The sequence below is a fragment of the Romboutsia weinsteinii genome (assembly GCF_002250835.2).
Taxonomy (GTDB): Bacteria; Bacillota; Clostridia; order Peptostreptococcales; family Peptostreptococcaceae; genus Romboutsia_A; species Romboutsia_A weinsteinii.
Window position 1 is genome coordinate 1 of the sequence record NZ_NOJY02000009.1, and the last position, 115343, is coordinate 115343.

Sequence of the window (115343 nt, forward strand, 5' to 3'; positions counted from 1 at the left end):
ATGCAATAGGAGCTATTGGAATTGCAAGAACTTTTGCATATGGAGGATATAAGAATAACCAAATATATGACCCTGATATTAAACCAATGGAGTTTTCTTCTCTAGATGAAGTTAAAAATGCTCCAAATCACACTATTAATCATTTTTATGAGAAGTTATTGAAGTTAAAAGATAATATGAATACAGAATCAGCAAATGAAATAGCTAATAGAAGGCATAAATTTATGGAAACATTTTTAGATGAGTTTTATTATGAGTGGAACTTTAATGAATAATTTTACCACTATGGCAGAGGCCGTTTAGAATAAAAGAAATATATGGTAATAGAACCTTGGGTTTCATATATGTACATATTATATATGAAACCCAAGCTACGATTACCGAGGATTCAATAGCTATAAAGAAGAATACTATTTAGTATTTGCAATGAGTAATTTCCAAGTTAGTTCTATTTAAAAACTCATTTTTAAATTTTGTAAAATCTTTTCTTGAGAGTATTATCTCTTCAGTAATTTTATAATCAGCCATATGAGTAATGAATAAAACTTGCGAATTTGAATAAAATGAATCTCTATACGAACATTCAATAATATCATTCCAGTTTACTAGTATACCATCTCTAAATAAAATACCTTCTTCAAATACTTCTGTTAAATGAATAAAATCGAATATGGTGCATCCAATAAAGATTAAAATTAAAATAAATATTACTAGAAATATTAATTTATTTTCTATAGTTGTAAAACTAATGTAATTATATAGTAAATTCAAATTAGATTTGCCGATAAGTGATAAAAATTCATTTATATAGGTTTTTACAGAGTAAATAAGAAATATAATTTGAAATACTAAAGCTATCTTCCAAAATTCATGAGATTCTTTTAGCTTAAAGTTTAATGACGAAGATACTTTTTTTAGATTTTTAGATCTCAGTACAAGCGAATGAATTACTGATACTATAAAAAGTAGTACAAATATTAAAGCACACACAAATACTAAATAAGCATGTTCGTTAAATAACAAAATTCCCATGCACAGTAGTGCAAGACTAGATAAATAAGTAGGATTTCTAGACATAAGACCTCCTTAAATATTTTTTATATAATTATATAGTACTTAAGTGTGTAATGAGCCTGTCCAATAAATGTTAAATTATTTATTTCTTTATTTTTTTCTAATAAAATAGTAATATAAGAATATCAACTTATAGATATATAAAGGAGAAATACAGTGAAGTATATAAATATTAATAATAAACATGAAATTTTTGTTAAAAACAGGCTTATAAAACATAGGTTTGATAATTTAATTACAAAGAAGGTAAATGTAAGTCAGGACCAATTAGATAGATGTAAGGAGTATGCTCAAGAATATATAAATAAGAATAAAGACTATTCTAAATTAGTTCCTAAGGAGATAAAAAATATAGAGCTTCAAAAAGAAATAGCAATGCAAAGAGTGTTTGCAAATAAAGTAGCTGAATGTGGATTTTTAAATTATTTAGCTAAAGAAAATATAAGTAGCGATGTACTACAAAAAAATAAAATTGATATAAAAGTGGCACTAGATAAGGATATCCATACTAGATTAATAATACCTAAGGAAGAATTTACTTCTAAAAACAAACATAACTATTATGTTGGAGTTCACTTAAACGCTCAAATACTAGATAAAAAAGATAATGTAAAAAGACATTTGATCAAAGATATATATGATATTAAAGAAGTTCAAATTTATGGTTATTTAGACTATAAGTTTACTAATGAATTAAAGTTTGAAACAATTAAAAATAAACTGGGTAAAAAAGAATTTAAGTTCTTTACGAAAAAATCAGATAACTATGATAAGAAAAGTCAATATGCAAATCTTCTAGGAGAAGAATGCAAATGGTACTATTTAGATAGATTAATGCCAATAGAAAATTTAATGAAAAAGTTTAAGTAAGAGAAAAAACTACCTTAATATGCATACTTAAGGTAGTTTTTTTGCGTATTAAAAAAAATACTTATCTAAGTGGGAATATTTAGCATATATATTAAAAAATAGGATCAGATATTTATAAATATCAAGGAGGATGATATATATGTCGGATATAAATGTAAAAAAATCCTATAAAAGTATTTAGAGTTAAAACAGCAGCTGAAATTTGGAGTGTAGGTAATAGCATGTGCTATTGGAGACATAAGATAGAACACATAGGACTAGCTTGTGATGCTCCTATGGATATATGTATGACGTTTAATAACACAGCCAACTCATTAATTAAATATGACTTTGCAAAAAGAATAGATGCATCAGAGTGTAAAGAATTACTTCATCAAGCATATGAAAGTAACTTAGTTCAATGTGGTGAAAATGTTAGAGAGGGAGTGAATTTTATTTGCAATTGTTGTGGATGTTGTTGTGAGGCTATGCTTGCAGCTAAAAAGTTTGGGAATATGCATCCAGTTCAGACAATAAGTTTTATTCCAAATATTGATTCTAACACATGTGTTAAATGTGAACAATGCATTAAAGCTTGTCCGATAGGTGCAATAAATAAAGTATTGAAGGATGATTATGTTGTAATAAAAGTTGATGAGGAAAGATGTTTGGGATGTGGAGTATGTGTAAGAAACTGCCATAAAAATAGTATAATTTTATTGAAAAGAAAAGAAAAAATTATAACACCTTCAAGTTCTGTTTATAGAGCTGTACTTATGGCTATAGAAAAAGGTCAATTACAAAATCTTATATTTGATAATGAAGCTTTAAGTAGTCATAGAGCTATGGCAGCAATTCTTTCATCAATATTAAAATTATCACCAGCAAAAAAGCTAATGACAAGTGATCAACTAAAATCCGTATACTTGGATAAATTACTTAGTGTTAAAAAATAGCATATAATATAAATATTGGGTATGGTAAAATAATATTATAATAATATAGATAATAATAGTAGAGTGAGGAGAGATTATGATGGATACTAATGTAATGTGGGTTAATGAAAAAAAGATAGAGAGAACAATCAAGTCATTAGAAAAAAATAATATGAAGGGCTATCTAGTTAATAATAGTGAAGAACTATTTGAACGAATTGAAAAGGTATTAAAAGATGGAGATACAGTTGCTTGTGGAGGCTCAATGACATTATTTGAAACAAAGGTAATAGATTACTTGAGAAGTGGAAGATTTAAATTCTTAGATAGATATGAGCCTAATTTAACTCCTGAAGAAGTTAAAGATATTTTTAAGAAGTCATTATTATCAGATGTTTACTTTACTAGTAGTAATGCAATTACAGAAAATGGAGAACTTTACAATGTTGATGGTAATGGAAATAGAGTAGCGGCAATGCTTTATGGACCTGAAAAAGTAATTGTTGTTGCAGGGGTTAATAAAATAGTAGCAAATGTTGAAGAAGCTATAGAAAGAAATAAATACTTATGTGCACCAGCTAATGCTAAGAGACTAAGTACAAATACACCATGTGAAGTTACAGGATACTGTATGGATTGTCAAAGTCCTACTAGAATATGTTGTGAGTATACTTTAATAAAAAGACAAAAGACTGCTAATAGAATGCACGTTATATTTTTAAATGAAAACTTCGGATATTAAAATCTACTATCAATGGATTAATAAATAAATAAGATTTTACTATTAGAACATACTATATATAACTTCAAAGGAAGATTAAAGCATAAGGGAGGGAATATGAAAAAAGTAAAACTTATATATAATCCAAATTCAGGGGAAAAGAAAATATCAGGCAAATTAGATAATATAATTCAAATATATCAAAAACATGACTATACATTAATACCTTTTAGAATAAGTAGTGATGAAAGTAGTGACAAGGCTTTTGAGGATATAGATAGTACATATGACCATATAATTATCGCAGGTGGAGATGGGACTATAGACAGGGTCTTAAATAGCATGATACTTGCAGGTATTAATATACCAATTGGAATATTGCCTACAGGTACTGCAAATGATTTTTCTAAAGCATTAAATATGACTTTTGAAATAGAAGAAGGTATAGAAAAAATAATAAATTCTGTTCCTAAGAAAATAGATATAGGAAAAATCAACGATAGATATTTTGTAAATGTGGCAAGTGCGGGCATGTTTACAGATGTATCTCAAAGAATAAATCCAGATTTGAAAAATTCGATTGGAAAAGTATCTTATTATATAAAAGGTATTGAGGAGGCACTTCACCTAAGAGAATTTAAAATTAATGTATCTTCAGAGGAGTGTAATTATAACGGAAATATGTATCTAATGTTAGTTTTCAACGGTAAAACAGCAGGAAATATTAATTTAGCATACAAGGCAGAACTAGATGATGGATACTTAGATGTTATAATATTCAAAGTTATGCCAATACCAAGGTCTATACCACTACTTATAAATCTTTTAAAAGGTGAACATTTAGATAACTCAAATGAAGATGAACTATTGTATTTTAAAACTAAAAAAATAAAAATAGAATGCTGTGATGGATTAGTTACAGATATAGATGGAGAAAAAGGACCTGACTTTCCTCTAGAAATAGAATGTATTAAGGATGGAATAGAAATACTAGGATTTATGGATTAGAAACTAAAGAATGCTTTATCAGCAAGTCAATTAAGATTGTTGATAAAGCATTTTTTATTACTTTGAAGGTTTAAAAGAACTTTTTAGTGGAACTATTCTATTAAACACTAATTTTTCATCTGTAGTGTATTTAGTATCTACACTGAAGAATCCATTTCTTACAAATTGGAATTTATCTAAAGGCTTAGCATCTTTAATTTGAACTGATTCAGCAAAGCCTTGAAGTATCTCAATAGAGCCTGGATTTATTTGTTCTAAGAAGTGCTTTCCTTCGTTTTCAGGAGCATCATCTAAGATTAATGGATCAAACAATCTAAATTCACAAGGGACTGCAGTTTTTGCATCAACCCAGTGTATAGTTGCTTTTACTTTACGTCCAGTAAATCCTGAACCACTCTTAGTTTCTGGATCATAAGTACATTGTACTTCAACTACATTTCCATTTTCATCTTTTATAATATCATTACATTTTACAAAATAAGCACCTTTTAAACGAACCTCATTACCTGGGAATAGTCTAAAGTATTTCTTTATAGGATCTTCCATAAAGTCTTCTTGTTCTATGTATAATTCTCTAGAGAATGGAACTAATCTAGTACCTTTAGTTTCATCTTTAGTATTATTTTCTATTTCTAACATTTCAGATTGATCTTCTGGGTAGTTAGTTATGACTAATTTTAATGGTTTTAAAATACCCATAGCTAATGGAGCTTTTGGCTGCAAATCTTCTCTTAAGAAGTGGTCTAAAAGTTGGCTATCTACTTTAGAATCAGCTTTAGCCACACCTATTTCTTGACAGAAGTTACGTATAGATTCTGAAGTATATCCTCTACGTCTTACACCTGATATAGTAGGCATACGAGGATCATCCCATCCGTCAGTAACCCTTTCATCTACAAGTTGCTTTAATTTTCTTTTACTCATAACAGTATTTGTAAGATTAAGTCTTGCAAACTCTATTTGTCTTGGTACGTTTTCCATTTCACATTCAGCAACGAACCAATCATAAAGTGGTCTTTGATCAGCAAATTCTAGAGTACATATAGAGTGAGTTATTCCTTCTATTGCATCTTCTAGTGGATGAGCAAATGCATACATTGGATATATACACCACTTATCACCAGTATTGTGATGAGTTGCATGAGCTATTCTATATATTATTGGATCTCTAAAGTTTATGTTAGGAGAAGACATGTCTATTTTTGCTCTTAAAACTTTCTCTCCATCTTTAAATTCACCATTTTTCATTTTTTCAAATATCTCTAAGTTTTCTTCTACAGATCTATTTCTGTATGGGCTATCTTTTCCTGGTTCTGTTAATGTACCACGATATTCTCTTATTTCGTCTGGAGTTAAATCACAAACGTAGGCTTTACCTTTTTTAATTAAAAGTACAGCTCTGTTATACATTTCATCAAAGTACTCAGATGCAAAGTATAGGTTGTTCCAATCAAATCCTAACCATTTTACATCTTCTTTTATTGAGTTAACGTACTCTACATCTTCTTTAATGGGGTTAGTGTCATCAAACCTTAAGTTTACTTTCCCATTAAACTCTTTAGCAAGTCCGAAGTTTAGGCATATACTTTTTGCATGACCAATATGTAAGTATCCATTTGGCTCAGGCGGAAAACGAGTTATAATGCCGTTATGTTTTCCAGTCTCTAAATCATTTATAATAATATTTTTTATAAAGTTAGACGAATTATTTTCATTTGACATATCTGATACCTCTCACGTAAATATTTTATATATAGTAAATCATACTATATTACATAATAATAATTTTAATGCAAGATTGAAAAAAAATAAAGATTTAATTATTTATATGTTTAACAGTATTATCCAAAATGTAAGATTTTATGTTGAAAAATCATAAAAATAGATTAATATTTTATTAAATAATATGATGATAATGATAGATACTATTATAAGTATTATTAATGATTAATTATAAAAGATGTAGGAAAGGAGTTCATATGAAAAAGCTATTTAAAATAATTGTTCCTATAATAATAGTTATACTTATACTATTAGGGGCGCTATATTATTTATTGATTCCCACAAATAAAATATATTTAGAAAGAGATAATAAAATTATTACGTATAAAGACTTAATAGAAGGGGATTTTCTTAAGTCATGTGAATTGCTAGAAAATCCACTTGGTCTAAAAGGAAATATAGAAGTGTCAAATAAAGAATTTAGAAATATTATTTATACACTTATGAAAAAATATAATATTAGTGAACTTAAAGATACATACATTGAGATAGAAGATAAAAATATTAAAGTATCATCTCCATATGAGGTTTTAGGATTTATTGAAAGTCAATTTGAACTAACTCTTGTGCCAAAGGTTGTAAATAATAGACTAAATATAAAAGTAACAGATTCTAAATTGGGTAAAATAAACATAAGCAATAATATACTAAAGCGAATAATGAAATCATATGAAAGTAAAATTCCATTTAGTATTGATGGAGATACTATAATAATCGATAAGAGTTATACATATCCATTGGTTATAGATAGATTGAGTGTAGAAAAAGGAAAAATAATTTTGGAGATAGAGGTTAGAATAGATAATCTATTAGATTTTATAAAAGATTATGATATTAACATAAATACTTAACTAGATTAGGATGATTTTTATGGAACAAATTTTATATTCGATATCAGAGTACAAGTTATTGGCAATGGTTGCAGGATTTGTAATAGTTGGTGTAGAAACATTTATACCAATGATTCCACTTTTAGCAATAATTATTGCAAATGCATTTATATTTGGAATGTGGATAGGATTTATTATTTCTTGGACAGGATCATCAGCTGCATCAGTATTTTTGTATTATGTAGCAAATAGATTTTCAAAGGCAAAGATATTTAGAAAATACAAAGATATTACACAAACGGAGAAAATGTCAGAGTTTATAAAAAAACAAGGATTTAATACTATTTTTATTTCATATGCATGTCCATTTATACCCGATTTTTTGGTTACAATAACATCTGGTTTTGTAGGGCTTGATATAAAAAGTTTTATTTCTGGAATGGTTTGTGGAAAATTTGTAATGTTTCTTTTAATAAGCTATATAGGAGAGGATGTAGGGTCATTTTTTTCTAATCCAATTAAAATAATTTTATTTGCTATAGTAATTATGGCATCTTGGATTATAGGCAATCGTGTTAATAATAAGATCCATGAAACAGATATAAAAAATAAGGAATATAAGTAAAAAAACTAATAATATTTGAAAAAGTAAACAACCTGTGTTAAACTAACATAGTTATACTTAAATTTATTAAAATTTTATAGGGGGGATTAAAATGAATAAGATATATATAATAACTACCTACACTGGTACGGCATTATCATATCTAATAAGAAATATAAGTAAAACCCCATACGCACACGTATCAATAGCTTTAAATAGAGAATTAAGACCTATGTATTCTTTTGGAAGATTAAACCCAAAAACTCCAATATTTGCGGGGTTTGTTGAGGAAAATATAAATGAAGGTCTATATGCAATTAGAAAAAATACAATGTGTAGAGTTTATTCATTAGGGGTTACAGACTCGCAATATGATAATTTATATAAAAATATAAAGGTAGTTAGTGATAATAGAACAGAATATGACTATGATGCTATGGCTTTAATTTACTTAACATTAAACAGGCCAAGAGAAGCGGAGTACAAGTATGTATGCTCTCATTTTGTAGCTGATATGTTGCAAAAAAGTAATATAAATATTTTTGATAAAAAATCACATGAAGTAATACCAAATGATTTCTATGATAAAGAAGATTTTGTATTAGAATACGAAGGACTATTATCTAAATATAATTCTCCAGAGCATTCATACATTCCAAGTACTGTAAATGCATAATAATATTATAAATATTTATTAAAATACCCATTATATGTATAATGGGTATTTATTTTTTATGAAAAAGTGGATATAATGGTAATAATAACTAATTATCCATGAAAGGGGTATATAATGAAAAGGTTCATTAAAATTTATGGTCTATCGGCTATAATTGTTGCAATTTACGCATTTGTAAAATTGCCTGTTCTTAGATTTGATTTCTTGTCAAGTTTTTCAACATTAATTATATTCTTTGTACTAGCAGGAATATTTGATATGATGTTAGATAGAAACGACAAGACTTCAAAGCTTGCAAAATATAATTTCTCAATCGCGGTGGTATTAATAATTTACAGTGTAGTAGTTCCATTTATTAGTTCAACACCGATAATACACTCAAAAGCTTATAGAGGTCTAATAGGAGAGGTTAAAGAAAGTAAGTTCTCTGAAGATGTAAGTCCTGTAAGTGTAAATGATATTCGTATAGTAGATGAAGACATGGCAATGAAACTAGGTGATAAAAAATTAGGTGAAATACCAGCATTAGGTAGTGTCTCTAAACTTGGAAAGTTCCATATTCAAAGTGTAAATGGAGAACTATACTGGGTTGCACCACTTGTACATAGAGATATAATAAAATGGGTAACATCACTTGATGGTAGTAGTGGGTATGTAATGGTATCTGCAAGTAACCCACAAGATGTAAGATTAGTTCAAGAAATTGATGGGAAACCTGTTAAAATAGTATATCAACCAGAGGCATATTTACATCAAGATTTACACAGACATATGTACTTAAATGGTATAGTAGACGCAGGTGTAACTGATTTCACATTAGAGATAAATGATGAAGGAAGACCTTTCTGGGTATCTACACTGTATGAACATAAAGTTGGATATGGTGGAGCTAATGCAATTGGAGTTGCAACAGTTGATGCTCAAACAGGTAAAGTTAATAGATATTCAATTAAAGATGCTCCAAATTGGATAGATAGAATACAGCCAGAAAGTTTTGTAATAAATCAAATAAATGACTGGGGATTATATGTTAAAGGATTCTTAAACTCAGTTATTTCAGAAGAAGAAGTGCTAGTAGCAACAGAAGGTACATCATTAGTATATGGTGCTGATAATAAGTCATACTGGTATACAGGAATAACTTCTGCTGGTGGAGATGAATCTACAATAGGGTTTGTTTTAGTAGATACTCGTACTAAAGAAGCTAAATTATATAAACAACCAGGTGCAACAGAAACTGCAGCTATGGGTTCTGCAGAAGGTAAAGTACAAGAGAAAAACTATCAAGCTACATTCCCTGTAATGTACAATATACTTGGAAAACCTACATATGTTTCTGCTCTAAAGGATAAAGCTGGGCTTGTAAAAATGGTTGCATTTGTATCAGTTGAAGATTTCAGTTTAGTGGGTCTTGGAGAAAACAAAGATGAAGCTTTAGCAAACTATAGAGAAGCATTATCTACAAATGGTAATAAAATCTCTATTGAAAATGATACAGAAAAAGAAACAGTAGAAGGAACTATAACTAGAATAAGTCAAGATGTTAAGGGTGGAAATACTAACTACTACATGACAATAGATACCAAAGATGGCGTAATATATACTGCGACTTCAAAAATATCTACAGAAATCCCTTTAACAGCAATAGGAGATAAAGTAAAAGTATCATTCCAAGCTAAGAGTAGTGGCTTAATTGAGCTTATAGAGTTTGATAACTTAAATATAGGAACATCAGAAAATACTTCACAAGAACAAGTTAAAACTCAAGAAGAAGGGTCAGAAGATACTTCAGAGAACACAGAAACTACAAATCAATAAAGTTTAAAAAATCGCATTTTACAAATGCGATTTTTTTTTATAACAAATTATGAATAAACTGTAAATTTTTATATATACAATTAATATAATAATAGTACAACCTGGATAAATAAATAACATCAAGGAGAATAGACATAATGGTAGGGATAGAAAAAGAGATACTGCTTGTGATTAGCAGAATTAGATGTATGACAGAGACTCAAGCGGGAAAAATTTTTAATGCTAAAAAAAGACATGGTAGAAAGCCATTTAAAAAAACCTTGAGAAAAATGTGTAATGAATATACCCTTAGAAAATATCCGTGCAATATAAACTATGGAGGGTATAAAGACAACTCTTATGTTTATTACCTAAATGGAAGCCAAGTTTATAGAGGTAAGGATCTAGCTAAAGTTGTTATTGGATCAGAGTTAGTAATAAAAATTGAAGCTGGGGGATGTGAGATAAGAAGATTTTACAGAAATGCAAAGGTTGATAATGATATCTATGATATATTTATTGAATATATAGATCAGTATGGAGATCTTAAACAATTACTAGTAGACATAGATTTGGATAATAATGTAAAAATATCTAAATACAAATATTTAGATGATAAAATTAATAATTCAACAATACCATTTTTCCAAACACCCAGAGTACTAATAATCACATCTTCTAATATCGAAAATGAATTACGAGAGAGAAGTGATCATAATATAGACTTTATAGATTTAAGTTTAAATAAATTATTTAGACATATATAAAACCTATCATTGAAGATGGGTTTTATTTTTTTGAAATTTGTAAAAGATATATATAGAAATTTAACTAATAACGTAGGAGAAGGTGAATTTATGGGTGAAATGAATACCGCCTCAATAAGTGCAAATGAATTACTTTTAATTATGGCCTCTATTTCTGTGCTGGGAGTAGTTGGAGGATGGATAGGAGAAAAGATAAAAATACCTGATGTAGTAATATACTTACTGTGTGGAGTAGCCTTTGGTCCAGCAATATTAAATGTAGTAAATATAGATGCATTTCCTATTGTAAACGAACTTATACTAACTTTTGGATCTGCTTTTATACTTTATGAAGGAGGTCGAGAAGTAAAGTTAAAAGTCTTAAATGAAGTAAAGGTAAGTGTAGGACTATTAGCATCTTTAGGTGTATTTATTACTGCAGGGATAGTAGGAATAAGTGCATACTTTATATTTTCTCTACCTATAAGTACAAGCATACTGCTTGGTGCAATCGTAGCTTCTACAGATCCTGCAAGCTTAATACCGGTATTTAGAAAAGTTCCTATAAGAAATAAATTAAAACAGACAATTATTAGTGAGTCAGCTTTTAATGATGCTTTTGGAGCTATATTATTTACTTCAGTTCTAGCAGGAATCACATTAACTGAAAAAATTGGACTTGCTCATACTACACTTCAATTAATATTTATGATACTTATTGGTGTTTTAGTTGGTACAGGTATTGCACTTATAGGTATAGCTTTATCATCTGATAAAAAATTTGGAATATTTTATGAGTATGCTCCTATAATATCAGTAATAATAGTTATCTTTGCTTACGAAGTATCAGAAAGATTTGGTGGAAGTGGATATATGTCAGTATTTATAGCTGGACTTGTATATGGAAATAAGAAAAGGTTTGGATTATGGGTACCAGATGAGAGCTATGTATCAGGTATACATTTTAGAGAAAATATTGCGACAATAGCTAGAATGTCAATATTTATTGTATTAGGTAGTCATTTAGATATAAACTCATTATTAAAATATGGAATGAATTCTTTTATAATAGCACTAATATTAATGCTAATAGCAAGACCTATTGTAGTTATAATATGTACTGCATTTGACAAACGAGCAGCATGGACTAAAAATGAAAAATTATTTATGATGTGGGTTAGAGAGACTGGAGTAATACCTGCAGCTCTTTCTGGTATTGTAGTATCAATGGAGGTACCAGGATATGAAATTATCTCAGCAACTGTTTTTATGACTATAGTGGTAACTCTTATAGTACAAGCTAGTACAACAAATATAGTAGCAAAAAAACTGGATGTATTAGAAAAGTAAGATAGAAGTAATATATTAATTAGTAAAAATGATTGCAATATTTAGAAAAGTATGATAAAACTATATTATTAAAATAACGAACCTAGGGTAGAGGTGCAATAATTAAAAGTACTCATTTGAAGCTGGCAAGCTATGATAATTGAGGAAAGGAATTATTGCCGAAGAAGATTTACTGGCAAGTAGTCTTCTGGACTTGTGTAGAATATACACAAGGCTGTCACTTAATATTAAGTGATGAGCTACAAGGTTACTTTGGATAGGCTTTTACGCTCAAAGTATACCTTTGGGCGTTTTTTTATACAAATATGTATGTATTCAAGGGGGATAATATGAACATAGTAGTACAAAAATATGGGGGGAGTTCAGTATCTAGTACTGAAAAGATAAAGTTAATAGCTAAAAATATAATAAAAAGAAAGAATAAAAATTCTAAGATAGTAGTAGTAGTATCAGCTATGGGGGATACAACAGATGATTATATCAAATTAGCTAAAGATATTACTGATACACCTAGTAAGAGGGAATTAGATGTACTAATGTCTACAGGTGAGATGATAAGTGCATCGCTTTTAGCAATGACACTAGATTCTTTAGGGTGCAGCTCAATAAGCTATAGTGCTTACCAATTAGACATACAAACTAGTGGATTACATGGGAAGTCACATATTGATGATATTAATGTAGAAAAAATACAAAGAAGCTTAGAACAAGGCAAAGTAGTTATAGTTACAGGATTTCAGGGAGTTAATGATGATGGAGATATAACAACTTTAGGAAGAGGAGGATCAGATACATCTGCAGTAGCTTTAGCAGTTAAATTAAATGCAAGATGCGAGATATATACTGATGTAGATGGAATCTACTCCACAGACCCTAGAAAATATAAATATGCAAGAAAACTTAATGAAATTGAATATGAAGAAATGCTAGAACTAGCAAGTTTGGGAGCGCAAGTAATGCACTCAAGAAGTATAGAGCTAGCTCAAAAGTATGATGTCGAAGTGTATGTTGGATTGACATGTTCAAATATAGTCGGAACTTATATAAGAGGGGGAAATAATATGAAATTAGAGGATAAGATTATTACAGGTATTGCCACAAGTGATGATGATGTCTCTATTACAATAAAAGAGTTATGTGAGACACAAGTATGTGGTTTATTTGAAGATATAGCAATTAAAGGTATTAGTGTAGATATGATTAGTCAGACTGCACCAATAAATAAAAGAATAAGTGTCTCTTTTACAATTCCTAAAGAAGAGCTAAGTGAATGTAAATCTATAGTAAGTAGGTATTCGAAAGATGAAGATTTAGTTATTGATGATAATATAACGAAATTTTCTTTAGTTGGGTTGGGTATGAAAAACACAGCAGGTGTTGCATCAAAGGTATTTAAAATATTTAAAGAAAATAATATAAAAATTAAGCTGATAACTACTTCAGAAATTCGAATAACTTGTGCTATAAGTTATGATGATAAGCAAGAAGCAATAAATAGAATATGTAAAGAGTTTAATTTATAATATTTAGGAGGGGTAATATGAAACTGCATGGGAGTATGACCATTGAGGATAAAATATTACATATCGGAGGAGTAAATACTTTAGAAATTGCAAATAAGTATTCAACACCTCTATATGTACTTGATGAAGAATTAGTAAGAAAAAATTGTAGAGATTACGTAAAGCACTTTAAAGTTAAAGAAAATAAAAATAAAGTAGCTTATGCTGGCAAAGCTTTCTTACCTATATATATGTGCAAAATAATAAATGAAGAGAATTTATGTTTAGATGTAGTTTCTGGGGGAGAGTTATATACTGCTCATAAGGCAAATTTTCCTATGAAAAATATATTTTTTCATGGGAATAATAAAACAACAGAAGAAATAAAAATGGGAATAGAATTAGGAGTAGGAAAGTTTGTAGTAGATAATTTTTATGAACTTGATTTAATCGAATCAATTTGTAAAGAAAAAAATACTATACAGGAAATTTACTTTAGAATAACACCTGGTATTGAAGCTCATACGCATGATTATATTAAAACAGGTCAAATCGATTCTAAATTTGGATTTACATTAGTAAATGGAGACTTATTCAATGCTATTAAAAAGTTAGATGAATATAATCATATTAAGTTAGTTGGTCTTCATGCGCATATAGGATCTCAAATATTTGAAATTGATCCATATATGGATGAAGTTGATATTATGATGGATTTAGTAAAAGAAATTAAGGAAGAATATAATATTGAAATCAAGGAAATAGATTTAGGTGGTGGAATAGGTGTTTATTATACAAAAGAAGATAAGCCTAAAAGTATCAAGGAGTTTTGTGAATCTATAATAAAAAGAGCAGAGACAAAATGTAACAAGATTGGGATAAATATTCCAACTTTGGTTATAGAACCAGGAAGATCAATTGTCGCAAATGCAGGAAGTACGTTATACACTATAGGATCAATAAAAGATATAAAAGATGTAAGAACTTATGTAAGTGTAGATGGTGGAATGACAGATAATATAAGACCTTCATTATATCAAGCTGGTTATGAATGTAGTATAGTTAACAAAATGGGTCAAAAAAATATAAATCAAGTTACAGTAGCAGGAAAGTGCTGTGAAAGTGGAGATATATTAATAACAGAGACTAATATTATGGATATTAAAACTGGTGACATACTAATAACTACTTCTACTGGAGCATATGGATATTCAATGGCATCAAATTACAACAAAATCCCAAAACCAGCTGTGGTATCTGTTTATAATGGAGAAGAGAAGATAATATGTAAAAAACAAAGTTACGAAAATATGTTAGAATTAGAATTAAATAGTTAATAAACAATCGCACAAAATGTGCGATTTTTTTATGTTTAAGGGAATAATATTACAAAAGTCTCTTTAAAAAGATAAGATTTTGCATATTTCTTACTAAAAAAACAATAATTATGTTAAAATTATTATATGCTAATGAGGAGGGATATAATGAAGCAAAAAATAGTATTAATTATAACATTATTTTCAATACTTCTTACTGGATGTTCTTCTTCTAATAAAGAAGAAAATACATTTGTTGCTGAAGGAAAAGCTGCATTAGAAAAGCATGAATATAAAGAAGCAATGTCTTTACTATCATCAGCGCTAGAGGCTGATACTTCAGATGAAGAGGCTAGGAGTATGTATGTTCAAGCTATGAGAATGATGGATGTGTTAGAATATGAAGATCAAGGGAATTATGATAAGGCAATTAAAGAACTTGAAATAATAGTAGATTTAAAAGGTGGATCTTCGGCCATAAAAAGTGAAGCATCTGCTAAGAAAAAAGAACTTGATAAACTGAATGAAGAACAAAAGAAAGCTGAAAAAGAAAGAAAAGAAAATGCAAAAGTTTCAGCTGCAAATGGGAAATATAAAGCAGAAAAAGAAGCTTATGAAGCTAATCAAAAAATAGAAGCAGAAAAGGCTGAGAAAGAACTGGCTGACAAGGAAAAAGAAGAACAGGAAAAAGCAGAACAAAATGCAAATAATCCAACGAATAACAATCCAGAAAATACAACGCCAAATACACCAGCTACTCCGCCAACTGCAACTATAGTACCAAATGGACAATCAGGAAATATTCAATAATAAAAAGCTGTTCTAAGTATACTTTAGAACAGCTTTTTATTATAAATACTATTTAGAATCTTTAATATAAATCTTTTTCTCAATATATTTATCAAGAGAAATTTTTATAACAGCTGCAATAGGAACTGATAAAAACACTCCGACAACGCTAAATAGTTTTCCTCCTATCAAAACAGCAGAGATTATCCATAGAGGACTGAGTCCTACTTGGTCTCCCATAACCTTAGGTCCAATAAAGTTTCCATCTAACTGTTGTAATATTAAAACAAATACAGCGACCCATAGCGCTTTTATAGGACTTTCCATAAGTGTCATGATTATAGGAGGAACAGCGCCTATAAATGGTCCAAAATAAGGTATTATGTTTGTCAGAAAAACTATAAAAGATAAAAATAAAACATTATCTATCTTTAATATGAATTTAAAACCAATAAAAGCAAGCACACCAATTATTAGCGAGTCTATAACCTTTCCAGTCATATAATTATAAAAGATATCATGAGACATTTTAAAAAACTCAACAGTAGAATCGGCTTTTGACTTTGGTAAGATAGAGTATAATAGTTTTTTACAGCCAAGTGCTATCTTTTCCTTATCAAATAACATATAGATTGAAAGAATTATAGCCATAACTAAATTAAATAATACAGATGTAATTGTAAAGATATAAACTACTAGATTAGTTGAAAATCTTGTAAGAATATCAACTAATTTTTGTAAAATACTGTTTAAGTTGTTTTGTATATTTGGAACTATAGATTCTAGTAATTCTGTCTGAGACATATGTTTACTTAGAAAATCATTCATCATAGTTATATAGTTTGGTACTTCTTGTATCAATCTATTTAAAGTGGTAACTATAGAGGGTATTAGTAATTTTAAGCCTAAAGTCAAAATTAAAAATACTAATATATATGATAGAAGTATGCTCAGTAATCTATGTAATGAAAATTTTTTTTCAAATAACTTAACGAGAGGATTTATTAATAATGAAATCAATATTGCAATTAAAAAAGGACTAAAAAAACTAGTCATACCTCCTATACCAATAATAAACTGACTTGGACTATCTATAAATTTGTAAATCAAAATAGATATTAAAGCGAAAAAGATATAATATTTAATATTTTGTTTTGATATCATGATGCCTCCTAATAATATAAATTTAAATTAAAATACAATAGAAATATTTAAATTTTTCTTTATATGTATTATTATATAATAATGTAATAAAAATAAGTTAAATAATAAAAAATTATGAAATAATAGAGAAGGTGAAGTTATGAGAATTAACAAATATATAGCTTCTTGTGGGATAGCCTCAAGAAGAAAGGCAGAAGAAATAATATTAGATGCAAGAGTAAAAGTCAATGGAAGAATAGTCGAGGAGCTATCTTTTAATATAGATGAAGAAAATGATATAGTTGAAGTTGATGGTAAAGTAGTAAGTTTAAGTGAAAAATATGTTTATATTGTCTTAAATAAACCAGAAGGGTATATCACTACTGTCAAGGATCAATTTGATAGACCAAGTGTATTAGACCTTGTAAGTGATATAAAAGAACGTGTTTATCCGATTGGAAGATTAGATTATGAAACTAGTGGACTTTTAATCCTTACAAATGATGGAGACTTAACATATAAATTAACTCATCCAAAGCATGAAGTTGATAAGACATACTTAGCACTAGTAAAAGGAACTCCATCTGCAGAAGAAGCTAGAAACTTTGAATCAGGTCTTCAGATTGAGGATTATACAACTGCTCCTGCAAAAATAAAAATAGTGGATATTAACAGAGAGAAAAATTACTCTAAATGTGAAATAAAGATACATGAAGGTAGAAATAGACAAGTAAGAAAAATGTGTAGAGCTATAAATCATCCAGTATTAAGACTAAGAAGAGTTGCTATGGGTAATATAGGGCTTAAAGGTGTAGAAGTAGGAAAGTATAGACATCTAACAAAAGAAGAAGTAGAGTACCTAAAAGGAATAAAGTAGGAGTATAAATATGATAAAAGCTAAATATTTAACTAAAATTACAGACATAAATAAACTTTATTTAGAAAATATATTAAATGAAGGAGATATTGTAGTAGATGCTACTATGGGAAATGGATACGATACAAAGTATCTTGCACAAAAAGTTGGAAAAGATGGATTTGTATATAGCTTTGATGTTCAAGAGAGTGCATTGAAATCTACAGAAAAAAAACTAAAAAAAGAAAACTTAGAAGATAGAGTAAAGCTAGTACTTGATGGTCATGAGAATATGGACAAGTATATAGATAAAGAAGTATCTTGTGTACTATTTAATTTAGGATACTTGCCTAGAGCGGATCATATGATTATAACAAAGCCAGAAACAACGATACAAGCAATAAAACATAGCTTAAATCTGTTGAAACCACATGGTATAATTAGTATTTCTATTTATACAGGACACCCTGGAGGTATTGAAGAAAAAAATAGTATATATGATTTTATAAAAGATTTAGACCAAAGTGAATTTAATGTTTTAGAGTCAGGGTTTGTAAATCAAATAAACAATCCTCCACAATTAGTTTTAATAGAGAAAAAGAAAGAATATATATAAATTATGTAAGATAAAGTGTTATAATAGTATTAAGTAGTTGATAGAGTTAAAAGAAAAATTATGTAAATTTATATGATAAATCTCATGGGGAAAAGAGAGAAAATCATAAAAAATAGTATAATATATTTTAAGTAAAAGTTACTAATAGTAGATACCACTAAAAGGAGATAGTTATGGACGGTACAAGAGAAATGAAGGATAGTAAGCAGTTAATATCAAACATACAAGCCCAATACCCGAGATTAAGTAAGGGGCAAAAGCTGATAGCGCAATATATTTTATCAAATTATGATAAAGTTGCATTTATGACTGCCTGTAAATTAGGGGAAACAGTAGGTGTTAGTGAGTCAACGGTAGTAAGATTTGCAAATGCATTAGGTTATTCAGGATATCCAAAATTACAAGATGCTCTGCAAGAACTAATTAAGAATAGACTTACTACTGTACAAAGAGTAGAGATGGCAAATGAGTATTCTGATGATACAACAATACTTAATAAAGTTTTAAAAAGTGACATAGATAATATTAGGGGGACTCTAGAAGAAGTAGATGAAAAAGCTTTTGAGGAAGCTTCAAATAAATTATTAAATGCTAGAAAAATATACATATTAGGTATGAGAAGTTCCTTTACTGTAGCTCAATATTTAGGATTTTATTTAGATATAATACTTGATAGTGTTCATATAATCAGAATGGATATGGGAGATGCATTTGAACAAATAGTTAGAATTAATGAAAATGATGTTGTCGTTGCAATAAGCTTCCCAAGATATTCAAAAAAATCATTTGAAGTAGTAAGCTATGCAAAAGAAAAAGGAGCTCACGTAATATCATTAACTGATAGTATATTTGCACCTGTAGCATCTATTGCGGATAATGTACTTTTAGTTAAAAGTAATATGGCATCTTTTGTTGATTCACTAGTACCAGCTTTAAGTATATCAAATGCACTTATAATCTCTGTGGGTATGAAGGAAAAAGAGGAAATTAAGGAACACTTTGATGATCTAGAAAAGATATGGAAGATGTACTCAGTCTATGAATAACTAGATATAGATACTATTAAAATAAAAACCCTTAGGAATCTGTATTCTTAAGGGTTTATTATATATAGCTACATCTTTTCTGGTTCTTTGTATTCTACCCCTTTAGTATCTACTTTTATAGATTCTATGATAACATCTTTAAATGGCATGTCGCTATTATCAGTTTCAACACTTTCTATAGCATGCATGATATCTAATCCTTTTATTACCTTACCAAACCCAGCATAGTTTTCATCTAAGTGTGGTGATTCTTTAGTTACAACAAAGAATTGACTACCACCACTGTTCTTACTTTGGCTTCTTGCCATAGATAGCACACCCTCAGTATGTTTTAAATCATTTATAAATTTATTTTTTGTAAATTCACCTTTAATAGAATATCCAGGTCCACCCATTCCATTTCCTTCGGGGCATCCACCTTGAAGCACAAAATCTTTTATTACTCTATGAAACTTTAGACCATCATAAAAACCACTGTTAGCTAAATATATAAAATTGTTTACTGTATTTGGAGCTATATGAGGGTACAGTTCAGCTTCAATAGTTCCGTAGTCTTTTACAACGATTGTAGCAATAGGAAGCTCTTTTGGAGGAGTCCTTACCTCATTATCAACTTCGCCTTTAGTACATCCAACTAATGCTAATGCTCCTGCTAATATAGTACCTAAAAATCCTTTTTTTACTTTGTCAGTCATATGTATCACCTTTCTAATATCAATTTATAATATTATACCATAATTTATTAAATTTCTTATATTAGGATAATATCTTTAGTATTTTATAATAAAATACTACGCATAATATAAATATGCATACTGGTAACTGGAGGGATTAACATGAATAAATCAAAGAAAAATAAAATTATTTTTTTACTAATATCAACCATGTTTTTATCTTGCATTAATGGGGGAATTATAAACGCAAAAGAACCTATTATGGAATATAAATATACTGTAGAAGAACAAAAAGTAAAAAGAGCTCAATTTATTTGGACTTCATCTATCGAATCACTGAGAAAAGATAAGATAATAAATGATGAAGAGGCAAAAAATATTAATAAATATTTAAAAGAAGAAATGAAGATTGAATTAAATAAGGGAAAGTTAAATAGATTTGAACACGAAAAAAAAGCACTAAGGGTTTCTACAGTAGATAAAATGGTAAATGATAGTATTATTAGCTCAGAGCAAGGATGCTTGCTTAAAAAGAAACTTAATAAGTATGATATATCAAATTTAGAAAATTAAAGATATAGATAGGCTATATTATAATCAAATATATTATAGCCTATCTTCTTTTTGAATATCTTTTTTTTATTTTTTTTATATATCTTTTTCTAGGAATACTTCTATCAAATACATCTTCTATTTCTTCTGGCTCAGATGTATCCTCCTTAAATTCAGCTTTACATGCGATTCTTATCTCAGATGCTAAAGACAATTCTTCTCCTAAAGCTACTAGAAATGAGCCAAGTATTCCTAAATCTTCATCATTTTCGATTTCTTGTGAAATAATAGCTGCATATATAGATACTAAGAAAATATATTGATTTGCTACATTATTACAATACTGACTTATATCACAGTCCATAATTGACTTTGGATTTTTAGGCATACTTCCTCCTAAAATAATATAGTTATTTAATAATATGAGTTTGGTGCTGTATATATCACTAAAAACTAATTTAGATTACTATCCTGGTAGTTAGATTAATAAAATAGTAATAGGAGTTATATTGAATTTATAGAAGGTATAGTATATACTAGGTTAGTAAACTTAATAAGACAGTTCGTAAACCTCCTGTCTTTAAATAAAACTACGGTGAGAGTTATATAATAATAAATATGATTAATTGTTGTACATAAAACCGTAGATTATCTACGGTTTTTTTATGTTTTTAGTTTATTAATGTATAAATATTTTACAAATGAAAAATTTATTAAAAAGGAGAAATATCATGAGACAAAATACAAAGAAATTGGTAACAACAGCAGTAGTTGCATCAACATATGCAGCTATAACTTTGGCATTATCTTTTATAAGTTATGGTCCAATTCAATTTAGAATAGCAGAGGTTATGGTGTTATTACCATTTATTCGTAAAGAATATATTTTAGGTCTTACATTAGGGTGCTTTTTAGCTAATGTAATAAGTCCTTATGGAGTAGCGGATACTATTTTTGGAACAACAGCTACATTTATAAGTACTTATTTAGTATACTTAACTTCTAAGATTATGAAAGATAAAAAAGGTAGTATATTTATTGCATCATTGTGGCCCACTATTGTAAATGCTATAATAATAGGTGCAGAACTAAATATATTCTTTGGAATGCCATTTTTAATTTCTATGTTAGAGGTAGGTTTTGGACAATTTGTGGTAATAACTATAATAGGAGTACCATTATTTAAGATATTAGAAAATAAGTATTACAAATTAATAAAAAATGCATTTTAAGTAAAATGCATTTATTACATAATAAGTAAGGAGATATTATTAACTATGGAAAGTATTGCTAAAGAAGCGAAGATAATAGGTATAGGAGAAGAAGGTATAAAAGCCTTAGATTCTATGCACGATAAAGTAAAAGAAAATATGGATATTGAAAAAATAACTATAAAGCAAGATGTAGACAAAGAGTATGTTAGACAACTGTTAGATGGAGTAGAGGTTTTATTTTTAACTTATAGCACTGAAGATAATAGAGTTAAAGAAATTGTTAAAGCTATATCTTATATGGCTAGTGAAAGAAGAGTATTATGCATAGGACTTAATACATCAGATAAAGAGAACAAAGATGAATTAGGCGTAAATAGAGAATTTAACTTAGCAAATAATCTACAAAAAATAGTATCTTTAATAAATATAATGATTGAATCAATATCTGACCATTGTATGATAAACATCGATGTTACAGATTTAAAAGAAGTTCTAGCTAGTGATAAAGGTATAAAATACTCTTATGAAGAATTCGATAATATAAAAGATTCAGACAAGATAGCTAATACTATTTTAAATAATATGGAGAGTATAGGTGCTGAGTTTATAGGCAAAAAAGGTATAGTATTTGTTGAGCTAGATAAAAACAACTGTGAAGAAAATAAAATGCTAATTTATCTAAACGAGGTACTAACAAAAATTCAAGAAGATAATGATAATACATACGAGTTAATATTCTCTTTATATGTAAAGGAAGACTTAAATGGATTATCTAGAGTCGCTTTAGCATACAACTAAAAAGATAGTATATAAATTATTAAGGCATGATTAGTAATAATACTAATATGTCTTTAATTATTTCAAAATACAGATATATCAAAGAAATAAGAGTAGGTAAATAAAATACCTACTCTTATTTTTGTAAATTAAATCTTTTTACTATATCATATAAAATGTTATAATAATTATAGCAAAACAGAGGTGAATTAAATGATTTTGGGAGAAATGTTAGATATTAAGGTAAATGATATTATAACTGTTGTAGGAGCAGGAGGAAAGACATCATTTATTAATTATTTTGCAAATTATTATAAAGATAGATTTAAGGTATTGCTTACTACGACTACCAAAGTATATGTACCTGATAAAGTAGATTTTAACCATATGTATATGCTTAATAATTTAGAAAACTTTAATATAGAGGTGCAAGATGGAATAACAGTATGTGGTAAGTTTATTAATAACGAAAATAAAATAATTGGACTTAATTTAGATGACCTAAATACAATTGTAAGTGATTTTGAATTAATACTTATTGAAGGTGATGGATCAAAGAAGAAAAAACTAAAAGGTTGGGATGAGTATGAGCCAGTTGTTTATAGAAAAAGTACTATGACTGTAGGTATTATTGATATATCCTCACATGGCATGGATATCAATCAAGATAATATACATAGATTAAGCAAATTTAAAGAGATAACAAATAATAGATGTGGAAAAGTTGACCTTATTCATTTGAAAAAAATAATATTAAATAAAAAAGGATTGTTTAAAAATGCTAGTGGGAAAAAAATATTATTTATAAATAAGGTAGAAGATGATAACACAGAAAAATTGGCAAAAGAGTTAGTTAAGTTATTAGGCGAAGAAAAACATGATATTACTATATATTTTGGAAGTATACATAAAAACTTTTATAAATATGTATAGAGGGTAATGATATGATAAATGCAATAATAATGGCGTCAGGATATGCTTCAAGAATGGGTGAGAATAAATTATTATTAGATTATAATGGAATACCAATTATAGAACATGTTTTTAAAGAAGTTGAAAAAAGTAATTTTGGTAGTGTTTTAGTTGTTAGTCAATATGAAGAAGTGCTTAAGTTAAGTAAAAAGTATAATTTTATAGCGATATATAACGAAAATGCACATATAGGCCAAAGTGAATCGATAAAACTTGGAATTAAAAATAGTTCAGTATGTGATGGGTTTATGTTTTTTGTGGGAGATCAACCTTTTATTGATAGTAAATATATCAATAAAATAATTGATAAATTTGCTGAAGATAAAGAATATATAGTGATGCCTAAAAATAATTTAAGGAAGGGAAATCCGGTTATTTTTCCATATAGCAAAAAAGATGAATTAATATTATTACAAAAAGATGAGAAGGGTAAAAAGATTATAAGTAAAACATCTAAAGTGAAATATATAAACGTACCTGACAGTATGTTGATTGATATTGATACCAAAGAAGACTATAAAAAATATATAGGAGTATAGCATGAGACAGATAAAAACAGTAGATGCAGAAGGGCATATATTATGCCATGATATAACTAAAATAGTTCCAGGTGAATTTAAAGGTAGAGTTTTTAAGAAAGGGCATGTTGTAAGAGAAGAAGACATACCAGTATTACTATCTATAGGCAAAGATAATTTATATGTATGGGAACAGACAGAGGGAATGGTACATGAAAATGATGCTGCAGTATTTTTGAAAGATATAGCTGCAGGTGAAAATCTAGAATTTAGTGATATAAAAGAGGGGAAAATAGATTTTATCTCAACTGTAGATGGATTATTAAAAATTAATGTAGATAAACTTTTAGAACTTAATTGTATAGATGATATAATGATGGCTACACTACACAATAATTATGAAGTAAAAAATGGACTTAAAGTTGCAGGAACAAGGGTAATACCTCTAGTAATATCGCAAGAAAAGCTTGACGAAGCCAAAGTCGTTTTAGGCGGGGAAAAAATAATTAATGTTATTCCTTATAAGACGAAAAAGGTAGGGATAGTTACTACAGGTAATGAAGTATTCCATAAAAGGATATTAGATAAATTTGGACCTGTTATAGAAAATAAGGTAAGTAAATTTGGATGTGAAGTTATAGGACAAACTATATGTCCTGATGATAAAGAGATAATAAAGAATGCAATAAAGGACTTTATAGATCAAGGCGCAGAATTAATATGCTGTACAGGTGGAATGAGTGTAGATCCAGATGATGTAACGCCAACTGCGATTAAGGAAACTGGAGCAGAATTAGTTACATATGGATCACCAATATTACCAGGAGCAATGTTTTTACTTGCATATCATGGACAAGTACCTATAATGGGAATACCAGGATGTGCAATGTATAATAAAACAACTGTATTTGATGTAATATTACCAAGGATGTTGATAGATGATAGATTAACTAAAAAAGATATTGCTTCTTATGGTCATGGTGGTCTTTGTATGAACTGTGAAATATGTACTTATCCTGCATGTAATTTTGCCAAGATATAATAAAGAAAAATATACTAATTAAAGCCAGTAGTTGGTTGACTAAAATTAATATTTGTTATATGATAGATAATGTTGTATAATAGGAAAAAATTACGGATAAGAAAGGAAATTACGCGAATGTTACAAGTTACTAATGTTGGACTTAGATTTGGTGATAAAGAGTTATTCAAAGATGTTAACTTAAAGTTCACTAAAGGTAATTGCTACGGAATAATAGGTGCTAATGGAGCAGGAAAATCTACTTTCCTTAAAATATTAGCTGGAGATATAGAACCAAATACAGGAAATGTATCTATAACTGAAAAAGAGAGAATGTCAGTTCTTAGACAGGATCACTTTAAATACGAAGAAGATACAGTTCTAAATGTTGTTATAATGGGACATGCAAGACTATATGAAATAATGCAAGAAAAAGATGCATTATATATGAAAGAAGACTTCTCTGAAGAAGATGGTATAAAAGCTGCTGAACTTGAAGGTGAGTTTGCTGAACTTGATGGATGGGATGCAGAAACTAATGCAGAAAGATTATTAATGGGTCTTGGTATAGATAAAGAGATGCATTATAAGCAAATGAAAGAATTAAAAGGTGGAGAAAAGGTTAAAGTATTACTTGCACAAACATTATTTGGTAAACCTGAAATACTAGTAATGGATGAGCCTACTAACCACTTAGACTTCCAATCAATAAACTGGTTAAATAACTTCATAATGGATTTAGAAGATTCTATCGTTATAATAGTATCGCATGATAGACATTTCTTAAACCAAATATGTACAAATATAGTTGACGTTGACTTTGGTAAAATACAAATGTACGTTGGTAACTACGACTTCTGGTATGAGTCAAGCCAATTAGCATTACAATTAGCTAAAGATCAAAATAAAAAAGCTGAAGAAAAGATAGCTCAATTAAAAGACTTCATCGCAAGATTTAGTTCAAATGCTTCTAAAGCAAAACAAGCAACATCTAGAAAGAAACAATTAGATAAAATAGAATTAGAAGATATACAACCATCAAGAAGAAAATACCCATATGTTGGATTTGCTCCTGAAAGAGAAATAGGAAATGAAGTATTAGAAGTTGAAGGATTAACTAAAACTGTTGATGGTGTTAAGGTACTTGATAATGTATCTTTCAGATTAGATAGAGATGATAAAGTAGCATTTATGGGAGATGAAATAGCTATAACTACTTTATTCAATATATTAATGGGAGAAGATACTGCAGATAGCGGTACTTTTAAGTGGGGAGTAACTACTTCTCAAGCTTACCTTCCTAAAAATCATAACCAATATTTTGATGGTATTGAATACTCATTAGTTGATTGGTTAAGACAATACTCAGAAGAAAAGAGTGAAAGTTTTATAAGAGGATTCTTAGGTAGAATGTTATTCTCGGGAGAAGAAGCTTTAAAGCAATCTCAAGTATTATCTGGGGGAGAAAAAGTTAGATGTATGTTATCTAAGCTTATGTTAGCTAACTCAAACGTATTAGTATTAGATGATCCAACTAACCACTTAGACCTAGAATCTATAACTTCTGTAAATAAAGGTTTAGAAAAGTTCTCTGGAGTATTATTATTTAACTCTCATGACCAAGAGATGATACAAACTCTTGCAAATAGAATAATAGAAATAACTCCTGGTGGAATAATGGATAGAAAAACTACTCTTGAAGAGTACTTAGAAAATAAAGATATACAAAAACAATTAAAACTAATGTATGGAAATACAAAGTAATATGATATAAAAATTATTTAAAAGCACTAATCTAAGTTATATAGTATGGAAACTTATATATTAAGTTCGATAGGTACTATATAGCTAAGATAGTGCTTTTTTACATAATACTTTAAAGAAAGAGATGTGAATATATTGGATAAATTATTAATATTAATAGATGCAGATATAAAAAGATGTGAAGATATCTTAAAATCTAGAAACTATTTAGAGATTGTTATTGCAGTTGAAGAAATAGTAGATAAATATAGAGATAAGATTAAAAGTATTGATGAGATAGGTAAAGATAAGGTTTGGAACTATACAAGCAAAGATCTTGAAGTTATAAAAAACAAGCTTGAAGCTTATAGAAATGATATTATAGAAAACTATAATAAAAATATTATTGGCAGTAAGATTAGTATAGATGAATTGATAATAGAACTAAAAGAGAATGCTAAAAATAATACGAAATATTCTCCAGTAAAAATTAATGATATAATGGACAAGATAAATACAATAGAATTAATTAGAAATGAAAATGTAAGTATTGATGTAAAGTGGTTTAAATTGAAAGATACAATGTTATGGATTGCTAATGAAGATGCAGAAACTGCAAGTAAATTCCTAAATATTGTACAAGAAATTCTAAGAAACAAAAATTAAATATTATTTAGTTAACACTTGCAGAATTTATACATAATATGTAAATTATATAAAAATAATCTTGAATATTGTATATAGCTGTAGTATTATATTCTTTACGATATATAAAAGGAGAATAGGATGATGAAAAAAGTAGTTTCAATAAGCAAGTCGATAGTTCTTTTAGTGATATTAAGCGTTGTGTACGCAGCACTAGAGATGAATATAATATTTTTATTACCGATCATAACAATTGCTTTACCTTTTAAATTTATGAGTTACAAAGATGATAATAAAAGTAGAGAAAATAAGAGAATATTAAGTAATTTATATATATTTAATATAATATCATTTGCTGTAGCAATAGTAGCTACTAAGCAGATGAATTCACTTATTTTTGATTTAATATTTAATATTATACTTTGTTTTATTTACTACAAACTTATGACGTTGATAGAAAATAAAAGAGATGCAGTATTTCGTAATCCTCAAGCAGTTTATGATAAAATAAACAAAAAGATTGAGATATTAGAGTCTCTATATGCTCAAACAGAAGAAGGTCTTAATAGTACTTCTGATGAGAAGAGTAAAACTGCTATAGAAGCTAAGTTAACGGCAATAAAAATTAAAATTGATGATTTAAAAAGACAACTAGAAGTTATAAAAACTCAAGTAGAAATAAATAAACAACAAGGTAATTTAAAATAGTAAAAAAGGCTGGCTTATTATATAAGCCAGCCTTTTTTACTATTTTATAATTACATAAGTTATATAAGCTAACTTATGCAATTTATAAAATGAAAAAATCACTATATATGAGTGATAATTATTGCTAAAATAAGGGTATATAGGGGTGAGAATATGAAGAATTATTTACTAGAGAATAAGGTTAATTTATTAATTAAGAATAATGAACAATTAAAAATGACCAAAAAATCTTGGAATATTATTGGCCAAGGATGTGCATTAGCTTTTACTATTGATGATAAAGCTATAAACCATAAGCTCGTAGATGAATGTATAGATATAATAAAAGACAGTACTATTATAATTTCAAAGTTTAGAGGGATTAGTATGATTTATGTAGCTACTTTATTGTCTTTTGAAGATGATAAAGTAGGAGCATTCAAAGTGATTTTAGAGATTTTTAAAACTTTAAAGAGCCAAGGATTTTGGGGAAATGATTATCTTATTATTGCTTCACTAGTAATCTATAAAAATAGAAACAAAATAAATATATACACATCTGTTGAAAATATTAAATATATATATGATTATATGAATCAAAAGCATCCATATTTAACGTCTAGTGATGATTATTGTAATGCAGCAATAATATCTATATACTCTACTGATCTAAAGAGAGATTTAGAATATATGGAAGAATGTTATAAGTTCTTGAATAAAAATGGATTGTATAAAGGGAATTGCCTTCAAGCTATATCACAACTACTTTGCTTATCTAATAATAGAAATATGGCAAGTTGTAAAAATTTAATAAGCTTAATAGAGACACTTAATAAAAAAAGTTGCAAGATATCATATAAAAATTATTCTATCTTTGCATCTATAGCAATGACTGAGTTTGAGGAAGTTAAGATAGTAAATAAAATTGAACACATGTCTAATGAAATAAAAGAATACAGCGATTTAAATATATGGGGAAGAGAAAAAAGAAATAGCATTAGTTCTTATTTAGTTATATCACAACATCTTGATGAAAAAAAAGATGAGTATGAAAAATTAATAAATATATCGCAGTTTCTTTGTATAGCGTCTGGAGTTGAAGAAGCTATTCAAGCTTCAAATACTTGTTAATAGATTGAAGATAAAAGAGGTTGAATAAATTCAACCTCCTTATAGTGGTTACTTTATATTATACCTACTATCCCATGATATTTTATGAACACCTCTTGATTTCTCAATAAAGCTATATAGAAAGATTGCGGATATAGTAGATAATATAGAAATTATTGCTGAAGCGAGTATAGACATTTTTGCAATATCAACTAAAGCAAAGTTATGAATAAATGCAACTTCAGATACAAATATTGACATTGTAAATCCAATACCAGCGATTAAAGATACAAAGAGTACAGATACCCAACTTATATTTCTAGGTTTCTCTGTAATTCCTATCAAACAAGCAATATAGCTAAATAGCATAATCCCAATAGGTTTTCCTAGTGATAATCCTAATACAATTCCAAGAACTAAAGAATATGTATTAGAAATATCTATATTGTAGACAAGAGAAACTCCAGTGTTTGCAAAGGCAAATAGAGGAATTATGAACAAGCTGTTTATTGGAACTAATATGTGTTGAAGCTTCTCTAACGTACTTATCCTTTTTCGTTTATTAGACGGAATTGCAATTGCAAGTAAAATACCGCTAATAGTGGAATGAATACCACTTAGGTGAACAAAATACCATAAGAAAATACCAGAAATTAGATAATATGTAACGCTGTCTATTTTGAAGACTAAATTTGCTACTATCAAAATTATTAATATTAATAAAGCGATCAATAAGTAAGTAAAGTTAACATCAATTGAGTAAATAACACCAATTGAAATAATAGATATTAAATCATCAACTACTGCTAAAGATAATAAAAAGACCTTAAGATTTGAATCTAATTTCTTTTTAAAGATGAAAAATATTCCAACAGCAAAGGCTATATCCGTTGATATGGGAATACATATACCGCTTAAAAATGGAGTATTTACATTAAAGATGAAAAATATTAAAGCTGGTACAAGTACACCACCAAAGGAAGCTATAACAGGGAAAGATGCCTTTTTAAAAGTAGATAAGTTTCCATGAAGTATTTCATACTTGATTTCAAGTCCTGCCACTAAGAAAAATATTGCCATTAAAAAATCATTAACAAACATGTGTAGAGAAAAGCCTTCAACCAAAAATATTCTATTGAATATGTAGTTGTATACACTTTTAAGTGGGCTGTTATAAATAACAAGAGCACTCAATGCAGATATAATTAGAAGTAAACTTGTAAGTACTTCTAACTTAAGGGGTTTCCTATAAGTACGTAAAAGTCTCAATCAATCACCAACCAACTATAAAAAATTCATTTAAAATAAACTTATGTACTAGCATTTATAAATATTCCTTAACTAAATTTATAAAAATCATAAATTTGTATTAAGTCTAATAATTATTATTAAGATAGAATTTAAAAAATAGTTGGGAGGGTAATATGAAAAAAACAGTCTTTACAATTCTGACATTGATAATGTTTATATCATTTTCTATAAACATATTCGCAGATGAAGAAAGTAGTGCGTCTAATCTGTTTTTATTTGAAAATCATATAGATACACAAAAAGATATATCAGGTGATATTTATGCAGCTGGAGAAACTGTTGTAATAAATAGCAAAACTGGTGGAGATGTAATTGCATGTGGATCTGATATTAAAGTATTATCAGAAGAAGTGACCGGTAACACAAGAGCTGCAGGAGAAAGTATAACTATAGATGTGCTAAATACTAAGAACATTACAGTAGCAGGACGCAAAATTAACATAAGTAGTAAGAGCTCATCAAATGCCATTTATGCAGCATGTGAAGACATAGTATTCAAAGGAGAAACAAATGATATTTATATATCAGCAAAGAATATAATTATTGATGGTATAGTAAAAGGCAACGTTAAGGTTAATTGTGAGAATCTTACGATAACAGATAATGCAAAATTATCTGGAAAAATAGAAGTAAAATCGCCAAATGAACCTATAGTAGGAGGAACAATAACACTAAATGATATAGACTATAGTAAAACTAACACGTCTAGTGAATATAATATAAACCATATGTACAATGCTTATAATATAATATCAAGTTTGGTAACTGCAATGATATTTGGTTTAATAATATTTATTATATTTAGAAGCTTTTTCTATGAACGAGAAAAACTACTTCCTAATACTATAGGAAAAAATATATTAATTGGGCTTTGTATGCTAATATTTGTTCCTGCGATATGCATAGTACTTCTTATATCTATAATTGGAATACCTTTTGGGATAATTTTAACTATACTTTACTGTATAATGATTTATTTATGCCCAGTAATATCAGGAATATTTTTAGGAAGATTTGTATTGGGTACGAAAAATGAGTATCTACAAGTATTAATTGGGATAGTAATTATTAAAGTACTTCTATGGATACCTTTTGTAAGTATTATAGTATGGTTTGCTTGTGTGTCAATTACTTTTGGAACAGTTACCTTGAAAGTAGCTTCAAGTATTAGTAGGAAGTTTTAAATTTATAACCAGATGTTTAATATTTTATAGATGTTTTATATAAAAGTTTATAATTGGAGAGGGTGAAATAGTATTGGATATTTCACTCTCTCTTTTATTGTGTTAAAAAAGTAGATCTGTATATATTTTATATATGAAATAATAATAAACAATAGAAAATAATAAAAAACAATAAACAAAATTTGATAATAGTGATATAATAATATTAAATAATAACAATAAATAAAAAACAATAATATACTATATTTAATATGAGGAAGTAATCATGTTTCTAGAGGAAAGATATGAAAAAATAATAGAGTGTGTAGAGTTGAGTGGAAGAGCTACTGTCAAAGAATTAGCAAAGAAATTTGAGGTTACAGAGGATTGTATAAGAAAAGATTTAAGGGTGCTAGAAAATAGAGGTAGCATAAAAAGAGTTCATGGAGGAGCTATATCTCAAAGAGGCCATAATAAAGTTAAGAAAGTAAATGAGAGAATAGAGATTAATTCTGAGCAAAAGAAGAAAATAGCTACGAAAGCATCGGAATTAATTTATGAAGAAGATGTAATATTTTTAGATGTATCAACAATAAACTTAGAAATTGCAAAGATACTTTTAGAGAAAAATATGTATATTACAATAATAACCAATATGATAGAAATTGCTATGGAGTTAAAAAATAGTAGCAATATAAGAATAATAGTAATAGGTGGAGAGTTTAATAAAAAAACTGAAGCGATTATGGGAACAGAAGCAGATCGATATATTAAAAAATTTACTTATGATAAGTCATTCATAGGAGTATGTGGAGTGAATTTAGAAAGTGGATATATAAGCAGTCCAGATTTAGAAGATGGAAATACAAAGAAAACGATAATAGAATGTTCTAATAAAATTTATCTAGTTATGGAAGAAGAAAAATTTAACTATGATGAATTTTATAAGTTTGCAAATGTAAATGAAATTACAAGTATAATAACTGAAAATAATATATTGGAGGGAGATTTATTATGATTAAATTAATTGCTACTGATATGGATGGAACGCTACTAGATGAAAATGGAAAGCTTCCAAAGGATTTTTTACCTATGCTAGATAACCTTATGGAAAATGATATTAAATTTGTAATTGCTAGCGGAAGACCTTACTCTAGTCTTTATAAAATATTTAAGCCTATATCAGATAAATTACAATTTATATGCGATAATGGAGCTTTTGTAGTCGAAAATAAACAAGTGTTGAGTATTGATGTAATAGATAAAGATAAGGTCCATGATATTATAAATACTTGCATGGAAATACCAAACATAGGTATAACATTGGGAGGAACTAAAGGTATTTATCAAAATCCTTGTAGCGAGGAGTTTGAGAGAGAAAGAATAAAATATTACACTAATGCTATAGTAGTAGAAGATCTATGCACAATAGATGATGATATATTTAAAATAGCGATATGTGATTTATCAGGCTCATCTGAAAACTCATATAAGATACTAGAACCTAAGTTCTCAAATGAGCTTAATGTAGTTGTATCAGGAGAAATATGGTTAGATATTATGAATAAGGATGTAAACAAAGGAAATGCTCTTGAAAAAATACAAAAAGACCTTAATATATCTTATGAAGAAACAATGGTATTTGGTGATTTTTACAATGATGTAGAGATGCTTCAAAAAGCCCATTATAGCTTTGTTATGGAAAATGCTAATGAAGATATGAAAAAGCATGGTAACTTTACAGCTAAAAGCAATAGAGAAAATGGTGTAATTAGAGCGATAGAGGACTATGTTATAGAGAAAATATCATAAGGCATGGCATAAAAATATTCTATATTTTATTATAACATCAATAAAATATAGAATATTTTTAATTTATGGTATAATATATAAATATAAAAACACTACATAGTTATTAGGAGAAGAGGATATGGATTATAATAAGTTAAGCTTAGAGATGCATGAAAATAACAAGGGGAAAGTTAGTGTTGTCTCTAAAATAAACGTAAAGACTAGAGATGATTTAAGTACGGCGTATACACCAGGAGTAGCAGAACCTTGCAGAAAGATAGCTCAAAATAGAGCTGATGTTTATAAATACACAGCAAAAGGTAATCTAGTGGCTGTAGTTTCAGATGGTACTGCTGTATTAGGTCTAGGGGATATAGGTCCAGAAGCTGCTATGCCAGTAATGGAAGGAAAGGCTATCTTATTTAAGGAATTTGCAAATGTAGACGCTTTTCCAATTTGTTTAGATACAAAAGATGTAGATGAAATAGTTAAAACTGTAAAGTATTTAGCACCAACTTTTGGAGGCATAAACTTAGAGGATATAAGTGCTCCAAGATGCTTTGAAATAGAGAGAAGACTTAAAGAAGAATTAGATATACCAGTATTCCATGATGATCAACATGGAACGGCAATCGTAGTAGCTGCAGGAATACTAAACTCATTAAGATTAATTAATAAGAAAATAGAAGACGTTAATATTGTAATAAATGGAGCAGGATCTGCTGGAATTTCTATTTGCAAGTTACTTTTACAATTCAATGTAGGTAATGTTGTTCTTGTAGATAGAAATGGAGCAGTAGAAAAATCTCAAGATTGGTTAAATAATGCTCAAAGAGATATGACGAATATAACGAATAAATACAATGAAAAAGGCGATTTAGCAGATATTATAAAAAATAAAGATGTATTTATAGGAGTATCTGGTCCAAACTGCGTAACTAAAGAGATGGTAGCATCTATGAACAATGATGCTATAGTATTTGCAATGGCTAATCCAACACCAGAAATAATGCCTGATGAAGCAAAAGCAGGTGGAGCAAGAATAGTAGCTACAGGAAGATCTGATTTCCCAAATCAAATAAATAATGTATTAGTATTTCCTGGAATATTTAGAGGTGCATTAGATGTTCAAGCTAAAGATATAACTGAAGATATGAAAATAGCAGCAGCAAAATCAATAGCAGGAATAATAAATGATGAAGAATTAAATGAAGATTATATTATACCAGGTGCTTTTGATACTAGAGTAGCAGATGCTGTGGCAAAAGAAGTAGCAGAAGTAGCTGTTAGAACTGGAATATCCAAATTAAGTAAAGAATTATGTATGGAAAATAGATAATTTTAATGGGTGTAAATAAATTTGTATAAAGCAAGTTTATTTATGCTCTTTTTTAATTATAGCAATTAATGAAGATTAAAAAATAAATAAAATTGGTGATTTTAGAAGAATCTTAAGGAGAGAATATATGAGTAATTTGAAAAAGTACAATAAGTTTATAGATGAGACGATAGAAAATAGTCCGGATTTTATGATAATCGAGGAAAACAATGAAAGATTATTACTTTTTGATAGATTTGTGATGGCTATGAGTGATAAAGCTATGCCTTGGTTGTTTAAAGTTTATTTAGATAAAAACTACAATATAATACGAGATGATAATTTTACAGAAGAGATGATTCATAAATATAAGGATATTAGCTTAAAAATTATAGATCTAAATGGAAATATATTTTTAAATAAAAATAGTATGGGAGTAATCTTAAATGAATTAGAAGATTGTGGACAAATAATATATGATTATGAATCTGCGAAGTTAGAATTAAAATAGTAAAATAATAAGAATTGTAGATATGGATTTTAATAAAATACATCTTAAATTTACCATATGAGTTTTAAGTATAAAAATAAAATCTGTGGTTAATATATAATTATAGTTAATTAATATTAACTATTTCTAATACTCACTATACAAAAGCTAGATTAAATTCTAACCTTTTGATAGTAACCTTTGGGAGTTTAGGATGATTAGATATTTTAAATAAAATATCATATTAAATATATAATGTATTAAAAATACCTCATTTTAGTACAATAGATTAGCTTAAACATTCAATTACCAAAGGATGAATTAATCAACTAATCTATAAATTATATTTAATAAAATCAAAAAGAGGGAAAAAGCTTAGGCTATAACCTATGTCTTTTGCATAAGGCGCTAGATTTGATAGTGAAGACTCTCAATCTAGGGCCTTTTGTTTTTAGTCTTAATAAAAGGAGAATCAATATATGGCAGAAAAGAAGGTATTTTTAGATGATTTAAAAGATGGAAATATTAAAATATCTCTTATGATAATGAAAAAATTATATAAGGATGGAAATAAATTTGTATATTCTCTTAGCGATAGAAGTGGATACATAAAAGCTAAAATTGCAGCTAAGCTTAAATTAGAACCTGGTCAAGTAGTAGATATAGAGGGAACTAAAGATTTTGTAATAGATGTTTCAAGTTTAAAAGTGATAAAAAATTATAATATAGAAGATTATCTTCCAAGTGTAAAAAGACCAGTAGAAGAAATAATGAAAGATATAGAAGATATAACAAGAGAATGTATTATCTCTCCTCAAGGTAGAAAACTAAATGATTATTTCTTTAAAGATGAAAATTTCATAGAAAAATTTAAAAAAGGCATTGGTGGAGTTTCCATGCACCACAACTATATTGGTGGACTAGCGGAACATACGCTTAATGTAATGTATTTAACAAAAGTATTTTGTGATAGGTATAATTGTAGACGAAGGGAAATTGCTGTTTTGAGTGCAAAGTTACATGATATTGGTAAAATATATGAATTAGATTACAATGGGCCTTTTAAATATACGTTAGAAGGAGAATTAGAGGGACATATTGTAATCGGAGTTCAGATGATTGATAGAGCATTTATTAATGCAGGGGTTCCTTTTAGTGAAGATTTCAGAAGGAGGATAAAAGGTTGTATTACTCAGCATCACGGAAAAATTGAATATGGATCTCCAAGGGCAGCTAATATGGAAGAGTCATTTATATTAAATTACGCAGATACTATAGATGCTACTATGAATAAAATAGAGCAGATAAAAGAAAATACAAAATTTGATACTTGGTCAGAGTATGATAGAAGGATTGAAACAAAACTTTATTTATAAAAAGACGAAATAAAATAAATTAATAAAAGTGCCATTCTTGTTATTTAAATAATAAGTGTGGCACTTTTTATATCTAAACTAATAAATAATTTTCTTATTTTAATAAATATAGATAACTTTTTGTCGTGAAATATCATATTATATGGTGGAGGTGTATAAAATCATGGATTTAGGTTTTTTACAACAATTTTGTGTTCCAGTTGTAATTGGAATATGTTTATGTGTAGGTTATGTAATTAAGACTAGTTTGGACTTTATCCCGAATAAATATATACCATTAATTATGTTAATTTTAGGATTAGGAGTTAATCTATTAATACACCAATCTATAAATGCAAATATAGTTCTTGCAGGTATGTTTAGTGGTTTAGCTAGTACAGGATTACATCAAATGTTTAAGAATTTAATAGATAAGGGTGGCAAATGATAAAATTATTCACAAATAAAAAATATTAACATAAAAAGGTTAGGTTAGATGATATTCTACCTAACCTTTTGTATTTTAATGATTTACAACTTATAAAGTTTTGCTAGTTTATCAAAAGCTGGTAGAGAATTTTTTATTGTATCGTATGATACGCAATAAGATATTCTAAAATGACCAGGACATCCAAATGAAGATCCAGGAACTAACAATAAATTGAATTTTTTAGCATCCTCACAGAACTTTATATCATCATCAATTGGACTTTTAGGGAATAAGTAAAAAGTACCAGAAGGTTTTATACAAGAAAAACCTAAATTAACTAAATGATTGTATAAGAGATCAAAGTTCTTTTTATAAATACTAATATCAATTTCTATTTCTAGAGATTTTGCAATTACTCTTTGAAAAAGTGATGGTGCATTTACAAATCCAAGAATTCTATTTGCGATGTTTAGACTAGATATAATACTGTTAAAGTCATACATACTACTATTTGTAACAACATACCCTATACGCTCACCTGGAAGTGAAAGTGATTTGCTGTAAGAATATCCTATAAAAGAGTTTTTAAAGTATTTTAATATACATGGTACAGTAGCTGCATCATATACGATCTCTCTATAAGGTTCATCAGATATTAAATATATATTACTTCCAAACTCTTCTTGCTTTTCATCAAGTAATTTACCTAAATTTTCCAATAAGGTTTCTGAGTAAATAACTCCAGTTGGATTATTTGGCGTATTAATAATAATTGCTTTTGTTTTTGGTGTTATTGCTGATTTAAGATATTCTAAGTTTGGTTCAAAGGTACTAGTATCGGTAGGTACTATTATAAGTTTTCCGTCAAAGTTATTTACATAATTTTTATACTCTCCAAAATATGGTGCAAATACAATGACTTCATCATTAGGATTTAAAAGGGTTTTTAGGATAATATTCAATCCACCGGCAGCACCACAGGTCATAGTTATATTTTCAAAAGTAAGATTTAAATCGTATTTTTTATTAAGAAATTTAGATATATCATCTCTAACATCTTCATAACCTGAGTTATTCATATATCCATGTACTAAATTTGGAGACTCAGAATTTAAAATTTCATTTATTATTGATTTTATAGCTTCTGGAGGTTCAACATTTGGATTTCCTATACTAAAATCAAAAACATTTTCACTTCCATAAATTCTAGATAATTTTTTACCCTCTTCAAACATTGCCCTTATAGTAGAATTACTGCTGAGAAGAGAATTCATTTTATTAGATATCATTTTATACCGCTCCCCCTTTTATATTTCTATAACTATATGGTAACACATTTTGTAAAATTAAAAATATTCAGATAAAAATATTTCTAAAATAAATATTTTATTTTAATAAATATATTGTTTCAACTTGTATTGGATGTAGGTATAATTAAATTACTAACCAGTAATGATTATGATGAATAGAACATAGTTTATACATACTTATAAGGATAAATTAATATCTTTATAATCAAGACACTTAATGTAAATGTTTGTACATATATTAGAAATATATATAAATTAGGAGGGTAAGAATGATTTCAAGAGAGATAGCTTCAAAAGTATTGGCAAAATGTCTAGTCACAGGAGGGGATTTTGCTGAGATTTTTGAGGAAGATGTGATAAGTAATTCTATTGGAATATTAGATAGTAAGGTTGATAGTGCTATAGGAGGTAGAAGTTATGGTATTGGCCTAAGGATATTTAAAGGTCTTAAAAGTGTATACGCTTATACTAATGACAATACAGTTTCTGGACTATTAGATACTGCATATAAAGCGGCACTTGCACTTGGAGAACTTAGAGAAGAAAAAAATATAATACTAGATAATACCATTAAGATACCTAATATACATAATATTGAGGTATATCCAAATGTAGTAGATTATCAAAAGAAGATAAAAGTAATAAAGGATGCATATAAAAGTGCTAAAGACTACAGTAATGACATATCACAAGTAAGTGTGACGTATGTAGATAAAGATCAAAAGATATTGGTTGCAAATACAGAGGGGATATATGCAGAAGATAGAAGAATAAGAACTAGACTTGGTATAAGCGTTGTAGCATCAAAAGGTAATGAAAATCAGACAGGGTTTGAAGGTCCAGGAAGATATAAAGGTTTTGAAATTTTTGAAGAAATAGATCCAATATACTATGGAAGAGAAGCTGCAAGGACTGCACATACTATGTTACATGCTAAAAATTGTCCAGCAGGGAATATGATGGTAGCAATTGATAATGGTTTTGGAGGCGTTATATTTCATGAGGCCTGTGGTCATTCATTAGAGGCGACTTCTGTGGCAAAAGGAAACTCAGTGTTTGCTGATAAACTTGGACATCAGATTGCATCTACAAAGGTAACTGCAATAGATGATGGAACGCTTCCTAATGAGTGGGGTTCTATAAATATTGATGATGAAGGTAATTTTTCAAAGCAAAATGTTTTAATAGAAAATGGGATATTAAAATCTTATATGGTAGATAAATTAAATGGTAGAAGAATGGGAATGGAGCCAACTGGTAATTCTCGTAGACAAAGTTATAAATATGCTCCAACTTCAAGAATGACTAATACTTATATAGCGCCAGGAGAAGATAAGCCAGAGGATATCATAAAATCAATAAACGACGGTCTATATGCTAAAAAAATGGGTGGAGGGTCTGTAAACCCAGTGACTGGAGAGTTTAACTTCACAGTTTCAGAAGGATACTTAGTTAAAAATGGAGAGATACAAGAACCTGTAAGAGGAGCTAGCTTAATAGGTAAAGGTAGCGAAGTTCTTATGAATATTGATATGGTAGGAGATAACCTAAAGCAGGCGCAAGGAATGTGCGGATCTTCTTCAGGAAGTATACCAGTAAATGTAGGTCAACCTATGATTAGAGTAAAAGAAATCACAGTTGGTGGAAGAGCGGAGGAATAGTGATGGAATTTAAAGAATTTAAAAACTTATTATTTGCAAAAGCATTAGAAGCTGGCTTTGATGAGTGTGAGATTTACTATAGTAAAGGTGAAAGTATAAGTATAACTGTATACGAAGAGGAAGTTGAAAAATATAATTTAGATAAATCTTTTGGCTTATCATTTAGAGGGAAAATAGATGATAAGATGGGTTACTCATTTACTGAAATATTAGATGAAGAAGCTGTTACTATGCTTGTTAAAAATGCTAAAGATGCTGCTTCAGTTATAGAAAATGATTCAATTGAATTTATTTATGAAGGTGATAAAGTATATAATGAAGTGAATACATATTCTTTGGAACTAGAAAATATAGATGCAGGAAAACTAATAAAATTAGCTATTGATATGGAAAAAGAAGCTAAAAATTATTCAGATAAAGTTGTAAATATAAGCGGATGCAAAATATCTTATTCTAGTTCTGACTATGGTTTGTCAAATACTAAAGGTCTAGAATTAAATAACAAAGATAACCTATTGCTAGCATATGTAGCACCTGTAGTAGAGGGAAATAATGAAAAGTATGATGGTATGGGATATATAACAGCATTATCTTTAGATGAAATTAATCCTAAAGAAATAGCAAAACAAGGTGTTGAAGATGCATTATCTAAGATAGGTGGGCAAAGTATACCTTCAGGAAAATATAAAACCATAATCTATAATGATGCAATGGTATCTCTTATGGATACATTCTCAGAAGTATTTAGTGGTGACACTGCACAAAAGGGCCTATCACTATTAAAAGGAAAAGAGGGAAAAGTTATTGCAGCGCCAATAGTTACAATAGTTGATGACCCTTTACTCGATAATGGATTAGCATCAACTCCGTTTGATGACGAAGGTGTGGCTACTTTTAAAAAGGAAGTTGTATCAAAAGGTGTATTAAATACATTACTTCATAACCTAAAAACTTCACATAAGGCAGGTACAAAAACTACAGGTAATGGATTTAAAGATTCTTATGCATCGACTGTAAAGGTGTCGCCTACAAACTTTTATATAAAAAAAGGAGATAAATCACTGGATGAACTCATTAGTTATATAGGGGAAGGATTAATTGTTACAGATTTTGCAGGACTTCATTCTGGTGCTAGTGCAATAACAGGAGATTTTTCATTAGCAGCTAAAGGTTTTTATGTAAAAGATGGTAAGAGAAGCTATCCTGTTGAACAAATAACAATAGCTGGTAATTTCTTTGAACTTTTAAAAGATATTGAAATTATTGGAGACGATTTAAAGTTTCCTCTAAATAGTGTAGGTTCTCCATCGGTTGTAGTTAAGGGGTTGTCTGTAGCAGGAAAATAGAATATAGATTTATTAATTATATAGAAAAGATATTATTATAAAATTATAATAATATCTTTTTTTATTTTTTGAAATTTATTTATGATAATTATAAAATTTTATTCGAAAATAATAATTTATTGATAAGTAGAAAATAGATTATTATGTATTTTTAAGTAATTTAATGTATTTTTTTATAAAATATTGCAACTATGAATAAAATTATATAGAATAGTATATATAACTTCAGTAAAAAGCTTTTACGACTTGTTTACATTTTTAGGATATTTTATAGAAATAAGGCTTATATACTCGTGTTAATAGGAAAAATTAGGCAGATGAAGGGAAGACAACAATGAGTTATAAAAGAAAAATTAAAAGTAATGTTAAATACTCACTTTTGTTTGTAGTCATAGCAGTTGGTATTTATGTAGGTTTTGGTAAAGTAGTTAAGTCATTTAGTGACTCATCTTCAAATATAGAAAATCAAGAAGCGGTATCGAATAAAGAAAAAGAAGAAATACCAGTAGAAGTACTAAGCTCAACAGACCCGACAATACAAGAACTGCTTGAGATATCTGACAAATATCCAGAGGTAAATAAAATATTAAGTAATTTAAGTTCATATCCTAAGCAGTTATTAGAGTTAGCTGCTAAAAAAGTCGAGACTATAGATTTTGTTGCTGACTATGTTAATCAGGAGCCATCATCTAATGATGAAAAAATATCTATAAAAAATGATTATAAAAAAGGGGAAATACCTCTTTTCATTCAATGGGATGAAAGGTGGGGATATAATAAATATGGACCAGATTTTATAGCAATCAATGGATGTGGCCCTACGTCTTTAGCGATGGTTGCAGTTGGACTTACAGATAATACTGATATAAATCCTAAGGTAGTTGTAGACTTTAGCCTTAAAAATGGATACTTAGTAGATGGGGTAGGTTCTAGTTGGAGTCTTATGACAGAAGGTGCAAAAAGTTTTGGATTAAGAGGTAAAGAGTTGCCACTGAGTGAGCCAGTAATAATATCTACTTTGAAAAAAGGCCAACCTATTATAGCTAGTATGGGTCCTGGAGAATTCACAACACAAGGCCACTATATAGTACTTACAGGTGTAGATAAAGATGGAAAGATAATTGTAAATGATTCAGATAGCAAAGAAAGAAGTAAAATGACTTGGGATATAGATGTATTTATGAAAGAAACTAAAAATCTATGGTCATTTACTACTAGATAAAAAATTTAAAGAGGCAAGAGCTTAATATAAGCTTTATGCCTCTTTTTTATTAATATTTATTTTTCAAACATATTTCCAAATGATCCTAAAATACTTCCTTCACCCCTTTGATCTCCATAATTTTGAGGAGCACTAGCAAATACTTTAGAAGCTAATCTGCTAAATGGTAAGCTCTGTATCCACACATCTCCAGGGCCAGTTAGAGTTGCGAAGAAAATACCTTCGCCACCAAAAAGTGTATTTTTTATTCCACCAACAAACTCTATATCATAATGAATATCTTTAGACATAGCAACTAAACATCCTGTATCAACTTTAAGTTTTTGTCCAGGTATTAATTCTTTCTTTACTATAGTACCACCCGCATGAATAAAACATAATCCATCACCTTCTAGTTTTTGAAGAATAAATCCTTCTCCACCAAAAAAACCAACACTAAGCTTTTTTCTAAAATCTATACCAACACTAACACCTTTAGCAGCGCATAAAAAAGCATCTTTTTGGCATATCAACTTACCTCCGACAAGAGATAAATCAACAGGTATAATTTTACCAGGATAAGGAGATGCAAAAGAAACTCTTTCTTTATTATTTCCAGCATTAGTAAATGCAGTCATGAATAAGCTTTCACCAGTTAGAACTCTTTTTGCTGCTCCACCAAGAGCTCCAAATAAGCCAGAACTACTTTTTTTGCTGCCATCACCAAATATAGTTTCCATTTCAATATTTTGATCCATCATCATCATAGCTCCAGCTTCTGCAATTACAGTTTCCTTTGGATCAAGTTCTATTTCTACAAATTGCATATCATTCCCATATAATTGAAAATCCACATCATGAGATTTCATATAATACACCCTCCTATAAATAAAAGTATTATGATAAATGAACTACATACTTTTAATTATAATCTATATTACTTAACAATTATTACTATAAAAATATATTAGTATTAAATTTAATATTTTTTATTAACCTCTTACTACAAAATATAAAAATATTGAAAATATATAAGATAATAAACTGGAAAAGTTTATGATATAATTTATTAGATTATAGTATTAGGTAAGTAAGAATTATTATACAATAGGGGGGAATTATGAAGTTAAAGCTAGTAAATCTAAATGACGAATTATTAAGCGACTTACGAGAAATAAGTAAAGTAATTAATATTGAATTTTGTAATAGTGGAGAAAAAATATATGTAAGTAAACTTGATGATATAGAGGAAAATGTTTTAGAAATAAGTAATGGTATAGTCAAGTACAAAAATAAGCATCATTTATTTAGAGCCATAGGGTTATATGCCCAGTTAAATAAAGGCGAAGAATTTTATTGGGAGGAAAAATCTTATATTCCAGATATAGGACCTATGATTGATGCATCAAGAAATGCTGTATATAAAGTGGATAAAATAAAAGATATTATGGCTACTATGGCTGTATTAGGACTAAATAGAATTATGTTATATACAGAAGATACATATGAGATTAAAGGATATGAATACTTTGGATATTTAAGGGGCAGGTATTCTAGTGATGAACTGAGAGAGATAGATGAGTATGGTCAGAAGTTGGGAATAGAGGTTATACCATGTATACAAACCCTAGCACATCTTAAGCAAACATTAAAATGGAACTATGGAGAAGATATAAAAGATACTGATGATGTTTTATTGGTAGGAGAAGATAAGACGTATGAATTTATCGATGCTATGATAAAAAATATAAAAAGTTGCTTCAGAAGTAATAAGATACATATTGGAATGGATGAGGCATTTGATTTGGGAAGAGGAGAGTATATTAATAAGAATGGATATACTAATCATTTTGATATAATGATAAATCATTTAAGTAAAGTATACAGTATATGCAAAAGCTATAATCTTGAACCTATGATGTGGGATGATATGTTTTTTAGAGCAGGGGCTCCCAATGGGTTTTATTATAATCAAGATACTTTCATTAGTAAGGAAATAGCAGAGAAGATACCAAAAGATTTATCTTTAGTTTATTGGGATTATTATCATAAAGACAGAGATATATATAGAAAGTTTTTTGATATTAGAAAAGTATTTAATAATAAAGTAATATTTGCAGGTGGTATTTGGAAGTGGACTGGACTTGTACCTAATTATGATCAAACATTTAAATCAAGCAACGAGGCAATGTTTGCTTGTAAAGAAGAAAATATAAAAGAAGTAATAATTACTGCATGGGGAGATGATGGAGATGAGACGACAATAGATACAATTACTCCTGGTTTAATTTTATTTGCAGAACATGCATATTCAAAAAATATTGATATGCAGTGGATAGACAAAAGATGTGAGTTTTTTACAGATCTAAAGCTAAAGGATTTCTTTGAATTGCAAAAACTTGATAAGATAGAATCCGGAGATAGTGAAAATTTGAGAACTGTAAATCCATCTAAGTATTTATTATATCAAGATATATTGTTGGGTGCTTTTGATGCTCATATAGAAAATTTAAGTGATTTAAGAACTTACTACGAAAAAGTTTCAGTTGATTTACTTGAGATTGCAAATAAAAGTAGAAAATATGAGTTACTGTTTAAGTTCTATGCTGAGTTAAGTAAGGTGCTTGCTATAAAATCTGATATAGGTGTAAAAATTAAAACAGCATATGAAGATAATAACTTAATAGAGCTTATAAACATATGTGATAATACGTTAGATGAATTAATAATTAGGCTAGATAATTTCCAAAATACTTATAGACAACAATGGTATAAAGACTGTAAAGGTCATGGTTTTGAGGTTATAGATATAAGACTGGGTGGTGTGAGGTCGAGAATAAATTCTACTAAATTTAGACTGAAAAGTTATTTAAATAATGAGATTGACTGTATTGAAGAGCTAGAAGATCGTAGGCTCTACTATAGTTATGATTTCACTAATGATTCAAAGCAAATAAGTTGTAATAGATATAAAGATATATCTACACAAAATACATTGAGCTGGTAATATAGTTAATAAATATATCAAATATAATATTAAATACGTTTTAGTATTTATATATAAGTTCTTATAGAGTGTAGACTATCATTGTTTACACTCTTTATTTTTTATTTTATTCTTAACTAAATTTTTACTGATATTTAACTGTAATGTAATACTATCTTAATAATTAACTGATATTTAACATGGATTTAATATAAAATCCGATAACTTAACATCACCTTAACAAAAAGTAACAAAATATTTGATAAAATGAAAAAGTAATAATTAATGAATACATAAACAATTTGTATTTTAGGAGGAACTTAAAAGTGGAAATAGCAATAAATTTAATGGGTGGTCTTGGAATGTTCTTATATGGTATGAACATGATGGGAGACGGACTTCAAAAATCAGCAGGAACTAAATTAAAAAGAATAATAGAACTTTTAACAAGTAATGTTTTAATGGGTGTTATAGTAGGAGCTTTAGTTACAGCGATAATACAAAGTTCTAGTGCAACGACTGTTATGGTAGTTGGTTTTGTTAACGCAGGAATAATGACACTTCCTCAAGCAATAGGTGTAATAATGGGGGCAAATATAGGGACAACTATAACTGCTCAATTAGTATCGCTTGACTTAGTTGGCTTAGCACCAGTAGCTTTAGGAATAGGTATAGTAATGTATTTATTCTCATCTAAGCCAAAAGTAAAGACAGCAGCTGAAATATTAATAGGATTTGGTATACTATTTACCGGTATGGACTTTATGAAGGAGGCAGTAAAGCCTCTAGCTGAGTTTTCAGGATTTACAAATGCATTAGTAACATTTGGTAAGCAACCAATACTTGGTGTATTATTAGGATTTGGTATAACTGCAATAGTTCAAAGCTCAAGTGCATCTATGGGGATGTTACTTGCACTATCATCTCAAGGGTTAATACCTCTTTCAGCGGCATTACCAATATTATATGGAGAAAATATAGGTACTTGTGTTACTTCATTAATATCTAGTATAGGAGCTAGTAAGAATGCAAGAAGAGCAGCAACTATGCACTTAGTATTTAATATAATTGGTACCTTAATATTTATGTTAGTACTTTCTAAGCCAATAACAATGATAGTTACTAACTTAGATCCAACAGATGTAAGTAGACAAATTGCAAACTCACATACATTATTTAACATAATAAACGTTATAGTATTACTTCCATTCGCTAAGTTAATAGTTAAACTTACTATGAAGCTTATACCAGAGAGAGAAGATGAAAAAGAAGATGCTAAAACAGTTAAATATATAGATGAAAGAATGATGGAAACACCAGCTATAGCATTATCTAATACTTTTAAAGAAACTTTAAGAATGGGTGATAAAGCTAAGACAGCCTTAAGTAATGCTATGGATGGATTTGTAGGTAAGTCACAAGAGAAAGTAAATAAATCATTAGAAGAAGAAAAAGTAATAAATATATTGCAAAAAACAATATTAAATTATCTATTAAAGCTATCTAAGACTTCATTAAATAATGAGTCAAGAGAGACTGTAGATGAATTATTCAATACAGTAAATGATATAGAAAGAGTTGGAGATCACGCAGAAAATATAGCAGAATTAGCAGCAAGTGCTATTGAAAAAGATTTAAAACTATCTAAAGAAGGTACAGAAGAGTTAATAGAAATGTACAATAAAGTTATGGAAGCTTACTCAAGTGCATTAGAATGTATGAAAAATTCAGATATAGATTTAGCTTGTAGAGTTATAAAGATGGAAGAGCAAGTTGATATAATGGAAAAGAGATGTCGTAAGAACCATATGAACAGATTAAACTCAAGTTCATGTACTATAGATACAGGTGTAATATACTTAGATTTAATAAGCAACTTAGAAAGAATTTCTGACCATGCTGTAAATATAGCAGAGAGAGTAATAAAAGGAAATAATAAACAATTAGCATAGTAAATGTAACGATATAGGTTATCTTAAACAAATTAATTTTGATGGAGGTATTGAAATTCCACAACATTGTTTGATTAAAGATAACCTATATTTTTATGACAAATTGTAACTTTTTTGTAACTTTTTTGCAATCTATTTATCGAAAGATGTTTACAAAGGGGATGACTATAATGTAAAATATAACTAAGACTGTAATTTATTGTTGAAATAGTTACATTCTTACTAAAAAAATTCGGATGCTAAATAAAGTAATTGTAAGTGGAGAGAGTAGCTTAGGTGAATTTTTAAAACGTGCAGGGATTATGAATTATATTATTTTAGTAATTTATGATCCCGATGGCAAGGCTTAATGAATTTACCAACATATTGCCCAGGCAATATACCTATCTTTACAAATACACAATCAATATAGGTAGTTGGAAAATAGGCCTAGCAAATTATAGAATAAAATGGGACTTAGGAGATATTAATATGATAAGAAAAAGTGTAATGATGTCAATTGGAATAGGTGCAGCAGCATTAGCATTTAATACAACGGAAGCAAGTGCTGCTGAAAAAGCAACAGTGACTGCAGATGTATTAAATGTAAGAAGTGGGGCAGGAACTAGTCACTCAGTAATAGGAAAGCTATATAATGGAAATACTGTAGAGATAATAAGTACATCAAATGGATGGCATAATGTAAAACTATCTAATGGAAAAACTGGTTGGGTAAGTGCGGAATACATAAGTGTATCTGGTAGTACAACACCATCTACAGGAGAAAAAGGAACAGTAACTGCAGATGCATTAAACGTAAGAAGTGGAGCAGGAACAGGTTACTCTATAACTGGGAAATTATATAGAGGAAATACTGTAGAAATATTAAGTAGTTCAAATGGATGGTATAATGTAAAACTATCTAATGGAAAGACTGGTTGGGTAAGTGCTCAATATGTAACAGTAGGTGGATCTTCAAATGAAGGAAATAATGGATCAACAACACCATCTACAGGAGAAAAAGGAACAGTAACTGCAGATGCATTAAATGTAAGAAGCGGGGCAAGTACTAGTTATTCTGTAATAGGAAAGCTATATAAAGGAAATACTGTAGAAATATTAAGCTCATCAAACGGATGGCATAATGTAAAATTATCAAATGGAAGTACTGGTTGGGTAAGTGCTCAATATGTAACAATGGGTGGATCTTCAAATGAAGGAAATAATGGATCAACAACACCATCTACAGGAGAAAAAGGAACAGTAAATGCAGATACATTAAATGTAAGAAGTGGAGCAGGAACAAACTACTCTGTAACTGGGAAGTTATACAAAGGAAATACTGTTGAAATATTAAGTAGTTCAAATGGATGGCACAATGTAAAGCTATCTAATGGAAATACAGGATGGGTAAGTGCACAGTATATAACAATAGGTGGATCTTCAAATGAAGGAAACCAAGGTGGTGGAGAAAGTACTGATAAACCATCAACTAATGTTCAAGAAGCTATAGTAAATGAAGCTAAAAAACATTTAGGAAAACCATATGTATGGGGAGCTGAAGGTCCAGGTTCATTTGACTGTTCAGGACTTACATATTATGTATATAAAAATGCTGCAGGTATCACATTACCAAGAGTATCTAGAGATCAATCTAAAGTTGGGACAACTATAGGTAAATCAGATCTTCAACCAGGAGACTTATTATTCTCTAGTACAGATGGAAGTGGAGGAGTTAACCATGTAGGTATCTACATAGGAGGCGGGCAAATGATACATGCTCCACAATCTGGTGATGTTGTTAAAACAACAAATATAAATACTTCTTACTGGAATAATGCATTCCTTTGGGCTAAGAGAGTTATATAATCAAAATAAAGTAGCAAAAGAGATGTTGGTTAATTAATACTAGCATCTCTTTTTATATTTTACATACAATAGAAGCGAAGTTATTTTTAGAAATGGAGTGATAATGTATGCTATCGGGATTTTTAGTAAGAATTTTTATAAAAGATGAGGATAATATTCAAAATGATGAAGTTAGAAATAAGTATGGGTATTTAGCGGGTATTATAGGTATAATAGTAAATTTACTATTATTTGGAGTAAAAGTTTCTGTAGGATTACTTACTTCTAGTATTGCGATAATGGCGGATGCTTTTAATAATTTATCAGACATGGCTTCTTCGGTTATTACTATAGTAGGTTTTAAGCTAGCAAGTATTCCTCCTGACAAAGAGCACCCATTTGGTCATGGTAGATTAGAGTACATATCTGCCTTAGTGGTTGCATTTATGGTAATGGTTGTTGGACTACAATTTATCAAATCATCAATTAGTAGAATACTTAACCCTGTTGATATTAAGTTTGAATTTATACCATTTATTTTATTATTAATATCGATTTTAGTAAAAGTATGGTTGGGGCAATTTAATAAATTTATTGGGAATAAAATAGGTTCACAGGCTCTGAAGGCTGCAGCATTAGATGCTATAGGAGATGTGTTTGCCTCATGTTGTGTGGTTATATCATTTTTAGCAGCGAGGTTTACAGATTTGCCGATAGATGGATATATAGGAGTAGTTGTATCTTTGGCAATACTTTATGCAGGATTTACATTAGTAAAAGACACTGTAAGTCCACTACTTGGAGAAGCGCCAGATGAAGAATTGGTAAATAATATTACAAAAGAAGTACTATCTTATGATAATATAATTGGAGCACATGATTTAATAATTCATAATTATGGCGTGGGCAAAGCAATGGCATCAATTCACGCTGAGATTCCTTCTAACATTGATGTAATGAGGATACATGATATTATAGATAGAGCGGAAAGAGAAATATCCGAAAAATTAAAAATATTACTTGTAATTCACATGGATCCAGTATGTATAGAGTGTAAAGAAATACTTAATACGAGAGAGAATATAGAGAAGATAGTATCTAAAAATCCATTTATTAAATCTATACATGATTTTAGAATAATAGGAGAAAAAAATAACAAGAATATAATTTTTGATGCTGTTATAAATTCTCAAAAGCTTAAAAAACTTAAATCTGAAGAAGATTTAAAAAAAGAGTTAGCAGAAGCTATAAAAGAGGTTTATCCAGCGTATAACTGTATAATTACAATTGATAGAGATTTTACTTAACATGACAAGAATCTATGATATATTAATTAAATTTTCTAAAAATAAAATAAAAACCGTCGAAAAAATGATATACTAGTCTTAAATAAACATCTGGAGGGTTATTATGAGAATATTATTTACTCAGTGGGCGATGAATATAGCTGAAGATACAAAGTTAAGAAGTACATGTGTATCTAGACAAGTAGGGGCGGTTATTTGTAGAGATAAACAAATAATAAGTACTGGATATAATGGAGCTCCATCGGGAGCTATTCATTGTTCTGACATAGGGTACTGTGAAAGAAGAAAAAGAAATTTTGAATCAGGTAAAGGGCTTGAAATATGTAGAGCAGGTCATGCAGAAGCGAACGCAATTACTCAATGTGCAAAAAATGGGACTAGCTGTGATGGAGCAGTATTATATGTAACTACTCAGCCATGTGTATTTTGCTGTATATCATTGATACAAGCAGGAATTAAAAAAGTCATATTTAAAGGTGAATATCCAACTGGGTTAGGACTTCAATTATTAGAAGAATCTGGAGTAGAATATATAAAATTTGAAGATGAGTTAGAAAAGGAAAGGCAAGTTGCTGAAATAAAACATGAGACAGAACTTAAAAGAGTAGAAAAATTTATGGCAACTCCAAAGAAATATTAGAGATTATATTGTATTTAAGCACTAATGTGCGTTGATATAATTAGTATAACTTTTTGCTAAAAGGTAATACTATATTTAGTCAAATATAGGAGGTGTTATAAATGAAAGCTAAAGTAGATAAAGATACATGTATAGGATGTGGCGCATGTCCAGGAATATGTCCAGAAATATTTGAAATGGATGATGATGGATTAGCTGTAGCTAAGGATAGTGTAATCCCAGAAGATCTTGAAGAATCAGCTCAAGAAGCGAGAGATGGCTGCCCAGTTGATGCTATAGACATAGACTAATTACATAATGGTATATTTATTAGGGAAATCTAATAAATATACCATTTTTTATTATAGATAATTAGTAAAGCCCATCTTCTTCAATTTCAATTAAACCTTTAAAATCTAAAAATTCCTCCTCAAAGTCTAAGATTAAAGATATTGTAATGTCTTTCATATTTATATCACTATAAAAATAAAGATAAAGGAAGATACAAAAATCTAATTTTATAAATTGACTATTAATATAAATAACAATACAATTTAAATAGATTATTGAAAAAGAGATGTGAAATAATTAAAAAATATTTGAATTATCTTGTACAGCTATGATTGGTATGATACTACAAAATCCTCTAAGTACTGTAGATATGATATTTGTAGGAAAGCTAGGCACAGTTCGATTATTATATGTTATAGCAAATCTTCTATTTAAGCTTCCAGCTATGTACTTACTTAAATATTGGAATAAATGGAGTATAGATATCGGTAGTATTATCTGTTGCTATATAAGCAATTATTATTGTTTTTTATTACAAAAAAGGAAGTTGGAAGGATAAGGTGATATAATTGTTAGTTAAAACTAAATTAGTTGAAAGTAGTCTAAGTGATAATATAGTAAACTTTTTAAATCAAGATAAAATAGCTAATCTTAATATATTTGAGATACTAGAAAACTCAAGTGCTGCAAAAATATATGTTGATAGTTTAGATAAACCAACAGGAGTATTAGTAAATGATGGGTACTTTAATTATGTATACACAAAAGATGATAAATTTATTGATGTTATGTTAAATCAATTCTTTAGTGAAGTTGGAGAGTATGGATTTAGTGGAGTAGAGAGTAAAATGGCAGATAAAATTATTAGTAAACATAATGTTGAATGGAGAAATAAGTGTGATCTTTACTATTATGATGAAGAAAGTGTAGATACAAGTAAAATATCAAGTAATGTAAAGAGTATTGATATAAGAGATGCAGATATGATTAATGATTTTTATACATACAAAAGTGAAAATAGTATATATAGTATAATAGAGTGTATAAAAAACAGATCAACTTCTGGTGTTTATATTGATGGTGATTTAGTTTCTTGGGTGATGGTTCATGAAGATGGATCTATGGGCATCATGTATACTAAGAAAGAATTTAGAAATAAAGGCTATGCAGTAGATGTTACTATTGATTTACTAGATAAGCTTCTTAAGGAAAATAAAATTCCTTTCTTGCATATTGTTGAAGATAATATGCCATCTCATAAACTAGCAAAAAAATGTGGTCTAAAATTATATGGTAAATGCACTTGGTTTGGTATAATTATACAGTAGCATAAAATTTTATACAAAATAATAGGGGGCAATAATATGTATAGTTTAAAAAATGATTATAGTGAAGGAGCACATCCAAGGATACTTGAAACTTTATTAAAAACTAATTTAGAACAAAGTACAGGATATGGTGAAGATAGTTATAGTAATGAGGCAAAAATATTTATACGAAATAGATTAGGTGATGAAAATGTAGATATTCATTTTATTTCGGGAGGAACTCAAACTAATCTTACTGCAATAGCAGCTTTTTTGAGACCATATGAAGCAGCAATAGCAGCTAATACTGGGCATATTTTAGTTCATGAAACGGGAGCAATAGAAGCAACAGGTCACAAAGTTATTTCAGTACCTTCGATAGATGGGAAATTAAAGAGAGAAGATATATTAAAAGTACTTAATGAGCATACTGATGAACATATGGTAAAGCCAAAGCTTGTATATATTTCTAACTCAACAGAAGTTGGTACAATATATTATAAAAAAGAATTAGAAGATTTAAGTAAGGTATGTAGAGAAAATGACTTACTATTATTTATGGATGGTGCAAGGCTAGGGTCTGCTCTATGTTCTAAAGGAAATGATTTAAAGCTTTCTGATTTTAGCGAATTAACAGATGCTTTTTACATAGGAGGAACTAAAAATGGTGCATTTATGGGAGAGGCTTTGGTAATTTGCAATAATTCTCTTAAGAAAGATTTTAGATTCCATATAAAGCAAAGAGGAGCAATGATTGCAAAGGGAAGATTTTTAGGAATACAGTTTTTAGAATTATTTAGAGATGACTTATTCTTTGAACTTGCAGAAAACGCAAATAAGATGGCTGATATTCTTAGAGAAGGAATAAAAAAATTAGGGTATTCATTCTTAGTGGACTCTCCTTCAAATCAATTGTTCCCGGTATTTCCTAACTCTGTTGTAGAAAGATTACAAGAAAAGTATTCATTTAATATACAAGAAAAAATTGGTGATAATAACACTTCTATAAGACTAGTTACTTCTTGGGCAACTAAAGAAGAAGATGTAGTAAAATTTGTAGAAGACTTAAAAAATATATAAGTTAAACATGCCTGGCTTAAATTTTAAGACCAGGTTTTTTAATTATAAGCAATTTATCAGATTAAGTTTGAGAAAAGATCATATTCTTTGAATCATATGTGGGCTAAATATGATATGACATTGCAAGATTATTTAATCGAATTTTTACATCATTTGTAAAGTGTGCTATAATTTATAAAAATACTAAGGATACTTATCCGAGGAGGTGGGCTATGAAAAAGGTTATTTGTATACTATTACTAGTGTTAAGTATGGGAGCTATGTATTATTTTTCAAGCCAAGATGGAAGAAAGTCTAGTGAACAATCTAATAAAGTTGTCAAAGCAATAGATGAAGTGAGAAATGAGGTTACTTTAAAAGATCCGAAATTAATTAGCATAAAAGATAAAATATTTAACAAGCTAAGAGGATATGGAAAGAGTTTTGTAGTAAGAAAAGCGGCTCATTTTAGCATATATGCATGTATTGGAGTTTCTATTTTGCTTGTCATTTATATATTTTTAAAAAAAGTTACATTATCTGCAATTATTGCTTTTATTCTTGCAGTAATGTATGCAGTATTTGATGAGAGAAGACAACTTGCTATTGATGGGCGTGCAGGAAGTATAAAGGATGTATTTATTGATTCAGCAGGAGCTTTTACAGGTATTTTTATTGTAGCTATAATTTTATTGATGGGAAAAGGAATATGGACAATGTTTTCAAAGAAAAGTGAAGACAGAGCTAGTTAAGGAGGGGTTATGGGGAACATATTTTTATATTATATTCTAGCTATTAATATTTTAGCCTATTTTCTGATGTATATTGATAAAAGAAAAGCCATAGAAAAGAAGTGGAGGATAAAAGAAGTTACACTAATTTCTGTAGCTTTGATTGGTGGAAGTATAGGATCTATTTTGGGTATGTATAATTTTAGACACAAGACTAAGCACAATAAGTTTGTAGTTGGGATACCGATTATAATTATTTCTCAGGTTATATTATTAATTATAGTGAGGTAGTTATTTTTATAAAAATAACTACCTCTTAATAGTGCATATATATAGTAAAATTTATTGAATCATAGTTTATAGATTTTAGAATTAATTATATATATAAATGGCATAGATTAACCCCCGTATAACTAAAAAATGGAATTAGCACTCGATGCTTGACAGTGCTAACAAAAATGCTATAATAGATATATCAAGAAAATAAATAAGAAAATATTAATATATTTATTTGATACAATATGAATTGGAGGGATTTAATATGGATATAGAAAAAATGACTGTAAGGGTTCAAAAGAGTTTAAATGAAGCTTATAATGAAGCTGTTAAACATCATAATCAGCAGCTTGAAGTAATCCATCTTTTCTCTGCATTAATAAATCAAGAAGATGGATTAATTCCTAATATATTTGAAAAAATGAATGTTTCAATTGAAGCATTAAGAAATACTACAAGTATAGAACTTAATAAACTACCTCAAATACAAGGAGAGGGAATAGGTTCTCAAGGGGTAACAGCTACAAGAAGAGTAAATGAGGTTTTGATAAAAGCGGAAGAGATTTCTAAGGAATTTAAAGATTCATATATAAGTGTAGAACATGTTATACTTGCTATGATGGATATAGAATCTAAAAATACTGTAGGTAAAATTCTAAAGCAATATAATATAAATAGACAAGACTTCTTACAAGTGTTATCACAAGTAAGAGGAAGTCAAAGGGTAGAAACACAAGACCCAGAAGGAACTTATGAAGCTTTAGCTAGATATGGTACTAACTTAGTAGAATTAGCTAAAAAGCATAAGCTTGATCCTGTTATAGGTAGGGATGAAGAAATAAGAAGAGTAATAAGGATATTATCAAGAAGAACTAAGAATAACCCTGTATTAATAGGGGAGCCTGGTGTAGGTAAGACCGCAATAGTAGAGGGATTAGCAGAAAGAATAGTAAGAGGAGATGTACCTGAAGGGTTAAAAGATAAAATAGTATATTCTCTAGATATGGGTTCTTTAATTGCTGGTGCTAAATATAGAGGTGAATTTGAAGAAAGATTAAAAGCTGTATTAAAAGAAGTACAAAGTGCAGAAGGTAAGATAATCTTATTTATAGACGAAATACACACTATAGTTGGTGCTGGGAAAACTGATGGAGCGATGGATGCAGGTAACTTAATAAAGCCTATGCTTGCAAGAGGAGAATTAAACTGTATCGGTGCAACTACATTTGATGAATATAGACAATATATAGAAAAAGACAAGGCGCTAGAAAGACGTTTCCAACCTGTAATTGCTGAAGAACCAACTGTAGGTGATACTATATCTATTTTAAGAGGCCTTAAGGAAAGATTTGAAATTCACCATGGTGTAAGAATACATGACTCTGCTATAGTTGCAGCTGCAAAGCTTTCAGATAGATATATTCAAGATAGATTTTTACCAGACAAGGCTATAGATTTAATAGATGAAGCTGGTGCTATGATTCGTAGTGAGATTGATTCTCTTCCTACAGAACTAGATGTAGTAAGAAGAAGACTATTTACACTTGAAACAGAAAGAGAAGCATTATTAAAAGAAAATGATGAAAAGAGTAAGGCTAGACTTGAAAAGACTTTAAAAGAAATCTCAGAACTCAAAGAAAAAAATGATGAGATGACTGCTAAATATGAAAAAGAAAAAGGTCAAATACTTGAAATAAGGGATTTAAAAGGAAAGCTAGATGATGCAAAAGGTGAAGTAGAAAGATACGAAAGAGAATATGATTTTAATAAAGCCGCTGAAGTAAAATACGGTGTAATTCCAAAGCTAGAAGAGCAAATAAAAGTATGTGAAGAAAAAATAAAAGAAAGTTATGAACATGCATTATTAAAAGAAGAAGTAACCGAAAATGAAATATCTCAAATAGTATCAAAATGGACAGGAATACCAGTTACTAAGCTTGTTGAAGGTGAAAGAGAAAAATTACTAAAATTAGAAGAAGAGCTTCAAAAGAGAGTAATTGGTCAAGATGCTGCGGTAACTGCTGTATCTAATGCAGTAATACGTGCTCGTGCAGGACTAAAAGATGAGAAAAAACCTATTGGTTCATTTATATTCCTAGGACCTACTGGAGTAGGTAAAACAGAGCTTGCTAAGACTTTAGCTAACAACTTATTTGATAGTGAGGAAAATATAATAAGAATAGATATGTCTGAATATATGGAAAAGCATGCAGTATCTAGACTTATAGGACCTCCTCCAGGATATGTAGGATACGAAGAAGGTGGGCAACTTACAGAAGCAGTAAGACGTGCTCCATATTCAGTTATACTATTTGATGAGATTGAAAAAGCTCACGAAGACGTATTTAACTTATTCCTTCAAATACTTGATGATGGTAGACTTACTGATAATAAAGGTAAAACTGTAGATTTTAAAAATACACTTATTATCATGACATCAAATATTGGTAGTAGCTATTTATTAGAAGCTGGTGGAAATATAACAGAGCAAACTGAAGATCTTGTAATGAATGAAATGAAGCGTAGATTTAAACCGGAATTCTTAAACAGAGTTGACGATATAATAATGTTTAAGCCTTTAGATGAATCTGGAATTAAAAAGATAATAGACATTTTTATGAAGGATTTAAGAAGAAGGCTTGACGAAAAAAATATGGGAATGGAAGTTACAGATTCAGCAAAAGAGATCATAGTAAGAGAAGGATATGATCCAGTATACGGAGCAAGACCGCTTAAAAGATATATTGGTAATACCTTAGAAACTATTATAGCTAGAAAGATTATATCGGGAGAACTTTACAGCGGATGTACAATAGTTATAGATGGAGAAGAGAATAATATTAATGTAACTGTAAAATAGATAAAAGGTATATATGTAAGCTTTACATATATACCTTTTTGTTATGATGTAAGTGCAGAAGACAAAAAGAAGATTTTATATATAAGTTCTGGAATGCTACATTTGTAGCTATACGCTTTTTTATTTTCTCATAATTACTTATATATACTAAATGGATTATTATACATTTTTATTATATTAATTGAAGTAGAATATGGATATTTAAATAAATTCGACAAAATAAGAGGAAATACTAATCTCTTGTTGAACTGTATATAAAAATTATAAAATTCGTGGGTGGTGTATATACATATGGATATTTTAATAGCTAATATACTTGATGAAAATCAAATAAATGAAGTGAAAAAATTACAAAATAGATGCAATAAAATAGATGGACTTAAAAATGATGCTTTTCTTTCAAATGAATTAAATTTTAGAAAGGATATACCTTGCTTTTACCTGGCGTATGAAGGTAAAAATTTAGTATCATTTCTGACTACATTTATGCCAACGTCTTCAGAGGCTGAGATTATAGCGTTTACTGATACTGAATATAGAAAAAAAGGGTATTTTACATCTTTACTTGAAGAAGCTAGATACATCATAAAAAGTGCATCAGTTACAAAAATCCTATTTGTAGTAGAATCAAATAGTAAATCGGGAGATAAGGTGATAAAAAGATATTCATCTGCAAAATGTAATCATTCAGAATATACACTATCATGTGTAGATAAAATTAATAAATCTATAAATGAAGAACTATGCACAAAGTTAGTGGATGCTAATATTAAAGAGAATTACTTATATTTAGCTAAAGATGTATTTAATTTACCAGCTGGGGAGTATGAAAATTTTGTACAGCATACAATAGATGCCATAGATAGAGATGCATATATTGTTTACTATAATGATTTACCAATAGGTATTTTCAATATTAATTTTAAAGATAATGTATCTTTTATTTATAGCCTAGGGTTAGTGACCTCATATAGAAGAAGGGGATATGGCAAGAAGCTATTAAATATTGCGTTAAATAAGGCATTTGAAGGCAGTGAAAAAGTATTGCTAGATGTAGATTCTAATAACTTGCCAGCGTATAACCTTTATACAAACAATGGATTTAATGTAGAGTATCAAGTTGATTATTATTCTTATAATATATAGATATAGATTAAAGTGTTGTTACTAGTACATATAATAAAATGACTAAAATATATAGGGGGAATCATTCAATGAAATACATAGAAGGATGGTCTAATAGTGATAATGTAAAAATTCATTATATATACAATGAAAAATACGACAAAGCAAAGGTACCACTACTAGTTTGTCCAGGTCTATCAGAGTCAGCAGAGGATTATATAAAGTTAATAAGTGATTTAAATGACAGAAGATGTATTGTTCTTTCTTTTAGAGGCAGAGGAAAAAGTGATGCACCAAAAAATAGATATACACTAGAAAATCATATTAGTGACATAGAATCAGTAGCAAAAAAATTAAATTTAAATGAGTTTTGCATTATGGCACGCTCAAGAGGAGTCTCTTATGCTTTAGGTTACTCAATATTAAACTCTAGCTTATTAAAAGGAATGATAATAGAAGAGTATCCTCCAGTACATAAGAAAATGCCAAAAGGATGGGCTGAAGAATTTATCTCACATATGAAAGATGATAAAAATTACAATATTAAATATGATGTATTAAAAGCTATAGAAAAAGATTCAGTACAGATAAATTTTGAAGGTGATTTAAATAAAATTAATTGTCCTATATTGATAATGAAGGGAGAAAAAGAAGAATCTTTACTATCGAGAAAAGAGATTGGGATTTATGTAAAAGGATTAAAAAGCAAAACTATTAAAGTTAAATGCTTTGAACATGATGGTCATGATGTACCGTCAGATAATTATACTGAGTTTTTAAAGACAATAGAAGAATTTTTATTATATAGAGATAGGATGAAAATAAGTAAGTAGTAAAGTTTTATAGATAATATAACTTTATTATTTAAACTAAAAAGGGCATTATCATTTATTAATGATAGTGTCTTTAATTATTTTAAATTAAAATGAATAAATATATGTTTTCGTATTACAAAATAATACAAAATTTGATATACTTATTTCTTATAGAAGTCATTTAAGATAAGTCTCAGGAGGCGTTATGAGTAAAGTATTGAGAGTTGGAATCGATATTGGTTCTACTACTATAAAAATGGTTATTGTAGATAAAAAAGATAATATTATTTATAAAACATACAGAAGGCATTTAGCAGATATAAGGAATGCTTTTATGAAATGTTTACAAGGTGCAAAAGAACATATTACAGATAGCAAACTAACTTTTTCAATTGCTGGTTCTGGAGGTATGAGCCTAGCTAATGATTTAGATATAGATTTTATCCAAGAAGTAATAGCTAGTACAAAGGCAATTCAAGTTAACAATCCCGATACCGATGTAGTAATAGAACTAGGTGGAGAAGATGCAAAGATAACCTACTTAGAAGGTGGGATAGAACAAAGGATGAATGGTACTTGTGCAGGTGGTACAGGGGCATTTATTGATCAGATGGCAGCACTTTTAAATACTGATGCCAGTGGTTTAAACGAATTGGCAAAAGGATATTCTCATATCTATTCTATAGCAGCAAGATGTGGAGTTTTTGCAAAAACTGATGTGCAACCTTTAATTAATGAAGGTGCTAAAAGAGAAGATATAGCAATTTCAATTTTTCATGCAGTAGTTGTACAAACTATAAGTGTACTAGCATGTGGAAGACCTATAAAAGGTAAAGTTGCTTTTTTAGGAGGTCCTTTGACTTTTTTATCAGAGCTTAGAAATAGATTTACTGATGTATTAGAGCTTGAAAAAGAGAGTGTAATATTTCCAGAGAATTCAGAACTTTATATTGCATGGGGTGCAGCATTATCATGTGAAGGAAATAAAATTATAGATTACAATACAATAATAGAGAGGTTAGAAAATATTGACTCAAATAACTGTGAAAAGACTAATAGCCTTGAGACATTATTTAAAAATGATGAAGAATACAATACTTTTATAGATAGACATAATCAAAATAAAGTAAAACAAATTGATATAAATGAAGCTAAAGGAAACTGTTATCTTGGAATAGATGCAGGATCAACAACTACTAAGGCTACTCTAATAAATGAAGATGGAGAAATATTATATTCTTATTATGAGAGTAATAAAGGAAACCCTGTTACTTCAACTATAGGAATATTAAAAGAAATATATAAGAATCTTCCAAAAGAAGCGAAGATTGTAAATGCAGGTGTAACTGGATATGGAGAGGCTTTATTAAAAGAAGCCTTTGGAATAGATATGGGTGAAATTGAAACCGTTGCTCACTATAAAGCAGCAAAGTTTTTCTGTGAAGATGTAGATTTTATTCTTGATATTGGTGGACAAGATATGAAATGCTTAAGAATTAAAGATGGTATTATTCAAAGCATTACTTTAAATGAAGCATGCTCAGCAGGATGTGGATCATTTTTACAAGCATTTGCAAAGTCTTTAGGACTTGATATAAAAGATTTTGCTAAAAAAGCATTGTTTGCAAAATCACCAGTAGATTTGGGATCAAAGTGTACTGTATTTATGAACTCTAAGGTAAAGCAAGCTCAAAAAGAAGGTTTTACAGTTGATGACATATCAGCAGGACTTGCTTATTCAGTAGTTAAAAATACATTGTATAAAGTTATAAAGTTAAGAAATCCTGAGGAGTTAGGAAAAAATATAGTAGTTCAAGGTGGTACATTCTACAATGAAGCAGTACTAAGAAGTTTTGAAGTATTATCCAAAAGAAATGTTATAAGACCAAATATATCAGGCCTTATGGGTGCATTTGGTGCAGCAATACTAGCTAAAGAAAGATTTATAGAAGGTCATAAAACTACCCTATCAAGCTTAGATGAAATAGATAATATTGAAATAAAAAGTACTATGGTTAGATGTGGTAAATGCTCAAATAACTGTTTATTAACTGTAAATAGATTTGGAAATAATAAGAAATTCTTATCAGGAAATAGATGTGATGAGCCACTAGCAACTGCAAATAAAAATGATAATTTACCTAACTTATATCAATATAAATACGATAAATTATTTTCATACAAGCCACTTGAAGAAAGTAAAGCTAAAAGAGGAATAATTGGTATACCTAGAGTTTTAAATATGTATGAAAATTATCCATTCTGGTTTACTATGTTTACTGAACTTGGATTTAGGGTAGCACTGTCTAGCGAGTCTTCAAAGAAGCTATATGAAAAAGGTGTAGAATCAATAGTATCAGAAACTGCATGTTATCCTGCAAAAATGGTACATGGTCATGTTGAAGATTTAATACAAAGAGGAGTTAAAGATATTTTCTATCCTTGTATAATTCATGAAGTTCAAGAACAAGAAGATGCAGATAACTGCTTTAACTGTCCAGTAGTAACTTCTTATGCAGAAGTTATTAAAAATAACATGGAAACGATAGAGGATAAAAATATTAACTTTATGAGCCCATTCTTACCTTTTAGAGATAAGAAGAAGCTTAAGAAAAGATTAGTAAAAGAGTTAGAAAAGTTTAATATATCAAAATCAGAAATAAGCAAAAGTATAGATAAAGCTTATGAAGAGCAAGAAGCATTTAAGGATGATATAAGAAAAAAAGGTGCAGAGACTCTTAGATATATAAGTGATAATAATATTAAAGGAATCTTATTAGGTGGTAGGCCATACCACATAGATCCAGAAATAAACCATGGTATACCAAAGTTAATAAATAGTTTAGGTATGGCGGTGTTTACAGAAGATTCTCTTTCTTATCTAGGAAGTGTAGTAAGACCACTTAATGTAGTTGACCAGTGGGCTTATCACTCAAGATTATATGCTTCGTCAAGCTATATTGCAAATAGAGATGATATAGAATTAGTACAGCTGACATCCTTTGGATGTGGACTTGATTCAATAACTGTAGACCAGGTACAAGAAATATTAGATAGCCACTCAAAAATATATACTAATATCAAAATAGATGAAGGTAGCAACTTAGGAGCAGCAAGAATAAGACTTAGATCTTTAAAAGCTGCCATAGATGAAAGAGAATTAAATAATGTAGTAAGAGAAAGAAAAGATATAGAATTACCAAAACCGTTTGTTAATCCAGGTAAAAAAGGAACAATAATAGTTCCGGAATTTTCACCTGTTCATTTTGAAGTAATACATGCAATGCTTAGACAAAATGGATACAATGTAGTGCTTTTAAAAAATAGTGAGAATGTAATAGATGAAGGGTTAAAATACTTAAATAATGATATATGCTATCCAGCAGTAGTAGTTATAGGTCAGCTTATAGATGCATTAAAATCTGGAGAGTACGATTTAAGTAATACTTCTATACTACTTGCTCAAACAGAAGGCCAGTGTAGATTTACAAATTATGTAAAGGTGCTTGAAAAAGGTCTTAAAGATGCAGGGCTTGATGAAGTACCGGTATTATCACTAAGTTTAGCAGGTATTAAAAAAGAAAATGCTTTAGAAGGATTAAACTTTGAAATACTAAAAAATGCAGTAATAGGTATGATTTATGGAGACTTATTAACAAAAGTTTTATATAGAGTACGTCCATATGAAAAGGTAAAAGGAAGTGCCAATGAACTTTATGAAAAATGGTTAAAAATCTGCCAAGAATCATTTAAGGGTATGAATACAGATGTTTACAAAAAAGTAATTTATCATATGATTGAGGATTTCGAAAGCTTACCAATAGTTGATATAGAAAAGCCTAAGGTTGGAATAGTTGGAGAGTCTTTAGTTAAGCTTAGCCCAATAGCTAACAATAATATTGTTGGTATGCTTGAAGATGAAGGTGTAGAAGTAGTGTCTAATGACTTATTATCTATGTTTTTAGCTCCTGCATATAATAATATTTACAACTATAAAAATATAGAAGGTACTTTAGCAGGAAGTGTTAAAGGAAAGATAACTATTAAGTTTATTGAAAAGTATCAAAAGATATACATTGATGCATTAAAAAATAGTAAGTTATTCTATACATCTGAAAGAATAGAAGATACGGCAAAAAATGCAAGTAAGGTAGTCTCATTAGGTAACCAATCTGGAGAAGGGTGGAAGTTAGCTGGAGAGATAATGGAACTTGTGCATTGGGATGTTAAAAACATAGTATGTATGCAGCCATTTGGATGTCTACCTGCCCATGCAAACACAAGAGGTGCTATAAAGGTACTTAAAAAACACTGTAATGGGTTAAATATTGTACCAATAGAGTACGACCCAGGATCAAGTGAAGTTAACCAGGTAAATAGAATTAAGCTTATGCTTGCAAGTGCATTTAATAGAATATAATAAAAATTCGCTTCGCTCATGTCGCCAACGACTTTGTCCGTTGCTCAAAATAGGGCAGTTTTGTACTGTCCTGTTTTATATATTAAAGGATTAGATGGAGTCGGGATTTTCGATGCTAAGAAATATTGTTTAAAATTTAAAAATAAGGAAATAATTATAATATCCTTGTTATATTTTATATAGTATGATACTATAATAATATAGCAAGGAAATAATATCGCGGGGTGGAGCAGTTGGCAGCTCGTTGGGCTCATAACCCAAAGGTCGCAGGTTCGAGTCCTGCCTCCGCAACCAATTATAAATATATGGCTCTTATATCTTAAGGTATAAGAGTTTTTTTAATTATGGAGGATAAAATGACAACAAATAAAAAAATAGACACAGCACTAAGATATAATAAGGCACAAAAGCTAAATAAAAACTTTATGTACCAAGATTTAAAAAGAAGTAACTGCTACAACAGTGATTTCTCAAATTCAAACTTTAACTTTACAAGTTTAAGAGGTGCTCAATTTAAGTCTTGTAACTTCTATGGATGTACATTTAAATCTGCAGAGCTTGTAGCTACAAATTTAAAAAAGACTAAGTTTGCAAAAGCTAAATTTGAAAATGCTGTGTTTGAAGCATGTAATCTAGAAGGTGCGGATTTTAGTGGTGCAACTTTTAAAAATACTATATTTTTAAACACAGATATAAGTAAGGCTTTAAACCTTAATATTAAAGAATCAGAAGTAAAGATATTTGATGAAATGCCCACTGTAGAAATGAGTGAAAGACTTGAAAACTCTATAAACTTGGCTATGAAAAATCAGTATGTAAAAAAATCAAGAACACTAGATACCAAAGATGGTGGAATTAATAATATAAGTGTAATTATACTTTTAGAAAATTTCAAAGAAAAGCAATTAATAGAAGGATTTACTCTTCTAAGTGAAAGAATGGATAAAGAGTTTTGTACATTAAGTTATATAATAAAGACTTTACAAGGATATAAAGCTCAAGGACTTTTATAAAAATATGTTATAAGATAAAGAGGAAATAACTATGAACGGAAATAATAGAGATAATATAAAGATAGGAAGTAAAGTATCAGTGGTTCAAAAACAAGACCAAATAAGTGGTAACTTAACAGAGGGAATTGTGACTAGAATACTTACAAACTCTAAAAATCATCCACATGGAATAAAAGTTATGCTAGAAGGTGGTATAGTTGGAAGAGTTAAAGAAATTCTTGTATAATAATAAGCTGTATAAGGAGGTATAAGATGTATACTATAGAGGATATAATATACGATTGTCCAGTTGAGGCGCTTTCAAATATATTAGGAAAAAAATGGGTGGCAGCAATAGTATGGCAGCTACAAGATACTAAAATAAGATTTGGAGAACTTCAAAGAGCTTTAGATGGATGTAGCAAAAAAATGCTTACTCAACAACTTGATATGCTAATAGAAAATGATATTATTATAAATGATAAAAAGAGTATTAATAATACTGTAGAGTCAGTTTATTATCTAAGTGAATCTGGTATTTTACTTCTTCCTATAATGGAAAAGATGATAACTTGGAGTAATAAGAATCTGGTATGTGACAAATAAATATTAAAATATTAGGTGGTTACAAAAAAGTACCTAATTGAGAATAGGGTCCTTCCTTGTTATAGTTTGAATATAAATAAAACAAGGAAGGCTTTATTATTATGAAGAAAAAGTTTAGAAAATTCATCTAGTGAGATAAGAAGTAAAAAATATTTATTAACACAGGCTCTAAGCCATATATACTTAATATAGAAGTGATAGGTAGTACTGCATACAAATGAAACTTTAATGCATATTATGTTTGATAATGATGGGGAGTTTGTGTATCAATACGGTATAGGTGCATTCCCAACTACGTTTATAATTAATAAAGAAGGGTATATAACTAAGTATATACCAGGAGCAATGGATAAGCAGACTATGAAAACGCTTATAGAAAATGAATAAATTAAAATACAGAGGAGAATATATTATGTCAAGAATAATAAGCACAGAAGAATTTGTTAGTGAAGTAGAAAATGGAAAGGGAGCTGTAGTAGTAGATTTCTTTGCTACTTGGTGTGGTCCTTGTAAAATGTTAGCGCCAGTTTATGATGCTTTAGGTGAAAGTATGGAAGGTAAAGCGAAATTCTTAAAGGTTGATATAGATCAAAGTTTAGAGTTGGCACAAAAATTTGAAGTTGCTACAGTGCCTACTGTAATAGTTTTTAAGGATGGAAAAGAGTTAGATAAATTAATTGGATTCTTCCCTAAGCAAAAGTTAGAAGAGATGGTAAATGCTCATATATAATTTATTGATGCAAAGAATAATTTAGCACTTTCAGATTAAGTATTGGTTAAAGCTATAAAGGTTTCTAATGAAAATAGATTCTCTATTCATGTACATTCAGTTATTAGAAAAATAGGATATGGATGAAGAAATATGCCTTTTAAATAAAGATCACTATTTAAAACTCCCCCTTAACTCATAAAATGAGGAAGGGGGAGTTTTTTTATGTACAATTCTCTAAGTGTTAAAAAACTCTCACAATGTTGTCTAAGAAACTTACTTATTAATTGTTTGTTAATATTTCAAAAAATAATAACTTGTGGCTTAAGATAAAAGAATTTATTTATTGAGAAAGAGAGATTAATTGGCTACTATTAAATAAGGGGGAGAGTATAAATTAATACTATTATATTGTTAAGGGGGAGAAGATGAGTTTAAGAAATTTATTAATGCCATATAAGGGTTTACCAAGAGAAATATACATTTTGTTTATAGGAAAAATTGTTAACTGTATCGGGGCATTTGTACATCCATTAATGGCTTTGATTTTAACACAAAGAATAGGTATGTCTGCTAGTGAAGCAGGTCAATATGTTACTATGGTTGCCGTATGTCAGGCACCTTGTATTATGTTTGGGGGTAAGCTTGCTGACACTATCGGTCGTAGAAAGGTTATTATAACGTTTCAAATATTAGGGGCAATAACATTATTTATTTGTGGATTAATAGAGCCATCAATTCTAACAGCTAAGATAATGATTCTATCATCTTGTCTATACTCATTATCAACTCCAGCATATGATGCACTAAATGCTGATCTTACTAATCATAGCAATAGAAAATCATCATATTCCCTTTTATATATGGGAGTAAATATAGGGTTTGCGATAGGTCCGTTATTAGGAGGGTTCTTATTTAAAAATTACTTATCATTAATCTTCATTGGAGATGCTATTACTACCTTAATATCATTAGCTTTATTTATTATTTTTGTAAAAGAGAAGAAAGGGAATATAGAAGAAGAAAATACTATTGAAGAGAAGAACAATTTAGAAGAAAAAATAGAGGGTTCCACATTAAAAGTATTGCTTTCAAGACCTATATTAATACTTTTCCCAATTATTTTGCTATTATATCAATTTTCGTATAGCCAATGGGGATTTGCTGTGCCTATACAATTAGGTGATTTATTTGGACCAGATGGTGCAAAAACTTATGGAATACTGGGAAGTATGAATGGGTTAATAGTAATAATATCTACACCAATACTTACCACACTCACTAAAAAGCATAATATATTAAATGTAATGTCAGTAGGTGGTCTATTATATGGAATTTGCTTCTTCCTGATAGGAGCAAAGAGTATAATACCTATATTTTTTTTGGGTGTATTTTTACTAACTATAGGAGAAGTACTAATTGCAATCAACAGTTCAACATTTATAGCAAATAATACTCCTGCATCTCATAGAGGAAGAATAAGCTCTTTAATACCACTAATATCTGGAACTGGGTATGCTGTAGGTCCTATGATAATGGGAGGGATAATAGATGTACAAGGTATTTTTACTGGATGGATGGTAGTAAGTATGACATCTATTATTGGATCAATATTAATGTACAATTTAAAAAGATTTGATGCATCTAGTAAGTCTGTTGTTTTCAATAGAAATAATAAAAATTAGATAAAAATAGTGAAAAAAACTAAAAATAATGGTAGAATATATAAAAAATGATAAATATTGGAGGACAACATGGCTGGAAATAGAATAATATGTCACTGTAAAAATGTAGATTATATAGCAATAAGAAAGGCAATGATAGCTGGTGCTCGTACTTTAGACGAAGTTAAAGAAATGACAGGTGCAGCGACTGGATGTGGAAGATGTGCTGATGAAATAGAAAAAATATTAGCATCAGTATGTGGATGTTTCAACGTTTCTCTTGAAGATGTTGTAAATGCTGTTAATGATGGCGCAGATACAGTTGAAAAGGTTTCAGAAGTTACTAAAGCTGGAGCAGCTTGCGGAAGATGTAAGGCTCTAGTTCAAAATGTTATAGATATAAAGAGATAATAAAAAACTACTAAGGTACATAGTACTTTAGTAGTTTTTTATTATCTTAGCATAAATAATTATTGAGTAGCTAATTTAAATTATTTATTACTTATATTAATGAATATTGTTTTTTTGATGTTCATCTTGTGCGGATTTTTGTGGATTATGAAGATTATTCTTTTTAACTACACTTTTTGTACTGTATTTTGCCTCATCTTGAGATGCAATTTTTGCATTAACTTCTGTATTATTTGCACCGCTATATCCCATTTCTTGAGCAATTTCCAATTTGTTATTTTTGTAATCTTCCATTTTTCTAGTTGATTGTCTTTTTCTATGAGTCATGTGGCCACATCCTTTTTATTTATTTCTTTAATTTTATTATTTCATATTTTAATTTTAAAATTCTTATAATAAATAAAAGCTATCTAGTTAAAATTTGCCTTTAGAATAGATATAAAATAAATTTCTAGTTTGTTTACGATTCTAGAAAATTTAAAAAGTTTTCTAGAATTTTAGCTGTGATACCCCAAATTATATAATCTTTATAGCTATAGAAAAACACTGGATAATTACCAGAACCAAATTTGTAATTATTTTTATTAGGAATAATGTCATATGGAAAATCATTATTAGGAATAATTTTTATTTGATTATCATAGATTGTAGCTTTATTTTCTAATAAATGCTTTATAGGAACTAAAAAAATATGATCAACTTCATCTTCATTTATAGATAACTGCTTTAAATCATGTATAATTCCAAGATATGGATGAATAATTAAGTCCATTGGAGTAACAAGTAAATCTAGTGGAGATATTATCTCAACATTGCTTTTATCTGTACCAAGTTCCTCACAAGTTTCTCTAATAGCAGCGTTTAAAGGAGTTTCACCAGGATCTATTTTGCCACCTGGAAAAGCAATCTCATTTGGCTGTGTATTTAGATTTTTTGATCTAACTTCAAATAATATATGGTGTACTCCATCTTGTTTTACTATAGGTATTAAAACCGAAGCTTTTTTCATTTTTTGAGCGCCATTTATATAAGGTTTGTAATCTTTAAATTTATTTTTTATATTGTCTACCATATTTCCTCCTATTGTTATTATACTGAAGTATTAGTATTTTATTATTATATACTATAATATAAATTTTAACTAATTCTTGAATTTTGAATAAATAAAATTCAAGAATTATTCTGGAAAAGAAATTTGTATAAATATATAATATACATATAGTAAAAATATGGGAGGAAGTATGAGTATATTAATTTTTATTTTTTTATGTGTTGGAGGATTTATAGCAGCATTTGTTGACTCTATAGCAGGAGGAGGAGGACTTATAAGTATGCCTGTGCTTATGATAGTAGGACTTCCAGCTCATCTTGCTCTTGGGACTAATAAATTTGGTGGGGCATCGGGATGCCTAATGAGTACATATAAGTATGTAAAGTCAGGTAAGACAAATAATGACCTATTAAAAAAGCTTGTTCCATTTAGTTTTTTGGGAAGTGTATTAGGTGTTAAATGTGTTCTTTCAATTAGTGAAAATATACTAAATATATTAGTATTTGTAATGATTTTAGGAGTTGCAATATACACCTTTACATCTAAGGGTCTAGGAGATGAAAATAGATTTGAAGAGCTTAATCAAAAAAATATTAGACTAGGGATGATACTTGCATTTGGATTAGGTTTTTATGATGGATTTTTTGGACCTGGAGCAGGTACTTTTTTAACTTTTGGATTAATAAAGATTTATGGATTTGATTTTTTACATGCATCTGCCAATACTAAGGTTCTTAATCTTACAAGTAACTTAACAGCTCTTGTACTATTTATGATATCAGGTCAAGTGCTTTATCAAGTTGCTATTTTTTATGGTATATCTATGATGATAGGGGGATATATTGGTGCTAAGGTTGCTATTAAGAAGGGTTCTAGTTTAATCAAGCCTATTTTTTTAGTAATGGCAATCGGAGTTGCTGCTAAGTTAGTATATCAAACTATATTATAAGTATATATTTATAGCCTATAAAAAGGGGTGAAAATCAACTGGAAAGAGTTAATATTATATATAATTGGGGTGAACTTTATGAATAAAGGTTGGAATCATGAATTAAAGAGAAATTTATGCTTTGAAGATAGATATGCGAAAAAAGTAAAAATTGCTGTTATTCAGATGAAGGTTGATAGAGATGTAGATAAAAATATTACTGTAGCAGAGGATTTTATAAGAAAATCGGTATATGATGGTGCTGATATGGTTGTACTTCCAGAAATGTTTTGCTGTCCATATGAGACTTCTAATTTTCCTATATATGCAGAGCTAGAGGGAGGAGATATTTATAATAGGCTCTCAAGTATTGCTTCTAGATTTGGTATATACTTAGTAGCTGGTTCTGTTCCAGAAATAGATAAGTTCTGTAGAGTATATAATACCTCATATATATTTGATAGGAGTGGAACAAAGATTGGAAAACATAGAAAGATGCATTTATTTGATATAGATGTAGAGGGAGGGCAATATTTTAAGGAATCTGATACCTTAACACCAGGGGATAGTATATGTGTATTTAATACTGAGTTTGGAAAAATGGGATTATGTATATGCTATGACTTTAGGTTTGTTGAACTTTCCAGAATTATGGTTGATGAAGGTGCTAATATAATTATTGTGCCGGCTGCATTTAATATGACAACAGGTCCTGCTCACTGGGAAAATCTATTTAAGATGAGAGCAGTGGATAATCAAGTTTATACTATAGGTGCAGCACCAGCTAGAGATTATGATTCTTCTTATACTTCTTATGGAAACTCAATTGTAGTATCTCCATGGGGTGAGGTAGTTAATAAGATGAATGAGGAAGAGGGATATTTTATTGTTGATTTGGATTTAAACTATATAGATAAAATAAGAAAAGAGTTGCCACTTTTAAAGCAAAGAAGGCATGATATTTATACAATAAGTAACAAATAAAAAATAAAAATTTATAAACAGGGGGATAACATGAGTAAGATATATTTTGTAAGACATGCAACACCAGATTATTCTGTACATGATGATTCAATTAGACCACTGACTGATAAAGGGGTGGATGATTCTAAAAAAGTCACAGAATTTTTGAGTGACAAAGATATACATAAAATATACTCAAGTCCATATAAGAGGTCTGTAGATACTGTTAGTGATTTTGCTAAAAAGTATAATTTAGATATTGAGTTAATAGACGATTTTAGAGAAAGAAAAATTAGTGATTATTGGATTGATGACTTTAAAAGTTACTCTAAAAATCAGTGGGAAGATTTTGACTATAAATTAGAACATGGAGAATCGTTAAGAGAGGTTCAGGTAAGAAATATTAACGAGCTTAGAAAGATATTAAAAAATCATAGTGGTGAAAATATAGTAATAGGAACTCATGGAACAGCTCTAAGTACTATAATAAACTTTTATAAAAGTGATTTTGAATATAGTGAATTTAAAAGAATAAGTGGAATAATGCCATGGATAGTTTGTATAAATTTTGATAATGATAGAGTAGTAGATATCGAAGAGTTTATTTGCGAAACAATAGAATTTATATAAATAGTGATAATATGAAAGAGTCATAGGTAAAGAAATATAATAAAGATCAAATATGTGCTTTAGTAGAATTTCAAGAGAGATTCTTTGATTATTATATAGTAATGTAAAGATATTTGATTAAACGCAAAGGAGGAACGAATTGTTCCTCCTTTGCATCTTAATAAACTATCAATAAGACGATGAAATATAATATATTAAGTCTTCACTATGTAGTTTTTATTTTAATGCAAAAGTAGAACATTCTGTTTCATTATAGATGTGTACATCGCCTCCATTTACTTGAATAGAGTTTGCAGTACATAGTTTATTGTCGTTATGCTTACAATCTTTTGCATCACATACTAAACAATCACAAGGACCGTCTGTATTGGTATTATTAGTCAAATTTGAATAATGAGCTTTGTCTAAGAAAGATGCACAGCAAGTATCACAAGCAGTCTTTGCCCCATACCCACCAACATTTATACGATTTGCATAACAAACACTTTCTTTGTTATGAGAACATTTAGTAACGCTACAATCTATTTTCATTATTATAAATCCTCCTTATAAATCTTATTTAGAAAAATATCTATCTAGTAAACCTTTAAATGCTTTACCATGTCTAGCTTCATCCTTACACATTTCATGTACTGTGTCGTGTATTGCATCTAAATTTTCTTGTTTTGCTAAAGTTGCAAGCTCTTTTTTACCTGCACAAGCACCGTATTCTGCCTCAACTCTAGCAGATAGATTTGATTTTGTATCAGGCATTACAACTTCACCAAGAAGTTCAGCAAATTTAGCAGCATGATCTGCTTCTTCAAATGCTATTCTCCTATATGCCTCAGCTACTTCTGGATATCCTTCTCTGTCAGCTTGGCGGCTCATTGCTAAGTACATACCAACTTCTGTACATTCACCTGTGAAATTTGCTCTTAACATCTCTATAATTTTGTCATTTACACCTTTTGCTGTACCTATATTGTGCTCGTCAGCCCAGTTAAGCTCATCTGTCATTTCTTTAAACTTGTCAGCTCCAACCTTACATACGGGGCATATTTCTGGTGGTGTATCTCCTTCGTGGATATATCCACATACTGTACAAACATATTTTTTCATTTTTTTAATTCCTTTCTTATTAAAGATAGTACTTTAGTATTATTTGTAAATAAATTTTTATTATACAAGATTATTAAAGTAGGAATTATAAATTTTAATAGAGTAGGGGTCGGGTTTTCCGACTCATAGTTATTTTGTTTATATAAAAATTATATAGTATGTATAGTGTATATATACTGTATCTATAGTGTATGGATAGACTATGGGGAATAAAAAGAAAAAGAATAAGAAAAAGAAAAAGAAAAACAACTAATAATAAAATAGGAACTAATAAAAATTAAATACAGTAGTAGTTTAAAATATTAAACTTACATATATAAAAACTAAGGAGGAACAATTAGATCATCCTAGAAATGAATATCTAAATATATAAAACTTAAATACTACTTACAGCTTGATATACTGCCCAAGTTTGGAGTAGGAATTATATTTTCAAAATACTTTTTCACCTCCTAATTTAATTATAACTTATTCACTAAAAATAAATTGATTATTTTGAAAATTAATACAATAATGCATGGTATGTTAAAAAAATATATAAAAAATGCCACAAGATAATAAAAATCTTGTGACAAATTTTGAATATAAAAATAATAAAGTTTATCTATTTATTTTTAACTCCCAATCAGCCTTAGAGAATAAATCAGATTGACTTAAGTGTTTTCTTATTATGTATGAAGTTCCATCTTTCTTGTACTCAGCCTCATAAGAATAACCATATTTCTCGATTTCATAATAATCTAATATCTTAACTGGTTCACCAGCTCTTAAAGAGATAGTCTTTGTATTAGTATCACTACCATCAATATGAGCCTTAATTCTTCTAGCTTTTGCTATATGAGCTATGTCATTTATATCGAACTCTCTTTTTATCATTTATAATCACCTCAATATATTATGTATCTTCTTATTATATATATAATACTAATAAAATACTATAAAAATAAATTTATATCGATAATATTAATTTATAATCACTGACTAAATTTGGAAAATTATGTTATGATAGAGATAATTAAACATAGATTCAATTAAGAAGTGGGAGACGTTAGGATGTTTGAGAACTTATTAGAATTATTACTTGATACTATGCCTTATTCGGTATGGATTAGAGATATAGATGGGAAATTTATCTTTGCAAATGATTTTTACTGCAAGAATATGAATTTAACAAAAAAAGAAATATTAGGAAAGACTGTATTTGATATATATAAAGAAGAATTGGCTATAGAGTATACAAAAAACTATAAGGATGTTATTGATAATCAAAGGCCAATTGAGTTTTCAGGATATACTAATGAAGATTTTTTAGAATGCTATATTGCTCCAATGAAAAAAAATGGAGAAATAATTGCTTTTTTAGGTATATTACAAAATCAAACTAAGAGAAAAAGATATGAAGAAGAAATTATAATGCAAAAGAATGTACTTAAAACTCTTATAGATACTATACCTGATTCTATTTTTTATAAAGATATAGATGGAACATACTTAGATTGTAATGTAGCTTTTGCTAGGGATTATCTTAATTTAGATAGAGAAGACATAATAGGTAAAAAAGATATTGAAATAATGAAAGATGAGAAAGAGCTAAAAACACTAGTTGAAGTAGATTCGAAAATTATTGAGACTAAAGAGAAGCAGACTATTCGTATAAAAAGAGAACACAAAAATAAAATAAAGTATATGGAAACAATAAAAACACCAATTTTAAATAAAAATGGTGAAGTATGGGGTATTGTGGGTATATCTAGAGATATGACAGTTTCAGTACTTGCTGAAAAAGATTTAAAAAAGTTAACATATAAAGATAAGCTAACAGGAGCTTATAATAGGTCTTATTTTGAGAAGAAGATAGAAAGCCTAAAGAAAGATAAGTATATGCCACTTAGTTTAATTATGGGTGATGTAGATGGACTTAAAATAGTAAATGACACTATCGGTCATTTAGAAGGCGATAAGCTTTTAATGAATATTACAAGAGTAATTAAAAATATTTGCAGAAGAGAAGACCTAGTAATAAGATGGGGAGGAGATGAGATAATTATACTTCTTCCAAATACAGATTATGATAGTGCTAAAAAAGTTTGTGAGAGAATAAGAGAAGCTTGTAAAGAAGAACCATATACATTTTTACCTCTTAGCATATCTTTGGGTTGTGCAACTAAGACTAGTATAGAAGATAATATAGAAGATATAATTAAAGAAGCTGAGGGTAAGGTGTATAAAGAAAAACTCCCACAAAGAAGAACCAAGACTTATATGATAGAATCATTACAGAATACTTTAAAGGAAAGAAGTCCAGAAACTCATGCTCACTCAGAGCGAGTAGTAAAATATTCAAAAAGGCTTGGAGAAGCACTAAATTTAACTAGAGATAAAATGGAAGATTTAATAGTATCAGCCAAATTACATGATATTGGTAAGATAGCAATACCTGATGAAATCTTAAGAAAGCCAAGTAAGTTAGCTGAAGAAGAAATGGAAGTCGTCAAGATGCACACAGAAAAGGGGTATAGAATTGTTAAGATGAACCCAAATATCGGTCACATAGCAAAGACAATTCTTTCTCATCATGAAAGATGGGATGGAAATGGATACCCTTTTGGTCTAAAAAAAGAAGAAATACCTTATTTATCAAGAATAATAGCGGTAGCAGATTCCTATGATGCCATGACAAGTTTACGAAGTTATAGAAAGCCGGTTAGTAATGAAGAAGCACTTAGGGAAATAAAAAGGTGTTCAGGTACTCAATTTGATCCTGAAATAGCTTATGCATTTATTAATTTGTTTACTAATTAAAATTGAATATTTAACCATTATATAAAATATTTGTTAAATATAGTTATATGTAGTATAATTGAGTTGAAAATATATGGCAGGGGAGCAGTATGCTGAGAGGAGATTTAATCTCGACCCTTTAACCTGTTTGGATAATTCCAGCGTAGGGAGACACACAAGTACTTAAAAAGTCTTATCTTCTATGGATAGGACTTTTATTTTTTATAAAAAACTACGCATAAAATTAAATATTAATATAAATGAAAGGTGGATTTAAAAATGGTAATAGCAGACGTAGCAGTAATGCCACTAAGACCTTATGCAGGAGAAGAAGAAATGTACAAGGTAGTAGATGCATGTATTGAAGTAATTGAAAAGAGTGGGTTAAAACACGAAGTAGGAGCAAATAGTACAACTATTGAGGGTGAATTTGATGAAGTGTTTGATTTACTAAAAATAGTACACAAGATACCTTTTAACCTTGGTTGCGAAAGAGTTATAACTGTAGCGAGAATAGATGAAAAGGCTGGGGGCATAACTATAGATGACAAACTTAAAAACCATAGATAAAATAAAAAATAGTTTATATCCTATAGCTACTTTTTTATTAATCTTGGTAATATGGCAATTTGCTGTTGATGGATGTAATATACCTCAATATATATTACCTTCACCAACAGATATTATAGGTGTGTTTTTTAAAGATTATCAAAATCTTTCTATGCACACAATAGTAACTCTAAAAGAAGCTATAATTGGTTTTGTAGTTGCAATATTAATTTCATTACTAATGGGAATAGCAATGGACTTTGTACCTATATTTAAAAAATGCTTCTATCCTATTATGTTAGTATCACAAACAATACCTACAATTACTATTGCACCACTGCTTGTAATTTGGTTTGGATTTGAGACACTTCCTAAAATAATAATGGTAACTATGACATGTTTCTTCCCAATACTAATAAGCTTTGTAGATGGGATAGAGAATATAGATAAAGATTATTTAAATTTATTTAAAACTATGAATTCAGGAAAACTAAGTACATTTATACATCTTAAGTTTCCTATGGCAATGGACAAGTTCTTCTCTGGACTTAAAATATCAGCAACGTATGCAGTAATGGCAGCTACAGTTGCTGAGTGGTTAGGTGGGACAGAAGGTCTTGGAGTATATATGGTAAGATCAAAGAGTGCTTATGCACTTGATAAGGTTTTTGCTTCAACAATATTGGTAGTAATATTTAGCTTAGTGTTTGTAGGGATTATACAAGCTATAAGAAAAATAGCACTTAGGCACAATGAATAGGGAGGAAATTATGAGACTAAAGAAATTAATATCATTAGGATTAGTAGGGGCTCTTACAATAGGGTTACTTACAGGATGTTCATCAAAGGACAAAGGTTCAGATACAGAAGGTAACGAGGATTTAAAAAAAGTAACTATGGTACTAGATTGGACTCCAAATACTAACCATACAGGACTATTTGTAGCACTTGAAAAAGGATACTACAAGGATTTAGGATTAGATGTTGATATAATACAACCACCAGATGGAGGAGCGGCAACATTGGTTGCAACTGGTAAAGCTGATTTTGGTATAAGCTATCAAGAGGAAGTTACTTTTGCTAAGACTAGTGAAGATCCACTTCCTATCAAATCAATTGCAACAGTTATTCAACACAACACATCAGGTTTTGCATCAAGAAAAGATAAAAATATAACTTCGCCTAAAGACTTTGAAGGAAAGACTTATGGAGGATGGGGTTCTCCATCTGAAGATGCAATACTTAAGGCAGTAATGGAAAAGAATAATGCAGACTTTAATAAATTAAAAGTTGTAGATATTGGACAAGATGATTTCTTTGCAGCAACTGAAAAAAGAATAGATTTTGCTTGGATATTTGAAGGTTGGGATGCAATAGAAGCTAACAAACGTGGACTTGATTTAAACTTTATACCACTTAAGGATTTAGATGAAAGATTAGACTACTATACTCCACTTATAATATCTAATGAAAAACTACTTAAGGAAGAACCAAATTTAGCTAAAAAGTTTTTAGAAGCTACTAGTAAAGGATATGAGTTTGCTATAGAGAATCCTACTGAGTCTGCTAAGATATTAGTTAAGCATGCACCAGAAATAGACGAAGAATTAGCAATAAAAAGCCAAGAATACTTAGCAGATAAATATAAAGATGATGCAAGTAAATGGGGTGAAATGAAGGATAGTGTATGGAATAACTATACTGCATTTTTAACTGAGTACAAATTAATTAATAAGGAAATGAAAGCTAGTGAAGCATATACTAATGAATTCTTACCACAATAATAAGTTAGAAAAAAATAGATTAAAAAAGATAAGTATAGAGGGTATTTCAAAGTCTTATGGCGAAGTAGAGATTCTTAAAAGTATAAGCATAGATGTACTAGAAGGTGAGTTTGTAGCAATACTTGGTCCTAGTGGATGTGGTAAAAGTACAATATTTAATATTGTTGCAGATCTAGAGGATTGTAATGATGGTAAGGTAGATATTAATGGCAAGTTAAGTTATATGTATCAAAAAGATCTATTACTTCCATACAAAACAATAATAGACAATGTGTCTCTTCCTATGATTTTAAATAAGGAAAAAAAGAACAAAGTCTATGAAAAAGTTAAGCCTTATTTTGAAACATTTGGCCTTAGTGGATATGAGAATAAATACCCAAATGAGCTTTCTGGAGGGATGAAGCAAAGAGCGAATTTCCTTAGAACTTTTATAAATTCTAATGATATTATGCTTTTGGATGAACCTTTTGGAGCGTTAGACTCTATAACTAAAGATTCTATGCAAAGATGGCTTTTAGATGTTAGAAAGAAAGTAAATTCAACTATACTTTTGATTACTCATGATATTGATGAGGCTATAATGCTTGCTGATAGGATATATGTTATATCTAAAAAGCCTTCTGTAGTTAAAGAGGAGTTTGTTATAGACAAGTTTTACTATAATGAAGATAAGTTAGAAAACATTGTTAAATTAAAAAAAGAAATACTAAACTTATTATAGATAGTTTTAATATAAAATACCCTAGAGTGGATATTCACTATAGGGTATTTTTATTTATACATTGTAATGTAGAGTTTTACATATTCTCAATAATTATATTGTTAAGAATATGTAAAATATGTTAAGAATATGTAAGTGAGTATACAATATATATATCAATTGAATATATATAAATGTAAGAAAGATTAAGATTTGAATAAGTAAGTGTCATCGCTTTTAAAATTATTAATATTATAATTTTTATATAAGGAGATGTTAAGGTGACTACCATAGCATGGATTTTTATGGGTACTGCATGGACTGTTATATTAGTTACATGTGCAGTAGCAATGAGAAAAGTTTTAAAATAATGTATTAAATTCTTATCAGCAAAACATATTATTAACTTTATACCATAGATGGTAAAAACTATGAGCTACTAAATTTCTAGCATCATAGTTTTTTTATTTAATAATGGAATATTATGGACATTAAGTATTATTTGTATTACAATGAATAATACAAAGGTGATGTGAGGAGGAACTTATTATGATTGTAAAGTTAAATTTTGATAGTGAAATACCTATATATGTTCAACTTAGAAATCAAATAGTTGTTTCTATAGGAAAGGGTGATTTAAAGCAAGGTGAAAAATTACCAACTGTAAGACAACTAGCAGAAGATTTAGGTATAAATACTATGACAGTAAATAAATCTTATGGAATTCTGAAAAGTGAAGGGTTTATATCTATTGACAGGAGGCATGGAGCAAAAATAAATTCAACACTTACACCAGGAATAGATTTCAAAGAAAAATTAGATGATGAACTATCATTAGTAATAAGTGAGGTTGGACTTAAAGGGATAGAAAAAAAAGAGTTTATGGATATGTGTGAGAAGATATTTAGTACAATGAAGGGAATTAAGGCATAACTTAGGGGGATAAAATAATGTACATGATCATAATGAGTTTATGTGGAATAATCATGGTACTTTCTGTATATATGAGTATGAAATCTTCACTTAAACCTAGAAATAATATATTTATGGGTGTTACACTACCAAAGGAAATAATTGATTCTGAGATTGTAAAGCAGATTAAAAATGAATATAAAAAAGAGTGTAATAAATACTTATTAATCATGGTAGTATCTTATATTCCTGTAATCTTAATAAGTAAGATTTCTTTAAACATGATTTACTTTTTATCTTGGTCATTTATATGGTGTGAAAGTCTATTATATCGACCATATAAGAAAAGGAATCAGAAACTCAAGAAATTAAAGTTAGAAAATAATTGGTTTGCAGGTGAAAGAAAAGTTGTTCACCTTGATACAAAGATGACTATGTTAAAACATAAAATGCCTATATCATCTAAGTATTTTATAATACCATTACTTTTATCATTTATACCTGTAAGTATGAGTATTTCAAATCAAGATGAATACGGGATAATTTTAATTATAGTTGCAGTTATAAATATATTAGTTGTAATAGTACTTTTCTTTATATTTAGGAATTTCAACAAAAGTAAGCTTAAAGTATATAGTGAAAATACTGATATAAACTATACAATTAATAGAGAAGAAAAAAGACTTTACTCAATATTTTGGCTTATACAAACTATCATATATGATTTTATTACAATATTATTATTTATATATATTTTAGGATACTTTGAAATAGGATATTTATTAGTGTTGATTCCAATATTAATAGGAAGTGGTAGTATACTATTTGGGATGTCATACATAAAAAATAGAGTAGGAAAACTTGAAGAAGAACTTACTAGTAGTGATAATAAAGAAATTTTGGTAGATGAAGATGATTACTGGATAGATGGTTTGTATTATTATAATGAAAATGATAGTTCAACAAGTGTAAGGGCTAGACTTGGAACTGGATATACATATAATTTAGCAACAAAGAGCGGTAAATTTGTGGGTAAAACTCTAATTTGGATTATAGTTTCGGTGGTATGTATCCCACTGGCAATTATGCTTTTAAGTATGGATTTTATTCCACACTCAATAAATATAGACGATACAAAAAAAGAAATAAGTATAAAATGTACTACGTATAATTATGATTTTGATATTAGTAATATTGAAAGTGTGGAATTTTTAAACTCAATACCTAAATTTAAAATAAAAACAAATGGAGCTGCTACTAATGAATATGCTATAGGAAACTTTAGAAGTAATGAATATGGAAAGTGTAAAGTTTATGTACACTATGAAAATAATAGCAGTATACTTATTAAATTAAAAAATGGAAATACAGATTACGTAATATACAACGATAAAAGATTAGAAAAAACTCATGATATATATAAAGAAATAAAAAATTCAATTAAAAAATAATAAATAAAATACCCTTTAGGAAAATATAATCCAAAAGGGTATTTTAATGTACTTATTTATAAAGCTTTAAGTGCAGCTATATTTAATAAGCTCCATGGCTTATTAAAATGTGGTTGGAAGAAGAAATCTGTCATTGCTAGCTCCTCAACAGTCATCTCATTTTGTATAGCTACTGATAATGTATTCATAAATTGAGTTAGATCAATTTTAGAGATTATTTGTCCGCCTACAACTTTTCTTGTATCTTCATCATAAACTAATTTCAGTTTTGCCTCTTCAAATGTAGGCATAAACTCTGGTCTATAGTTATCTACAACTGTTACAGATTTAACATTTAAAGATGTAGTATTTTTAGCAACTTCTTCAGTAAGACCAGTAGATGCTATATTTAAGTCATATATTTTTATTCCTGAAGTACCTTGTGTACCCATATATTTTAAAGTAGGATTTAATAAATTTCTAGCAACTAACGTACCCATTCTAACTGCATTTGTAGCTAATGGTATATATCTATTTTCATTAGCTGGATTAAATCTTACAACACAGCAGTCTCCAGCTGCAAATACATCTTCTTTACTTGTTCTCATATATTCATCTATTATTATTGCACCATTAGGTAAAGTGTCTAACTTACCTTGAACTAACTTACTATTTGGAGCAAATCCTATACATAATACTACTAAATCGGCTTTATATTCACCTTTATCAGTTACAACTGTATTAACCTTATCTGTACCAATAAACTTTTGAACTTTTTGTCCTAATACTAAATTAACACCTTTATTTTTAAATTCAGCTTCTGCCATATCTGTAAAGTCTTTATCTAGATATTTTGCCATTATTCTATCTTCAGCATCTATTAAAGTAATATTCTTATTTTTTATCTCAAAAGCTTCTGCTAATTCCACTCCAATATAACCAGCACCTATAACTACAACATTTTGACTTTCATCAGATTTTTCTATTATAGTTTTAGCATGATCATAATTTTTGCATAAGACTATATTATCTAAATCTCCACCTTCAAACTTAGGAACTATAGGCCATGATCCTAAAGTAAGTACTAATTTATCATAATTATCTTCAAAAATCTCATTAGATACTAAGTTTTTAACTGAAAGTTTTTTATTATCGAAATCTATGTCTAATACCTCATGTTTCATATTAGTTATTATCCCAGAAGATGCTAAATTTTCTGGTGAGTTATAAAATAATTTCTCAACTTCAGTAACAACATTTGAAACACTCAATGCTATTCCACAAGATAAGAAAGATATATTATCATTTTTTTCATATATAGTAATTTGACTCTCAGGGTAAAGTTCTTTCATATTAACTACTGCAGCAGTACCTGCATGTGTACATCCAACAACAACTATTTTCATAAAACTACCTCCAAATTTATTATTAGATAAAATATTCACAATATATGTATACCCGACTTGTTAAGTTTAAAACATATTATCATAATTTATTATTAATATTTAATAAAATAAAATACATATTAGTTATTCTTTAGGGTTTATTCTTTAGATTTTGAATAAGAGAAGAAATTTTTTGTTTTTACAATAATTATATATAAAAAAACAAAGACTAGTATTAATAAACTGAAAAAGGAGGATTTTTTATGTTTAGTGTTAATCCAATTGAATGGATTGGGTATCTAGCTTCTATATTAATTGTAATATCTTTAACCATGTCAAATATTAAAAAGCTTAGAATAATAAACTCTTTAGGATGTTTAGCATTTGTCATATACGGAGTAGCAGTTAAAGCATATCCTGTTGCCATTTCAAACTTTGCTATTGTAATAATAAATCTTTACTATTTGTATAAACTTAAAAATAGCAACAACTAGATAAATTGATTTTACATAGATTTCAATTTAAAAGTTAATAATTATATTAGGTATTATAAAATAATAAAAAGTGAAAATTAAGCATAAGATAAAAAGAATATCTTATGCTTTTTATCTTATTTAAGATATTTTGTTTTTATGAAATTTATCGAAATAGAAACGATTTGAAAGGAGATATAAATTTGAAAAAAATAGTTTTAATTAGGCATGGTCAAAGTGTTTGGAACTTAGAAAATAGATTTACGGGTTGGACAGATGTAGACTTATCTGAAAATGGACTAAATGAGGCTAGAAAAGCAGGAAGAATTCTAAAAGAAAATGGTTTTACATTTGATTTTGCATATACATCAGTACTAAAAAGATCTATAAGAACTTTATGGATAATACTACATGAAATGGATCTTATGTGGATTCCTGTTCATAAGTGCTGGAAATTGAATGAAAGACATTACGGAGCGCTACAAGGACTTAACAAAGAAGAAACTGCAAAAAAATATGGAGATGAGCAAGTTCATCAGTGGAGAAGATCTTTAAATATTGCACCACCACCACTTACAGAGGACGATGAGAGATACTCTGGCCATGATATAAAATATAAAGGTGTAGAAAAAAATAACATTCCACTTACAGAAAGTCTTGAGGATACTGAAAAAAGGGTATTAGAAGAATGGAATAATGTAATAGCACCAAAATTAAAAGAAGATAAAAAAATAATAATATCTGCTCATGGTAATACACTAAGAGCTTTAGTTCAATATTTAGATGATATGACAAGTGATGGAATAGCTAATTTAAATATACCAACTGGAACACCTCTTATATATGAGTTAGATGATAACTTAAAGCCAATAAGACACTATTATCTATCTTTAGAGGGTGTTATTGATGATGGAGAAATTCCAAAATATATATAGATAAAAATAGCTACTTAGTTTATAAAGTAGCTATTTTTATTATAGTAACTTTAAAGTTTTTAACTTAAGTTTTATTTCTTATACAGATAACAATAAGCTATAATAAAATTATATAAAATAAAAAATAGTAATTATAAAACGTGAATATAAAGTATTTAAAAGGGGAATGTTGATGAAAGCAGTTGGACTAAGAAGTTGTAATAATTACAACTATGAAGAAGTAAAATCTCAGATGGAAAAATTATTAAATGACATAGGAGGGATAGAGAAATACATAAAAAGAGGCAGTAAGGTATTTATAAAGTTAAATTTGCTTATGAAAAAAAGACCTGAAGAAGTAGCAACTACTAACCCAATGATATTAAAGGTATTAGCTGAGAAGCTATTGGAGCTAAATTGTAAAGTGATTGTAGGAGATAGTCCAGGTGGACCTTATACAAAATCTGCACTAAAAGGGGTATATAAAACCTGTGGAATAGAAGAAGTGTGTGAAGCACTTGATATAGAATTAAATTATGACACATCTGAAGTAAAGGTTGAGAATAAAGATGGTAAAATACTTAAATACATGAAAGTAATAAAGCCAATAACTGAGGTAGATCATGTAATAAATGTATGTAAACTAAAGACTCATGCAATGGCTACTTTTACAGGTGGTGTAAAAAACTTATTTGGAGTTATACCAGGTGTATCAAAAGCGGAATATCATTTCAAAATGCCTGAGGTAAAAGATTTTACAGAAGCATTAGTTGATATTTGTAAATATGTATCTCCAATGTTAACAATAATGGATGGAGTAATTGGTATGGAGGGTGAAGGTCCATCTGCCGGAACGCCACGTAAGGTTGGAGTTATACTTGCCTCAGAAAGTCCATATGCGATAGATGTTGTTGCATGTAATATTATTAACTTAGATCCAAACAAAGTCCCAACAGTACAAAGATGTATTGAAAGAGGATTTTTAGAACAAGACTTTTCTGATATTAAAGTAATAGGAGATAAAGTAGAAGATAAAATTATAAAGGATTACAAAATACCTACAAACCGAAGTATAAGTTTTTTAAGAGGCGTTGTTCCTAAGAAAGTAGAATTGTTTGTTAATAAAAGATTAGCAGGAAAACCAGTAATAGCATATAAAGACTGCATAAAGTGTGGTGAGTGTGCAAGAGTCTGTCCGGCTAAAATAATAGAAATGAAAGATATTGGTCCTGTAATAAATCTAGAACATTGTATAAGATGTTTTTGTTGTCATGAACTATGTCCTAAAAAAGCAGTAGATTTAAAAAGACCATTAATTTATAAATTTATTAAATAAATACAAGTTTACATTTTTATTATATTATGTTAATATATTGTTATAATAATTTTACCGGCGATGGTGTTCGCCATTAAATGCGAAAGCTAATGACTCCTACTCTCTATTGAGGGTAGGAGTCTATTTTTTTACGCGCAGAAAGGAGAAGAATATGGTAATAATTTTGAGTTTATTAATAATAGGTTTTCTATCTAATTACAGTGGAAAATTAGTAGAAAAAATAAAGCTACCATCATTAATAGGTATGATGATGATAGGGATGATATTAGGTCCATCATATTTAAACTTCATTCCTAAAGAAACATTAAATATAGCACCAATGGTTAAAGAAATAGCACTTGTAACAGTGCTATTTATAGGAGGACTAGGGATTAGTGTTTCTCAAATAAAGCAAATTGGAAGGCCAGCAGTGCTTTTAAGTATAGTCCCGGCTATATTAGAAGGCTTTGCAATCGCATTATTGTCAATGATATTTTTGAAATTTTCATTTATACAAGGTGCAATACTTGGATTTATAATAGCTGCGGTTAGTCCAGCAGTACTTATTCCAAATATGATATCACTAATAGATAGAAAAATTGGTCAAGATAAGGCAATACCACAGATGTTATTAGTTGGAGCAAGTGCAGATGATACTATTGCAATTACCTTATTCACAACATTTCTAGGAATTTATATGCAAAAAAACAGTGGTGAAAATATATCTCTAGTAATTCAGATTATATCAATACCTGCTACATTACTATTAAGTATAGGAGTAGGGTATGTAGTATTTAAATTAAGTAAAAATATTATAACTGCTAGTAGTAATAATATTAGTAAAGTAATTATAGCCTTTTCAATATGCATAGGAATGAGGTTTGTTGAGAAAAACATGCATTTAGAAATATTTAATTCATTACTCTCAGTAATGGTTTATGGATTTTTTATAAGAAATTACATTGAATCTGACTCTAAAATAATTTTAGGTAGCATGAATCTGATATGGAAGACTGGAAAGTTATATTTATTTTCATTTGTTGGTATGGCTATAAATCCGACACTAGTAGGTGAATATTTATTAGTTGGAATAATTATGCTTAGTATTTCTTTATTTATAAGATCGATAGGTGTATTAATATCCTTATTAGGTACAAATTTGACTATGAAGGAAAAATTTTTCTGTGTTATAGCTTACTTACCAAAGGCAACCGTTCAATCTGCCAAAGCATCTATTCCTCTTCAAATGGGGGTTTCAGGAGGAGAAATTATGCAAGCTATAGCAATACTTAGTGTACTAGTAACTGCTCCTATAGGCGCAATAGGAATAAATATGACTAGTGATAAATTATTATCTACCCCAGATAAAATAAATGACATTAAAGAGTTGTATTATACTTAAAATAAGCAAAATACTCTTATTAAAAATTTATTTGTTATTATCTTGTAACTTAAGTTACCGAATAAAATACTTATTTTAGTATATTATAAGTACATCAATAGAGAAACTAAAGCAAGTAATTAAAGTTTTAAAATATAATAAATAATAAAATATGGGAGGTAAAATAATGAGTTTATTTTTAGGAAAGATACACTACTGGTTATTCAATAAAATATTATGGTTTGAAGGATTAGAAGATGAAATAATTAAGTTAGCGAAAGAAGAAGGGTTAGATATAGTTACTTTAAGCAATGAGATAAATACAAAATACGGAGGAAAATTACCTAATATGCCTCTAGAAGAAATGATAGATAAAGGCAATATTCATGGATGGTTGCAAGAAAAAATACGTGCTGCAGAAGGACGAATGGCTGCATGGACCTCTAATATAATTAAAAATGACAATGATGCATTTGTAAAAATAGAGAATATATATATGGGACAAGGAATTAAAGCAGCAAAAGAAGTTAAAACAGAAGAAATTGAGCTCAAAACTGCAAAAGATATATATAATAGTGTAAATGATTATATATTGGATGGTATGCCTTGTGATAGAGTAAATGAAGTTTTAATTTCTGATGAGGATAGAGTAGAGTGGAAGAGAAGAGTGTGTGTTCACAAAGAAATGTGGGAGAAAGAGAATCTTAATGTTGATGATTTTTATATTCTAAGAAGTTTATGGATTAAAGCATTTGTTAATACAGTAAATAGTGATTATGAATATATAGAACAAGAGAATGGTATTAAAGTAATTAAAAAATCTATATAAAAAGTAGCAATTACTCTTTTAAAAAGCAAGAATATGTTATATTCTTTTATATAGAGGTGATAGATAATGGCAAATATTAGTTATGAAATACTAGAAACTATAGGTGAAATTTCTAGTGGAGCAAAGGGATGGACTAAGGAACTTAACTTAATAAGTTGGAATAATAATGCTCCTAAGTTTGATTTAAGAGATTGGTCTCCTGAACATGAAAAGATGGGAAAAGGAATAACTCTTACAAACGATGAACTAAGAGCACTTAGAGATATTTTAAATGAAATGAATTTATAGAAAAATAAAAACCGTAAAAATTACGGTTTTTATTTATTATTATTATGTTTTTCAGGGTGGCAATTTGTTGCATACATTTCAGGAGACTTCTTACTAGTAGATGTCCATTGGTTATTATTTTCATCTTTTTGCTTTGCTCCTGCTTTACTAGTTAAAGTAGTATTTGCACCTGCCCACTGATTATTGCATTCGCATTTATTTTTTTTATCCATATCTATCTCCTTATTTTAGTCTTTTTATATATTTATTTTGACCAAAATCAGATAATAATATTTAGTGATAAATTAAAATTTATTATATATTAATCATCTAAAGCAGTTTATCTTATTCTTTTTCCAATCAATTCTTCCATCCTCATGAGTTAATCTATCTAAATTAGTAATAGGACCGTGCAAACTAACTTTTACTTCTCCATTTGAAATATGTTGTGATAAATTATCAAATAAATTTTTTGCAGAATACAGTCCAATAGCAAATCTTCCATTATCTAGATCAAATATTGAATATGATTCTATACCTTTTTTTATCTTTTCTATATCAGGTTTTGAATTTACAGTTGAAGTAATCAACTGTTCTATTGGAATTGAACTGTCAAAAAAATCTTTTACAACAAAATAAACATCTTTGACATCTAAGTCCATATATGTATTTAATAAAGCCCTTCCTAGAGTTTTATGGTCTTCGTGACTATCTAAAAAAGGTGAGTAAGTTACATGGGTAATATCACCATTATATTGATTATTAATATTTTTTATAATTTCTTCTATTTCGAATAAATAGTTTGGAAGATTACCATCAGGATATCCAAGTGTTATAATGTTATTTTTATCTATTCCTAAAAAACTTACAGCTTCATAAAATTCATTTGTCCTAGACTGGGAAAAGATATTATTTCTAATTTCTAGTTGTTTTTCACTATTTTCACTATATAAACCTTGATTTTTAGAATACTCATCTAGCTTATCAGATATTTTTTCTTTGTATCTAGCTTGTGTTCCATCACTAACAAGTATAATATGTACATTTTCTTTACCTACAGAATTAACTGCATTAATTATAGCTGAAGAAAAGAATAAAATTTCATCATCTTGGTGTGGTATATAAAAAATAACATTACTTTTAGTAAATTTTAGTTCTCCACTACTTTGTATATTATTGAGTTCATTTAATATTTGTAGCTTATTTTCGAGTACTTCATTAGGGGTAGTAAGATCTAGTTGACTTAACTTATATTCTAATGTTATTTCAGCCAAAACTTTTTTATCTATAGCAAAAAATATAAACACCATCGATACTGTAATAATAAATATTATTAGTATAATATTTTTATGTCTTTTTTTCTTCATATTCCCCCTCCTTATTATATTTATCTACATTATTATATAATAAATTACATTTATTGCAAAATCAAAATTAAAATATATAAAAATAAACGGTAACATTTAGCTAGGTTACCGTTTATTTTTATATATTAAATTTATACTATATACTAGTTGTACATACCATGCTTACTCATATAGTCGTATATTTGGTAACCGTGTTCTTGTTCTTCTTTTTGAATATGGTTTAAGACTTGTCTTGCATTAGTATCTTTAAATTCAAAAATAGTAGTATTGTATGTAGATGATACATATTTCTCTGTAGATAGACAGTCTTGACATAACATTTTATCGTTTTGATTATATCTACTACCTTGATTCATTTGTAAATTTGGCATAGATGAAGAACTTAAATTTGGCATACTATTTTGTTGTTGACTTTGTTGAGAGCCTTGACCTTGTTGTTGATTAACATTTGGAACAACTCCGCTTAATAATTGGTTAATAGAATTTAAATGTTGTTGTTCATGTTGAGCAATTTGATTAAATAAATTTTTTAGTTCTGGATCACTAGCTTTAGTAGCGTAATCTTTATACTTTGATACACATAGCTCTTCATGGCTTTTTTCATCTTCTAATAATAATCTTTCTTTTGTAGTTAAATTTATCATAAAAACACCTCCATTATTATGTTGTATAATAAGAAAAAAATTATACATTAATTGTAAAAAATAAATTATTTTGTAGTATCGATTATGTTATTTAAAAGTCCTTTACATCTACCACAAGCAGTACCTGCCTTAGTTACTTCACCAATCTTCTCAACAGTATCTGCACCATTTTGAATAGCTTTAACCACTTCTTCTACAGAAACACTTCTACATTTACATGCATTTTGTAATATTGATTCTATATCATTTTTAAGGTCTGTAGTATCAATAGTTATGTCAGTCATATCTTTAATATCATCTAAAGTTCTTGCGCCATTTGACATTGCATTTCTAACTTTTATATAGTCATCAGTTATTATTTTCATATTCTACCTCCATTATTTTGCATTGCATATTAGTAATATTTTGTACTGATTTTTAGATAATATTCAAAAGTAATAATTGACAATATTTTATATTAACTTGACAAAAGTATTATCAAGGTTTATAAAGAATACTGTAACGTAATTACAGTAATGAAGGAGATTTAGTATGTTAAATTTTGATTATGAAAATAAAACTAGAATAATATTTGGAGAAGATACACACAAGACTGTCGGAGAAGTTTTAAAACCTCATGCAAGTAAGGTACTACTTCATTATGGTGGTGGAAGCATAAAAAGTACTGGAGTATATGATGATGTTATTAACTCATTAAAAGCAAATAACATAGATTTTGTAGAGCTTGGGGGAGTAAAACCTAACCCAAGACTGTCTCTGGTTAATGAAGGTATAAAGCTGTGTATAGAAGAAAATGTAGACTTTATACTTGCTGTAGGAGGAGGAAGTGTTATAGATTCAGCAAAAACTATTGCTTTAGGTGCTAAAAATGAAGGTGATGTTTGGGATTTCTTCTTAACTAATAAAGATAATAATGGAGCCTTGCCAACATCTACAATATTAACTATACCTGCAGCTGGAAGTGAAGCAAGCAGTGGAGCAGTTATAACAAATGAGGACAAAGAGCTTAAGCTGTCTTATGGAAGAGAAAATCTTCGTCCTATTTTTAGTATCATAAACCCTAAGATTTACTTTACACTTCCTGCTAATCAGATTGCAAATGGTGTATGCGATATGATGATACATATTATGGAGAGATATTTTACTAATACAAAGAACACTGAATTAATAGATGGATTATGTGAGAGTACATTAAAAACTATTATGAAAAATGCACTAATATTAAAAGAAGATAATAAAAATTATGAAGCATGGTCTGAAATAGCTCTTGCTGGAACAATTGCACATAATGGTCTTCTTGGTATAGGTAGAGAGCAAGACTGGGCATCTCATAATATAGAACATGAGCTTAGTGCTATATATGATGTAGCACACGGTGCTGGGTTAGCTGTTGTTACACCTGCTTGGATGACTTATGTTTACAAAACTAATGTAGATATGTTTGTACAATTTGCCATAAATGTTATGGGAGTAGATGTAGCTTATAGAGACAGTGATAAGATAGCGCTAGAAGGAATAAAGAGATTAAAGAATTTCTTTAGAGAAATGGAACTACCTTTAAGATTAGAGGATCTTAATATAGATGATAATAAGCTTGAGCTAATGGCAAAGAAAGCTACAAACTTTGAAAGTGGTAAAGAAAATCTTTTAGGTGGAGTTAAAAAGCTTAACTGGGAGGATGTATTTGCTATTTATAAATTAGCATTATAAATAATAAAGTACATAACTAATAAAAATATCATTGACTTATTATTAACTCTTTCTTAAACTATAAGAATATAGATTATTATAAATCGAAAGAGGATATTCAAAATGAAAGAATTTATGAAAAAAAACAGACATAATATTAGCAATATAATGAACGCAATAATAATTGTGATAGGTCTACTTTTAAAAAATGTAGTATTCGTATTTTTAGGGATACTATTAGTAGGTTTAAACTTTTATGTTTCAAAAGAAGAAAAGAAAACTGAAGAAAAAAAGGCTCAAATCAAAGCAGAGTTAAAAGCAAATAGAGAAAAAATGAGGGGAAATAAAAAGAAGAAATCAAAGAATAAAAAAAGAAGATAAATATAAATGGCGAACTTATAACAGGTTCGCCATTAATTATTATATAAATGTTATAAAATAAGCCTGGAAAAGGAAAATATGCTAATATATTTAGTATATATTAAAAATTAAGTTTATGGGAGTTGATTTTAGATGATGATAGTTGATAAAGACAAATGTATAGGGTGTGGACTATGTATAAAAGACTGTTTTGTTAGGGATATAGAAATACAAGATAATAAGGCTCATATAAAAAATAAAACTTGTATGAAATGTGGGCATTGCATAGCAATCTGCCCAAAGCATGCAGTATCAACAGATGAATATAGTATGGATGATGTAAAAGAATATAAGAAAGAAGATTTCAATATAGATGCAGATAAGTTACTTAATTTTATAAAATTTAGAAGAACAATAAGACAATTTAAAAATAAAGATGTTGAGAATAAAAAACTTGCTAAAATAATAGAGGCAGGAAGATTTACTCAAACAGGTGGTAATCTTCAAAATGTTTCTTATATAGTAGTAAAAGATAATATAAATGAACTAAAAGAAATGGTAATAGAAACTTTAAAGAATATGGGAGAGTATGTACTTAAAAACTCAACTCCTGAAAACAAGCAAATAGAAAAATATGCAAAAATGTGGTTAAGAATGCATAAAGCATATAAAGAAGATCCTAAAAAAAATGATATGCTTTTCTTCAATGCTCCAGCGGTAGTGTTAGTGGTATCTGATTCTGATGTTAATGGTGCACTAGCTTCATCTAATATGGAATTGATGACAAATGCATTAGATTTAGGAACATTCTTCAGTGGTTTTTTAGTTAGAGCGGCTCAATCAAATAAACATATTAATGATTATTTAGGCATTGAAGAAGGTAAAAAAATAGTAACATGTATGGTTATAGGCTACCCAGATACTAAATATTCTAGAACTGTACCTAGAAAAGATGCAGATATAACATGGAAATAATTGTATAATAATATAAGGATAGGAAATATAGTATGATTTCTATCCTTTTTTATTATTTGTAATACTGGAGGGGTAAAATGAATAGTTTATTTGATAGAGTTAAAATAGGAAATATTGAAGTGAAAAATAGGTTTATAAGATCAGCAACATGTGAGAAACTGTCTGACAGTGATGGACACAATAGAAAACAAATTCTATTTGACTACTATGAAGATCTAGCAAAGGGTGGTGTAGGAACAATTATTTCAAGCTTTGCGAAGATAGATAAAAATGAAATACCAAGCATAAATATGATGGGAATATATGATGATTCATTTATAGAAGAATATAAAAAGCTAACAAGTATAATTCATAAATACGATACGAAGGTAATTATGCAAATTGTATATGGTGGTTCTCAATCAAAAAATAACTCAAAAGATAATATAGTTTTTGGACCATCTTCTATTAAAAATCCATCAAGCAACATGACACCAATTGAAATGACCAAAGATAACATAAAATATATTATACAAAAATTTATTGATGCGGCAGTAAGAGCAGAAAAGTCAGGATTTGATGGAGTACAGCTTCATATAGCTCATGGATATTTACTAAGCCAATTTTTGTCTCCATATTTTAATAGAAGAAAAGACGAGTATGGTGGAAACATAGAAAATAGAGGAAGAATAATATATGAAATTTATGAAGGAATAAGGAGTGAAGCTGGAAAAAACTTTATAATATCAGTTAAAATCAATAGTGACAATTTTATAGATGAAGATAGCTACAATATAGAAGAGTGTATTGAAGTATGCGAGACACTTGATAAAATGGGAATTGATCTAATAGAGATAAGTGGAGGTATGGGTTGTTCAAGAGAAAATGAAGGTGCAATTAGAAAGGTAAAGACTAAAGATGATGAGGCTTATTTTAGAGAGAATACATCTAAGGTAGCTAATATAGTTGATTCACCAGTAGCCATAGTTGGTGGGCTTAGAAGTATCGATATAATGGAAGACATTATAAATAAGGAAAAAATTGAATTTATATCAATGTCAAGACCTTTACACAGTGAACCAGATTTAATAAATAAATGGAAATTAGATAAAAATACAAAGCTTAGATGCATATCATGTAATCAATGTAATAAAGGTGGTAAAATATGTGTTTTTAGATAGATTACTAACTCTATAGAAGCAACAACAAAGTGACTATAAAATAATACAATAAAATTAAAAGTGTCACAAAACGATGAAAAAAATAATAATATGCTATTGAACACAAATATATATAGGAGAGTGTTTTAATGGCAACTACTAAAAAAATAAAAAATATAGCTAACATAAGCTATCAATATCAGCCAGATGCAACAATAGATATCGTAGAAAATGCATCTCTAGTATCCCCTGTTTCTAGTGAAGATATAGTAGAAGCCGGTGTACCTAGCTTTACATTAACTGATATATCACATACTAATTTTTTAAAACCTGGTAATGTAGTAACTTATAACCTTTCAATAGTAAATACAGGTAATGTATCTTTTTCAAATATAGTAATAAAAAATGATGGAGCATCAAATTTAACTTTTTCTAAAGATAATATTAAGGTTTATATTGATGGTGTAGCAGCAGATTCTGGAGAAATAGCCTTTGCAACTAACCAATTTACTATAACTCCTGCATCTGGTATAGCTGAGGACAAAGAAGTTGTAGCATTGATAACTGCAAAAGATAGTGGAACAGGAGCAGTTGCAGGAGAAGATTTTGCTAATGAAATATCAATTGGGTATTCATACAAAGATCCACTAAATACAGGTGGAGCAGATATAGTAGTAGCACCTGTAGATGCACAAAAACTTAATTTATCAACAACTTACAGCTTCGCTAATATTACAAATGTAGCAAAAGCAATGAACACAAAGCCACAAGCAGTTGGTGGAGCAATGACATATACATTAACATTAGAAAATAGCGGAAATGTAGATGCTATAAATGTAGAGATAAAAGATCTTATACCAAAAGAAATGACATATACATCAGTAGCAGGAACAAAATTAGTACCCGGAGGAACTAGTGAAGACCTTTCTTTATCAGGAGCAACAGACTCAGAAAATCTTTTGACTATAACTGGGATTGTAGTTCCTGCTGCTAAATTAGTAGATACTACTTTAACTAATGGTGAAGCGACTATAACAATAACTGGAACATATACTGGATAATTATATAAAATCAAAAAAGCGATGTTTTTTAATATCGCTTTTTTCTAAAATTAAATATTATTAATAAATAAGATAAGTTACATTAAGGAGTTAACCTATATGGAAGATAAATATGATAAGAAAATATCTAGTATTATATATGAATATCAGCCAGATTTATTAATTGAAAATATTGAAAAAGATTCAACTATATTAATTGAAAAAGATACAAAACCAATAGTGCCAAATTTATATATAAATAAAATATCAGGAAAAAAATATTCTAAACCAGGAGATATAATAGACTATACTGTTATACTAGCTAATAAAGGAAACATAAACTTTAATAAATTAGTAGTGCTAGATAATATGCCTAAAGAATTAACATATATAAATCAAAGTATAGAAGTTATAGTTAATACAGATGCTCTAGAATATAGATTGGATTATTACTTAGAAATTGATGATATAGAAAATAGACTAAAAATAGTCATAAATAAAATAATATATACAGGAGATATAGTAATTGTAAATTTTAATGCAGAAATAGATAATAATACATCTACAGAAGTATTAAAAAATGAGATAAGATTAGGTTACTCTTATATTGATGAAGATAAAAGTCTAGAAATAAATCCGCTAGATAAAGAGATAGCTGATGCATATACTTTAACTTATATGGAATATGCAAGTCTAACTGTTACAAAATGTATAGATAAGTATCCTAGCAATATTGGAGATACAATGAGCTATAAATTAGAATTAATAAATAATGGAAATCTAAAAGCAATTAATGTAAAGATAGAAGAGTATGTCTTAGAAGACATGTATTATAGTAAAGCAGAAGGAGAAATACAAGAACCTGGAAAAGAAAAAGCAAAGTTTGAACCGCAAGCTATATTAAATGATAATAATTTACTTATAATTACAAAAATAGAAGTGCCTCAAGGCAGGTATATTGAATCTAGCTTGGGAGAGTTTGATTTCATTCCAGGTAAATCAGTAATTACTATATATGGAGAGTATAGAGGAGAATAATTATAATATTACTTAAATCTGTATTACATAAATACAAAAAGTATAAGTGATAAGTAAATAATACTTATTCATCTATACTATCGTGAACTATATGCACTACTAATCCTATTACAGCAACTAATAATAATGTTAAAGACTTGCCAGATTGTTGAATAGTCATTAAAATATTAGATTGAAAAATATTAAACATTATTAAGGTTAAGACAATAGAAAAAATTAATCTATATAAGTTTTTGCTTTGCATAGGTACCTCCTTTGTGCTATATTTTGATGGATAATCTTTAAAATATATAATTCGATGCTGAATAAGAATAACCTTTTTTAGAAAATTATGTACAATTAATTAAGTTATACTATTGACAACTGTAAGAAAATTTTGTAATATGAGATGAGAAAATTTAATACTCTTATCAAGAGCGGTGGAGGGACTGGCCCTATGAAGCCCGGCAACCAGTATATTTTATATACGGGTGCTAAATCCTGCAGCATTTTGCTGGTAGATGAGTATAGTTATGCTTTTAAAGCCTGAGTTTATGCTCAGGCTTATTTTAATACATAAAAAAGGAGAAATAGACATGAAAAGTCAAATCAACAAAGGAAATCCTATGGCCTTATTGCCATTAGGTATATTTTTATTACTATTTGTAGGAAGTGGAATTATAACAGGTGATTTTTATAAGATGCCAGTATTAGTTGCGTTTATTATTGCAGCAGCTTTTGCACTTATATTTAACAGAAAAGAAAGTCTTCAGACGAAGATAGAAGTATTTTGTAAAGGCGCAGGTGACTTTAATATTATATTAATGGTTATGATATTTGTTTTAGCAGGTGCTTTTTCAAGTGTTGCAAAATCAATGGGTGGAGTAGACTCAACAGTAAATTTAAGTTTATCTGTATTACCTCCAAATCTTTTATTATCAGGACTATTTATAATAGCATGCTTTATATCTGTTTCAATGGGAACGTCAATGGGAACAATAGCAGCTTTAGGACCAATAGCTCTTGGTGTTGCAGAGAAAACAGGAATGCCAATAGCTTTAGTTATAGGAGCAGTAGTAGGTGGAGCTATGTTTGGTGATAATTTATCAATGATATCTGATACGACAATAGCTGCAACAAGAACACAAGGGTGTGAATTAAAGGACAAGTTTAAGACAAACTTCTTAATAGTTCTTCCAGCAGCAATAATTACGGCAGTATTACTAGCTGTAGTAGCATCAGGATATGATGGTGTAGTAAAAGAATCATATAGTTATGAGATAGTTAAAGTATTACCTTATCTAGCAGTACTAATAGGTGCATTATGTGGTGTTAATGTATTTGTATTATTAGGTTCAGGGATATTATTTGCAGGAGCTATAGGAATATTTTCAAATGCATTTGATGTATTAGGTTTTATAAACGCTGTATCAGATGGTATAGTTGGAATGCAAGAAATATGTCTTTTAGTAATAGTTGTAGGTGGAGTAGTTGAAATAATTAAGTTTAACGGTGGTATAGACTTTATACTTTACTTCATAACAAGTAAAATAAAGAGCAAAAAAGGTGCTGAGTTTGGAATAGCAGCTTTAGTAAGTATAGTTGATTTATGTACAGCTAATAATACTATAGCAATAGTAACAGCTGGACCACTAGCAAAAGATATAGCTAAAGAGTATGACATAGATCCGAGAAAGAGTGCAAGTATATTAGATATATTCTCTTCTTGTTGGCAAGGTATGATTCCTTATGGAGCACAATTACTTACAGCTGCAGGTATTGCAGGAGTATCACCACTAGAAATATTAAGATACTTATACTATCCAGGTCTAATGTTAGTGTGCGGTATAATAGCAATATCATTTGGATTACCAAAACTTAAGGCAATAAAAGAAGATAAATTAGTTGCATAATTGTAAAAGCCATCTATATATAGATGGCTTTTGTAGTATAATAATAAGAAAATGACATGAGGGGGGAATACACATGATAAAGGATTACTATTGTCCAAAGTGTACATCTAAACTTGAGGTGTTTGACAGTTGAGGAGCGATAAGTTATTTTTGCAAGGTTTGCAAAACACTAGTATCAAGAAAAAAAATTTTGACTAAAGAAGAAGTAGAGAAAATAAAAATTGAGGAATATGAAGATATTGAAAAATTATAACGGAAAATAGCTTTATAAATTGTAAAAAATAATAAAATCATAGTAGGCTTAAGTAAAATTATTGATATTATAATTTAGTTCATATAAATAAAAACCATATTACAAATAAGTAATATTGTTTTTATTTATAGAATTTATTAAAGATAAGAGAGAAAATGGTTACGCAGGAGAAAGAGGAGTGTTATCATATAAAATATAAACATAATACAACCGATTGCATAAGTTTTGAAATTAGATAAGCCAATATATAGAGATAGAAGCAGGGTAATTTGAAGTTTTAAAAATATGTAATTAGGGGGGATAGTATTGGAAGCTTTCATATTTGATTTAGATGGTGTTATAACTGATACTGCGCACTATCATTATATAGCTTGGAAAGAACTTGCTAAAAGTATAAATATAGACATAGATGAAAAGTTCAATGAATCATTAAAAGGAATAAGTAGATTAGAATCTCTAGAAAGCATTTTAAAACTTAAAGGAAGAGAATATGATTTTAGTTATGAAGAAAAAGTAATATTAGCAAATAAAAAAAATGATTACTATAAAGAATTGATAAAAAATGTAACACCAAAAGATATTTTACCAGGCATAAAAGAACTACTAAATGAGACAAAAGATAAGGGAATAAAAATAGGATTAGCATCAGCAAGTAAAAATGCAGATGCAGTTTTACAAAATCTTCAACTTAAAGATTACTTTGATTTTGTAGCAGATGCTTCTAAATGTACACAAAGTAAACCGAATCCAGAGATATTTTTGATGGCAATAAAAGGTCTTAATGTAGATCCTAAAGATTGTATAGGATTTGAAGATGCAAGTGCTGGAATAGAAGCTATAAACTCAGCTAATATGTATTCAGTGGGTATTGGTGATGAAAATGTGCTAAAAGAGGCTAATTATATAGTAAAAAATACAACTGATCTAGACTTTAATACACTCATAAAGAAATATATACAATATTATAGTAAATAAGAAAAATTATGGGGGATTTATTATGCAACGTTTATTTAAGAATATAAATGAATGGAAGATAATACAAGATGAGATAGAAATTAAAGAAAATAGATTAGCTGAATCTATAATGAGTATAGGTAATGGATATATGGGGATGAGAGGTAACTATGAAGAATATTACTCAAAAGATAGTCACAGGGGTTCATATATAGCAGGGATTTGGTATCCAGATAAAACTCGAGTTGGTTGGTGGAAAAATGGATATCCAGAGTACTTTGGAAAAGTTCCAAATAGCGTAAATTTCATAGGTATAGATATATACATTAATGGGAAACAGCTTGATTTAGCTAAATTTAAGATAAAGAGTTTTTATAGAGAACTAGATATGAAAAATGGAGTTTTATCTCGTAAATTTACAGTAGATGTTGATGGATATGAAATAGAAGCAAGTGTTACTAGGTTTTTAAGTATAGTTACTAAAGAACTAGGTACTATAAAATACGATATAAAGGCTTTAAATTTCTCTGGAGAAGTAATGTTTGTTCCATATTTAGATTCAAATGTCAAAAATGAAGACTCTAACTATGAAGAAAATTTCTGGGTTAATTTAGAAAGCAATAGTAATGAAAACTATGGAAATATAGTTTGTAGAACAAAAGAAAATATATTCAATACAGAGATATTTACAGTTTGTGCTGCAATGGGTATAAAGTCTAGTAAAAAACCTAAAGAAGTTACTTTTAAAAATAAAGAATACTATAGTTCAAATACAATAGTACTTGATATTGAAAAAGATGAAACTGTAGGCATAGAAAAGTATGTAGCAATAACAACTACTAGAGATTATAATGAAAATGAATTAATCGAAGTTGCAAATAAAATATTAGTTAACGAAATTTCAAAAGGTTATGAGACTATATTAAAAGAGCAGTGTAATGCATGGAATAAAAGATGGGAAAGTGCAGATATAAATATAAGAGGAAATCAATTTGCACAGCAAGGTATAAGATATAACTTATTTCAATTATTCTCTACATACTATGGAGATGATGCAAGATTAAATATTGGGCCAAAAGGATTTACAGGAGAAAAGTATGGCGGAGCAACTTATTGGGATACAGAAGCGTATTGCCTTTCTCTATATCTTGCAACTACAAATAAAGAAATAGGAAAAAACTTATTAACATATAGGCATAATCAATTACAACAAGCAAAAGATAATGCAAAGCAGTTGGGTCTAAGTGGAGCACTATATCCTATGGTTACTTTTAATGGTGTAGAGTGTCACAATGAATGGGAAATTACATTTGAAGAAATTCATAGAAATGCAAGTATGGTTTATGCCATATACAATTATACTACTTACAATTCAGATAATAGCTATATAAAAGAAAAAGGAATAGATATTATAGTAGAAGTAGCAAGATTTTGGGAAAGTAGAGTACACTATTCGCCAAGGAAAGAAATGTATATGATTCATGGTGTTACAGGACCAAATGAATATGAAAATAACGTAAATAATAACTGGTACACAAACTATATGGCTAAATGGTGTTTAGAATATGCTTGTGAAAACATAGAAATGCTAAAAATTGAGTGTCCAGAAGCTATAGATAGAAACCATGTAACTATAGAAGAATCCAGCAACTGGCTAAATATTGCACAAAAGATGTATCTTCCTTATGATAAGGATTTAGATATATTTGTTCAACATGATACTTATTTAGATAAAGAATTTATAAAAGTAAATGAGTTATCTAAAGAAAATTTACCTCTAAATCAAAATTGGTCTTGGGATAAGATACTTAGATCTTGTTTTATAAAGCAAGCTGACGTATTACAAGGTATTTACTACTTTAGCGAAAGGTTTAGTAAAGAGCAAATAAAGAAAAACTTTGATTTCTATGAGATGTATACAGTCCATGAATCATCACTATCAGCATGCATATATTCTATAATTGCATCAAAAGTTGATAATTTAGATAAAGCATATGAGTTATATTCAAGGGCAGCGAGGCTTGATTTAGATAACTACAATAATGATACTGAAGATGGGCTTCATATAACTTCTATGTCAGGAGCTTGGCTTTGTATAGTACACGGGTTTGCAGGTATGAAGGTTTTAGGTAATAAACTTCATTTTGAACCAAAACTTCCCAATAATTTGCAAGGATACTCATTTAATATAAATTATAGAGATACTACTTTAAATATAGAGGTTGATGAAGAGTTGGTTAATATTAAAAATACTGGTGATAAATCTGTTGAAATTAATTTATACGGGCAAGACTACAATCTAGAAGATAAGATACAAGTAAGTTTATATAAAATAAGTAATAATGCAGAGAGTAATGCATAATTAAACAGATATAAAAAATAAGCTGTTTCAAATTTTGAAACAGCTTATTCAATAATATTAATCTGTAATTATCAAATTAATACTATTTTCTTTCGTATATTCAACATACTTTTTACTAGGTAAAGAATTAGTAATTATACTATTAACATCTCTTATATCAGCATAGGTAACTAGTGCAGCAGAATCAAACTTTGTTGAATCAACTAGCAAAAAAGACTCAGAAGATTTATCAATAGCAAGCCTTTTTATTTCAGATTCAAGTGGATGAGAGTTTGTAATTCCACCTTCAATCGATATTCCTGTAGATGCCATAAATGATTTATTAATGTTATACTTTCTTAACATTGAAATAGTATCAATTCCAACAAATGAATTAGTTTCTCTTATTAATGAACCAGGTAGTGTAATAATATTTAAATTTGGGTAATTTAAAGACTTAACTATTATTTCTAAGTTGTTAGTTAATATTGTTACATTATGTTTATCTTTCATATAATCTATCATATTTAATGTTGTAGTACCAGAGTCCATAAATATTATGTCTCCATCATTAACAAACTCAGCAGCACACCTACCTAAATCTATCTTAAAATTCATATTCTTAATATTTCTCTCATCAAAAGGTACTAATGAAGACTCATCATTTACAGATACTCCACCATAAACCTTTTTTATAGAACCTTTTAAAACAAGCTCATTAAGATCTCTTCTTATTGTATTCTTAGATACTTCAAATACTTCACATAAAGTATCTAAAGAAACTGTTTTATTTTCAATAATATAATTTTCTAAATCTAAGATTCTATTAGAACGCATTATTTTCACCTCCAAAACTTAATCAAATTATGTGTATATTTATAATTATACAATAGATATAACCATAAAGAAACCATTTGTTTGATAAAGTTAACAAAAACTTTATAAAAAGTTAATCAAAAAATAATAAAAAACTTTCGAAAAAATACTTGCGCTTTTGGTATATGTTGGATTATAATTTAGTTAAGAAATGAGATTTAACCAAAATATACTCAAAACTTTGTATATATATTACCAAAATATACAAAGAATTATACATAATTGAGTATTTATAAAATATATAATCAATTAAATACAGGGGGGATAGTATGGCTAGTTTATTCATAGTACCAAATAAAACTATAGTTGGGGAGAACGCTTTAGAGTTATCTAAAGATCAAATAAAAGGTTTTGGAAAAAAAGCATTAATAATAACTGATAATATGATGGTTAAGTTAGGCAATGTAGATAAAGTTACTAAAGTTATTGAGGATATAAATTTAAAGTATGAAGTTTATAGTAATGTAAATAGTGAGCCTACAGATGAAATAGTAGAAGGCGGAATTAATTTATATAAAGAATCAGGATGTGACTTTTTAATTGCATTAGGTGGAGGATCGCCAATAGATGCAATGAAAGCAATAGGTGCAATGATTACAAATCCAGGAGAAATTACAGACTACTTAGGAAAGGTAATTGAAAATCAACCACCAACAATGGTAGCAATACCGACTACAGCAGGGACAGGATCAGAAGCTACACAGTTTACAATAATTTCGGATACTAAAAGAAATATAAAAATGCTATTAAAAGGAGCAAGTTTAATACCTAATTTAGCAATAGTTGATCCAATGTTTACATTAACTGCTCCAAAGGCTGTAACAGCAGCAACAGGTGTTGATGCCTTAACTCATGCAATAGAAGCTTATACATCAAAAAAATCTCAATCATTATCAGATACATTTGCTTTATCTGCTGTTAAAAGAATATTTGAAAATCTTCCAGTGGCATATGAGGATGGAAGTAATATACAGGCGAGAAGTGAAATGGCAATAGGTTCTTTAGAAGCAGGTATAGCATTTAACAATTCATCAGTAACAATTGTTCATGGTATGAGTAGACCGATAGGTGCACTATATCATGTACCACACGGACTATCAAATGCAATGTTATTAAAAGATTGCTTAGAGTTTGCAAAAGATGGATGTGTAGAAAGATTTGATGATTTAGCAAAAGCTATTGGAATAAATGTAGAAACTAAAGAAGAAGGTGCTACATTATTTGTAGAAGCTGTTAAAGATTTATGTAACAAGTTAAATATAATGACTCTAGAAGAGTTTGGAATAGAAAGAGAAGTATTTTTAAATAGCTTAGATAAAATGGCTGATGATGCTTTAGAAAGTGGAAGTCCAGGAAATACAATGAGAGTTCCTTCTAAGGAAGACATAATAGAAATATACAAATCTCTGATGAAAGTAGGGGTTGGTTGTGGCGTTAGTTAATATGAAAAAACTATTACATGATGCTAAGCAAGGAGAGTATGCTGTTGGAGCTTTCAATATGGCAAATATGGAAACAGTTATGGGAGCTATAAAAGCAGCAGAAGACTTAAATTCACCAATTATACTTCAAATAGCAGAGGCAAGATTAAATTATTCACCAATTGAATTGATAGGTCCAATAATGATTGAGGCTGCAAAAAATTCAAGGGTAGACGTAGCAGTAAACTTTGACCATGGTCTTACTTTAGAAAATATAAAGAAGGCACTTGATTTAGGTTTTACATCAGTGATGATAGATGGATCTAAATTACCATTAGAAGAAAACATAGATTTAACTAAGAAAGTAATAGAGGAAGCTAAAAGGAATGGAGCAAGTGTAGAGGCAGAGGTAGGAAGAGTTGGCGGTAGTGAAGATGGAAGTGAAAATATTAATATTGCTTATACAGAATTAGAAGATGCCAGGAAGTTTGTAGATGATACAGATGTAAACTTCTTAGCTGTGGCAATAGGAAATGCTCACGGAGTATATTCAGGAGAACCAAATCTTAACTTTGAAGTACTTAAAAATATTTCAAAAGAAATAGAAAAGCCACTAGTATTACATGGGGGAACTGGAATAAGTGAAGAAGATTTTAGAAAATCTGTTAAATATGGAATTAGCAAGATAAATATTGCCACATCAACGTTTAACTCAGTAAGTGATAGTGTAAAAGAAACTTACAATAATAATAATAATATTAATTATTTTGATATAAGTAGTGCTCAAGCAGTAGGAGCTTATAACAATGTATATAAACACATAAAGGTTTTCCAAAGTGAAAATAAATGTTAAGGGGGATTACAATGAGTTACATTAAGTTTGAACAAAATAGAGAGATTGATATAGTTCCAATAGGAAGAGTTGCAATAGATTTCAACCCAGTAGATATTCACATGACATTAGCTGAAAGTACAACTTTTAGAAAATATCTAGGAGGTTCTCCAGCAAATATAGCAGTTGGTGTTTCCAGATTAGGTAAAAAAGTAGGATTTATAGGTAAGGTTTCAGATGATAGATTTGGTGATTTTGTTGTAAATTACTTTGATAAAGAGGGAATAGATACATCAAGAATAGTAAGAGCTAAAAATGGAGAATCTTTAGGATTAACTTTTACAGAGATACTAAGTCCTACAGAAAGTTCTATATTAATGTATAGAAACGGTGTTGCAGATTTAATGCTAGATGTTGATGATATAGATGAAGAATATATCAAAAATGCTAAAGCTATAGTAATTTCGGGAACAGCTCTTTGCCAAAGTCCATCAAGAGAGGCATCTCTTAAAGCTGTTGAAATAGCAAAAAAACATAATACAGTTGTAATATTTGATGTAGATTACAGAGCTTACAACTGGAAAAATGAGGATGAAATATCTATATATTATTCTTTAGTAGCAAAAAATAGTGATATAATAATAGGATCTAGAGAAGAATTTGACTTAACAGAGGGATTAATAGCAAAAAATAGTAATGATGAAGAAACAGCTAAAAGATGGTTAGAATATGGTAATAAAATAGTAGTAATAAAACATGGTAAAGAAGGATCAACTGCTTATACTAACGATGGTAGACAATTCAATATAAAACCTTTCCCAGTAAAATTATTAAAATCATTTGGTGGAGGAGATGCATATGCATCAGCATTTATATATGGTTTATTAGAAGGATGGGAAGTTATAGATTGTCTTGAGTTTGGTAGTGCATCAGCTGCTATGTTAGTAGCAAGCCATAGTTGTTCTGATGACATGCCAAGTGCAGAAAGTGTTAGTGAATTTATTGAAGAAGCTAAAAAAGAACATGGAGAAATGGTAGCAAGAGCTTAAGGGGGAAATTGTATGCTAGAAAGATTAGGGCAAGTATCTTATGGTAAATATGTATTAACTGAAATAGATGGAAAACATTCAAACATGCTAATGGATATTCAAGTAGAGAAACTTAAAAAAAATGAAGTAAGAAAATATGTTTCAGATACTAAAGAAATAGCAGTATTATTATTAGATGGAAAAGTGGAATTATCTTGGGAAAATAAAAAATTAGAAACTGAAAGACATTCAGTATTTGATGAATCTCCAACATGTGTACATGTTTGTAAAGATAAAACAATAACTGTTGTTGCATTAAGTGATTGTGAGATATTAATACAACAAACAGAAAATGATAAAGTATTTGAAAACGTTTTATACAATGAAAATAACTGTAAAAGTGATATATTTGGGGAAGGCGTTTGGAATGATACTGCTAGAAGAGTAGTAAGAACAATATTTGATTACAATAATGCACCTTACTCAAATATGGTAATGGGAGAAGTAATAACTTATCCAGGGAAATGGTCAAGTTACATACCTCATCACCATGAACAACCAGAAGTATATTACTATAAGTTTAATAAACCACAAGGATTTGGATTCTCTTTAATAGGTGAAGATGCTTATAAGATAGTAGATAATAGTTTTGCTGCAATACCAGGAGGACTTATACATCCACAAACATCTGCTCCAGGATATGCAATGTACTACTGCTGGATGATAAGACATTTTGATAACAATCCATGGACACAAAGGATAGATTTAGAAGAACACAAATGGTTACTTGAAAAAGATACAAAAATATGGCCGGAAAGATAATTAGAAATAAGGGGGGATATTATGAAAACTATAAAAATGACAGTAGCTCAAGCTGTAGTCAAATTTTTAGATAGTCAATATATAAGTTTTGATAGAGAAGAATCAAAATTTGTAGAAGGTATATTTACAATATTTGGTCATGGAAACGTAGTTGGTCTTGGTCAAGCATTAGATGAAAATCCAGGGAATTTAAAAGTTCATCAAGGTAGAAATGAGCAAGGAATGGCTTTAGCAGCAATGGGATTTGCAAAACAAAATAATAGAAAAAAAATATATGCTGCAACTTCATCAGTAGGTCCTGGAGCAGCAAATATGTTAACAGCAGCGGCTTGCGCAACTGCTAATAATATACCACTTTTATTATTACCAGGAGATGTATTCTCTACAAGACAACCAGATCCAGTGCTTCAGCAAATAGAACAACCTCATAATTTATCAATAAGTACTAATGATGCATTTAGACCTGTTTGTAAATATTGGGATAGAGTAACTAGACCAGAACAGCTTATGAGTGCAATGATAAATGCAATGAGAGTACTTACTGATATGGGAAATACTGGAGCTGTATGTGTTGCATTACCACAAGATGTTCAAGGGGAAGTATATGATTTCCCGGAAACTTTCTTCAAAAAGAGAGTACACAAAATGGTAAGACAACTACCAAGTCAAGAAGAGTTAGAAGAAGCAGTGACACTTATAAAATCAAAGAAAAAGCCTTTAATAATCTGTGGTGGAGGAGTAAAATACTCTGAAGCGGGAAAAGATTTGCTTGATTTTGCTAATAAATTTAATATACCATTTGCAGAAACACAAGCAGGAAAGAGTGCTATAAGCTGTAATGAAGAACTAAACTTAGGTGGTATAGGAGTAACGGGAAATCTAGCAGCTAATATGATAGCTAGAGATTGTGATTTAGTTATAGGAGTAGGGACTAGATTTACAGATTTTACAACTGGATCAAAATCATTATTTAAAGATGATGAAGTAGAGTTTTTAACGATAAATACATCTAGATTTGATGCTTCTAAGCTTGATGCAGTAAGCTTAGTTGGAGATGCGAAGTTAACTTTAGAGTATATAACAAATCATATAGAGTATTATAAATCGGGTTATGAAAATGAAATACAATATGTAAAACAATTATGGAAAGAAGAATTAAACAGATTAAACAATATTGAATATACAGAAGGTTTTGAGCCAGAAGTTGAAGAGAGAGTAGAAACAGCTATAGAAGACTTTATAAAAGTTCACGATAGTGTACTTACTCAAACAAGAGCACTTGGAGTAATAAATGAGGCTTTAAAAGAAAACTCTATAATAGTAGGAGCGGCTGGAAGTTTACCGGGAGATCTTCAAAGAGTATGGCAAGCATCTGAAAAAGATTCTTATCATATGGAATATGGATATTCTTGTATGGGATATGAGATAGCAGCTTCTCTTGGAGCAAAGCTTGCTAAACCAGAAAAAGAAGTATATGCGATGGTAGGAGACGGTAGCTATCTAATGTTACATACTGAGTTGGTTACAGCGATACAAGAAAAACAAAAGATAAACTTATTACTATTTGATAACTGCGGATTCGGTTGTATAAATAACCTTCAAATGGGTAATGGAATAGGAAGTTTATGTACGGAATTTAGATATAGAAATGATGAAACTAATAAGTTAGATGGAGATTATATAGGAATAGATTTTGCAAAAGTAGCTAGTGGATACGGAGCAAAAACATACACTGTAAAAACTGTAGAAGAATTAAAATTAGCTTTAGAAGATTCTAAGAAGCAAACTTTACCAACTTTGATAGATATAAAAGTATTACCAAAAACTATGACTCATGGATATGATGCTTGGTGGCATGTAGGAATAGCAGGTATGTCTAAGATAGATAGTGTTGTAAAGTCATTTGAAGATAAAAAAGCAAACTTAAATACGGCAAGACAATACTAAATAAATGATTTTAATAAATAAACTCTCGCTGTAAACTTATAAAATACATGGGAGCGAGAGATAAAATATAACTTACTAAATGGAGGGAATCTGAAATGATAAATATAGGTATAATAGGGGCAGGAAGAATAGGAAAGGTTCATGGAGAAAGTATCAGCAGATATGTTAAAGGAGCTAGAGTAAAATCAATATACAACTTTATATTAGATGATTCAACAGTTGCTTGGGCGAAAGAAATGGGGATAGATGAAGTATATGATGATTATACAAAAATATTAAATGATGAAGAAATAGACGCGGTATTAATATGTACTTCAACAGACACTCACTCTCCAATATCAATAGAAGCTATAAAAGCAGGAAAGCATGTATTCTGTGAAAAACCAATAGATCATGATGTAGAAAAAATACAAAATGTTATAAAGGAACTTGAAAATTCAAATGTAAAATATCAAGTAGGATTTAATAGAAGATTTGACCACAACTTTATGGCAGCTAAAGAAGCTGTAGAAGCTGGGAAAATAGGTGATATAAACATAATTAAAATAACTTCTAGAGACCCGGAAGCTCCTCCTGTAAGCTATGTTAAAGTATCTGGTGGAATGTTCTTAGATATGACTATACATGATTTTGATATGGTTAGATACTTATCAGGCAGTGAAGTAGAAGAAGTATATGCAATGGGTGCAGTACTTGTAAATGAAGAAATAGGTAAAGCTGGAGATATAGATACAGCAATAATAACTATGAAGTTAGCAAACGGAGCCTTAGCAGTAATAGATAATTCTAGAGAAGCTTGTTATGGATATGATCAAAGAGCAGAAGTATTCGGATCAAGAGGCTCTGTATCAGTAGGAAACGATACTAATTCAACTGCAATAATAAGCAATAAAGATGGGGTATCAGGTGAAAAGCCACTTTACTTCTTCCTACAAAGATATATGCAAGCATATGCAAATGAAGTAAGCCAATTTGTAGATGCAATAGTAAATGATACAGAAGTACCAGTTGGTGTATTAGATGGATTAAATCCAGTATTAATAGGATTAGCAGCACAAAAGTCATTAAGAGAAAATAGACCAGTTAAAATAAGTGAAATATCAGTATCAGAAACAGTAAATGCTTTAGCTTAATTTATATAAATAATTACATTAATCAGGGGGATAAAAAATGTTTAATAAAGATAAAGTTAAATTAGGAATAGCTCCAATAGCTTGGACAAATGATGATATGCCAGACTTAGGAAAAGAAAATACTTTTGAGCAGTGTATAAGTGAAATGGCATTAGCTGGATTTAGTGGAAGTGAAGTAGGAAATAAATACCCAAGGGATACTAAAGTACTTAAAAAAGCTTTAGAACTTAGAAATATGGAAATAGCAAGTGCATGGTTTAGTTCATTCTTAACTACAAAGCCTTATGAAGAAACTGCGCAAGAGTTTATAGAACATAGAGACTTCTTACATGAAATGGGAGCAAAAGTAGTAGTAGTTTCAGAACAAGGTCACAGTATCCAAGGTCAAATGGAAACTCCGGTATTTGATGGGAAATATATAATGAACGAAGAAGAATGGAATATGCTAGCAGAAGGTTTAAATAAACTAGGAGCATTAGCTCAAGAAAAAGGTATGAAATTAGTATACCATCATCATATGGGAACAGTAGTACAAACTACTGAAGAAATAGACAAGCTAATGGCAATGACTGATGAAAACTTAGTATACTTATTATTTGATAGCGGACATTTAGTATATTCAGGAGAAAATGCTCTTGAAGTATTAACTAAATATGTAGATAGAGTTAAGCACGTGCACTTAAAAGATATAAGATCAAACATAGTAAATAACGTAAAAGAAGAAAAATTAAGTTTCTTAAAAGGTGTTAGACTAGGTGCATTTACGGTTCCTGGTGATGGAGACATAGACTTTGAACCATTATTTAGAGTATTAGCTGACAATAATTATGAAGGATGGTTATTAGTAGAAGCAGAGCAAGATCCAGCTATTGCTAATCCATTTGAATATGCCCTAAAGGCAAGAAAATATATAGCTCAAAAAACTCAATTAGAAAAAGTAGAAGCATAAATATTTTAGACATTTAACTAGAAAATAATAAGCAAGTTATGAAATTAACTTGCTTATTATTTAAAATAAATTTTAAAATCGGGGGTATTACTATGGATTTATTTGTTATTATAACATTTTTAGCTTTTACTTTAGGTGTAGCATTTATATCTTGGTACAAAACTAGAGGCTCGAACTTTTCATCTAAAGATGGATATTTCCTTGCAGGAAGAAGTCTTACGGGAGTAACAATAGCAGGAACAATAATGCTAACAAATCTGTCTACAGAACAGTTAATAGGATTAACAGGACAAAGTTATATGACAAATATGGGTCCTATGGCTTGGGAGGCTACATCTTGTGTTGCATTAGTATTAATGGCTTTTGTATTTTTACCAAAATATCTGAAAAGTGGTATAGCGACAATACCAGATTTTTTAGAAGAGCGTTATGATTACTCAACTAAAAGAATAGTTTCATTATTATTTATATTAGGATATATATTAACTTACTTACCAACAGTACTTTATTCAGGATCTTTAGTTTTAAATCAATTATTTGGAATAAGTGATAGATTAGGTGTAAGTGATTTTTCAGCCATACTTATAATAAGTGGAGCAATAGGAGTAGTTGGCATATTATATACAACTTTTGGAGGACTTAAAATAACAGCATATGCTGATACAATAAATGGTGTAGGTCTTTTAATCGGTGGACTTATGATACCAATACTTGGTCTTATAGCGCTTGGCGATGGAAGTTTTATGGATGGAATAAATACTTTGATTACAGTAAACCCAGAAAAACTAAACGCAATAAATCCAGCAAACTCACAAGCACCATTAGTACCATGGCCAGTATTATTTACAGGATTATTATTTAATAACTTATTCTACTGGTGTACGAACCAAGCTATTGTTCAAAAAACTTTTGGAGCTAAAAACTTAGCAGAGGCTCAAAAAGGAGTTATATTTACAGGATTTTTAAAATTAATAGGTCCATTTTTCTTAGTAATACCAGGAATAATTGCATTCCATTTATATGGAAATACATTAAGTAATGCAGATTTAGCGTATCCTACATTAGTATTAGATGTGCTACCTAAACCACTACTTGGACTATTTGCAGCAGTTTTATTCGGAGCTATACTAAGTTCATTTAATGGAGCATTAAACAGTACATCAACATTGTTTACATTAGATATCTATAAGCCTATTATGCAAAAGAAAGCTCAAAAAATGTTAGCTACATCAGGTAATGATGAAGTAGCTCTTGATAAGACTGATGAGGAACTAGTTAATATGGGTAGAAAATTTACAACTGGGCTTGCGATATTATCAATAGCAATAGCTCCATTTATTTTATATGCACCAGCTGGATTATTTGGATATTTACAAGAATGTTTTGGATTCTATAATGTGCCAATACTTGCAGCTGTAGTTATTGGAATATTCAGTAAAAAAGTTCCGGCGATAGCTCCAAAGATTGCTTTAGTATCACATATAATATTATACTCATTATCAAAAGTATTCTTAGGACATGTACACTTCCTATATGTATTAGGTGTATTATTCCCAATAAATATTTTAATAATGTTATATGTAGGTAAAATTAAACCGAGGGAAAACGATTTTGTACAAGCGGATGCTGGTGTAGTAGATCTTACACCTTGGAAATATGCAAAACCAATAGCCCTATTCTCGATTATAGCAATGGCAATAATGTACTTAGTATTCTCTCCACTAGGATTGGGTGCATAAAAATAGAGCAATATAAAATTGCCCTTAAAAATAATATAAAAATACGTGTGAATTAAATTATAACAAAAAATATAGTAAGAGTAAATAGTTAGATGGGAGGAGAATATTTATGAAAAAGATTGTAAAGTTCGGTATTGTTGGATTAGGAAGATTAGGAAGAGCCCATGCAGAAAATATCGCTTTTAAAATACCCAATGCAAAGCTTATAGCTGTGTGCTCTATAGATGAAAGAGAAGTAGAAGAAGTTCAAAATTCTTGGGGAATAGAATATGGTTACACTGATTATGATGAAATGCTTAAAAATAAGAATCTAGATGCAATATTTGTTTCATCTCCATCAGGATATCACTGTGAACAAATAAAAAAAGCTTTGGATGCAGGTTTTCATGTATTTAGTGAAAAGCCACTAGGACTTTACTTAGAAGATGCACTAGAAGCTATGGAAGCTGTAAATAGTCATAATGATAAAATCTTTATGCTAGGATTTATGAGAAGATACGATAGATCTTATGCATATGCTAAGAAAAAAATTGAAGAAGGTCATATAGGAAAGCCAGTGCTAATAAGATGTTACGGATTAGATCCAGCGCCTGCTATGGAAGGGTTCTTAAAATTTGCTAAAAATAGTTATAGTGGAGGACTATTTTTAGATATGGCTATACATGATATAGATTTAGCTAGATGGTACATGGACTCTGAAATAGATAAAGTATGGGCTATAGGTGGAGCATATGAGTATCCTGAATTTAATGAATTAAATGATGCAGAAACTGGTGCTGCTATGGCTAAATTTAAAAATGGAACTATGGGTATATTTGTAGCAGGAAGAAATTGTGCTCATGGATACCATATAGAAACTGAAATAATAGGAACAAAAGGAACACTAAGAATTGGAACAACTCCTGACAAAAACTTAGTTACAGTATTTGATGATAGAGGAATAAACAAAGAGTGTGCAGGAGGATTTTTAGAAAGATTTGAGGATGCATATTTACAAGAAGTAAAAGAATTTGTTGACTGTGTACTTAACAATAAAAAGCCAAATGTTACTGTAGAGGATGGTGTGCTATCAACAATAGCTGGATATGCATTTAAAGAGTCATTTGAAACTGGAGAATTAGTTGAAGTTAAATACTTAGAGACTGTAAATATATAAGAGGGATAAATATGTACATTAAAGATATAGATATAATTTGTAATATTGCAGAAGACAAATACAAATTATCAAAAAAAAATCCAAGTAAATATTTGACTAGAGCAATAGTAGCTGGGCTTTACTTAGTAGTAGCCATAATATTATCATATACTACAGGAGCCGTACTATATGATATGTCACCTGAAATATCAAGGGTTATGGTAGCTGCAACTTTTTCTTTAGCCTTAGGGCTAATAGCCTTTCTTGGAGGAGAATTATTTACTGGTAATAACTTAGTGATGGCTCTTGGAGTATATAACAAAAGATGCAGACTTAGTATGGCTATCAGAGTATGGATATTTAGTTATATAGGAAACTTTATAGGATCTGTAATATTATCATTTATATTTGTAAAAAGTGGAGCTTCTTTAAGTTTATTACAAGAATACACGTCAAATATTGTATATGCTAAACTTGAATTACCTGTCTTAGAGCTATTTCTAAGAGGTGTATTATGCAACTTCATGGTTTGTATAGCAGTCTTATCAAGTATAAAGATGAAGACTGAAGGTGGAAAGCTTACTATTATGTTTTGGTGTATATTCGCATTTGTAATAGCAGGATTTGAACATAGCATAGCAAATATGGGAATATTTTCAGTATCATATTTAGCTTTAGGTGGATTGCCCCTAGATTTGGTATTTAGAAATTTACTTTGGGTTACTCTAGGTAATATTGTAGGTGGAGCTGTATTACTTGCTTTACCACTTAAGCTTATGAGCTATGACGATGTAGCTTTAAAAGAAGAGTGTATAGAGCTAGAGTATAAGTCAGAAAATATAAGAGTATAAATAAAAAGTTACCTAAAATGAAAATTCATTTTAGGTAACTTTTTATTTTGATTATTTTAAAGATAATATAAGAGTAGTTAAGATTATTACAGAATTATTTATAACCTTGAATAGTGATTTTATTTGATGCTATAATTTATATGATATATTAAATTAACATATAAAAAATATAAAGGAGAGATATTTATGAAAAATAGAATAGAGTTAATTATTTCTTCTGGCTCCGTGCAAAGACTGTAATACATTCAGGACTAAACTTTGTTCGGGGCCGGGCTAAAATGGATTCGGTTAAGTTGTTTTGTGCAGTCTTTGCTTCATTATTTACGAACAAAAAGTAGATAGGAGCGAATATTATGAAATATGAAAAAGCACAAAATCTATTACCAGAAAATATAATTGAATTAATTCAAGAATATATAGATGGTGGATATTTATATATACCTAGAAAAACTAATAATAGAAAGTCTTGGGGAGAAGGAACTGAGACTAAAAAAGATTTAAAGGAAAGAAATATTGAAATATTAAAAAGATATGATGAAGGTGTTTCAGCTAAAGAGTTAACTAAAAATTACTTCCTTACTGAAAATAGTATCAGAAGAATAATAAGACAGGAAAAGAAAGTTGTTTAGAATATAGGTA

115 protein-coding genes, 1 tRNA gene and 4 riboswitches are annotated in these 115343 nt (G+C 28.9%); of the genes, 96 read left to right on the forward strand and 20 right to left on the reverse strand.

Annotation, left to right across the window (positions count from 1 at the left end):
* Nucleotides 1-275, forward strand: a 275-nt coding sequence (locus CHL78_RS06645; protein ID WP_408638599.1) for an HD domain-containing protein, incomplete at its 5' end; no start/stop codon positions are given.
* A gap of 139 nt (nt 276-414) precedes the next feature.
* Here the strand turns inward: CHL78_RS06645 and CHL78_RS06650 are convergent.
* Nucleotides 415-1077: a hypothetical protein gene (locus CHL78_RS06650; RefSeq protein WP_094369621.1), complete on the reverse strand. Its 663-nt coding sequence runs from the start codon at nt 1075-1077 to the stop codon at nt 415-417.
* A 153-nt stretch (nt 1078-1230) separates the two neighbouring features.
* On the opposite strand from CHL78_RS06650, the gene CHL78_RS06655 reads away from it, so the two are divergent.
* The 4 genes from CHL78_RS06655 to CHL78_RS06670 all read left to right on the forward strand — a co-directional run bounded on the left by CHL78_RS06655 (nt 1231) and on the right by CHL78_RS06670 (nt 4587).
* A complete protein-coding gene (locus CHL78_RS06655) occupies nt 1231-1944 on the forward strand; it encodes a hypothetical protein (protein ID WP_094369622.1) in 714 nt (237 codons plus the stop codon).
* 221 nt (nt 1945-2165) lie between these two features.
* Complete coding sequence (locus CHL78_RS06660) at nt 2166-2879, forward strand: 4Fe-4S dicluster domain-containing protein (RefSeq protein ID WP_094369623.1); 714 nt, start codon at nt 2166-2168, stop codon at nt 2877-2879.
* A gap of 79 nt (nt 2880-2958) precedes the next feature.
* Nucleotides 2959-3600, forward strand: a complete 642-nt coding sequence (locus CHL78_RS06665; protein WP_094369624.1) for a lactate utilization protein — start codon at nt 2959-2961, stop codon at nt 3598-3600.
* Between the two features lie 96 nt (nt 3601-3696).
* On the forward strand, nt 3697-4587 hold the full coding sequence (locus tag CHL78_RS06670) for a YegS/Rv2252/BmrU family lipid kinase (RefSeq protein ID WP_094369625.1): 891 nt from the start codon (nt 3697-3699) through the stop codon (nt 4585-4587).
* Nucleotides 4588-4644: 57 nt separating this feature from the next.
* On the opposite strand, the gene CHL78_RS06675 is transcribed toward CHL78_RS06670, so the two are convergent.
* Entirely contained in the window at nt 4645-6309 is a 1665-nt protein-coding gene (locus CHL78_RS06675; protein ID WP_094369626.1) for a glutamine--tRNA ligase/YqeY domain fusion protein, read from the reverse strand.
* 257 nt (nt 6310-6566) lie between these two features.
* Here CHL78_RS06675 and CHL78_RS06680 point away from each other — a divergent pair, with 257 nt between their 5' ends.
* The 9 genes from CHL78_RS06680 (at nt 6567) to CHL78_RS06720 (ending at nt 16000) form a co-directional block, all read left to right on the forward strand.
* On the forward strand, nt 6567-7220 hold the full coding sequence (locus CHL78_RS06680) for a hypothetical protein (protein WP_094369627.1): 654 nt from the start codon (nt 6567-6569) through the stop codon (nt 7218-7220).
* A 19-nt stretch (nt 7221-7239) separates the two neighbouring features.
* Nucleotides 7240-7824, forward strand: coding sequence for a TVP38/TMEM64 family protein (locus CHL78_RS06685; protein ID WP_158540649.1), 585 nt, complete (start codon nt 7240-7242; stop codon nt 7822-7824).
* A gap of 91 nt (nt 7825-7915) precedes the next feature.
* On the forward strand, nt 7916-8479 hold the full coding sequence (locus tag CHL78_RS06690; protein ID WP_094369629.1) for a hypothetical protein: 564 nt from the start codon (nt 7916-7918) through the stop codon (nt 8477-8479).
* Between the two features lie 114 nt (nt 8480-8593).
* Nucleotides 8594-10297 carry a hypothetical protein gene (locus CHL78_RS06695; protein WP_094369630.1) on the forward strand — a complete coding sequence of 568 codons (1704 nt, stop codon included), beginning with the start codon at nt 8594-8596 and terminating at the stop codon, nt 10295-10297.
* 137 nt (nt 10298-10434) lie between these two features.
* The gene (locus tag CHL78_RS06700; RefSeq protein WP_094369631.1) at nt 10435-11043 is read left to right on the forward strand and encodes a hypothetical protein; all 609 of its coding nucleotides are present in this window, start codon (nt 10435-10437) and stop codon (nt 11041-11043) included.
* A 30-nt stretch (nt 11044-11073) separates the two neighbouring features.
* The gene (locus CHL78_RS06705) at nt 11074-12372 is read left to right on the forward strand and encodes a cation:proton antiporter (protein WP_330408592.1); all 1299 of its coding nucleotides are present in this window, start codon (nt 11074-11076) and stop codon (nt 12370-12372) included.
* 80 nt (nt 12373-12452) lie between these two features.
* Nucleotides 12453-12622, forward strand: a riboswitch (Lysine riboswitch).
* A 79-nt stretch (nt 12623-12701) separates the two neighbouring features.
* The gene (locus CHL78_RS06710; protein WP_094369632.1) at nt 12702-13895 is read left to right on the forward strand and encodes an aspartate kinase; all 1194 of its coding nucleotides are present in this window, start codon (nt 12702-12704) and stop codon (nt 13893-13895) included.
* 17 nt (nt 13896-13912) lie between these two features.
* Complete coding sequence (lysA, locus tag CHL78_RS06715) at nt 13913-15211, forward strand: diaminopimelate decarboxylase (protein WP_094369633.1); 1299 nt, start codon at nt 13913-13915, stop codon at nt 15209-15211.
* A gap of 147 nt (nt 15212-15358) precedes the next feature.
* The gene (locus tag CHL78_RS06720; RefSeq protein WP_094369634.1) at nt 15359-16000 is read left to right on the forward strand and encodes a hypothetical protein; all 642 of its coding nucleotides are present in this window, start codon (nt 15359-15361) and stop codon (nt 15998-16000) included.
* Between the two features lie 48 nt (nt 16001-16048).
* Here CHL78_RS06720 and CHL78_RS06725 read toward each other — a convergent pair whose 3' ends face one another.
* Nucleotides 16049-17143 (reverse strand): AI-2E family transporter, encoded by a 1095-nt coding sequence (locus CHL78_RS06725; RefSeq protein WP_094369635.1) that lies wholly within the window; start codon nt 17141-17143, stop codon nt 16049-16051.
* 139 nt (nt 17144-17282) lie between these two features.
* Here CHL78_RS06725 and CHL78_RS06730 point away from each other — a divergent pair, with 139 nt between their 5' ends.
* The 3 genes from CHL78_RS06730 (at nt 17283) to CHL78_RS06740 (ending at nt 19640) form a co-directional block, all read left to right on the forward strand.
* A complete protein-coding gene (locus tag CHL78_RS06730) occupies nt 17283-17999 on the forward strand; it encodes a pseudouridine synthase (RefSeq protein WP_094369636.1) in 717 nt (238 codons plus the stop codon).
* Nucleotides 18000-18009: 10 nt separating this feature from the next.
* A complete protein-coding gene (locus CHL78_RS06735) occupies nt 18010-18594 on the forward strand; it encodes a tRNA (mnm(5)s(2)U34)-methyltransferase (protein ID WP_094369637.1) in 585 nt (194 codons plus the stop codon).
* Between the two features lie 173 nt (nt 18595-18767).
* Nucleotides 18768-19640, forward strand: coding sequence for a MurR/RpiR family transcriptional regulator (locus CHL78_RS06740; protein ID WP_094369638.1), 873 nt, complete (start codon nt 18768-18770; stop codon nt 19638-19640).
* A gap of 68 nt (nt 19641-19708) precedes the next feature.
* Here CHL78_RS06740 and CHL78_RS06745 read toward each other — a convergent pair whose 3' ends face one another.
* The gene (locus CHL78_RS06745; protein ID WP_094369639.1) at nt 19709-20335 is read right to left on the reverse strand and encodes a peptidylprolyl isomerase; all 627 of its coding nucleotides are present in this window, start codon (nt 20333-20335) and stop codon (nt 19709-19711) included.
* Between the two features lie 141 nt (nt 20336-20476).
* Between CHL78_RS06745 and CHL78_RS06750 the strand changes: the two genes are divergently transcribed.
* On the forward strand, nt 20477-20887 hold the full coding sequence (locus CHL78_RS06750; RefSeq protein WP_094369640.1) for a hypothetical protein: 411 nt from the start codon (nt 20477-20479) through the stop codon (nt 20885-20887).
* Nucleotides 20888-20927: 40 nt separating this feature from the next.
* Here CHL78_RS06750 and CHL78_RS06755 read toward each other — a convergent pair whose 3' ends face one another.
* Nucleotides 20928-21254, reverse strand: coding sequence for a hypothetical protein (locus CHL78_RS06755; RefSeq protein ID WP_094369641.1), 327 nt, complete (start codon nt 21252-21254; stop codon nt 20928-20930).
* 343 nt (nt 21255-21597) lie between these two features.
* Here CHL78_RS06755 and CHL78_RS06760 point away from each other — a divergent pair, with 343 nt between their 5' ends.
* The 9 genes from CHL78_RS06760 (at nt 21598) to CHL78_RS06800 (ending at nt 29574) form a co-directional block, all read left to right on the forward strand.
* Nucleotides 21598-22098: a QueT transporter family protein gene (locus CHL78_RS06760; protein WP_094369642.1), complete on the forward strand. Its 501-nt coding sequence runs from the start codon at nt 21598-21600 to the stop codon at nt 22096-22098.
* A gap of 45 nt (nt 22099-22143) precedes the next feature.
* Nucleotides 22144-22878: a cell division protein gene (locus CHL78_RS06765; protein WP_094369643.1), complete on the forward strand. Its 735-nt coding sequence runs from the start codon at nt 22144-22146 to the stop codon at nt 22876-22878.
* Nucleotides 22879-23070: 192 nt separating this feature from the next.
* Nucleotides 23071-23790, forward strand: a complete 720-nt coding sequence (gene yqeC, locus CHL78_RS06770; RefSeq protein WP_094369644.1) for a selenium cofactor biosynthesis protein YqeC — start codon at nt 23071-23073, stop codon at nt 23788-23790.
* Nucleotides 23791-23801: 11 nt separating this feature from the next.
* The gene (gene mocA / locus CHL78_RS06775) at nt 23802-24368 is read left to right on the forward strand and encodes a molybdenum cofactor cytidylyltransferase (RefSeq protein ID WP_094369645.1); all 567 of its coding nucleotides are present in this window, start codon (nt 23802-23804) and stop codon (nt 24366-24368) included.
* A 1-nt stretch (nt 24369) separates the two neighbouring features.
* Nucleotides 24370-25389: a molybdopterin-binding protein gene (locus CHL78_RS06780; RefSeq protein WP_094369646.1), complete on the forward strand. Its 1020-nt coding sequence runs from the start codon at nt 24370-24372 to the stop codon at nt 25387-25389.
* 117 nt (nt 25390-25506) lie between these two features.
* Entirely contained in the window at nt 25507-27132 is a 1626-nt protein-coding gene (locus tag CHL78_RS06785) for an ABC-F family ATP-binding cassette domain-containing protein (RefSeq protein ID WP_094369647.1), read from the forward strand.
* A gap of 135 nt (nt 27133-27267) precedes the next feature.
* Nucleotides 27268-27777: a hypothetical protein gene (locus tag CHL78_RS06790; RefSeq protein ID WP_094369648.1), complete on the forward strand. Its 510-nt coding sequence runs from the start codon at nt 27268-27270 to the stop codon at nt 27775-27777.
* 123 nt (nt 27778-27900) lie between these two features.
* Nucleotides 27901-28464 (forward strand): hypothetical protein, encoded by a 564-nt coding sequence (locus CHL78_RS06795; RefSeq protein ID WP_094369649.1) that lies wholly within the window; start codon nt 27901-27903, stop codon nt 28462-28464.
* Between the two features lie 153 nt (nt 28465-28617).
* Complete coding sequence (locus CHL78_RS06800; RefSeq protein WP_094369650.1) at nt 28618-29574, forward strand: DUF4003 family protein; 957 nt, start codon at nt 28618-28620, stop codon at nt 29572-29574.
* Between the two features lie 48 nt (nt 29575-29622).
* Here CHL78_RS06800 and nhaA read toward each other — a convergent pair whose 3' ends face one another.
* Nucleotides 29623-30822, reverse strand: a complete 1200-nt coding sequence (gene nhaA, locus CHL78_RS06805; RefSeq protein ID WP_094369651.1) for a Na+/H+ antiporter NhaA — start codon at nt 30820-30822, stop codon at nt 29623-29625.
* 155 nt (nt 30823-30977) lie between these two features.
* Between nhaA and CHL78_RS06810 the strand changes: the two genes are divergently transcribed.
* The 7 genes from CHL78_RS06810 (at nt 30978) to CHL78_RS06840 (ending at nt 37429) form a co-directional block, all read left to right on the forward strand.
* On the forward strand, nt 30978-32048 hold the full coding sequence (locus CHL78_RS06810; protein WP_094369652.1) for a bactofilin family protein: 1071 nt from the start codon (nt 30978-30980) through the stop codon (nt 32046-32048).
* A 265-nt stretch (nt 32049-32313) separates the two neighbouring features.
* Nucleotides 32314-33045, forward strand: coding sequence for a DeoR/GlpR family DNA-binding transcription regulator (locus CHL78_RS06815; RefSeq protein WP_094369653.1), 732 nt, complete (start codon nt 32314-32316; stop codon nt 33043-33045).
* Nucleotides 33042-33839, forward strand: a complete 798-nt coding sequence (locus CHL78_RS06820) for an HAD family hydrolase (protein ID WP_094369654.1) — start codon at nt 33042-33044, stop codon at nt 33837-33839. The genes CHL78_RS06815 and CHL78_RS06820 overlap by 4 nt, the downstream gene beginning before the upstream one ends.
* A 118-nt stretch (nt 33840-33957) precedes the next feature.
* Nucleotides 33958-35157, forward strand: a complete 1200-nt coding sequence (locus CHL78_RS06825; protein ID WP_094369655.1) for an NAD(P)-dependent malic enzyme — start codon at nt 33958-33960, stop codon at nt 35155-35157.
* 127 nt (nt 35158-35284) lie between these two features.
* Nucleotides 35285-35647, forward strand: coding sequence for a hypothetical protein (locus CHL78_RS06830; RefSeq protein ID WP_094369656.1), 363 nt, complete (start codon nt 35285-35287; stop codon nt 35645-35647).
* Between the two features lie 458 nt (nt 35648-36105).
* Nucleotides 36106-37002 (forward strand): 3'-5' exoribonuclease YhaM family protein, encoded by an 897-nt coding sequence (locus CHL78_RS06835; protein ID WP_094369657.1) that lies wholly within the window; start codon nt 36106-36108, stop codon nt 37000-37002.
* Nucleotides 37003-37165: 163 nt separating this feature from the next.
* Nucleotides 37166-37429 carry a phage holin family protein gene (locus CHL78_RS06840; RefSeq protein ID WP_094369658.1) on the forward strand — a complete coding sequence of 88 codons (264 nt, stop codon included), beginning with the start codon at nt 37166-37168 and terminating at the stop codon, nt 37427-37429.
* Between the two features lie 83 nt (nt 37430-37512).
* On the opposite strand, the gene CHL78_RS06845 is transcribed toward CHL78_RS06840, so the two are convergent.
* Nucleotides 37513-38700, reverse strand: coding sequence for a pyridoxal phosphate-dependent aminotransferase (locus tag CHL78_RS06845; protein ID WP_094369659.1), 1188 nt, complete (start codon nt 38698-38700; stop codon nt 37513-37515).
* A 290-nt stretch (nt 38701-38990) separates the two neighbouring features.
* Here CHL78_RS06845 and CHL78_RS06850 point away from each other — a divergent pair, with 290 nt between their 5' ends.
* From CHL78_RS06850 to CHL78_RS06860, 3 genes are all read left to right on the forward strand, one after another.
* Complete coding sequence (locus CHL78_RS06850) at nt 38991-40382, forward strand: TldD/PmbA family protein (RefSeq protein WP_094369660.1); 1392 nt, start codon at nt 38991-38993, stop codon at nt 40380-40382.
* A gap of 2 nt (nt 40383-40384) precedes the next feature.
* Nucleotides 40385-41728 carry a TldD/PmbA family protein gene (locus CHL78_RS06855; RefSeq protein WP_094369661.1) on the forward strand — a complete coding sequence of 448 codons (1344 nt, stop codon included), beginning with the start codon at nt 40385-40387 and terminating at the stop codon, nt 41726-41728.
* Nucleotides 41729-42062: 334 nt separating this feature from the next.
* Complete coding sequence (locus CHL78_RS06860) at nt 42063-42950, forward strand: C39 family peptidase (RefSeq protein ID WP_094369662.1); 888 nt, start codon at nt 42063-42065, stop codon at nt 42948-42950.
* A gap of 56 nt (nt 42951-43006) precedes the next feature.
* Here the strand turns inward: CHL78_RS06860 and CHL78_RS06865 are convergent, their stop codons facing one another.
* Nucleotides 43007-43798, reverse strand: a complete 792-nt coding sequence (locus tag CHL78_RS06865; protein ID WP_094369663.1) for a TIGR00266 family protein — start codon at nt 43796-43798, stop codon at nt 43007-43009.
* 251 nt (nt 43799-44049) lie between these two features.
* Between CHL78_RS06865 and CHL78_RS06870 the strand changes: the two genes are divergently transcribed.
* The 23 genes from CHL78_RS06870 (at nt 44050) to CHL78_RS06975 (ending at nt 68886) form a co-directional block, all read left to right on the forward strand.
* Entirely contained in the window at nt 44050-45936 is a 1887-nt protein-coding gene (locus CHL78_RS06870) for a beta-N-acetylhexosaminidase (protein WP_094369664.1), read from the forward strand.
* Between the two features lie 305 nt (nt 45937-46241).
* The gene (locus tag CHL78_RS06875; protein WP_094369665.1) at nt 46242-47867 is read left to right on the forward strand and encodes a Na/Pi cotransporter family protein; all 1626 of its coding nucleotides are present in this window, start codon (nt 46242-46244) and stop codon (nt 47865-47867) included.
* Between the two features lie 471 nt (nt 47868-48338).
* Complete coding sequence (locus CHL78_RS06880) at nt 48339-49715, forward strand: C40 family peptidase (protein ID WP_158540650.1); 1377 nt, start codon at nt 48339-48341, stop codon at nt 49713-49715.
* A 107-nt stretch (nt 49716-49822) separates the two neighbouring features.
* Nucleotides 49823-51001 (forward strand): cation diffusion facilitator family transporter, encoded by a 1179-nt coding sequence (locus tag CHL78_RS06885; RefSeq protein ID WP_094365958.1) that lies wholly within the window; start codon nt 49823-49825, stop codon nt 50999-51001.
* Nucleotides 51002-51104: 103 nt separating this feature from the next.
* Nucleotides 51105-51641, forward strand: coding sequence for a deoxycytidylate deaminase (locus tag CHL78_RS06890; protein WP_094365957.1), 537 nt, complete (start codon nt 51105-51107; stop codon nt 51639-51641).
* Between the two features lie 101 nt (nt 51642-51742).
* Nucleotides 51743-51931 (forward strand): ferredoxin, encoded by a 189-nt coding sequence (locus tag CHL78_RS06895; protein WP_094365956.1) that lies wholly within the window; start codon nt 51743-51745, stop codon nt 51929-51931.
* 317 nt (nt 51932-52248) lie between these two features.
* Complete coding sequence (locus tag CHL78_RS20685) at nt 52249-52470, forward strand: hypothetical protein (RefSeq protein WP_158540651.1); 222 nt, start codon at nt 52249-52251, stop codon at nt 52468-52470.
* A gap of 10 nt (nt 52471-52480) precedes the next feature.
* A complete protein-coding gene (locus tag CHL78_RS06900; RefSeq protein WP_094365955.1) occupies nt 52481-53239 on the forward strand; it encodes a GNAT family N-acetyltransferase in 759 nt (252 codons plus the stop codon).
* A 36-nt stretch (nt 53240-53275) separates the two neighbouring features.
* Nucleotides 53276-54298 (forward strand): threonine aldolase family protein, encoded by a 1023-nt coding sequence (locus CHL78_RS06905; RefSeq protein ID WP_094365954.1) that lies wholly within the window; start codon nt 53276-53278, stop codon nt 54296-54298.
* 212 nt (nt 54299-54510) lie between these two features.
* Nucleotides 54511-55029, forward strand: a complete 519-nt coding sequence (locus tag CHL78_RS06910; RefSeq protein WP_094365953.1) for a VanZ family protein — start codon at nt 54511-54513, stop codon at nt 55027-55029.
* A 9-nt stretch (nt 55030-55038) separates the two neighbouring features.
* Nucleotides 55039-55299: a DUF1294 domain-containing protein gene (locus tag CHL78_RS06915; protein ID WP_094365952.1), complete on the forward strand. Its 261-nt coding sequence runs from the start codon at nt 55039-55041 to the stop codon at nt 55297-55299.
* Nucleotides 55300-55549: 250 nt separating this feature from the next.
* Nucleotides 55550-58144 (forward strand): ATP-dependent chaperone ClpB, encoded by a 2595-nt coding sequence (gene clpB, locus CHL78_RS06920; RefSeq protein ID WP_116041302.1) that lies wholly within the window; start codon nt 55550-55552, stop codon nt 58142-58144.
* Nucleotides 58145-58435: 291 nt separating this feature from the next.
* Nucleotides 58436-59290 (forward strand): GNAT family N-acetyltransferase, encoded by an 855-nt coding sequence (locus CHL78_RS06925; protein WP_094366126.1) that lies wholly within the window; start codon nt 58436-58438, stop codon nt 59288-59290.
* A 68-nt stretch (nt 59291-59358) separates the two neighbouring features.
* The gene (locus tag CHL78_RS06930) at nt 59359-60102 is read left to right on the forward strand and encodes an alpha/beta fold hydrolase (protein ID WP_158540652.1); all 744 of its coding nucleotides are present in this window, start codon (nt 59359-59361) and stop codon (nt 60100-60102) included.
* Between the two features lie 187 nt (nt 60103-60289).
* A complete protein-coding gene (locus CHL78_RS06935) occupies nt 60290-64504 on the forward strand; it encodes an acyl-CoA dehydratase activase-related protein (protein WP_094366122.1) in 4215 nt (1404 codons plus the stop codon).
* Between the two features lie 218 nt (nt 64505-64722).
* A tRNA-Met gene (locus CHL78_RS06940) sits at nt 64723-64798 on the forward strand.
* A 62-nt stretch (nt 64799-64860) separates the two neighbouring features.
* Complete coding sequence (locus tag CHL78_RS06945) at nt 64861-65517, forward strand: pentapeptide repeat-containing protein (RefSeq protein WP_094366120.1); 657 nt, start codon at nt 64861-64863, stop codon at nt 65515-65517.
* A 31-nt stretch (nt 65518-65548) separates the two neighbouring features.
* The gene (locus CHL78_RS06950; RefSeq protein ID WP_094366118.1) at nt 65549-65743 is read left to right on the forward strand and encodes a YwbE family protein; all 195 of its coding nucleotides are present in this window, start codon (nt 65549-65551) and stop codon (nt 65741-65743) included.
* A 26-nt stretch (nt 65744-65769) separates the two neighbouring features.
* Nucleotides 65770-66102 (forward strand): winged helix-turn-helix transcriptional regulator, encoded by a 333-nt coding sequence (locus CHL78_RS06955; RefSeq protein ID WP_094366116.1) that lies wholly within the window; start codon nt 65770-65772, stop codon nt 66100-66102.
* Between the two features lie 237 nt (nt 66103-66339).
* On the forward strand, nt 66340-66489 hold the full coding sequence (locus tag CHL78_RS06960; RefSeq protein ID WP_330408593.1) for a TlpA family protein disulfide reductase: 150 nt from the start codon (nt 66340-66342) through the stop codon (nt 66487-66489).
* 25 nt (nt 66490-66514) lie between these two features.
* Nucleotides 66515-66832 carry a thioredoxin gene (gene trxA / locus CHL78_RS06965; protein WP_094366114.1) on the forward strand — a complete coding sequence of 106 codons (318 nt, stop codon included), beginning with the start codon at nt 66515-66517 and terminating at the stop codon, nt 66830-66832.
* A gap of 407 nt (nt 66833-67239) precedes the next feature.
* Complete coding sequence (locus CHL78_RS06970) at nt 67240-68496, forward strand: MFS transporter (RefSeq protein ID WP_094366112.1); 1257 nt, start codon at nt 67240-67242, stop codon at nt 68494-68496.
* 69 nt (nt 68497-68565) lie between these two features.
* Complete coding sequence (locus CHL78_RS06975; RefSeq protein ID WP_094366110.1) at nt 68566-68886, forward strand: (2Fe-2S)-binding protein; 321 nt, start codon at nt 68566-68568, stop codon at nt 68884-68886.
* A gap of 96 nt (nt 68887-68982) precedes the next feature.
* Here CHL78_RS06975 and CHL78_RS06980 read toward each other — a convergent pair whose 3' ends face one another.
* Nucleotides 68983-69213 carry a hypothetical protein gene (locus CHL78_RS06980; protein ID WP_094366108.1) on the reverse strand — a complete coding sequence of 77 codons (231 nt, stop codon included), beginning with the start codon at nt 69211-69213 and terminating at the stop codon, nt 68983-68985.
* Nucleotides 69214-69346: 133 nt separating this feature from the next.
* The gene (locus tag CHL78_RS06985; RefSeq protein ID WP_094366106.1) at nt 69347-69958 is read right to left on the reverse strand and encodes an NUDIX hydrolase; all 612 of its coding nucleotides are present in this window, start codon (nt 69956-69958) and stop codon (nt 69347-69349) included.
* Between the two features lie 169 nt (nt 69959-70127).
* On the opposite strand from CHL78_RS06985, the gene CHL78_RS06990 reads away from it, so the two are divergent.
* The 3 genes from CHL78_RS06990 to CHL78_RS07000 all read left to right on the forward strand — a co-directional run bounded on the left by CHL78_RS06990 (nt 70128) and on the right by CHL78_RS07000 (nt 72458).
* Nucleotides 70128-70886, forward strand: a complete 759-nt coding sequence (locus tag CHL78_RS06990) for a sulfite exporter TauE/SafE family protein (RefSeq protein WP_330408594.1) — start codon at nt 70128-70130, stop codon at nt 70884-70886.
* A 78-nt stretch (nt 70887-70964) separates the two neighbouring features.
* Complete coding sequence (locus CHL78_RS06995) at nt 70965-71849, forward strand: carbon-nitrogen hydrolase family protein (protein ID WP_094366104.1); 885 nt, start codon at nt 70965-70967, stop codon at nt 71847-71849.
* 30 nt (nt 71850-71879) lie between these two features.
* Entirely contained in the window at nt 71880-72458 is a 579-nt protein-coding gene (locus CHL78_RS07000) for a histidine phosphatase family protein (protein WP_094366102.1), read from the forward strand.
* A gap of 216 nt (nt 72459-72674) precedes the next feature.
* On the opposite strand, the gene CHL78_RS07005 is transcribed toward CHL78_RS07000, so the two are convergent.
* The 3 genes from CHL78_RS07005 to CHL78_RS07015 form a co-directional block, all read right to left on the reverse strand.
* Nucleotides 72675-72989 carry a DUF1540 domain-containing protein gene (locus tag CHL78_RS07005; protein WP_330408595.1) on the reverse strand — a complete coding sequence of 105 codons (315 nt, stop codon included), beginning with the start codon at nt 72987-72989 and terminating at the stop codon, nt 72675-72677.
* A 24-nt stretch (nt 72990-73013) separates the two neighbouring features.
* The gene (locus CHL78_RS07010; RefSeq protein ID WP_094366099.1) at nt 73014-73559 is read right to left on the reverse strand and encodes an NADH peroxidase; all 546 of its coding nucleotides are present in this window, start codon (nt 73557-73559) and stop codon (nt 73014-73016) included.
* 600 nt (nt 73560-74159) lie between these two features.
* Nucleotides 74160-74435, reverse strand: coding sequence for a hypothetical protein (locus tag CHL78_RS07015; protein ID WP_094366097.1), 276 nt, complete (start codon nt 74433-74435; stop codon nt 74160-74162).
* A 177-nt stretch (nt 74436-74612) separates the two neighbouring features.
* Between CHL78_RS07015 and CHL78_RS07020 the strand changes: the two genes are divergently transcribed.
* From CHL78_RS07020 to CHL78_RS07050, 7 genes are all read left to right on the forward strand, one after another.
* The gene (locus tag CHL78_RS07020; RefSeq protein WP_094366095.1) at nt 74613-76361 is read left to right on the forward strand and encodes an HD domain-containing phosphohydrolase; all 1749 of its coding nucleotides are present in this window, start codon (nt 74613-74615) and stop codon (nt 76359-76361) included.
* Between the two features lie 68 nt (nt 76362-76429).
* Nucleotides 76430-76527: riboswitch (TPP riboswitch) on the forward strand.
* 92 nt (nt 76528-76619) lie between these two features.
* Nucleotides 76620-76910: an MTH1187 family thiamine-binding protein gene (locus tag CHL78_RS07025; RefSeq protein ID WP_094366093.1), complete on the forward strand. Its 291-nt coding sequence runs from the start codon at nt 76620-76622 to the stop codon at nt 76908-76910.
* Nucleotides 76885-77649: an ABC transporter permease gene (locus tag CHL78_RS07030; protein ID WP_094366091.1), complete on the forward strand. Its 765-nt coding sequence runs from the start codon at nt 76885-76887 to the stop codon at nt 77647-77649. The genes CHL78_RS07025 and CHL78_RS07030 overlap by 26 nt, the downstream gene beginning before the upstream one ends.
* A gap of 10 nt (nt 77650-77659) precedes the next feature.
* Nucleotides 77660-78673, forward strand: coding sequence for an ABC transporter substrate-binding protein (locus CHL78_RS07035; protein ID WP_094366089.1), 1014 nt, complete (start codon nt 77660-77662; stop codon nt 78671-78673).
* A complete protein-coding gene (locus tag CHL78_RS07040) occupies nt 78654-79394 on the forward strand; it encodes an ABC transporter ATP-binding protein (RefSeq protein WP_094366128.1) in 741 nt (246 codons plus the stop codon). The genes CHL78_RS07035 and CHL78_RS07040 overlap by 20 nt, the downstream gene beginning before the upstream one ends.
* 528 nt (nt 79395-79922) lie before the next feature.
* Nucleotides 79923-80306, forward strand: coding sequence for a GntR family transcriptional regulator (locus CHL78_RS07045; protein ID WP_094366087.1), 384 nt, complete (start codon nt 79923-79925; stop codon nt 80304-80306).
* 17 nt (nt 80307-80323) lie between these two features.
* Nucleotides 80324-81736: a PH domain-containing protein gene (locus tag CHL78_RS07050; RefSeq protein WP_094366085.1), complete on the forward strand. Its 1413-nt coding sequence runs from the start codon at nt 80324-80326 to the stop codon at nt 81734-81736.
* A 56-nt stretch (nt 81737-81792) separates the two neighbouring features.
* Here CHL78_RS07050 and CHL78_RS07055 read toward each other — a convergent pair whose 3' ends face one another.
* Nucleotides 81793-83121, reverse strand: coding sequence for an FAD-dependent oxidoreductase (locus CHL78_RS07055; protein ID WP_094366083.1), 1329 nt, complete (start codon nt 83119-83121; stop codon nt 81793-81795).
* Between the two features lie 242 nt (nt 83122-83363).
* On the opposite strand from CHL78_RS07055, the gene CHL78_RS07060 reads away from it, so the two are divergent.
* The 6 genes from CHL78_RS07060 to CHL78_RS07085 all read left to right on the forward strand — a co-directional run bounded on the left by CHL78_RS07060 (nt 83364) and on the right by CHL78_RS07085 (nt 88300).
* Nucleotides 83364-83594, forward strand: a complete 231-nt coding sequence (locus CHL78_RS07060; RefSeq protein ID WP_094366081.1) for a YgjV family protein — start codon at nt 83364-83366, stop codon at nt 83592-83594.
* Nucleotides 83595-83776: 182 nt separating this feature from the next.
* On the forward strand, nt 83777-84508 hold the full coding sequence (gene gpmA / locus CHL78_RS07065) for a 2,3-diphosphoglycerate-dependent phosphoglycerate mutase (protein WP_094366079.1): 732 nt from the start codon (nt 83777-83779) through the stop codon (nt 84506-84508).
* 172 nt (nt 84509-84680) lie between these two features.
* Entirely contained in the window at nt 84681-85823 is a 1143-nt protein-coding gene (locus CHL78_RS07070) for a DUF362 domain-containing protein (protein WP_094366077.1), read from the forward strand.
* Between the two features lie 47 nt (nt 85824-85870).
* Nucleotides 85871-85929, forward strand: a riboswitch (Fluoride riboswitch).
* A 45-nt stretch (nt 85930-85974) separates the two neighbouring features.
* Nucleotides 85975-87204, forward strand: a complete 1230-nt coding sequence (locus tag CHL78_RS07075; RefSeq protein WP_094366075.1) for a cation:proton antiporter domain-containing protein — start codon at nt 85975-85977, stop codon at nt 87202-87204.
* Nucleotides 87205-87370: 166 nt separating this feature from the next.
* On the forward strand, nt 87371-88012 hold the full coding sequence (locus CHL78_RS07080; protein WP_094366073.1) for a hypothetical protein: 642 nt from the start codon (nt 87371-87373) through the stop codon (nt 88010-88012).
* A 66-nt stretch (nt 88013-88078) separates the two neighbouring features.
* Nucleotides 88079-88300, forward strand: coding sequence for a YdbC family protein (locus CHL78_RS07085; RefSeq protein ID WP_094366071.1), 222 nt, complete (start codon nt 88079-88081; stop codon nt 88298-88300).
* A gap of 29 nt (nt 88301-88329) precedes the next feature.
* Here CHL78_RS07085 and CHL78_RS07090 read toward each other — a convergent pair whose 3' ends face one another.
* From CHL78_RS07090 to CHL78_RS07105, 4 genes are all read right to left on the reverse strand, one after another.
* Nucleotides 88330-88512 (reverse strand): hypothetical protein, encoded by a 183-nt coding sequence (locus CHL78_RS07090; protein WP_094366069.1) that lies wholly within the window; start codon nt 88510-88512, stop codon nt 88330-88332.
* Nucleotides 88513-88605: 93 nt separating this feature from the next.
* A complete protein-coding gene (locus tag CHL78_RS07095) occupies nt 88606-89646 on the reverse strand; it encodes a PIG-L family deacetylase (protein ID WP_094366067.1) in 1041 nt (346 codons plus the stop codon).
* Nucleotides 89647-89789: 143 nt separating this feature from the next.
* Nucleotides 89790-90290, reverse strand: coding sequence for a spore coat protein (locus tag CHL78_RS07100; RefSeq protein WP_094369095.1), 501 nt, complete (start codon nt 90288-90290; stop codon nt 89790-89792).
* 65 nt (nt 90291-90355) lie between these two features.
* Nucleotides 90356-90655: a (2Fe-2S)-binding protein gene (locus CHL78_RS07105; RefSeq protein ID WP_094369094.1), complete on the reverse strand. Its 300-nt coding sequence runs from the start codon at nt 90653-90655 to the stop codon at nt 90356-90358.
* 166 nt (nt 90656-90821) lie between these two features.
* On the opposite strand from CHL78_RS07105, the gene CHL78_RS07110 reads away from it, so the two are divergent.
* The 6 genes from CHL78_RS07110 (at nt 90822) to CHL78_RS07135 (ending at nt 96531) form a co-directional block, all read left to right on the forward strand.
* The gene (locus tag CHL78_RS07110) at nt 90822-92000 is read left to right on the forward strand and encodes an iron-containing alcohol dehydrogenase (protein WP_094369093.1); all 1179 of its coding nucleotides are present in this window, start codon (nt 90822-90824) and stop codon (nt 91998-92000) included.
* 102 nt (nt 92001-92102) lie between these two features.
* The gene (locus CHL78_RS07115; protein ID WP_094369092.1) at nt 92103-92360 is read left to right on the forward strand and encodes a hypothetical protein; all 258 of its coding nucleotides are present in this window, start codon (nt 92103-92105) and stop codon (nt 92358-92360) included.
* 132 nt (nt 92361-92492) lie between these two features.
* Entirely contained in the window at nt 92493-93314 is an 822-nt protein-coding gene (locus CHL78_RS07120) for a nitroreductase family protein (protein WP_094369091.1), read from the forward strand.
* 77 nt (nt 93315-93391) lie between these two features.
* On the forward strand, nt 93392-94474 hold the full coding sequence (locus CHL78_RS07125) for an NADH:flavin oxidoreductase (protein WP_094369090.1): 1083 nt from the start codon (nt 93392-93394) through the stop codon (nt 94472-94474).
* Between the two features lie 128 nt (nt 94475-94602).
* Entirely contained in the window at nt 94603-95514 is a 912-nt protein-coding gene (locus tag CHL78_RS07130) for a DUF7507 domain-containing protein (RefSeq protein WP_094369089.1), read from the forward strand.
* Nucleotides 95515-95613: 99 nt separating this feature from the next.
* Nucleotides 95614-96531: a DUF11 domain-containing protein gene (locus CHL78_RS07135; RefSeq protein ID WP_094369088.1), complete on the forward strand. Its 918-nt coding sequence runs from the start codon at nt 95614-95616 to the stop codon at nt 96529-96531.
* Between the two features lie 64 nt (nt 96532-96595).
* On the opposite strand, the gene CHL78_RS07140 is transcribed toward CHL78_RS07135, so the two are convergent.
* Complete coding sequence (locus CHL78_RS07140; protein WP_094369087.1) at nt 96596-96775, reverse strand: hypothetical protein; 180 nt, start codon at nt 96773-96775, stop codon at nt 96596-96598.
* Between the two features lie 160 nt (nt 96776-96935).
* A riboswitch (SAM riboswitch) is annotated at nt 96936-97038 on the forward strand.
* Nucleotides 97039-97106: 68 nt separating this feature from the next.
* Between CHL78_RS07140 and CHL78_RS07145 the strand changes: the two genes are divergently transcribed.
* The 3 genes from CHL78_RS07145 to CHL78_RS07155 all read left to right on the forward strand — a co-directional run bounded on the left by CHL78_RS07145 (nt 97107) and on the right by CHL78_RS07155 (nt 101992).
* Complete coding sequence (locus tag CHL78_RS07145; protein ID WP_116041304.1) at nt 97107-98423, forward strand: Na+/H+ antiporter NhaC family protein; 1317 nt, start codon at nt 97107-97109, stop codon at nt 98421-98423.
* A gap of 559 nt (nt 98424-98982) precedes the next feature.
* Complete coding sequence (pgmB, locus tag CHL78_RS07150; protein ID WP_094367775.1) at nt 98983-99651, forward strand: beta-phosphoglucomutase; 669 nt, start codon at nt 98983-98985, stop codon at nt 99649-99651.
* Between the two features lie 22 nt (nt 99652-99673).
* Nucleotides 99674-101992, forward strand: a complete 2319-nt coding sequence (locus CHL78_RS07155; protein WP_094367774.1) for a family 65 glycosyl hydrolase domain-containing protein — start codon at nt 99674-99676, stop codon at nt 101990-101992.
* 57 nt (nt 101993-102049) lie between these two features.
* On the opposite strand, the gene CHL78_RS07160 is transcribed toward CHL78_RS07155, so the two are convergent.
* Nucleotides 102050-102808, reverse strand: a complete 759-nt coding sequence (locus tag CHL78_RS07160; protein WP_094367773.1) for a DeoR/GlpR family DNA-binding transcription regulator — start codon at nt 102806-102808, stop codon at nt 102050-102052.
* Between the two features lie 308 nt (nt 102809-103116).
* On the opposite strand from CHL78_RS07160, the gene CHL78_RS07165 reads away from it, so the two are divergent.
* The 11 genes from CHL78_RS07165 (at nt 103117) to CHL78_RS07215 (ending at nt 115333) form a co-directional block, all read left to right on the forward strand.
* A complete protein-coding gene (locus CHL78_RS07165; RefSeq protein ID WP_094367772.1) occupies nt 103117-104289 on the forward strand; it encodes an iron-containing alcohol dehydrogenase in 1173 nt (390 codons plus the stop codon).
* The gene (locus CHL78_RS07170) at nt 104276-105121 is read left to right on the forward strand and encodes a class II fructose-bisphosphate aldolase (RefSeq protein ID WP_094367771.1); all 846 of its coding nucleotides are present in this window, start codon (nt 104276-104278) and stop codon (nt 105119-105121) included. Before CHL78_RS07165 ends, CHL78_RS07170 begins: the two co-directional genes overlap by 14 nt.
* Before the next feature lie 11 nt (nt 105122-105132).
* On the forward strand, nt 105133-106149 hold the full coding sequence (gene iolC, locus CHL78_RS07175; RefSeq protein WP_094367770.1) for a 5-dehydro-2-deoxygluconokinase: 1017 nt from the start codon (nt 105133-105135) through the stop codon (nt 106147-106149).
* A gap of 12 nt (nt 106150-106161) precedes the next feature.
* Nucleotides 106162-106950, forward strand: coding sequence for a 5-deoxy-glucuronate isomerase (locus CHL78_RS07180; RefSeq protein WP_094367769.1), 789 nt, complete (start codon nt 106162-106164; stop codon nt 106948-106950).
* A gap of 21 nt (nt 106951-106971) precedes the next feature.
* Nucleotides 106972-108897, forward strand: a complete 1926-nt coding sequence (iolD, locus tag CHL78_RS07185) for a 3D-(3,5/4)-trihydroxycyclohexane-1,2-dione acylhydrolase (decyclizing) (RefSeq protein WP_094367768.1) — start codon at nt 106972-106974, stop codon at nt 108895-108897.
* 95 nt (nt 108898-108992) lie between these two features.
* The gene (gene iolG, locus CHL78_RS07190) at nt 108993-110030 is read left to right on the forward strand and encodes an inositol 2-dehydrogenase (protein WP_094367767.1); all 1038 of its coding nucleotides are present in this window, start codon (nt 108993-108995) and stop codon (nt 110028-110030) included.
* A 37-nt stretch (nt 110031-110067) separates the two neighbouring features.
* On the forward strand, nt 110068-110979 hold the full coding sequence (gene iolE, locus CHL78_RS07195; RefSeq protein WP_094367766.1) for a myo-inosose-2 dehydratase: 912 nt from the start codon (nt 110068-110070) through the stop codon (nt 110977-110979).
* Nucleotides 110980-111071: 92 nt separating this feature from the next.
* The gene (locus CHL78_RS07200; RefSeq protein ID WP_094367765.1) at nt 111072-112718 is read left to right on the forward strand and encodes a solute:sodium symporter family transporter; all 1647 of its coding nucleotides are present in this window, start codon (nt 111072-111074) and stop codon (nt 112716-112718) included.
* Between the two features lie 109 nt (nt 112719-112827).
* Complete coding sequence (locus tag CHL78_RS07205; protein ID WP_094367764.1) at nt 112828-113874, forward strand: Gfo/Idh/MocA family oxidoreductase; 1047 nt, start codon at nt 112828-112830, stop codon at nt 113872-113874.
* Nucleotides 113875-113885: 11 nt separating this feature from the next.
* Nucleotides 113886-114704, forward strand: coding sequence for a formate/nitrite transporter family protein (locus CHL78_RS07210; protein WP_094367763.1), 819 nt, complete (start codon nt 113886-113888; stop codon nt 114702-114704).
* A gap of 353 nt (nt 114705-115057) precedes the next feature.
* Nucleotides 115058-115333, forward strand: coding sequence for a CD3324 family protein (locus CHL78_RS07215; RefSeq protein WP_094367762.1), 276 nt, complete (start codon nt 115058-115060; stop codon nt 115331-115333).
* The last annotated feature ends 10 nt before the right edge of the window (nt 115334-115343 follow it).

Coding starts and splice junctions, on each gene's coding strand:
- CHL78_RS06650 (WP_094369621.1), bottom strand. CDS start 1,077: ATGTCTAGAAATCCTACTTATTTATCTAGTCTTGCACTACTGTGCATG.
- CHL78_RS06660 (WP_094369623.1), top strand. CDS start 2,166: ATGTGCTATTGGAGACATAAGATAGAACACATAGGACTAGCTTGTGAT.
- CHL78_RS06665 (WP_094369624.1), top strand. CDS start 2,959: ATGGATACTAATGTAATGTGGGTTAATGAAAAAAAGATAGAGAGAACA.
- CHL78_RS06670 (WP_094369625.1), top strand. CDS start 3,697: ATGAAAAAAGTAAAACTTATATATAATCCAAATTCAGGGGAAAAGAAA.
- CHL78_RS06675 (WP_094369626.1), bottom strand. CDS start 6,309: ATGTCAAATGAAAATAATTCGTCTAACTTTATAAAAAATATTATTATA.
- CHL78_RS06680 (WP_094369627.1), top strand. CDS start 6,567: ATGAAAAAGCTATTTAAAATAATTGTTCCTATAATAATAGTTATACTT.
- CHL78_RS06685 (WP_158540649.1), top strand. CDS start 7,240: ATGGAACAAATTTTATATTCGATATCAGAGTACAAGTTATTGGCAATG.
- CHL78_RS06690 (WP_094369629.1), top strand. CDS start 7,916: ATGAATAAGATATATATAATAACTACCTACACTGGTACGGCATTATCA.
- CHL78_RS06695 (WP_094369630.1), top strand. CDS start 8,594: ATGAAAAGGTTCATTAAAATTTATGGTCTATCGGCTATAATTGTTGCA.
- CHL78_RS06700 (WP_094369631.1), top strand. CDS start 10,435: ATGGTAGGGATAGAAAAAGAGATACTGCTTGTGATTAGCAGAATTAGA.
- CHL78_RS06710 (WP_094369632.1), top strand. CDS start 12,702: ATGAACATAGTAGTACAAAAATATGGGGGGAGTTCAGTATCTAGTACT.
- lysA (WP_094369633.1), top strand. CDS start 13,913: ATGAAACTGCATGGGAGTATGACCATTGAGGATAAAATATTACATATC.
- CHL78_RS06720 (WP_094369634.1), top strand. CDS start 15,359: ATGAAGCAAAAAATAGTATTAATTATAACATTATTTTCAATACTTCTT.
- CHL78_RS06725 (WP_094369635.1), bottom strand. CDS start 17,143: ATGATATCAAAACAAAATATTAAATATTATATCTTTTTCGCTTTAATA.
- CHL78_RS06730 (WP_094369636.1), top strand. CDS start 17,283: ATGAGAATTAACAAATATATAGCTTCTTGTGGGATAGCCTCAAGAAGA.
- CHL78_RS06735 (WP_094369637.1), top strand. CDS start 18,010: ATGATAAAAGCTAAATATTTAACTAAAATTACAGACATAAATAAACTT.
- CHL78_RS06740 (WP_094369638.1), top strand. CDS start 18,768: ATGGACGGTACAAGAGAAATGAAGGATAGTAAGCAGTTAATATCAAAC.
- CHL78_RS06745 (WP_094369639.1), bottom strand. CDS start 20,335: ATGACTGACAAAGTAAAAAAAGGATTTTTAGGTACTATATTAGCAGGA.
- CHL78_RS06750 (WP_094369640.1), top strand. CDS start 20,477: ATGAATAAATCAAAGAAAAATAAAATTATTTTTTTACTAATATCAACC.
- CHL78_RS06755 (WP_094369641.1), bottom strand. CDS start 21,254: ATGCCTAAAAATCCAAAGTCAATTATGGACTGTGATATAAGTCAGTAT.
- CHL78_RS06760 (WP_094369642.1), top strand. CDS start 21,598: ATGAGACAAAATACAAAGAAATTGGTAACAACAGCAGTAGTTGCATCA.
- CHL78_RS06765 (WP_094369643.1), top strand. CDS start 22,144: ATGGAAAGTATTGCTAAAGAAGCGAAGATAATAGGTATAGGAGAAGAA.
- yqeC (WP_094369644.1), top strand. CDS start 23,071: ATGATTTTGGGAGAAATGTTAGATATTAAGGTAAATGATATTATAACT.
- mocA (WP_094369645.1), top strand. CDS start 23,802: ATGATAAATGCAATAATAATGGCGTCAGGATATGCTTCAAGAATGGGT.
- CHL78_RS06780 (WP_094369646.1), top strand. CDS start 24,370: ATGAGACAGATAAAAACAGTAGATGCAGAAGGGCATATATTATGCCAT.
- CHL78_RS06785 (WP_094369647.1), top strand. CDS start 25,507: ATGTTACAAGTTACTAATGTTGGACTTAGATTTGGTGATAAAGAGTTA.
- CHL78_RS06795 (WP_094369649.1), top strand. CDS start 27,901: ATGAAAAAAGTAGTTTCAATAAGCAAGTCGATAGTTCTTTTAGTGATA.
- CHL78_RS06800 (WP_094369650.1), top strand. CDS start 28,618: ATGAAGAATTATTTACTAGAGAATAAGGTTAATTTATTAATTAAGAAT.
- CHL78_RS06810 (WP_094369652.1), top strand. CDS start 30,978: ATGAAAAAAACAGTCTTTACAATTCTGACATTGATAATGTTTATATCA.
- CHL78_RS06815 (WP_094369653.1), top strand. CDS start 32,314: ATGTTTCTAGAGGAAAGATATGAAAAAATAATAGAGTGTGTAGAGTTG.
- CHL78_RS06820 (WP_094369654.1), top strand. CDS start 33,042: ATGATTAAATTAATTGCTACTGATATGGATGGAACGCTACTAGATGAA.
- CHL78_RS06825 (WP_094369655.1), top strand. CDS start 33,958: ATGGATTATAATAAGTTAAGCTTAGAGATGCATGAAAATAACAAGGGG.
- CHL78_RS06830 (WP_094369656.1), top strand. CDS start 35,285: ATGAGTAATTTGAAAAAGTACAATAAGTTTATAGATGAGACGATAGAA.
- CHL78_RS06835 (WP_094369657.1), top strand. CDS start 36,106: ATGGCAGAAAAGAAGGTATTTTTAGATGATTTAAAAGATGGAAATATT.
- CHL78_RS06840 (WP_094369658.1), top strand. CDS start 37,166: ATGGATTTAGGTTTTTTACAACAATTTTGTGTTCCAGTTGTAATTGGA.
- CHL78_RS06845 (WP_094369659.1), bottom strand. CDS start 38,700: ATGATATCTAATAAAATGAATTCTCTTCTCAGCAGTAATTCTACTATA.
- CHL78_RS06850 (WP_094369660.1), top strand. CDS start 38,991: ATGATTTCAAGAGAGATAGCTTCAAAAGTATTGGCAAAATGTCTAGTC.
- CHL78_RS06855 (WP_094369661.1), top strand. CDS start 40,385: ATGGAATTTAAAGAATTTAAAAACTTATTATTTGCAAAAGCATTAGAA.
- CHL78_RS06860 (WP_094369662.1), top strand. CDS start 42,063: ATGAGTTATAAAAGAAAAATTAAAAGTAATGTTAAATACTCACTTTTG.
- CHL78_RS06865 (WP_094369663.1), bottom strand. CDS start 43,798: ATGAAATCTCATGATGTGGATTTTCAATTATATGGGAATGATATGCAA.
- CHL78_RS06870 (WP_094369664.1), top strand. CDS start 44,050: ATGAAGTTAAAGCTAGTAAATCTAAATGACGAATTATTAAGCGACTTA.
- CHL78_RS06880 (WP_158540650.1), top strand. CDS start 48,339: ATGATAAGAAAAAGTGTAATGATGTCAATTGGAATAGGTGCAGCAGCA.
- CHL78_RS06885 (WP_094365958.1), top strand. CDS start 49,823: ATGCTATCGGGATTTTTAGTAAGAATTTTTATAAAAGATGAGGATAAT.
- CHL78_RS06890 (WP_094365957.1), top strand. CDS start 51,105: ATGAGAATATTATTTACTCAGTGGGCGATGAATATAGCTGAAGATACA.
- CHL78_RS06895 (WP_094365956.1), top strand. CDS start 51,743: ATGAAAGCTAAAGTAGATAAAGATACATGTATAGGATGTGGCGCATGT.
- CHL78_RS20685 (WP_158540651.1), top strand. CDS start 52,249: ATGATACTACAAAATCCTCTAAGTACTGTAGATATGATATTTGTAGGA.
- CHL78_RS06905 (WP_094365954.1), top strand. CDS start 53,276: ATGTATAGTTTAAAAAATGATTATAGTGAAGGAGCACATCCAAGGATA.
- CHL78_RS06910 (WP_094365953.1), top strand. CDS start 54,511: ATGAAAAAGGTTATTTGTATACTATTACTAGTGTTAAGTATGGGAGCT.
- CHL78_RS06915 (WP_094365952.1), top strand. CDS start 55,039: ATGGGGAACATATTTTTATATTATATTCTAGCTATTAATATTTTAGCC.
- clpB (WP_116041302.1), top strand. CDS start 55,550: ATGGATATAGAAAAAATGACTGTAAGGGTTCAAAAGAGTTTAAATGAA.
- CHL78_RS06925 (WP_094366126.1), top strand. CDS start 58,436: ATGGATATTTTAATAGCTAATATACTTGATGAAAATCAAATAAATGAA.
- CHL78_RS06930 (WP_158540652.1), top strand. CDS start 59,359: ATGAAATACATAGAAGGATGGTCTAATAGTGATAATGTAAAAATTCAT.
- CHL78_RS06935 (WP_094366122.1), top strand. CDS start 60,290: ATGAGTAAAGTATTGAGAGTTGGAATCGATATTGGTTCTACTACTATA.
- CHL78_RS06945 (WP_094366120.1), top strand. CDS start 64,861: ATGACAACAAATAAAAAAATAGACACAGCACTAAGATATAATAAGGCA.
- CHL78_RS06950 (WP_094366118.1), top strand. CDS start 65,549: ATGAACGGAAATAATAGAGATAATATAAAGATAGGAAGTAAAGTATCA.
- CHL78_RS06955 (WP_094366116.1), top strand. CDS start 65,770: ATGTATACTATAGAGGATATAATATACGATTGTCCAGTTGAGGCGCTT.
- CHL78_RS06960 (WP_330408593.1), top strand. CDS start 66,340: ATGTTTGATAATGATGGGGAGTTTGTGTATCAATACGGTATAGGTGCA.
- trxA (WP_094366114.1), top strand. CDS start 66,515: ATGTCAAGAATAATAAGCACAGAAGAATTTGTTAGTGAAGTAGAAAAT.
- CHL78_RS06970 (WP_094366112.1), top strand. CDS start 67,240: ATGAGTTTAAGAAATTTATTAATGCCATATAAGGGTTTACCAAGAGAA.
- CHL78_RS06975 (WP_094366110.1), top strand. CDS start 68,566: ATGGCTGGAAATAGAATAATATGTCACTGTAAAAATGTAGATTATATA.
- CHL78_RS06980 (WP_094366108.1), bottom strand. CDS start 69,213: ATGACTCATAGAAAAAGACAATCAACTAGAAAAATGGAAGATTACAAA.
- CHL78_RS06985 (WP_094366106.1), bottom strand. CDS start 69,958: ATGGTAGACAATATAAAAAATAAATTTAAAGATTACAAACCTTATATA.
- CHL78_RS06990 (WP_330408594.1), top strand. CDS start 70,128: ATGAGTATATTAATTTTTATTTTTTTATGTGTTGGAGGATTTATAGCA.
- CHL78_RS06995 (WP_094366104.1), top strand. CDS start 70,965: ATGAATAAAGGTTGGAATCATGAATTAAAGAGAAATTTATGCTTTGAA.
- CHL78_RS07000 (WP_094366102.1), top strand. CDS start 71,880: ATGAGTAAGATATATTTTGTAAGACATGCAACACCAGATTATTCTGTA.
- CHL78_RS07005 (WP_330408595.1), bottom strand. CDS start 72,989: ATGAAAATAGATTGTAGCGTTACTAAATGTTCTCATAACAAAGAAAGT.
- CHL78_RS07010 (WP_094366099.1), bottom strand. CDS start 73,559: ATGAAAAAATATGTTTGTACAGTATGTGGATATATCCACGAAGGAGAT.
- CHL78_RS07015 (WP_094366097.1), bottom strand. CDS start 74,435: ATGATAAAAAGAGAGTTCGATATAAATGACATAGCTCATATAGCAAAA.
- CHL78_RS07020 (WP_094366095.1), top strand. CDS start 74,613: ATGTTTGAGAACTTATTAGAATTATTACTTGATACTATGCCTTATTCG.
- CHL78_RS07025 (WP_094366093.1), top strand. CDS start 76,620: ATGGTAATAGCAGACGTAGCAGTAATGCCACTAAGACCTTATGCAGGA.
- CHL78_RS07030 (WP_094366091.1), top strand. CDS start 76,885: ATGACAAACTTAAAAACCATAGATAAAATAAAAAATAGTTTATATCCT.
- CHL78_RS07035 (WP_094366089.1), top strand. CDS start 77,660: ATGAGACTAAAGAAATTAATATCATTAGGATTAGTAGGGGCTCTTACA.
- CHL78_RS07040 (WP_094366128.1), top strand. CDS start 78,654: ATGAATTCTTACCACAATAATAAGTTAGAAAAAAATAGATTAAAAAAG.
- CHL78_RS07045 (WP_094366087.1), top strand. CDS start 79,923: ATGATTGTAAAGTTAAATTTTGATAGTGAAATACCTATATATGTTCAA.
- CHL78_RS07050 (WP_094366085.1), top strand. CDS start 80,324: ATGTACATGATCATAATGAGTTTATGTGGAATAATCATGGTACTTTCT.
- CHL78_RS07055 (WP_094366083.1), bottom strand. CDS start 83,121: ATGAAAATAGTTGTTGTTGGATGTACACATGCAGGTACTGCTGCAGTA.
- CHL78_RS07060 (WP_094366081.1), top strand. CDS start 83,364: ATGTTTAGTGTTAATCCAATTGAATGGATTGGGTATCTAGCTTCTATA.
- CHL78_RS07070 (WP_094366077.1), top strand. CDS start 84,681: ATGAAAGCAGTTGGACTAAGAAGTTGTAATAATTACAACTATGAAGAA.
- CHL78_RS07075 (WP_094366075.1), top strand. CDS start 85,975: ATGGTAATAATTTTGAGTTTATTAATAATAGGTTTTCTATCTAATTAC.
- CHL78_RS07080 (WP_094366073.1), top strand. CDS start 87,371: ATGAGTTTATTTTTAGGAAAGATACACTACTGGTTATTCAATAAAATA.
- CHL78_RS07085 (WP_094366071.1), top strand. CDS start 88,079: ATGGCAAATATTAGTTATGAAATACTAGAAACTATAGGTGAAATTTCT.
- CHL78_RS07090 (WP_094366069.1), bottom strand. CDS start 88,512: ATGGATAAAAAAAATAAATGCGAATGCAATAATCAGTGGGCAGGTGCA.
- CHL78_RS07095 (WP_094366067.1), bottom strand. CDS start 89,646: ATGAAGAAAAAAAGACATAAAAATATTATACTAATAATATTTATTATT.
- CHL78_RS07100 (WP_094369095.1), bottom strand. CDS start 90,290: ATGATAAATTTAACTACAAAAGAAAGATTATTATTAGAAGATGAAAAA.
- CHL78_RS07105 (WP_094369094.1), bottom strand. CDS start 90,655: ATGAAAATAATAACTGATGACTATATAAAAGTTAGAAATGCAATGTCA.
- CHL78_RS07110 (WP_094369093.1), top strand. CDS start 90,822: ATGTTAAATTTTGATTATGAAAATAAAACTAGAATAATATTTGGAGAA.
- CHL78_RS07115 (WP_094369092.1), top strand. CDS start 92,103: ATGAAAGAATTTATGAAAAAAAACAGACATAATATTAGCAATATAATG.
- CHL78_RS07120 (WP_094369091.1), top strand. CDS start 92,493: ATGATGATAGTTGATAAAGACAAATGTATAGGGTGTGGACTATGTATA.
- CHL78_RS07125 (WP_094369090.1), top strand. CDS start 93,392: ATGAATAGTTTATTTGATAGAGTTAAAATAGGAAATATTGAAGTGAAA.
- CHL78_RS07130 (WP_094369089.1), top strand. CDS start 94,603: ATGGCAACTACTAAAAAAATAAAAAATATAGCTAACATAAGCTATCAA.
- CHL78_RS07135 (WP_094369088.1), top strand. CDS start 95,614: ATGGAAGATAAATATGATAAGAAAATATCTAGTATTATATATGAATAT.
- CHL78_RS07140 (WP_094369087.1), bottom strand. CDS start 96,775: ATGCAAAGCAAAAACTTATATAGATTAATTTTTTCTATTGTCTTAACC.
- CHL78_RS07145 (WP_116041304.1), top strand. CDS start 97,107: ATGAAAAGTCAAATCAACAAAGGAAATCCTATGGCCTTATTGCCATTA.
- CHL78_RS07155 (WP_094367774.1), top strand. CDS start 99,674: ATGCAACGTTTATTTAAGAATATAAATGAATGGAAGATAATACAAGAT.
- CHL78_RS07160 (WP_094367773.1), bottom strand. CDS start 102,808: ATGCGTTCTAATAGAATCTTAGATTTAGAAAATTATATTATTGAAAAT.
- CHL78_RS07165 (WP_094367772.1), top strand. CDS start 103,117: ATGGCTAGTTTATTCATAGTACCAAATAAAACTATAGTTGGGGAGAAC.
- iolC (WP_094367770.1), top strand. CDS start 105,133: ATGAGTTACATTAAGTTTGAACAAAATAGAGAGATTGATATAGTTCCA.
- CHL78_RS07180 (WP_094367769.1), top strand. CDS start 106,162: ATGCTAGAAAGATTAGGGCAAGTATCTTATGGTAAATATGTATTAACT.
- iolD (WP_094367768.1), top strand. CDS start 106,972: ATGAAAACTATAAAAATGACAGTAGCTCAAGCTGTAGTCAAATTTTTA.
- iolG (WP_094367767.1), top strand. CDS start 108,993: ATGATAAATATAGGTATAATAGGGGCAGGAAGAATAGGAAAGGTTCAT.
- iolE (WP_094367766.1), top strand. CDS start 110,068: ATGTTTAATAAAGATAAAGTTAAATTAGGAATAGCTCCAATAGCTTGG.
- CHL78_RS07200 (WP_094367765.1), top strand. CDS start 111,072: ATGGATTTATTTGTTATTATAACATTTTTAGCTTTTACTTTAGGTGTA.
- CHL78_RS07205 (WP_094367764.1), top strand. CDS start 112,828: ATGAAAAAGATTGTAAAGTTCGGTATTGTTGGATTAGGAAGATTAGGA.
- CHL78_RS07210 (WP_094367763.1), top strand. CDS start 113,886: ATGTACATTAAAGATATAGATATAATTTGTAATATTGCAGAAGACAAA.
- CHL78_RS07215 (WP_094367762.1), top strand. CDS start 115,058: ATGAAATATGAAAAAGCACAAAATCTATTACCAGAAAATATAATTGAA.